This window comes from Blastococcus tunisiensis (assembly GCF_900112815.1).
Taxonomy (GTDB): Bacteria; Actinomycetota; Actinomycetes; order Mycobacteriales; family Geodermatophilaceae; genus Blastococcus_B; species Blastococcus_B tunisiensis.
On record NZ_FOND01000002.1, the window covers coordinates 152551 to 265822 of the forward strand.

Annotated in this window: 109 protein-coding genes, 2 tRNA genes and 1 riboswitch (1 of these 112 cut by a window edge); of the genes, 71 read left to right on the forward strand and 40 right to left on the reverse strand. The window is 74.8% G+C overall.

Features of this window, described 5'->3' with window-relative positions:
• Positions 1–83: 83 nt before the first annotated feature.
• The 4 genes from BM142_RS03210 to BM142_RS03230 all read right to left on the reverse strand — a co-directional run bounded on the left by BM142_RS03210 (position 84) and on the right by BM142_RS03230 (position 3755).
• Positions 84–1589 carry an alanine/glycine:cation symporter family protein gene (locus BM142_RS03210; protein WP_092195339.1) on the reverse strand — a complete coding sequence of 502 codons (1506 nt, stop codon included), beginning with the start codon at positions 1587–1589 and terminating at the stop codon, positions 84–86.
• Positions 1589–2032: a universal stress protein gene (locus BM142_RS03215; protein ID WP_092195340.1), complete on the reverse strand. Its 444-nt coding sequence runs from the start codon at positions 2030–2032 to the stop codon at positions 1589–1591. Before BM142_RS03215 ends, BM142_RS03210 begins: the two co-directional genes overlap by 1 nt.
• Before the next feature lie 414 nt (positions 2033–2446).
• A complete protein-coding gene (locus BM142_RS03225; RefSeq protein WP_092195342.1) occupies positions 2447–3193 on the reverse strand; it encodes an adenosylcobinamide-GDP ribazoletransferase in 747 nt (248 codons plus the stop codon).
• 10 nt (positions 3194–3203) lie between these two features.
• Positions 3204–3755: a histidine phosphatase family protein gene (locus BM142_RS03230; RefSeq protein ID WP_092195343.1), complete on the reverse strand. Its 552-nt coding sequence runs from the start codon at positions 3753–3755 to the stop codon at positions 3204–3206.
• A 63-nt stretch (positions 3756–3818) separates the two neighbouring features.
• On the opposite strand from BM142_RS03230, the gene BM142_RS03235 reads away from it, so the two are divergent.
• Both BM142_RS03235 and BM142_RS03240 read left to right on the forward strand, forming a co-directional pair.
• Positions 3819–4613, forward strand: coding sequence for a Fic family protein (locus BM142_RS03235; RefSeq protein ID WP_175527074.1), 795 nt, complete (start codon positions 3819–3821; stop codon positions 4611–4613).
• A gap of 37 nt (positions 4614–4650) precedes the next feature.
• Positions 4651–5619: an aldo/keto reductase gene (locus BM142_RS03240; RefSeq protein WP_092195344.1), complete on the forward strand. Its 969-nt coding sequence runs from the start codon at positions 4651–4653 to the stop codon at positions 5617–5619.
• 46 nt (positions 5620–5665) lie between these two features.
• Here the strand turns inward: BM142_RS03240 and BM142_RS03245 are convergent, their stop codons facing one another.
• Positions 5666–5932, reverse strand: a complete 267-nt coding sequence (locus BM142_RS03245; protein ID WP_092195345.1) for a hypothetical protein — start codon at positions 5930–5932, stop codon at positions 5666–5668.
• Between the two features lie 82 nt (positions 5933–6014).
• On the reverse strand, positions 6015–6863 hold the full coding sequence (locus tag BM142_RS03250; RefSeq protein ID WP_092195346.1) for an HAD family hydrolase: 849 nt from the start codon (positions 6861–6863) through the stop codon (positions 6015–6017).
• Between the two features lie 126 nt (positions 6864–6989).
• Between BM142_RS03250 and ssd the strand changes: the two genes are divergently transcribed.
• From ssd to BM142_RS03285, 7 genes are all read left to right on the forward strand, one after another.
• Positions 6990–8057 (forward strand): septum site-determining protein Ssd, encoded by a 1068-nt coding sequence (gene ssd / locus BM142_RS03255; RefSeq protein WP_092195347.1) that lies wholly within the window; start codon positions 6990–6992, stop codon positions 8055–8057.
• On the forward strand, positions 8054–9196 hold the full coding sequence (locus BM142_RS03260) for a TadA family conjugal transfer-associated ATPase (RefSeq protein WP_092195348.1): 1143 nt from the start codon (positions 8054–8056) through the stop codon (positions 9194–9196). Before ssd ends, BM142_RS03260 begins: the two co-directional genes overlap by 4 nt.
• A gap of 45 nt (positions 9197–9241) precedes the next feature.
• Positions 9242–10033, forward strand: a complete 792-nt coding sequence (locus BM142_RS03265) for a type II secretion system F family protein (protein WP_092195349.1) — start codon at positions 9242–9244, stop codon at positions 10031–10033.
• Positions 10030–10755: a type II secretion system F family protein gene (locus tag BM142_RS03270; RefSeq protein WP_254790501.1), complete on the forward strand. Its 726-nt coding sequence runs from the start codon at positions 10030–10032 to the stop codon at positions 10753–10755. Before BM142_RS03265 ends, BM142_RS03270 begins: the two co-directional genes overlap by 4 nt.
• Positions 10756–10873: 118 nt before the next feature.
• Entirely contained in the window at positions 10874–11137 is a 264-nt protein-coding gene (locus tag BM142_RS25035) for a DUF4244 domain-containing protein (protein WP_254790502.1), read from the forward strand.
• Positions 11138–11140: 3 nt separating this feature from the next.
• Entirely contained in the window at positions 11141–11515 is a 375-nt protein-coding gene (locus BM142_RS03280) for a TadE family type IV pilus minor pilin (protein ID WP_254790503.1), read from the forward strand.
• On the forward strand, positions 11512–11880 hold the full coding sequence (locus BM142_RS03285; protein WP_092195351.1) for an Rv3654c family TadE-like protein: 369 nt from the start codon (positions 11512–11514) through the stop codon (positions 11878–11880). Before BM142_RS03280 ends, BM142_RS03285 begins: the two co-directional genes overlap by 4 nt.
• 125 nt (positions 11881–12005) lie before the next feature.
• Here the strand turns inward: BM142_RS03285 and BM142_RS03290 are convergent, their stop codons facing one another.
• A complete protein-coding gene (locus BM142_RS03290) occupies positions 12006–14504 on the reverse strand; it encodes a DEAD/DEAH box helicase (RefSeq protein WP_254790504.1) in 2499 nt (832 codons plus the stop codon).
• A 218-nt stretch (positions 14505–14722) separates the two neighbouring features.
• On the opposite strand from BM142_RS03290, the gene BM142_RS03295 reads away from it, so the two are divergent.
• From BM142_RS03295 to BM142_RS03315, 5 genes are all read left to right on the forward strand, one after another.
• Entirely contained in the window at positions 14723–16990 is a 2268-nt protein-coding gene (locus BM142_RS03295; protein WP_092195352.1) for a sodium-translocating pyrophosphatase, read from the forward strand.
• Between the two features lie 164 nt (positions 16991–17154).
• Positions 17155–17481 carry a hypothetical protein gene (locus tag BM142_RS03300; RefSeq protein WP_092195353.1) on the forward strand — a complete coding sequence of 109 codons (327 nt, stop codon included), beginning with the start codon at positions 17155–17157 and terminating at the stop codon, positions 17479–17481.
• Positions 17478–18920 (forward strand): alpha/beta hydrolase, encoded by a 1443-nt coding sequence (locus tag BM142_RS03305; protein ID WP_092195354.1) that lies wholly within the window; start codon positions 17478–17480, stop codon positions 18918–18920. Before BM142_RS03300 ends, BM142_RS03305 begins: the two co-directional genes overlap by 4 nt.
• Positions 18921–19139: 219 nt before the next feature.
• Complete coding sequence (gene topA, locus BM142_RS03310) at positions 19140–21983, forward strand: type I DNA topoisomerase (RefSeq protein ID WP_092195355.1); 2844 nt, start codon at positions 19140–19142, stop codon at positions 21981–21983.
• 4 nt (positions 21984–21987) lie between these two features.
• Positions 21988–22749, forward strand: a complete 762-nt coding sequence (locus tag BM142_RS03315; protein ID WP_254790505.1) for a class I SAM-dependent methyltransferase — start codon at positions 21988–21990, stop codon at positions 22747–22749.
• A gap of 1 nt (position 22750) precedes the next feature.
• Here the strand turns inward: BM142_RS03315 and BM142_RS03320 are convergent, their stop codons facing one another.
• A complete protein-coding gene (locus BM142_RS03320; protein WP_092195356.1) occupies positions 22751–23533 on the reverse strand; it encodes a trans-aconitate 2-methyltransferase in 783 nt (260 codons plus the stop codon).
• A 301-nt stretch (positions 23534–23834) separates the two neighbouring features.
• Between BM142_RS03320 and tmk the strand changes: the two genes are divergently transcribed.
• From tmk to BM142_RS03335, 3 genes are all read left to right on the forward strand, one after another.
• Positions 23835–26030, forward strand: coding sequence for a dTMP kinase (gene tmk, locus BM142_RS03325; RefSeq protein WP_092195357.1), 2196 nt, complete (start codon positions 23835–23837; stop codon positions 26028–26030).
• Complete coding sequence (locus tag BM142_RS03330; protein ID WP_092195358.1) at positions 26027–27196, forward strand: DNA polymerase III subunit delta'; 1170 nt, start codon at positions 26027–26029, stop codon at positions 27194–27196. The genes tmk and BM142_RS03330 overlap by 4 nt, the downstream gene beginning before the upstream one ends.
• A gap of 57 nt (positions 27197–27253) precedes the next feature.
• A tRNA-Thr gene (locus BM142_RS03335) sits at positions 27254–27326 on the forward strand.
• 139 nt (positions 27327–27465) lie between these two features.
• Here BM142_RS03335 and BM142_RS03340 read toward each other — a convergent pair.
• Positions 27466–27966 (reverse strand): inorganic diphosphatase, encoded by a 501-nt coding sequence (locus BM142_RS03340; protein WP_305764359.1) that lies wholly within the window; start codon positions 27964–27966, stop codon positions 27466–27468.
• A 51-nt stretch (positions 27967–28017) separates the two neighbouring features.
• Here BM142_RS03340 and dacB point away from each other — a divergent pair, with 51 nt between their 5' ends.
• The 10 genes from dacB to BM142_RS03390 all read left to right on the forward strand — a co-directional run bounded on the left by dacB (position 28018) and on the right by BM142_RS03390 (position 37704).
• Positions 28018–29439: a D-alanyl-D-alanine carboxypeptidase/D-alanyl-D-alanine endopeptidase gene (gene dacB / locus BM142_RS03345; RefSeq protein ID WP_092195359.1), complete on the forward strand. Its 1422-nt coding sequence runs from the start codon at positions 28018–28020 to the stop codon at positions 29437–29439.
• Between the two features lie 86 nt (positions 29440–29525).
• Positions 29526–30608: a zinc-dependent metalloprotease gene (locus BM142_RS03350; RefSeq protein WP_092195360.1), complete on the forward strand. Its 1083-nt coding sequence runs from the start codon at positions 29526–29528 to the stop codon at positions 30606–30608.
• Between the two features lie 17 nt (positions 30609–30625).
• The gene (gene tilS, locus BM142_RS03355; protein ID WP_092195361.1) at positions 30626–31648 is read left to right on the forward strand and encodes a tRNA lysidine(34) synthetase TilS; all 1023 of its coding nucleotides are present in this window, start codon (positions 30626–30628) and stop codon (positions 31646–31648) included.
• Positions 31645–32229 (forward strand): hypoxanthine phosphoribosyltransferase, encoded by a 585-nt coding sequence (gene hpt / locus BM142_RS03360; protein ID WP_175527075.1) that lies wholly within the window; start codon positions 31645–31647, stop codon positions 32227–32229. Before tilS ends, hpt begins: the two co-directional genes overlap by 4 nt.
• Before the next feature lie 391 nt (positions 32230–32620).
• Positions 32621–34609, forward strand: a complete 1989-nt coding sequence (ftsH, locus tag BM142_RS03365; protein ID WP_092195362.1) for an ATP-dependent zinc metalloprotease FtsH — start codon at positions 32621–32623, stop codon at positions 34607–34609.
• Positions 34606–35223: a GTP cyclohydrolase I FolE gene (gene folE / locus BM142_RS03370; protein WP_092195363.1), complete on the forward strand. Its 618-nt coding sequence runs from the start codon at positions 34606–34608 to the stop codon at positions 35221–35223. The genes ftsH and folE overlap by 4 nt, the downstream gene beginning before the upstream one ends.
• 167 nt (positions 35224–35390) lie before the next feature.
• The gene (gene folP / locus BM142_RS03375) at positions 35391–36239 is read left to right on the forward strand and encodes a dihydropteroate synthase (protein WP_254790506.1); all 849 of its coding nucleotides are present in this window, start codon (positions 35391–35393) and stop codon (positions 36237–36239) included.
• A complete protein-coding gene (folB, locus tag BM142_RS03380) occupies positions 36232–36612 on the forward strand; it encodes a dihydroneopterin aldolase (RefSeq protein WP_092195364.1) in 381 nt (126 codons plus the stop codon). Before folP ends, folB begins: the two co-directional genes overlap by 8 nt.
• Positions 36609–37112, forward strand: a complete 504-nt coding sequence (folK, locus tag BM142_RS03385; RefSeq protein WP_092195365.1) for a 2-amino-4-hydroxy-6-hydroxymethyldihydropteridine diphosphokinase — start codon at positions 36609–36611, stop codon at positions 37110–37112. The genes folB and folK overlap by 4 nt, the downstream gene beginning before the upstream one ends.
• Before the next feature lie 73 nt (positions 37113–37185).
• The gene (locus BM142_RS03390) at positions 37186–37704 is read left to right on the forward strand and encodes a DUF3180 domain-containing protein (RefSeq protein WP_092195366.1); all 519 of its coding nucleotides are present in this window, start codon (positions 37186–37188) and stop codon (positions 37702–37704) included.
• Here BM142_RS03390 and BM142_RS03395 read toward each other — a convergent pair.
• Positions 37701–38888, reverse strand: coding sequence for an ABC transporter ATP-binding protein (locus tag BM142_RS03395; protein ID WP_092195367.1), 1188 nt, complete (start codon positions 38886–38888; stop codon positions 37701–37703). The two genes, BM142_RS03390 and BM142_RS03395, sit on opposite strands and share 4 nt — an antisense overlap.
• Positions 38889–38926: 38 nt before the next feature.
• Here BM142_RS03395 and BM142_RS03400 point away from each other — a divergent pair, with 38 nt between their 5' ends.
• The 3 genes from BM142_RS03400 to BM142_RS03410 all read left to right on the forward strand — a co-directional run bounded on the left by BM142_RS03400 (position 38927) and on the right by BM142_RS03410 (position 41479).
• Positions 38927–39613, forward strand: coding sequence for an ABC transporter permease (locus tag BM142_RS03400; protein ID WP_254790507.1), 687 nt, complete (start codon positions 38927–38929; stop codon positions 39611–39613).
• Positions 39610–40338 (forward strand): ABC transporter permease, encoded by a 729-nt coding sequence (locus BM142_RS03405; RefSeq protein WP_092195369.1) that lies wholly within the window; start codon positions 39610–39612, stop codon positions 40336–40338. Before BM142_RS03400 ends, BM142_RS03405 begins: the two co-directional genes overlap by 4 nt.
• A 142-nt stretch (positions 40339–40480) precedes the next feature.
• Complete coding sequence (locus tag BM142_RS03410) at positions 40481–41479, forward strand: glycine betaine ABC transporter substrate-binding protein (protein ID WP_092195370.1); 999 nt, start codon at positions 40481–40483, stop codon at positions 41477–41479.
• Between the two features lie 152 nt (positions 41480–41631).
• Here the strand turns inward: BM142_RS03410 and BM142_RS03415 are convergent, their stop codons facing one another.
• Positions 41632–42240: a DUF1684 domain-containing protein gene (locus BM142_RS03415; protein WP_092195371.1), complete on the reverse strand. Its 609-nt coding sequence runs from the start codon at positions 42238–42240 to the stop codon at positions 41632–41634.
• Between the two features lie 93 nt (positions 42241–42333).
• Here BM142_RS03415 and BM142_RS03420 point away from each other — a divergent pair, with 93 nt between their 5' ends.
• A complete protein-coding gene (locus BM142_RS03420) occupies positions 42334–43941 on the forward strand; it encodes a DUF6779 domain-containing protein (RefSeq protein WP_092195372.1) in 1608 nt (535 codons plus the stop codon).
• Positions 43942–43944: 3 nt separating this feature from the next.
• On the opposite strand, the gene BM142_RS03425 is transcribed toward BM142_RS03420, so the two are convergent.
• Positions 43945–44685 carry an SDR family oxidoreductase gene (locus tag BM142_RS03425; RefSeq protein ID WP_092195557.1) on the reverse strand — a complete coding sequence of 247 codons (741 nt, stop codon included), beginning with the start codon at positions 44683–44685 and terminating at the stop codon, positions 43945–43947.
• A gap of 323 nt (positions 44686–45008) precedes the next feature.
• Here BM142_RS03425 and BM142_RS03430 point away from each other — a divergent pair, with 323 nt between their 5' ends.
• The 7 genes from BM142_RS03430 (at position 45009) to BM142_RS03460 (ending at position 53223) form a co-directional block, all read left to right on the forward strand.
• Positions 45009–45956 (forward strand): Rossmann-like and DUF2520 domain-containing protein, encoded by a 948-nt coding sequence (locus BM142_RS03430; RefSeq protein ID WP_092195373.1) that lies wholly within the window; start codon positions 45009–45011, stop codon positions 45954–45956.
• 8 nt (positions 45957–45964) lie between these two features.
• Entirely contained in the window at positions 45965–46807 is an 843-nt protein-coding gene (gene panC, locus BM142_RS03435; protein WP_092195558.1) for a pantoate--beta-alanine ligase, read from the forward strand.
• Between the two features lie 8 nt (positions 46808–46815).
• A complete protein-coding gene (gene panD, locus BM142_RS03440) occupies positions 46816–47307 on the forward strand; it encodes an aspartate 1-decarboxylase (protein ID WP_305764360.1) in 492 nt (163 codons plus the stop codon).
• Positions 47308–47310: 3 nt separating this feature from the next.
• Positions 47311–48096 (forward strand): type III pantothenate kinase, encoded by a 786-nt coding sequence (locus BM142_RS03445; protein WP_092195374.1) that lies wholly within the window; start codon positions 47311–47313, stop codon positions 48094–48096.
• 110 nt (positions 48097–48206) lie between these two features.
• Positions 48207–49715: a lysine--tRNA ligase gene (lysS, locus tag BM142_RS03450; protein ID WP_092195375.1), complete on the forward strand. Its 1509-nt coding sequence runs from the start codon at positions 48207–48209 to the stop codon at positions 49713–49715.
• Between the two features lie 157 nt (positions 49716–49872).
• Positions 49873–50217: a histone-like nucleoid-structuring protein Lsr2 gene (locus tag BM142_RS03455; protein ID WP_092195376.1), complete on the forward strand. Its 345-nt coding sequence runs from the start codon at positions 49873–49875 to the stop codon at positions 50215–50217.
• 471 nt (positions 50218–50688) lie between these two features.
• Positions 50689–53223: an ATP-dependent Clp protease ATP-binding subunit gene (locus BM142_RS03460; protein WP_092195377.1), complete on the forward strand. Its 2535-nt coding sequence runs from the start codon at positions 50689–50691 to the stop codon at positions 53221–53223.
• 190 nt (positions 53224–53413) lie between these two features.
• Here BM142_RS03460 and BM142_RS03465 read toward each other — a convergent pair whose 3' ends face one another.
• On the reverse strand, positions 53414–54316 hold the full coding sequence (locus tag BM142_RS03465) for an HhH-GPD family protein (RefSeq protein WP_092195378.1): 903 nt from the start codon (positions 54314–54316) through the stop codon (positions 53414–53416).
• A gap of 77 nt (positions 54317–54393) precedes the next feature.
• Here BM142_RS03465 and BM142_RS03470 point away from each other — a divergent pair, with 77 nt between their 5' ends.
• Positions 54394–55074 carry a MucR family transcriptional regulator gene (locus BM142_RS03470; protein ID WP_092195379.1) on the forward strand — a complete coding sequence of 227 codons (681 nt, stop codon included), beginning with the start codon at positions 54394–54396 and terminating at the stop codon, positions 55072–55074.
• On the opposite strand, the gene disA is transcribed toward BM142_RS03470, so the two are convergent.
• The 3 genes from disA to BM142_RS03485 all read right to left on the reverse strand — a co-directional run bounded on the left by disA (position 55065) and on the right by BM142_RS03485 (position 58274).
• The gene (disA, locus tag BM142_RS03475; RefSeq protein ID WP_092195380.1) at positions 55065–56150 is read right to left on the reverse strand and encodes a DNA integrity scanning diadenylate cyclase DisA; all 1086 of its coding nucleotides are present in this window, start codon (positions 56148–56150) and stop codon (positions 55065–55067) included. The genes BM142_RS03470 and disA overlap by 10 nt on opposite strands.
• A 116-nt stretch (positions 56151–56266) precedes the next feature.
• Positions 56267–57631 carry a DNA repair protein RadA gene (radA, locus tag BM142_RS03480; protein ID WP_092195381.1) on the reverse strand — a complete coding sequence of 455 codons (1365 nt, stop codon included), beginning with the start codon at positions 57629–57631 and terminating at the stop codon, positions 56267–56269.
• Between the two features lie 55 nt (positions 57632–57686).
• Positions 57687–58274, reverse strand: a complete 588-nt coding sequence (locus BM142_RS03485) for a copper chaperone PCu(A)C (RefSeq protein ID WP_092195382.1) — start codon at positions 58272–58274, stop codon at positions 57687–57689.
• A gap of 202 nt (positions 58275–58476) precedes the next feature.
• Here BM142_RS03485 and BM142_RS03490 point away from each other — a divergent pair, with 202 nt between their 5' ends.
• Entirely contained in the window at positions 58477–59067 is a 591-nt protein-coding gene (locus BM142_RS03490; RefSeq protein WP_092195383.1) for an RNA polymerase sigma factor, read from the forward strand.
• 10 nt (positions 59068–59077) lie between these two features.
• Positions 59078–60070: a hypothetical protein gene (locus BM142_RS24080; RefSeq protein WP_139228749.1), complete on the forward strand. Its 993-nt coding sequence runs from the start codon at positions 59078–59080 to the stop codon at positions 60068–60070.
• Between the two features lie 35 nt (positions 60071–60105).
• Here the strand turns inward: BM142_RS24080 and BM142_RS03500 are convergent, their stop codons facing one another.
• Positions 60106–60954: a UbiA family prenyltransferase gene (locus BM142_RS03500; protein ID WP_092195559.1), complete on the reverse strand. Its 849-nt coding sequence runs from the start codon at positions 60952–60954 to the stop codon at positions 60106–60108.
• Between the two features lie 130 nt (positions 60955–61084).
• On the opposite strand from BM142_RS03500, the gene BM142_RS03505 reads away from it, so the two are divergent.
• Genes BM142_RS03505 through rlmB form a run of 5 tightly spaced genes read left to right on the forward strand, consistent with a single transcriptional unit; the run spans position 61085 to position 65209 of the window.
• Complete coding sequence (locus BM142_RS03505) at positions 61085–61567, forward strand: CarD family transcriptional regulator (protein WP_092195384.1); 483 nt, start codon at positions 61085–61087, stop codon at positions 61565–61567.
• Between the two features lie 44 nt (positions 61568–61611).
• Complete coding sequence (gene ispD, locus BM142_RS03510; protein WP_217640547.1) at positions 61612–62274, forward strand: 2-C-methyl-D-erythritol 4-phosphate cytidylyltransferase; 663 nt, start codon at positions 61612–61614, stop codon at positions 62272–62274.
• Positions 62271–62792, forward strand: coding sequence for a 2-C-methyl-D-erythritol 2,4-cyclodiphosphate synthase (gene ispF, locus BM142_RS03515; RefSeq protein WP_092195386.1), 522 nt, complete (start codon positions 62271–62273; stop codon positions 62790–62792). Before ispD ends, ispF begins: the two co-directional genes overlap by 4 nt.
• A gap of 42 nt (positions 62793–62834) precedes the next feature.
• Complete coding sequence (gene cysS / locus BM142_RS03520) at positions 62835–64238, forward strand: cysteine--tRNA ligase (RefSeq protein WP_092195387.1); 1404 nt, start codon at positions 62835–62837, stop codon at positions 64236–64238.
• Positions 64220–65209: a 23S rRNA (guanosine(2251)-2'-O)-methyltransferase RlmB gene (gene rlmB / locus BM142_RS03525; RefSeq protein WP_254790508.1), complete on the forward strand. Its 990-nt coding sequence runs from the start codon at positions 64220–64222 to the stop codon at positions 65207–65209. Before cysS ends, rlmB begins: the two co-directional genes overlap by 19 nt.
• 126 nt (positions 65210–65335) lie before the next feature.
• On the opposite strand, the gene BM142_RS03530 is transcribed toward rlmB, so the two are convergent.
• From BM142_RS03530 to BM142_RS03545, 4 genes are all read right to left on the reverse strand, one after another.
• Positions 65336–66613, reverse strand: coding sequence for a DUF445 domain-containing protein (locus BM142_RS03530; RefSeq protein ID WP_254790509.1), 1278 nt, complete (start codon positions 66611–66613; stop codon positions 65336–65338).
• 85 nt (positions 66614–66698) lie between these two features.
• The gene (locus BM142_RS03535; RefSeq protein WP_254790510.1) at positions 66699–68045 is read right to left on the reverse strand and encodes a S1C family serine protease; all 1347 of its coding nucleotides are present in this window, start codon (positions 68043–68045) and stop codon (positions 66699–66701) included.
• Between the two features lie 103 nt (positions 68046–68148).
• Positions 68149–68922, reverse strand: coding sequence for an ABC transporter permease (locus tag BM142_RS03540; RefSeq protein WP_092195389.1), 774 nt, complete (start codon positions 68920–68922; stop codon positions 68149–68151).
• Positions 68923–68973: 51 nt separating this feature from the next.
• A complete protein-coding gene (locus BM142_RS03545) occupies positions 68974–69885 on the reverse strand; it encodes a universal stress protein (protein ID WP_092195390.1) in 912 nt (303 codons plus the stop codon).
• A gap of 150 nt (positions 69886–70035) precedes the next feature.
• Between BM142_RS03545 and BM142_RS03550 the strand changes: the two genes are divergently transcribed.
• From BM142_RS03550 to BM142_RS03575, 6 genes are all read left to right on the forward strand, one after another.
• Complete coding sequence (locus BM142_RS03550) at positions 70036–70755, forward strand: hypothetical protein (RefSeq protein ID WP_139228750.1); 720 nt, start codon at positions 70036–70038, stop codon at positions 70753–70755.
• Between the two features lie 283 nt (positions 70756–71038).
• A complete protein-coding gene (locus BM142_RS03555) occupies positions 71039–71536 on the forward strand; it encodes a hypothetical protein (RefSeq protein ID WP_092195392.1) in 498 nt (165 codons plus the stop codon).
• Between the two features lie 175 nt (positions 71537–71711).
• Entirely contained in the window at positions 71712–72164 is a 453-nt protein-coding gene (locus BM142_RS03560) for a hypothetical protein (protein WP_139228751.1), read from the forward strand.
• A 179-nt stretch (positions 72165–72343) separates the two neighbouring features.
• Positions 72344–72416 (forward strand) — tRNA-Thr (locus tag BM142_RS03565).
• Positions 72417–72494: 78 nt separating this feature from the next.
• Positions 72495–75287, forward strand: a complete 2793-nt coding sequence (locus BM142_RS03570) for a helix-turn-helix transcriptional regulator (RefSeq protein ID WP_092195394.1) — start codon at positions 72495–72497, stop codon at positions 75285–75287.
• Positions 75287–75478 carry a hypothetical protein gene (locus BM142_RS03575; RefSeq protein WP_092195395.1) on the forward strand — a complete coding sequence of 64 codons (192 nt, stop codon included), beginning with the start codon at positions 75287–75289 and terminating at the stop codon, positions 75476–75478. The genes BM142_RS03570 and BM142_RS03575 overlap by 1 nt, the downstream gene beginning before the upstream one ends.
• Before the next feature lie 3 nt (positions 75479–75481).
• Here the strand turns inward: BM142_RS03575 and BM142_RS03580 are convergent, their stop codons facing one another.
• Positions 75482–76081, reverse strand: a complete 600-nt coding sequence (locus BM142_RS03580; protein WP_092195396.1) for an RNA polymerase sigma factor — start codon at positions 76079–76081, stop codon at positions 75482–75484.
• Between the two features lie 169 nt (positions 76082–76250).
• On the opposite strand from BM142_RS03580, the gene BM142_RS03585 reads away from it, so the two are divergent.
• On the forward strand, positions 76251–76457 hold the full coding sequence (locus BM142_RS03585; RefSeq protein ID WP_092195397.1) for a dodecin: 207 nt from the start codon (positions 76251–76253) through the stop codon (positions 76455–76457).
• Positions 76458–76570: 113 nt separating this feature from the next.
• On the opposite strand, the gene BM142_RS03590 is transcribed toward BM142_RS03585, so the two are convergent.
• Positions 76571–76969, reverse strand: coding sequence for a DUF5313 family protein (locus tag BM142_RS03590; protein WP_092195398.1), 399 nt, complete (start codon positions 76967–76969; stop codon positions 76571–76573).
• A gap of 87 nt (positions 76970–77056) precedes the next feature.
• Here BM142_RS03590 and BM142_RS03595 point away from each other — a divergent pair, with 87 nt between their 5' ends.
• From BM142_RS03595 to BM142_RS03620, 6 genes are all read left to right on the forward strand, one after another.
• A complete protein-coding gene (locus BM142_RS03595; RefSeq protein ID WP_092195399.1) occupies positions 77057–77488 on the forward strand; it encodes a CBS domain-containing protein in 432 nt (143 codons plus the stop codon).
• Positions 77489–77610: 122 nt separating this feature from the next.
• Positions 77611–78528, forward strand: a complete 918-nt coding sequence (rarD, locus tag BM142_RS03600) for an EamA family transporter RarD (RefSeq protein ID WP_092195400.1) — start codon at positions 77611–77613, stop codon at positions 78526–78528.
• Between the two features lie 129 nt (positions 78529–78657).
• A complete protein-coding gene (locus BM142_RS03605) occupies positions 78658–78993 on the forward strand; it encodes a DUF3263 domain-containing protein (protein WP_254790511.1) in 336 nt (111 codons plus the stop codon).
• Positions 78994–79329: 336 nt separating this feature from the next.
• Positions 79330–80463 carry a LytR C-terminal domain-containing protein gene (locus tag BM142_RS03610; protein WP_139228752.1) on the forward strand — a complete coding sequence of 378 codons (1134 nt, stop codon included), beginning with the start codon at positions 79330–79332 and terminating at the stop codon, positions 80461–80463.
• 77 nt (positions 80464–80540) lie between these two features.
• The gene (locus tag BM142_RS03615) at positions 80541–83405 is read left to right on the forward strand and encodes an alpha/beta fold hydrolase (RefSeq protein WP_092195402.1); all 2865 of its coding nucleotides are present in this window, start codon (positions 80541–80543) and stop codon (positions 83403–83405) included.
• On the forward strand, positions 83405–84280 hold the full coding sequence (locus BM142_RS03620) for an ABC transporter permease (protein WP_092195403.1): 876 nt from the start codon (positions 83405–83407) through the stop codon (positions 84278–84280). Before BM142_RS03615 ends, BM142_RS03620 begins: the two co-directional genes overlap by 1 nt.
• Positions 84281–84833: 553 nt before the next feature.
• Here BM142_RS03620 and BM142_RS03625 read toward each other — a convergent pair.
• Positions 84834–85655 carry an HAD family hydrolase gene (locus tag BM142_RS03625; protein ID WP_092195404.1) on the reverse strand — a complete coding sequence of 274 codons (822 nt, stop codon included), beginning with the start codon at positions 85653–85655 and terminating at the stop codon, positions 84834–84836.
• A 60-nt stretch (positions 85656–85715) separates the two neighbouring features.
• A riboswitch (SAM riboswitch) is annotated at positions 85716–85847 on the forward strand.
• Positions 85848–85859: 12 nt separating this feature from the next.
• Here BM142_RS03625 and thrC point away from each other — a divergent pair.
• The 3 genes from thrC to groL all read left to right on the forward strand — a co-directional run bounded on the left by thrC (position 85860) and on the right by groL (position 89649).
• Entirely contained in the window at positions 85860–87161 is a 1302-nt protein-coding gene (gene thrC / locus BM142_RS03630) for a threonine synthase (protein WP_217640548.1), read from the forward strand.
• 200 nt (positions 87162–87361) lie between these two features.
• Positions 87362–87562, forward strand: a complete 201-nt coding sequence (locus tag BM142_RS03635; protein ID WP_092195405.1) for a cold-shock protein — start codon at positions 87362–87364, stop codon at positions 87560–87562.
• A 458-nt stretch (positions 87563–88020) separates the two neighbouring features.
• Positions 88021–89649: a chaperonin GroEL gene (gene groL, locus BM142_RS03640; RefSeq protein WP_092195406.1), complete on the forward strand. Its 1629-nt coding sequence runs from the start codon at positions 88021–88023 to the stop codon at positions 89647–89649.
• Positions 89650–89864: 215 nt separating this feature from the next.
• Here the strand turns inward: groL and BM142_RS03645 are convergent, their stop codons facing one another.
• Positions 89865–90248, reverse strand: a complete 384-nt coding sequence (locus BM142_RS03645) for a VOC family protein (RefSeq protein ID WP_092195407.1) — start codon at positions 90246–90248, stop codon at positions 89865–89867.
• A gap of 25 nt (positions 90249–90273) precedes the next feature.
• Here BM142_RS03645 and BM142_RS03650 point away from each other — a divergent pair, with 25 nt between their 5' ends.
• Positions 90274–91080 (forward strand): DUF72 domain-containing protein, encoded by an 807-nt coding sequence (locus tag BM142_RS03650; protein WP_092195408.1) that lies wholly within the window; start codon positions 90274–90276, stop codon positions 91078–91080.
• On the opposite strand, the gene BM142_RS03655 is transcribed toward BM142_RS03650, so the two are convergent.
• Together BM142_RS03655 and BM142_RS03660 are read right to left on the reverse strand one after the other, a co-directional pair.
• Entirely contained in the window at positions 91077–92072 is a 996-nt protein-coding gene (locus BM142_RS03655) for a Gfo/Idh/MocA family protein (protein ID WP_092195409.1), read from the reverse strand. The two genes, BM142_RS03650 and BM142_RS03655, sit on opposite strands and share 4 nt — an antisense overlap.
• Positions 92069–92431, reverse strand: a complete 363-nt coding sequence (locus BM142_RS03660) for a bleomycin resistance protein (RefSeq protein ID WP_092195410.1) — start codon at positions 92429–92431, stop codon at positions 92069–92071. The genes BM142_RS03655 and BM142_RS03660 overlap by 4 nt, the downstream gene beginning before the upstream one ends.
• Positions 92432–92449: 18 nt before the next feature.
• On the opposite strand from BM142_RS03660, the gene BM142_RS03665 reads away from it, so the two are divergent.
• Positions 92450–92743 carry a DUF4031 domain-containing protein gene (locus BM142_RS03665; RefSeq protein ID WP_092195411.1) on the forward strand — a complete coding sequence of 98 codons (294 nt, stop codon included), beginning with the start codon at positions 92450–92452 and terminating at the stop codon, positions 92741–92743.
• On the opposite strand, the gene BM142_RS03670 is transcribed toward BM142_RS03665, so the two are convergent.
• Positions 92697–93326: an HD domain-containing protein gene (locus BM142_RS03670; RefSeq protein WP_092195412.1), complete on the reverse strand. Its 630-nt coding sequence runs from the start codon at positions 93324–93326 to the stop codon at positions 92697–92699. The genes BM142_RS03665 and BM142_RS03670 overlap by 47 nt on opposite strands.
• On the reverse strand, positions 93323–94606 hold the full coding sequence (locus BM142_RS03675; protein WP_092195413.1) for an ArgE/DapE family deacylase: 1284 nt from the start codon (positions 94604–94606) through the stop codon (positions 93323–93325). Before BM142_RS03675 ends, BM142_RS03670 begins: the two co-directional genes overlap by 4 nt.
• 73 nt (positions 94607–94679) lie before the next feature.
• Between BM142_RS03675 and BM142_RS03680 the strand changes: the two genes are divergently transcribed.
• Positions 94680–95414: a phospholipid scramblase-related protein gene (locus tag BM142_RS03680; RefSeq protein WP_217640549.1), complete on the forward strand. Its 735-nt coding sequence runs from the start codon at positions 94680–94682 to the stop codon at positions 95412–95414.
• Positions 95415–95753: 339 nt separating this feature from the next.
• Here BM142_RS03680 and BM142_RS03685 read toward each other — a convergent pair whose 3' ends face one another.
• Positions 95754–96002 carry a DUF6458 family protein gene (locus BM142_RS03685; RefSeq protein ID WP_092195415.1) on the reverse strand — a complete coding sequence of 83 codons (249 nt, stop codon included), beginning with the start codon at positions 96000–96002 and terminating at the stop codon, positions 95754–95756.
• Positions 96003–96251: 249 nt separating this feature from the next.
• Between BM142_RS03685 and BM142_RS25365 the strand changes: the two genes are divergently transcribed.
• Positions 96252–96383, forward strand: a complete 132-nt coding sequence (locus BM142_RS25365; protein WP_256381273.1) for a hypothetical protein — start codon at positions 96252–96254, stop codon at positions 96381–96383.
• A 77-nt stretch (positions 96384–96460) separates the two neighbouring features.
• Positions 96461–99457, forward strand: coding sequence for a helix-turn-helix transcriptional regulator (locus BM142_RS25470; protein WP_217640550.1), 2997 nt, complete (start codon positions 96461–96463; stop codon positions 99455–99457).
• Between the two features lie 164 nt (positions 99458–99621).
• On the opposite strand, the gene BM142_RS03695 is transcribed toward BM142_RS25470, so the two are convergent.
• From BM142_RS03695 to BM142_RS03710, 4 genes are all read right to left on the reverse strand, one after another.
• Positions 99622–101409 carry a DEAD/DEAH box helicase gene (locus BM142_RS03695; RefSeq protein ID WP_092195416.1) on the reverse strand — a complete coding sequence of 596 codons (1788 nt, stop codon included), beginning with the start codon at positions 101407–101409 and terminating at the stop codon, positions 99622–99624.
• 310 nt (positions 101410–101719) lie between these two features.
• Entirely contained in the window at positions 101720–103405 is a 1686-nt protein-coding gene (locus BM142_RS03700) for a DNA repair helicase XPB (protein WP_092195417.1), read from the reverse strand.
• 101 nt (positions 103406–103506) lie between these two features.
• Positions 103507–104796, reverse strand: coding sequence for a class I SAM-dependent methyltransferase (locus tag BM142_RS03705; RefSeq protein WP_092195418.1), 1290 nt, complete (start codon positions 104794–104796; stop codon positions 103507–103509).
• Between the two features lie 34 nt (positions 104797–104830).
• The gene (locus tag BM142_RS03710; protein ID WP_092195565.1) at positions 104831–107104 is read right to left on the reverse strand and encodes a helicase C-terminal domain-containing protein; all 2274 of its coding nucleotides are present in this window, start codon (positions 107102–107104) and stop codon (positions 104831–104833) included.
• A gap of 51 nt (positions 107105–107155) precedes the next feature.
• Here BM142_RS03710 and BM142_RS03715 point away from each other — a divergent pair, with 51 nt between their 5' ends.
• The 3 genes from BM142_RS03715 (at position 107156) to BM142_RS03725 (ending at position 109731) form a co-directional block, all read left to right on the forward strand.
• Positions 107156–107677 carry a hypothetical protein gene (locus BM142_RS03715; protein WP_092195419.1) on the forward strand — a complete coding sequence of 174 codons (522 nt, stop codon included), beginning with the start codon at positions 107156–107158 and terminating at the stop codon, positions 107675–107677.
• A 91-nt stretch (positions 107678–107768) separates the two neighbouring features.
• Positions 107769–107996: a hypothetical protein gene (locus BM142_RS03720; RefSeq protein ID WP_092195420.1), complete on the forward strand. Its 228-nt coding sequence runs from the start codon at positions 107769–107771 to the stop codon at positions 107994–107996.
• Positions 107997–108072: 76 nt separating this feature from the next.
• Entirely contained in the window at positions 108073–109731 is a 1659-nt protein-coding gene (locus tag BM142_RS03725) for an AMP-binding protein (protein ID WP_092195421.1), read from the forward strand.
• A gap of 105 nt (positions 109732–109836) precedes the next feature.
• Here BM142_RS03725 and BM142_RS03730 read toward each other — a convergent pair whose 3' ends face one another.
• Genes BM142_RS03730 through BM142_RS03745 form a run of 4 tightly spaced genes read right to left on the reverse strand, consistent with a single transcriptional unit; the run spans position 109837 to position 111674 of the window.
• Entirely contained in the window at positions 109837–110157 is a 321-nt protein-coding gene (locus BM142_RS03730) for a hypothetical protein (RefSeq protein ID WP_139228753.1), read from the reverse strand.
• A 50-nt stretch (positions 110158–110207) separates the two neighbouring features.
• Positions 110208–110975: an endonuclease/exonuclease/phosphatase family protein gene (locus BM142_RS03735; protein WP_092195423.1), complete on the reverse strand. Its 768-nt coding sequence runs from the start codon at positions 110973–110975 to the stop codon at positions 110208–110210.
• Positions 110976–110994: 19 nt separating this feature from the next.
• On the reverse strand, positions 110995–111324 hold the full coding sequence (locus BM142_RS03740; protein ID WP_254790512.1) for a DUF202 domain-containing protein: 330 nt from the start codon (positions 111322–111324) through the stop codon (positions 110995–110997).
• Positions 111321–111674 carry a YidH family protein gene (locus tag BM142_RS03745; RefSeq protein WP_092195424.1) on the reverse strand — a complete coding sequence of 118 codons (354 nt, stop codon included), beginning with the start codon at positions 111672–111674 and terminating at the stop codon, positions 111321–111323. Before BM142_RS03745 ends, BM142_RS03740 begins: the two co-directional genes overlap by 4 nt.
• 149 nt (positions 111675–111823) lie before the next feature.
• Between BM142_RS03745 and BM142_RS25745 the strand changes: the two genes are divergently transcribed.
• On the forward strand, positions 111824–112219 hold the full coding sequence (locus tag BM142_RS25745) for a cold-shock protein (protein ID WP_092195425.1): 396 nt from the start codon (positions 111824–111826) through the stop codon (positions 112217–112219).
• A gap of 4 nt (positions 112220–112223) precedes the next feature.
• On the opposite strand, the gene BM142_RS03755 is transcribed toward BM142_RS25745, so the two are convergent.
• The gene (locus BM142_RS03755; protein WP_092195567.1) at positions 112224–112688 is read right to left on the reverse strand and encodes a DUF2771 family protein; all 465 of its coding nucleotides are present in this window, start codon (positions 112686–112688) and stop codon (positions 112224–112226) included.
• Positions 112685–113272 carry the 3' portion of an MFS transporter gene (locus BM142_RS03760; protein ID WP_254790513.1) on the reverse strand. The gene runs 840 nt beyond the window's last position, so only the last 588 of its 1428 coding nucleotides appear in the window; the start codon falls outside the window, past its right edge — the gene reads right to left on this strand; its stop codon occupies positions 112685–112687. The genes BM142_RS03755 and BM142_RS03760 overlap by 4 nt, the downstream gene beginning before the upstream one ends.

Here is a 113272-nt window from a genome sequence, read left to right on the forward strand (position 1 = left end):
GCGCTCGGCGCCGAGTGAGCGTGGCGCTCGGCGCCGAGTGAGCGTGGCGCTCGGCGCCGAGTGAGCGTGGCCGGGCGCCGGGCTCAGCCCGTGCGCTCGGCCACCGGCAGGATCTCCCCGCTCTCGAGCCGGCGGCGGTAGCCGTAGATCTCCCGCTTCACGACCCCGGCCATGAGGTAGAGCCCGAGGATGTTGGGCAGCGCCATCAGGAAGATCATGCTGTCGGAGAAGCCGATGACCGCGTCCAGCGCCGACGAGGCGCCGATGACGACGAACACGCAGAAGATGAACTTCCAGGTGCGGTCCACCAGCATCGACTCGCCGAAGAGGTAGGTCGCCGCCTTCAGCCCGTAGTAGCTCCAGGCCAGCATCGTCGAGTAGGCGAACAGGATCACCGCCACCGCCAGCACGAGCGGGAACCAGCCGACGACCGTCTCGAACGCCGCGGACGTGGTCTGCACCCCTGGAGCGCTGGAGTCGTCGGCGTAGGTGCCGGTGATGACGATCGCCAGCGCAGTCATCGTGCAGATGACCACGGTGTCGATGAACGGCTCGAGGACGGCGACGTGGCCCTCGGTGGCCGGCTCCTCGGTCTTGACCGCCGAGTGGGCGATCGCCGCCGACCCGAGCCCGGCCTCGTTGCTGAACGCGGCCCGCCGGAAGCCCTGGATGAGGACGCCGACGATGCCGCCGAACCCGGCCTCCGGGGAGAAGGCCTGGGAGACGATCGCCCACAGCGCCTCGGGGACGTCGGAGAGGTTGACGACCAGCACCGTCAGGCAGGCGAGCACGTAGAAGACCGCCATGAAGGGCACCAGCTTGTCGGTGACCCGCGCGATGCTGCGGATGCCGCCGATGATCACTGCGCCGACCAGCAGCGCCAGCACCAGACCGAAGATCGCGCCGGCGGCGCCGCCACCGAGCGGCCCGTCGTCCCCGCCGGTCACCGACTGCGCCTGGCTGAAGGCCTGGTTGGCCTGGAACATGTTGCCGCCGCCGACGGCCCCGCCGAGGGTGAAGATGCAGAACAGGACGGCGAGCACCTTGCCGAGCGTGCCCATGCCCTTCTCGGCCAGCCCCCGGCTCAGGTACCACATCGGCCCGCCGGAGACCCGGCCGTCGGCGTAGACGTTGCGGTACTTGACGCCCAGCGTGCACTCGACGCCCTTGGTGCACATGCCGACCAGCCCGGCGACGATCATCCAGAGCGTCGCGCCCGGTCCGCCGAGCGAGATCGCCACGGCGACGCCGGCGATGTTGCCCAGGCCGACCGTGCCCGACACCGCGGTGGCCAGCGCCTGGAAGTGGGTGACCTCGCCGGCGTCCCGGGGGTCGTCGTACCGCCCGCGGATCAGCTGGATCGCGTGCGTGAACGCCCGGAACTGGAAGCCGCGCAGGTAGATCGTGAAGAAGAAGCCGGCGACGACCAGCCACACCACGATCAGCGGGAGCTCGACGCCCTCGTCGATGAAGTCGAGGGGGATCGCGAAGAAGACGATCGAGACGATGAAGTCGGAGATCGGGGCGAAGAAGCTGTCGACCTGCTCGTCGAACGACGCGGCGAGCACGGTGGCCGGGGCGGTGTCCATCAGGGCACCACCAGGACGGGCACCGACGAGAGCTGGATCAGGCTGCCGGGGGTCGACCCGAAGAGCAGGGTGCGCACCCGGCTCTGGCCGACCCGGCCGACCGTGATCCACGCGGCGTCGTGCTCGCGGGCCAGGGCGACCAGGGTCTCGGCCGGATGCCCGTGCCGGACCACCCCCTCGACGTCGATGTCACCGTCCGCCGAGAGCCGGGCGACGACGGGGTCGAGCACCCGCTCCTGGGCCGCCGCCACCTCCCGGGCCTTGTCGACCGACCGGCGTTCGTTGTCCTCGTTCGTGGTGATGGCGTACGGCGACCAGGGGACGACGCAGGCCAGGACGAGTCTGAGGTCGTGCCGACGGGCGGCTTCGGCCCCGGCATCGGCGGCGCGCACGCTCGCCTCACTGCCATCGAGCCCTACGACGATGGACGAGGACACGGGCATCTCCCGAGGGCCGCCGGATGTTGCGGGACAAGCTATCGACGTGGGGTCGTCCTGGCGACCCCAGACCGTGCGAGCTGTCCGAGCGGTCCGCCGGATGAGCAGCGGGTCACGCCACGCCGCGCCCGGGCCGGCGCCCGCCGTGGCGGGGAATCGCCCGGCGCCGTTCCGGGAACCCGTCGGGCATGAGCATCCTCGGCAGGCTGATGGGTACCGCAGGGAACGCCGCCCGCGGGGGCCGTGCGACGGCCCGCCGCGGACGGGGCACGGGGCGTCCGGCCACGGGCCGGGGGATGGGGCGCGGTCGTACGGCGGCCCCCTCCTCGGCCGGGGGCATCGGGCGCCTGGTCCGGGGCGTGCTGCGCCGCCGGTGAGGAGCCGCCCGTCGGGCGGGCGCCGGAGGGTGGCGCGGGACGGCTAGAGCGCGGACGCGGCGACGAGGAGGGTGGCCGTCTCGCCCATGGCGCCCATCACGTCGCCGGTCACGCCGCCCAGTCGTCGGCGGGCCAGCCGGAGCAGCAGCTCGGCCGCCAGCAGTCCGGCCAGGGCGCTGCCCACGAGGGCGGCGGCGGACGCGGGGTCGGCCGCGGCCTGGGCGGCCAGCAGGCCGAGGACGACGACCAGCCACCCGGTGAACCACGGCACGGAGACGGTGCCGGCCACCAGCGAGCCGAGCGCCGACCCGTCCGCCGTCGCGACGCCGGGCAGCCCGGTGCGCGCCATCGCCACCCGGGCGACCACCACCGCGGCCCAGAGCGCCGGCCAGCCGTGCGGCGTCTCCAGCAGGGTGGCGGCGCAGGCCACCTGCAGCAGCAGCGTCAGGACCAGCGCGACGACACCGAAGGGCCCGATGTCGCTCTGGTGCATGACCTGCAGGGCGCGCTCCCGGCCCCGGAGCGGGCCCAGCCCGTCCGCGGTGTCGGCCAGCCCGTCCAGGTGGAGCCCGCGCGTGAGCACCGCCAGGGCGGCGACGCCGAGCACCGCGCCGGCCAGCGGGGAGACCCACCGGTCGCCCAGGACCGCGAGCCCGGTCGCGGCGCCGCCGAGGACCAGCCCGACCAGCGGCGCCCACGGCAGCACGCCCCGGGTCGAGCCGGCGGCGGCCGCGGGCACCGGCAGCACGGTGAGCAGCGCGGCGGACTCCAGCGGACCGGTGAGCCTCATCCGGCGGAACTCACGCGAGCAGCTCCAGCCGGGTGATCGTGCCGTTGTGCGGCGTGACCGCCGGCATCGCGTCGGGGCCCAGGCCGGCCACCACCGCCTGGGCCGCGCGGATGGTGTCCCCGTGGGTGACGAGGGCCACCACGTCGGCGGGGGGCTCGGCCGAGAGGTCCTTGAGGAAGGCCGCCACCCGCGCGTGCAGCTCCGCCAGGCTCTCCCCGCCGGCCGCTGCCCAGTGCGGATCGGTCCAGTCGACGACGTCCCACAGCTCCCGGGACGGCCGTCCCTCCAGCTCGCCGTACCCCTGCTCGCGCAGGGCCGGAGTGGTGACCACCGGCAGGCCCGTCGCGGCGGCGCAGTGCTCGGCGGTCTGCACGGCGCGGAGGAGGTCGCTGGAGATCAGCGCGCCGGGTCCGAGCCCGGCCAGTTCGGTGGCGGCGGCCGCGGCCTGGGCGTGCCCGGTCGGGGTGAGCGGGACGTGCCCGGTCTGTCCCTGCATGAGGCCGGCGACGTTCCACTCGCTCTGTCCGTGGCGGACGAGCAGCAGCGTGAGGGGTCGGGACATGGCAGGGGGAGAGTAGGCGAGGGCCGTGCGGGCGCCGCCGCGCCGCCTCGTACCGTCGTCCCCGTGAGCATCCCCCTGCGCCCCGGTGCGGCCCCGGCCCCGGCCGCGCCGCGCTCGTCCGCGCCCGACCCGCTGGCCCCGCTGCTCGACCTGCCCGGGGTGCGCGAGGCCGCGGACGCCGCCCGCGCCGGCATCGACCGGCTGCTCCGGCACAAGGTGCTCCGGCGGGAGTCGGCGGGGGTCAGCACCGAGTCCGCCCTGCGCGGGGCACGGGCGTCGGCGGCGCTGGAGGGAGCGGACGTGCCGCTCGCCGAGCTGCGGGCCGGCGACGTCACCGACCCGGTCGTGCAGGGAGCGCTCCGGGTGTCGGCCGGTCTGGGGGCCATGGTGGAGACGTGGCCCCGGGCACCCGGTCAGGTGCTCGCCCGGTTGCACGTGCTCGCCGCGACCGACCTCGCCGATCCCGCCGCGCTCGGCCGGCCGGCCGCCCACGCCGGGCCACGGCTGTCGGGGCTGATCGCGCTGATCACCGGCCCGACGACGCTCCCCGCGGTGCTCGTCGCCGCGCTGGTGCACGGCGAACTGGCCGCGCTGGCGCCGTTCGGCACCTCCGACGGCGTCGTGGCACGCGGCGCGGGTCGCCTCACCGGAATCGCCCGCGGCCTGGACCCCAAGGCCGTGTCCGTGCCCGAGGTCGGGTTCGCCGAGCTGGGCCGCGAGGCCTACGGCTCGGCGCTGGCCGGCTACGCGTCGGGCACGGAGGCCGGCGTGGCGGGCTGGCTGGTGCACTGCTGCCGGGCCACCGAGCACGGCGCGCTCGAGGGGCTGGCCATCTGCGAGAGCCTGCTGCGCGGCTGAGCTGCACGCGCGCGGCCGGTCGCGAAGACTGGCCGGCATGGACCACCTCGACGTCGACGGGCTCGGACCGGTCAGCCGCATCGGCCTGGGCACGTGGCAGTTCGGCTCCCGGGAGTGGGGCTACGGCGACAGCTATGCCGACCGCGCCGCCCTCGACATCGTCCGGCGGGCCCGCGAGCTGGGCATCACGCTGTTCGACACCGCCGAGGTCTACGGCTTCGGCCGCAGCGAGCGCATCCTCGGCGAGGCGCTCGGGCACGAGCGCGACGAGGTCGTCGTCGCCAGCAAGATCTTCCCGGTCGCGCCGTTCCCGCCGGTCGTGCGGCGCCGGTGGGCCGGCAGCGCCCGGCGGCTCGGGCTCGACCGCATCCCGCTCTACCAGGTGCACCAGCCCAACCCGGTCGTCCCCGACGCGGTGACCATGCCCGCCTTCCGCCGGCTGCTCGACGAGGGCGGGATCGGTGCCGCGGGCGTGTCGAACTACTCCCTGGCCCGGTGGCGGGCGGCCGACGCCGCCCTGGGCGCGCCGGTGGTGAGCAACCAGGTGCAGTTCTCCCTCGCGCGCGCCGGCCCGCTGGAGGACCACGTGCCCTTCGCCGAGCGGGAGAACCGGCTGGTGATCGCCTACAGCCCGCTCGCGCAGGGCCTGCTCGGCGGGCGGTACGGCGTCGACCACCGGCCGGGCGGCGTCCGGGCGGTCAACCCGCTGTTCGGCACCGAGAACCTGCGCCGGGTCGCCCCGCTGCTGGACCTGGTGCGGGAGGTGGCCGACGCCCACGACGCGACGCCCGCGCAGATCGCGCTGGCCTGGCTGATCGGGCTGCCGCGGGTGGTGGTGATCCCCGGCGCCTCCAGCGTGGCGCAGCTGGAGGCGAACGCGGCCGCGGCGGGCGTCGCGCTGCGTCCCGACGAGCAGGCGGCCCTCACCGCGGCGGCCAGGGCGTTCCGGCCGGTGTCGGCCGGCCGGACCCTCGTCGACCGCGTCCGGGAGCGCCTCGGGGGCTGAGGGGACCGGCCGGCCTCCCGGCAGGGAACCGTCCGGGAGGGGCGGGTCAGCGGGGGGAGAGGAGGAAGCCGGCGGCACAGGTGAGCACGACCCCGCACGCGCCGGCCGCCGCGGCGACCAGCCAGCCGTCCGTGAGCGCGGCCGCGGCCGCCGCGGCCAGCACCGAGAGCCACGGCCCGGACAGCGACAGGAACAGCCCGACGCGGCCCACGGCCGAGCGGCGCCGCGGTGCGGCACGGGTGGACTGGCCGAACAGCACCGCTGCCACGCAGACGGCCAGGGCGGCCAGCCAGGCGAGCACCACGGTGAGCACGTCGGCAGGATGTCCCACGCCGCGGTGCCGGGGGAGGTGCCCCGCCGGGGTCGTGGTTCGGGCCGTGACCCGGCAGGAGGTGTCAGGCCCCGCGGCGCCGGCGGCGGCCGCTCAGCGGGGCCGGGTCGCCGACGGGCGACAGCCCGGCCCGCAGCGCCCGGTGACGGGCGTACCAGGCCAGGCCGACGACCGCGGCACCGACGCCCACCGCGGCACCGGTGACCACCGGCGCGGGGGGAGCGGAGAACCTGGCCCGCATGCTGACCGGCCGGGTGAACTGCAGGACCGGCCAGCCGTTCTGGAGCGCCGCCTTGCGCAGCCCGCGGTCGGGGTTGACGGCCGTCGGGTGCCCGACCGCCGAGAGCATCGGCAGATCGGTGATGGAGTCGCTGTAGGCGTAGCAGTCGGCCAGGTCGTAGCCGCCCTCCGCGGCCACCCGGCGCATCGCCTCGGCCTTGTTCTCGCCGTAGGCGTAGAACCCGATCTCGCCGGTGTAGCGGCCGTCCTCCACCACCATCCGGGTGGCCACCACCCGGTCGACACCGAGCATCTCGCCGATCGGCTCGACCATCTCCGCGCCGCTGCTGGAGACGATCACGATCTCCCGGCCGGCGGCCCGGTGCTCCTCGATGAGGTCGGCCGCCTCCGCGTAGACCAGCGGATCGACGATCTCGTGCAGGGTCTCGCGGACGATGTCCTGCACGGTCGCGGCGTCCCAGCCGGTCACCATGGTGGTGAGCTGGGCGCGCAGCCGCTCCATCTGCTGGGCGTCGGCGCCGGCGCGGGAGAAGACCAGCTGCGCGTAGGCGGTCGTGAGCACGGCACGGCGGTTGATCAGCCCACCGTGGAAGAACGGCCGGCCGAACGCCAGGGTGCTGGACTTGGCGATGACCGTCTTGTCCAGGTCGAAGAACGCCGCTGCGCGGGTCACGAGGCACGACTCTAAGTGGAGCCGACCACCGTGGCGGAGGCCGCGCGCCGTCCACACCCGTTCGGGTCATCCACAGTTCTCCTCCCGTTCTGGCACTCCTTGCCCACGGCGGCGTGAGGTCGGGGCGTGTCGACCTCACGCCCACCCGCCCGGCCCCTCGTCGTCAGCACCGACGAGCGCCTCCTCGACGACCTCCTCCGGCTGCTGGCCACCGCCGGCGCCGAGGTGGAGCTCGCGACCGGCGGCCCCGCGCTGCGCCGGGCGCACCGGCAGGCGCCGCTGGTCCTGATCGGCGCCGACGCGCTGCGCTCCGGTGCGCTGCGCGCGCTGCCACGCCGTCCGGGCGTCGTCGTGGTGGCCGATGGCGACCTGCCGGCGGCCGACTGGGCAGCGGCCGTGGAGATCGGGGCGGAGCGGGTGGCCGTGCTGCCCGCCGACGAGTCGTGGCTGCTCGCGCGCTGCACCGCCGCGGTCCGCGATCCGGTCGAGCGGGGCCGGCTGGTCGTGGTGGGGGGCTCGTGCGGTGGTGCCGGCGCCAGCACCGTCGCGGCCGCCGTGGCGTTGGTCGCCGCCCCGGGGGTGACGCTCGTCGACGTCGATCCGTGGGGTGCGGGCCTGGACCTGCTGCTCGGGGCCGAAGGAGCCGACGGGCTGCGCTGGCCCGACCTGGCGGGGCTGCGCGGCCGGGTCGCGGGCGATGCGCTCCTGGCCGCCCTGCCCGAGGTGGGTGGCGTGTCGGTCCTCGCCGCGGCCCGGTCGTCGCCGCACCCGGTCCCGGCCGAGGCCCTCGAGGCGGTCGTGGACGCCGCCTGCGCGATCGGCTGCCCGGTCGTGGTCGACGTGCCGCGCGGTGCCGGGGAGGCGGCGCTCGCGGTCGCCGCGGGGGCCGACCTGGCAGTGCTGGTGGTCCCGGCCCGGTTGCGGTCTGCCACGGCCGCCCGGTTGCTGGTCGAGGCCGACGACTCGGTGTGGGCCGGCGCGCGGCTGGTCACCCGCCCGGTGCCGGGGGGACTGTCCCGGGAGGAGGTCGCCGACCTCGTCGGGCGGCCGGTGCTCGCCGAGCTGGCCCACGACCGGAGTGCCGTGCCCCGGGCCGAGCGCGGCGAGCCACCGCTGGTGACGGCCCGCTCCCCGTTCGGCGTGGTGGCGCGGCGGGTCCTGGCCGCGCTGCCGTCCCGGGGTGGGCAGCCGTGACGGCCGCGCCGCTGCTCGACCGCGTCCGGGCGAGGCTGGCGCTGCACCCCGGCCCGCCGACCCGGGCCGGCGTCGCCGCACTCGTCCGCGAGGAGGCCGGTGGACTGCTCGGGGACGACGACGTCCTCCTGGCAGTCCGCGACGCCGTCGACGAGCTGGCCGGCGCCGGCCCCCTCGAGGTGCTGCTGCGGATGCCCCAGGTCACCGACGTCCTCGTGAACGGACCGGATCAGGTGTGGGTCGACCGCGGCGCCGGGCTGGAGCTGACCGACGTCCGGTTCCCCGACGACGACGCCGTCCGCCGGCTCGCCGCCCGGCTCGCGGCCACGGCCGGCCGGCGGCTCGACGACGCCTCGCCCTGGGTGGACGTCGGGCTCGGCGACGGCACCCGACTGCACGCCGTCCTGCCGCCGGTGTCGGGGAGCGGCACGTGCCTGTCGCTGCGCGTCCTGCGCCGGACCGCGCACTCCCTCGCGGAGCTGGCGGCGCTCGGCACGCTCCCCGGGGCGAGCGAGCAGCTGCTGCGCGCCGTGGTGGCGGGCCGATCGGCGTTCCTGGTCACCGGCGGCACCGGGTCGGGGAAGACCACCCTGCTCTCGGCGCTGCTCGGCGCCACCGATCCCACCGACCGCATCGTCGTCTGCGAGGATGCCCCCGAGCTGGCTCCCGAGCATCCGCACGTCGTCCGGTTGGTCACCCGACCGCCGAACGTGGAGGGGGTCGGCGCCGTGACGCTGCGGGACCTGGTGCGGCAGGCCCTGCGCATGCGACCGGACCGGCTGGTCGTCGGCGAGGTCCGCGGGGCGGAGGTGACGGACCTGCTGGCCGCGCTGAACACCGGGCACGACGGCGGCTGCGGCACGCTGCACGCCAACCGCCCGGCCGAGGTCCCGGCCCGGCTGGAGGCCCTGGCGGTCGCCGCCGGGCTGGACCGCGCCGCGGTGCACAGCCAGGCTGCCGCGGCACTGGCGCTCGTGGTGCACCTGCGGCGCACCCCGTCCGGGCGCCGGGTGACCGAGCTGGGGGTGGTGCGCCGATCGGGTGACGCCGTCGTCGTCGAGCCCGGGTGGCGGGCCGACGGCGGCGACGTGCCGGCGGCCGGGCGACTGCGGGCCCTGCTGGCCGGGGGGCCGGCGTGATGGGGCCCGGCGTGACCGGGGGCTTGGCGTGACCGGGGGCTTGGCGTGACCGGGGCCCTCCTGGCCGCTGCCCTCGCGGTGCTGCTCTGGCCGGACGCGGGCACGCTGCGGCGGGCACGGCTGCGCGCGGTGCGGTCCGGCCCCGCGGGTGTCGGACCGCGGCCCCGCACCGTGCCGCTCCCCGTCGCGGTCGCGGTCTCGGTGGCCGCGGTGGCCGTCGCGGTGAGCACCCCCGTGGTCGCCGGCCTCGCCGGGGTCGGGGCGATCGCCGGGGCCCGGTCCTGGCAGTCCCACCGGCAGGCGCGCCGCGCCGAGGGCCGGCTGCGGTCGCTCACCGAGGGGCTGGGTGCGCTCGGTGCCGAGCTGCGCAGCGGGCGCTCCGTCGAGGCGGCGACCGACGCCGCGGTGGCGGCGTGCGCCGACGACGCGTGCGGCGCCGCGCTCGCCGCGGCCCTGCGCGCACCCGGCGTCCCCGTGCCGCAGGGCGGGGACGCCGAGTTCGTCGGCGCCCTCCGCCGGATCGCGGCGGCCGTCCTGCTGAGCGCGCGGACGGGATGCTCCCTCGCCGCCGTGACGGCCGCGGTGGAGGACGACCTGCGGGCGCGGCGACGGCTGAGGCAGGAACTGCGCACGGCGACCGCCGGGCCCCGGGCGAGCGCGCTGCTGCTGGCCGGCCTGCCGGTGCTCGGGCTGGTCATGGGCAGCGGGGTGGGTGCCGACCCGTGGGGGGTGCTGACCACGACGGGCACCGGTCAGGTGCTCCTGGTGGCCGGGGTGGCCCTGGAGTTCGCCGGGCTGGCCTGGTCCGCGCGGCTGGTGCGGCGGGCCGTCCGGTGACGTCGCACCCGGCGGCGCTGCTGGTGCTCGCCGCCGCGCTGCTGCTCTGGTCACCGACGGCGCGGCTCGCGGGGCTCCGTGCCCGGGGGCTGCGCACTCCAGCGGAGGAGGCCGGAACCGGCTCCGGCGACCCGCCGGTACAACGGCGGCGGTGGCTGTTCGCCGCCGGCGCGGGGCTCGCGGCGGGACTCCTGGTCGGTGGCGTGCTGGGCGCCGGTGCTGCCGTCGTGATCGCCGTGGTGGCGGACCGGCTGCTGCGGGGCGGCGATCCGGAGGGGAACGAGCGGGCGGCGCTGTCCCGCGAGCTCCCTGGCGCCTGCGACCTGCTGGGCGTCTGCCTGTCCGCGGGTGTGCCTGTGGGGGCGGCGCTGGCCGCGGTGGGTGCGGCGGTACCCGACCCGCTGTCCCGGCACCTGACCGCCGTGTCGGCTCTGGGCCGGCTGGGTGCCGAACCGCGGCGGGCATGGGCGGGGGTGCCCGCGGAGCTGGGCCCCCTGGGCCGCGTCCTGGTACGCGCCGGGGAGTCGGGCGCCGCGGCGGCGCCCGCCCTGCAGGCACTTGCCGCGGACGCTCGTGCCTCGGAGCGGGCGGCCACCGAGGCCGCCGTCCGACGGGCCGGCGTCTGGGTGCTCGCACCTCTCGGGCTCTGCTTCCTCCCGGCGTTCGTCTGCCTGGGTGTGGTGCCCATGGTCCTCGGCCTGGCCGGCGAGCTGCTCGGCTGACGGCTGTGCACAGGCTCCCGGGCCGTCCACAGATCGCCGGTGACCCTGGGACGGCGCCGCGCCCGCCGACAGGCTCGGGGAGCGGCCCGGCAGGCGGGCCCCGAGCGAGGAGGTACCAGTGGAGCGCACACCGATCCCGGTCGAGGAACGCAGCGAGGTCACCGGCGGGGAGGGCCAGCCCCTGCGGCCGCCGGGTCGGCTCGCCCGGCGGTGGGCCGCCGTCCGTGCCACCCCGCAGGCGGGGATGAGCACGGCCGAGTACGCCGTCGGGACGGTGGCCGCCTGCGCGTTCGCCGCCGTCCTCTACCGGGTGGTCACCGGCGGCTCGGTGGTGACCGGGCTGACCGACCTGGTCGAGTCGGCCCTCGCCACGCTCTCCTGACCGATGCGGCCCCGCACCGCGTCCCGGCCGCACCGGGAGGCGGGGATGGTCACCGCCGAGACGGCCGTCGTCCTGCCGGTGCTGCTCCTCGTCCTGGCCGGTGTCGTCGCCGCGGTCACCGTGGTCGGTGCCCAGCTGCGCTGCGTGGACGCGGCGCGGGAGGGCGCCCGGGCCGCCGCCCGCGGCGAGGACGTCGCGACCGTCCGCGCGCTGGCGGGCCGGGCCGCGCCCGCCGGCGCGGTCACCACCGTGAGATCCCAGGGGGAGGAGGTCGCCGTGACCGTGGCGGCCGCGGTCGCCCCGCTGGGGCCGGTCCCGCTCCGGATCACCGTGTCGGCGGTGGCCGTGGCGCTCCGGGAACCGGGTGCTCCCGGATGAGGCGCCCGGTGCCGGAGTCGGAGCGGGGCTCGGCCACCGTGTGGGTACTCGCGCTCGGCGGCGTCCTCGCGGTGATCGGGATGGCGGCGGTGCTGACCGGCGCGGCGGTCGTGGCCCGGCACCGGGCCACGGCCGCCGCCGACCTGGCCGCCCTGGCCGGGGCGGTCCGGGCCGTGCAGGGGGCCGATGCGTGCCGGAGCGCGGCCGAGCTGGCCCGCGCGAACGCCGCCGAGCTCGTCGCCTGCGTGGTCGGGGACGGGGCGGTGGTCGAGGTGTCGGTCAGCGTGCCGGTGCGGCTCGGCCCGCTGGGTGCCGTCTCGGCCACCGCCCACGCCCGCGCGGGACCCGTCGCGCCGGCGCCGTAGCGGGACCCGTCGCGCCGGCGCCGTAGCGGGACCCGTCGCGCCGGCGCCGTAGCGGGACCCGTCGCGCCGGCGTCGTAGCGGGGCCCGTTCCGCGGCCGCGGGAGGGCGGCGCACGAGACGATCGCTCAGAAGACGATGTCGTCCTCGACCTCGTCGTCCGCGTCCCCGGGACCGGAGTCTGGGGCACCGCTGCGGGCCCCCGCCGCCACGTCTCGCTCGGTCCCGTCGCGCTCGCTGCCCTCGTGCTCGCCCCTGTCGCGCTCGGCGCGGCCCCGGTCGGCGCCGGGCATGCCCTCGGCGGTGGCCAGTTCGTCGAGCACCACGTCGAGGACGCGCACGGCCCCGGCCTTGTCGAGCGGATCGTTGCCGTTGCCGCACTTGGGCGACTGGACGCAGGAGGGGCAGCCGCTCTCGCACTCGCAGCTGGCCACGGTCGCGCGGGTCGCCTGCAGCCAGCGGCGCAGCACGGCGAACCCGCGCTCGCTGAAGCCGGCGCCGCCGGGGTGACCGTCGTAGACGAAGATCGTCGCGGTGCCGGTGTCCGGGTGCAGCGCCGTGGACAGTCCACCGAGGTCCCAGCGGTCGCAGGTGGCCAGCAGCGGCAGGATGCCGATCGCCGCGTGCTCGGCGGCGTGCAGCGCGCCGGGCAGCTCGACGTCGTCCACCTCGGCGCGCTCGACCGCGCGGTCGCCGAGGGTCCACCAGACCGCCCGGGTGCGCAGCTGGCGCGGGGGGAGGTCCAGCGGGAACTCCGCGAGCACCTCGCCGCTGCCGAGCCTCCGCCGTTGGTAGGCCACGACCCGGTTGGTGACGTCGACGACGCCGGTGTGGGCGGTCACGGCGCCGAGTGGGCGGGTCCGCTCGACCGCGACGATCGACAGGTCGGTGACGTCACGGGCCACCGTCGTCCACTCGGGATCGTCGGCGTGCACGACCGCGCAGGCGTCGGCCACGTCGAACTCGTCGACGACGAAGGTCTCCCCGCGGTGCACGTACAGCGCGCCCTGGTGCACCGTCGCGTGCGCCGCACCGCCGTCGACGGTGCCGAGCAGACGCCCCGTCCCGGTCTCGATGATCGACACCGGTTCGCCGCCGCTGCCCCGGATGTCGACGTCGGGCCTACCCCGTCCGGCCCAGTACCAGCCGGCCGGGCGGCGCCGCAGCGACCCGGCGGCCACCAGCTCCTCCAGTTGCGCCTCCGCGACCGGTCCGCCGAAGTCGGGCAGGTCCGCCGGTGTCAGGGGCAGCTCCGCGGCGGCGCAGCACAGCTGCGGACCCAGCACGTAGGGGTTGGCCGGGTCGGTCACGGTGGCCTCGATCGGCCGCCCGAACACCGCCCGCGGGTGGTGGGCGAGGTAGTGGTCCAGCGGGTCGTCGCGGGCGACGAAGACGACCAGCGACTCCTTCTGCGCCCGTCCCGCGCGGCCGGCCTGCTGCCACAGCGACGCCAGCGTGCCGGGGTAGCCGGCCAGCACCACGGCGTCCAGCCCGGCGATGTCGATGCCGAGCTCCAAGGCGTTCGTCGTCGCGACGCCCAGCAGGTCCCCGGACGACAGCCACCGTTCCAGCTCGCGCCGTTCCTCGGGGAGGTAGCCGCCGCGGTAGGAGTCCACCCGGCGGACCAGGTCGTCGCGGCCCCGGTCGTGCAGCAGCCGGCGGGCCTGCTCGGCGACCGACTCCGCGCTGCGCCGGGACCGGACGAAGGCGAGCGTCCGGGCGCCGCGCTCCACCAGGTCGGCGAGCAGGCCGGCGGCATCCGCGGCGGCCGACCGGCGCAGCGGCGCGCCGTGCTCCCCGGTCCGCTCGGTCAGCGGCGGCTCCCACAGGGCGAAGGTCGCGCCGGGCCGGGGCGAGCCGTCCGCCGTCACGGCCTCGACGGGGGAGCCGACCAGCCGTGTGGCGGCCGTCGCCGGGTCGGCCACCGTGGCCGAGGCGAGCACGAACACCGGCTCGGCGCCGTAGCGGCGGCAGATCCGCCGCAGCCGGCGCAGCACGTGCCCGACGTGCGAGCCGAAGACGCCGCGGTAGGCGTGGCACTCGTCGATGACCACGTACGCCACCCGGCGGAGCGTGCTGGACCACCGCTGGTGCGCCGGCAGGATCCCGCGGTGCAACATGTCGGGGTTGGTCACGATCCAGCGGGAGTGCCGCCGGACCCAGTCCCTCTCCTCGGCCGGGGTGTCGCCGTCGTAGGCCGCCGGGCGCACGGAGGGGTCGGCCAGCGCGGCCACCGAGGCCAGCTGGTCGCGGGCCAGCGCCTTGGTGGGCGCCAGGTACAGCACGCAGGCGCGCGGGTCCTCGGCCAGCCGGGTCAGCGCGGGCAGCTGGTAGGCCAGCGACTTGCCCGAGGCCGTCCCGGTCGCGACGACGACGTGCCGCCCGTCGCGGGCCAGCTGCGCCGCCTCCACCTGGTGCCGGTAGGGCGCCGGCACCCCGCGGTCCTCGAGCCGGGACCGCAGGGCCGGGGCCACCCACGCCGGCCAGGGGAGCACGGCACTCTCCCGCACCGGGACGGAGTGCACGTGGGTGACCGGCTGCTCCTCCTCGGCGGTCCCGGCGAGGACCGACGCCAGGAGCTCCGCCCCCGGCGGGGCGGCCGGGCGGACCGGGTGGAGCGTCGTCACCCCTCCACTGTCACACCTTCCGCCGACACGGGGCGGCGGCGAATGCCACCGGTGTGATACAGGTAACAGCACCACCGGGGTGGATGCACCCTGTGTGATCTCCCTTACACTCCGGCAGCGTTCGGTGCACGGGGGTTCCCGGTGCGCCGGGCGGAACCTCCGCCGACCCGGGGAGCACCGACGCCTCCCGGGGGCTGCGACCGCATTTGGAGGAACACATGCCCGACAGTTCGCTGTCCGGCGGGGACCTGGCGCTGGTCGCCGTCGTCCTCGTCGTCTCCCTGGCCGCCCTCGGGTTCGCCGCCTACCTCGTCCGCGCCGTCCTGGCGTCGGATCAGGGCACGGTGAAGATGCGCGAGATCGCGCAGGCGGTCCAGGAGGGCGCGGCGGCCTACCTGAGACGGCAGTTCCGCACCCTCGGCGTCTTCGCCGTGATCGTGTTCCTGCTCCTGCTGGTGCTCCCGGTGGCCGACGGCGGCTGGGAGACCCGGATCGGCCGGGCGATCTTCTTCCTCATCGGGGCGCTGTTCTCCGCCGCGGTCGGGTTCATCGGCATGACGCTGGCGACGCGCGGCAACGTCCGCGTCGCCGCCGCGGCCAACGCCGGCGGGTACCTGCCCTCCTTCCGCATCGCCTACCGCACCGGTGGTGTCGTCGGCATGATCACGGTCGGCCTGGGGCTCTTCGGTGCCGCACTGGCCCTCCTGCTGTTCGACCAGACGGCCCCGATCGTCCTCGAGGGCTTCGGCTTCGGCGGCGCGCTGCTGGCCATGTTCATGCGCGTGGGCGGCGGCATCTTCACCAAGGCCGCCGACGTCGGCGCGGACCTGGTGGGCAAGGTGGAGGCCGGGATCCCCGAGGACGACCCGCGCAACGCGGCGACCATCGCCGACAACGTCGGCGACAACGTGGGCGACTGCGCCGGCATGGCGGCCGACCTCTTCGAGTCCTACGCGGTCACCCTGGTCGCCGCCCTGATCCTCGGGCAGGTCTTCTTCGGCAACGTCGGCATGGTCTTCCCGCTGCTGGTCGCGGGCATCGGCATCATCGCCTCGGTCGTGGGGGTCCTGGCCACCCGGCCGGCCAAGACGGACTCCAGCGGGATGGCCCCGATCAACCGGGGCTTCTTCACCTCCGCCGCCGCCTCCCTCGTGCTCGTCGCCGCCGCGTCGTTCATCTACCTGCCGAGCGTCTCCGACGGCGTCGACATGGCCGTCAGCCCGCAGGTGCTCGGCTTCGTCTCCGTCCTCATCGGCGTCGTCCTCGCCGCCACCATCCAGCAGCTCACCGGGTACTTCACCGAGACCAGCCGCAAGCCGGTCAAGGACATCGGCCGCAGCTCCCTGACCGGCCCCGCCACGGTGATCCTGTCCGGGATATCCCTCGGCCTCGAGTCCGCCGTCTACGCCGCGGTGCTCATCGGCGGTGCGGTCTACGGCGCCTTCCTGATCGGCGGCGGTGCCGCGCTCTACGCCGTCGCGCTGGCCGGTTGCGGCCTGCTCACGACCGCCGGCGTCATCGTCGCGATGGACACCTTCGGGCCGGTCAGCGACAACGCGCAGGGCATCGCGGAGATGTCCGGCGACATCGACGAGGAGGGCGCCCGCGTCCTCACCGACCTCGACGCCGTCGGCAACACCACGAAGGCGATCACGAAGGGGATCGCGATCGCGACGGCGGTGCTGGCCGCCACCGCGCTCTTCGGCTCCTACAACGCGCAGATCGCCGTGGCCCTCGACGAGGCGGGCGACACCCTCGGCGACGCGTTCAGCCTGGTGAACCCGAACAACGTCGTCGGGGCGGTGCTGGGCGCCGCCGTCGTGTTCTTCTTCTCCGGGCTGGCGATCAGCGCGGTCTCGCGGGCGGCCGGCCGGGTCGTGTTCGAGGTGCGGGAGCAGTTCCGCACCCGGCCCGGGATCATGGACTACAGCGAGCGGCCCGACTACAGCGCCGTCGTCGACATCTGCACCAAGGACTCGCTGCGCGAGCTGGCCACGCCCGGTCTGCTCGCCGTCCTGGCGCCGGTCGCGGTGGGCTTCGGGCTCGGCTTCGGCCCGCTGGCGGCCTACCTCGTCGGTGCCATCGCGGCCGGCACCCTGATGGCGGTGTTCCTGTCGAACTCCGGCGGCGCGTGGGACAACGCCAAGAAGATGGTGGAGGACGGCGCGTACGGCGGGAAGGGCAGCGAGGCGCACGCGGCCACCGTCATCGGTGACACGGTGGGCGACCCCTTCAAGGACACCGCCGGCCCGGCGATCAACCCGCTGATCAAGGTGATGAACCTGGTCGCCCTGATCATCGCCCCGGCGGTGGTCGGCCTCTCGGTCGGCGAGGACTCCAACACCGTCCTCCGCGTCCTCATCGCCCTGGCCGCCGTGCTGGTCATCGTCGTCTCCGTCGTGGTGTCCAAGCGCCGGTCGATCGTCGTCGGCGGGGCGCCCAGCGGCGCGGCCGACGACACCACCCTCACCACCACCGCTCCCTGATCCCGCGCCGATCCTCCGGCCGGCACCGCCCGGCCGGAGGACCGGCGCGCAGGATGTGGACCGCGCCGCTCCCTGTGGACGGCGGCGCACCGGGCGACCACGCCGCTCCCTAGCGTCCGGGACCTCCTGCCCATCCAGGGCACCGGACCTTCCAGGGGGCTCCCATGTCGTCGCCGACACCACCAGACGCCGTCCTCGTCCACCCGGCCGCGGTGACGGCGCTCGCCGGAGAGCTCACCGGGCTGGGCGGCGAGCTGCTGGACGACGCCGAGGACTGCCGCGCGCTGGCCGGACGTCTCCCGGCCGCGCTCGAGGGCGAGCCGGGGTGGACGGCGGGAGCGGCGGCCGCCGCGTGGGCCGGGCTGCTGGAGGTGCTGGCCGAGCGGACGGCCGCGCTGGCCCGGACCCTGGCGGCCGTCGTGCAGGCCTACCTCGACGAGGACGCCCGGCTGGCCGGCGGCATCGACGGCCGCCGGCGGCTGCCCCGGTGACCGCGCCGGTGCTGCGCGCCGCGGCGGTCTGGGACGTCGGCCAGGCCCGCCGGGCGGCGCAGGAACTCGGCGCGGTGGCCGGGCGGCTCCCGACCTGGCGGAACCGCCTGGAAGGGGTGGCGCGGGCGGTCGACGGCGGGACCTCCTGGGCCGGTCCCGCGGCCCGCACCGCCGCGGCCGCGCTGCGCGACCTCTCGGCCGCCGCCTGGGCGGTGGAGCGGGCGACGGCGGAGTCGGGAACGGCCTTCGACCGGCTCGCCGCCGAGGCCGGGGCGGCGCGGGAACTGGCCCGCGAGGCGCTGGTCCGCCTCGAGGCCCTCGCCCTGCCGGGCGCACCGGCCCTGCCGGCCGCAGAGGCGGCACTGCGGCACGTCCGGGCCGCCTGCGCGGCCGCCGACGACGCCGGCACCGCCCTGGCCGACGTGGGGGTGCACGGCGGGTCCGCGCCGGCGGACTTCGCCGCGCTCGCGGCCGGCCTGCCCCTCGGGCAGCCCGTCTGCGCCCCGCCGGGCCCGGCCGGCCCACCGGAGGCGGTGGCGGCCTGGTGGGCGGCCCTCCCCCTGGCGGCCCAGCTCACCGCGCTGCGCACCGACCCCGCCGGCCTGGGCGCCCGGGACGGGGTGCCCGCCTGGGCGCGCGACCGGGCGAACCGGCAGCTCCTGGCCGACGCGCTCGCCGACCCCGGGATCGGCGCGTACGCCGCCTTCACCGCCCGCGTCGTCGCCTCCCGCATCGAGGCGGAGGAGGCGGCCGGTTCCCCGGTGCAGCTGCAGCTGCTCGACCTGGCCGGTGACCGGGTGGCGCTGGCGCTGGGCGACCTGGACACCGCGGACGCGGTGGCGCTCGTCGTGCCCGGCATCCACAACACCCCCGGTGACGACCTCGGGGCGCTGCTGGGGACCGCGCGGGCCGTCACCGCCGCGGCGCGCAGAGCGGCGCCCGGGACCACCGTCGCGGCCGCCGTGTGGCTGGGCTACGACAGCCCGAGCGGCGCACCGCAGGTCCTGGGCCGGCGGAACGCGGTCGAGGGCGGTGCCGCCCTGGCGGGCGCCCTCACCGGGCTGCGGGCCGGCCGGGACGCCGTGGTCTCCCCGGAGGCGCGGGCGACGGTGCTGGCGCACAGCTACGGGACGGTGGTTGTCGACGAGGCCGCGGACGCACCCGGAGCGCTCGCCGCCGACGCCGTGGTCCTGCTGGGCAGCCCCGGCATGGAAGGCGACGCGGCGGGCCTGGAGGCGCCGGAGGTGTACGAGGCCGCCTCCCCGGACGACCTGGTCGTGGCGCTCCGGTGGTTCGGCCGGCCGACCGGTTCCGACGGCTTCGGCGCCACCGCGTTGCCGGTGGACCCCGACACCGGGCACTCCGGGTACTACGACCCCGACCTGCCCACCCTGACCGCGGTGGGCCGGGTGGTCGCGGGCGTGCCGGACCCCAGGTGAGCGGCGTCGGGGGACCCCGATGGAGGTGTCGGGGAACACAGGCCGCCGCCCGGCGTTGGTCCCGGTGACGGCACGCCCACCGGAGGTCGCCCTCGGCGCCCCGCCCGGGACGTGGCTTACCGTGGCCCGCCGAGGGGCCGTTCTCCGCGGCGGCGCCCGCCGGGGTCGGGGGAGCACCCGGTTCCCGGGCACCACCGCAGTACCACCGACAGGAGCACCGTGCCCACGAAGACCAGCCAGACCGGAAGCGAGAGCACCGTCGCGGCCGACGGCGCGACGAAGCCGCCCGCGCGCCGGCGCACCGCCGCGTCCGGGGGCAAGCCGCTGGTCATCGTGGAGTCGCCCACCAAGGCCAACAAGATCGCCGGCTACCTGGGCAGCGACTACGTGGTCGAGGCCAGCGTCGGGCACATCCGCGACCTGCCCCGCAACGCCGCCGACGTCCCGGCCGAGCACAAGGGCGCCGCGTGGGCCCGGCTCGGCGTGGACGTCGACAACTCCTTCGAGCCGCTGTACGTGGTCAGCCCCGATCGCAAGCAGCAGGTCAGCCGGCTCAGGCAGCTGGTCAAGGAGGCCAGCGAGGTCTACCTCGCGACAGACGAGGACCGCGAGGGCGAGGCGATCGCCTGGCACCTGGTCGACACCCTCAAGCCCCGGGTCCCCGTGCACCGGATGGTGTTCCACGAGATCACCCCCGAGGCCATCGCCCGCGCGGTGGCCAACCCGCGGGAGCTGGACACCGCCCTGGTCGACGCCCAGGAGACCCGGCGCATCCTCGACCGGCTCTACGGCTACGAGGTCTCGCCCGTCCTCTGGAAGAAGGTCCTGCCGAAGCTGTCGGCCGGCCGGGTGCAGTCAGTCGCCACCCGCATCGTCGTGGAGCGCGAACGCGAGCGGATGGCCTTCCACGCCGCCGACTACTGGTCGCTGGAGGGCACCTTCGCCGTCCCGCGGCCCGGCTCGGCCACCGACGAGGGCGAGCCGACGACGGTCCGGGCGAAGCTGGTCAGCGTCGACGACAGCCGCGTGGCCACCGGCAAGGACTTCGACCCGGCCACCGGCCGGGTCGGCGGCGACGTCGTGCACCTCGACGAAGCCGGTGCCCGCGGGCTGGCGGCTCGGCTCGAGGGCCGCCAGGTCGCGGTGAGCCGGGTCGACGAGAAGCCCTACCGGCGCCGTCCGTACGCCCCGTTCACCACCTCGACGCTGCAGATGGACGCCGGTCGCAAGCTCGGCTGGTCCTCGGCGCAGACCATGCGGGTGGCCCAGCGGCTGTACGAGAACGGCCACATCACCTACATGCGCACCGACTCCACGAACCTGTCGCAGGAGGCGATCAACGCCGCCCGGCAGCAGGCGCGGGAGCTGTACGGCGACGCCTACGTCCCGGCCGAGGCCCGCCGGTACAAGAGCAAGGCCAAGGGCGCCCAGGAGGCGCACGAGGCCATCCGTCCCGCCGGCGACAATTTCCGGACCCCCGGACAGCTGGCGCCGGAGCTGGCGCGCGACGAGTTCCGCCTCTACGAGCTCGTCTGGCAGCGGACCGTGGCCTCGCAGATGGCCGACGCCGTCGGGCAGACGGTGAGCATCCGGCTGGCGGGGCGCAGCGCCACCGACGAGGCCGTGGAGTTCACCGCCAGCGGCCGCACCATCACCTTCCCGGGCTTCCTCAAGGCCTACGTCGAGTCCCGCGAGGAGTCGACGGCGACCGGTGACGATGACGCCGGCAGCGACGACGCCGAGCGCCGGCTGCCGCGCCTGGAGCGCGGCCAGCAACTGGACACGCAGCAGCTGGACGCGAAGGGGCACACCACGAGCCCGCCGTCGCGCTACACCGAGCCGAGCCTGGTGGCCCGGCTGGAGGAGCTCGGCATCGGCCGCCCGTCGACGTTCGCCTCGATCATGCAGACCATCCAGGACCGCGGCTACGTGTGGAAGAAGGGCAACGCGCTCGTTCCCTCGTTCATCGCGTTCGCCGTGGTGAACCTGCTGGAGCAGCACTTCGCCCAGCTGGTCGACTACCAGTTCACCGCCTCGCTGGAGGAGGAGCTCGACCAGATCGCCGGCGGCAGCCTGCAGCGGGTCGACTGGCTGACCGAGTTCTACTTCGGCGGGGCGGGCCGGGCCAACGGTGGCATCGCCGAGTCCGGCGGGCTCAAGCAGATCGTCGGCCAGCGGCTGGAGGAGATCGACGCCCGCGGGGTGAACTCCATCCCGCTGCGGGCCACCAGCGCCGACGGCGCGTCGGTCGTGGCCCGCGTCGGCCGGTACGGCCCCTACCTGCAGGCCGGGGGCGACGACGGCGCCCGGGTCAGCATCCCCGAGGACCTGGCACCCGACGAGCTCACCACCGAGAAGGTGCGGGAGCTGCTCGAGGCGCCCTCGGGCGACCGGGAGCTCGGCACCGACCCGGAGTCCGGGCACCCCGTCGTCGTGAAGGCCGGCCGCTACGGCCCGTACGTGACCACCGTCGTCCCCGAGGGCAGCAAGGACGCGCCGCGCACGGCCAGCCTCTTCGCCTCGATGTCGCCGGAGACGCTGACCTTCGAGGAGGCGCTGAAGCTCCTCACGCTGCCCCGCACCGTGGGCACCGCCCCGGACGGCGAGGAGATCCAGGCGCTCAACGGCCGCTACGGGCCCTACATCAAGAAGGGCACCGACTCCCGCTCGCTCGACGGCGAGGAGAAGCTGTTCACGATCACCCTCGACGAGGCGCTGGCGGTCTTCGCCCAGCCCAAGCAGCGCGGCCGGGCCGCGGCGAAGGCCCCGCTGAAGGAACTGGGCCCCGATCCGGTCACCGAGGGGCAGGTCACCGTCCGCGAGGGCCGGTTCGGCCCCTACGTCACCGACGGCGAGACCAACGCCAGCCTGCGCAAGGGTGACGACGTCGAGACGATCACCATCGAGCGGGCCGCCGAGCTCCTCGCCGACCGCCGTGCCCGTGGTCCGGTGACCAAGAAGAAGGCCGCCAAGAAGACCGGCGCCAAGAAGACGGCGGCCAAGAAGGCCCCGGCGAAGAAGGCGGCGGCGAAGAAGGCGGCCGACCCGGTCACCGCCGGCTGACGCGGTGACCGGCGGGCCGGACGCCATGCGGACGCGGGGGCGGTCGTTCGGATCGGTCGCCGCCGGGTACGCGGCGCTCCGCCCGAGCTACCCCGCCGACGCGGTCGGGTCCCTCCTGGCCGGCACCGCCCGTCCGGCGCGGGTGCTGGACGTGGGGGCGAGCACCGGCCTGCTCAGCGAGGTCGTGCTGGCCGCCGGCCACGAGGTGGTCGCGGTCGACCCGTCCCGGGAGATGCTGGGGGAGCTGACCGCCCGGCTCCCGCGCGTGGGCACGGCCGTGGGCACCGCCGAGTCGCTGCCGGTCGCCGACCGCTGCGTCGACGCCGTCGTCGCCGGGCAGGCCGCGCACTGGTTCGACCCCGCCCCGGCGGCCCGGGAGATCAGGCGGGTGCTGCGCCCCGGCGGGGTGCTGGGGCTGGTCTGGAACACCCGCGACGTGCGCGTGCCGTGGATCGCCGCGCTCGAGGAGGTCATCGACGACGAGGCCCGGGGTCACGAGGCGGACCAGCGCGTCGTCGACGCCTTCGTCGCCGAGCTCGACGCCGAGGTGGGGATGACCGAGTCCGGCATCGTGCAGCGGGTGGCGCCGGAGGACGTGGTGGGGGGAATCGCCACGCGCAGCTACGTGGCCGTCATGGACGCCGCCCGGCGCGAGCAGTTCCTCTCCCGGGTGCGCCGGCTGCTGGACGGTCACCCCGGCACCCGGGGCCGGCCCGTGCTGGAGCTCCGCTACGTGACGCACGCCTACCGGCTCGCTCCCCGGTGAGTCAGGGCGCCCGGTGGCCGACGGCGAACACCCGCCGGAAGGGCAGCGCGACGGTGCCGTCGGAGCGGGCCGGGTAGGCCTCCCGCAGGGCCGCGGCGTACTCGGCCGTGAAACGGGGGACGTCGCTGGCGGGCAGGCGGGCGAGCACCGGCAGGAGCGTCGTGCCCCGCACCCACGCGAGAACCGGGTCGGGCCCGGGGAGCAGGTGCAGGTACGTCGTCTCCCAGACGTCGGCGGCCAGCCCGGCCGCCGTCAGGATCTCCAGGTAGCCGGCCGGCTCCAGGACGGCATCGGGCCGCGGCGCGGCGTCCGCCAGCCGGTCCGCCCACCGGGGGGACCGGCAGAGCCCGGCCAGCAGCGCGTGCGTCGGGGCGCGGAAGTTCCCGGGCACCTGGACGGCGAGCCAGCCGCCCGGCCGCAGCCACCCGGCCCACCGCGGGAGCAGCGCCTCGTGGCCGGGCACCCAGTGCAGCACGGCGTTGCTGACCAGGACGTCCACGGGACCCGGCGGTGCCCAGTCACGCACGTCCCCGAGCACGAACTCGACGGGGCCGGGATCGGCGGCCGCCGCGGCCAGCATCTCCGGCGACGAGTCGACACCGGTGACCCGCGCCGCCGGCCAGCGCCGCGCCAGCTCCGTGGTGAGCCTGCCCTCGCCGCAGCCGAGGTCCACCACGACCGCGGGGCGCTCGGCGGGGACGCGGGCCATCAGATCGGCGAAGGGGCGGGCCCGCTCCCCGGCGTAGCGGAGGTACCCGGCCGGGTCCCACCCGTGCGTCGCCATGTCGTCGCCTGCCGTCTCCCCAGCCGTTGCCGCCGGTACCGACCGTAGTTCCCCGGCAGTTCCGTTCCCGCAGTCGCCTCACCCCTCCGAGCGCTGACTGGCCGGATTCGTCGGGCCGCACCGGTAACGTGATGCCGCCCAGGGACAGCTCGCGCACCCCTCCTCCGACCCGGGAGCACCGATTCCCCCCGACCCGACGTCCTCGGCTCCTCCGCCCGACGAGGCGCAGCCGGTCGAGGCGACGAGCCCGCCGGACGACGGCCTGCCGCCGGCGGGCACGCCGGTGCCACCGGACGCCCCGATGCCGCTGACCGACCTCGCCCGCGGCCGGGGGGCGGAGGGGCACGACGACGGGGAGGGCTCCGAGGAGAACCTCGGTGCGGTCGGGCTGGGCAGCAAGCTGCGCGCCGTCCTCCGGATCCGCGACTTCCGGCGGCTGTGGTACTCGACGTCGCTGTCGAGCTTCGGCGACTGGCTGGGGCTGCTGGCCATCACGGCCACCGCCACCTCGCTGTTCGACGACGAGGCGGCGAAGAGCTTCGCGCTGGGCGGGGTGCTGCTGTTCCGGCTGCTGCCCGCGATCGTGCTCGGCCCGCTGGCCGGCGCCTTCGCCGACCGGTTCGACCGGCGCAAGACGATGGTGGTCACCCACGTCATCCGCTTCCTGCTGTTCGCGTCGATCCCGATCGTGAACGAGATCGTCTGGCTGTTCATCGCCCAGTTCGTCATCGAGGCGGTCAGCCTCTTCTTCATCCCGGCCAAGGACGCCGCGGTGCCGAACATGGTGCGCAAGGACCAGCTGGAATCGGCCAACCAGCTGTCGCTGATCACGACCTACGGGCTGACGCCGGTGCTGGCGGGGGTCCTCTTCGCCGTGCTCGCCGTCGTCGGCCGTCCGCTGAGCCGGGCGGTGCCGGGGCTCGACGAGGTCGATCTGGCGCTCTACCTCAACGCGCTGACCTACCTGGTCGCCGCGGTGATCATCTGGAACCTGCCCTCGATCAGCGGTCGCCGGACGGGCCCGTCCGTCGACGGCGAGAGCTTCCTCGGCTCGCTGCGCAGCGGCTTCTCCTTCGCCGGGCACACCCCGCTGGTCCGGGGGCTGGTCATCGGCATCACCGGCGCGTTCATGGCCGCCGGGGTCGTCATCGCGACGGCGCAGGCATTCGCCCGTTCGCTGAGCGCCGGATCGGCCGCCTACGGCATGTTGTTCGGCGCGGTGTTCGTGGGCCTGGGCATCGGTATCGCGGTCGGCCCGAGCGTGGCCCGCGACCTCTCCCGCCAGCGGCTCTTCGGGGTCGCCATCGTGGGGGCCGGTGCGGCCGTGGCGCTGCTGGCCTGGAGCATCGCGCTCTGGATCGCGTTGCTGCTCGTCGTCCTCATGGGGTTCTTCGCCGGGATCGCCTACCTGGCCGGGTTCACCCTGCTGGGATCGGAGGTCGAGGACTCGGTGCGGGGGCGGACCTTCGCGCTGGTCAACTCGCTGGTGCGGACTGCACTGATCCTCAGCCTCGCGGTCACCCCGTTCCTGGTGGGCGCCTTCGGCCGGCGCACCGTCGATCTCGGCGTCACCGACCTGACGGTGGCCGGCGAGCGCCTGGCGCTGTTCGTCGCGGGACTGCTGGCGCTGGGCGTCGGGGTGCTGGCCTACCGGCAGATGGACGACGGGCGCCCGGTCCCGCTGCTCGCCGACGTCGTCACCGCGTTGCGGCGCGACACCACGGCGCGGCGGCGGCTGGCCGGCGGCGGGGTCCTCATCGCCTTCGAGGGCGGGGAGGGCGCGGGGAAGTCCACCCAGGTGCGCCGGCTGCAGGAGTGGCTGACCAACGAGGGGCTGGTCGCCCGGGCCACCTTCGAGCCGGGGGCGACGCCGTCGGGCGCCGGCATCCGGGCCATCGTCCTGGACAAGGCCCACGTCGGGATCAGCTCCCGCTCCGAGGCGCTGCTCTACGCCGCCGACCGCGCCCAGCACGTGAACGACGTCCTGCGGCCGGCGCTCGACGCCGGTGAGGTGGTCATCACCGACCGGTTCGTGGACAGCTCGCTGGCCTACCAGGGCGCGGGGCGCACGATCCCGCTGGACGACGTCCGCATGCTCTCCCGCTGGGCTACCGACGGCCTGGAGCCCGACCTCACCATCCTGCTCGACCTCCCGCCCGAGGTGGGGCTGGCCCGTGCCCGTGGCCGGGCCGTGGCCGACCGGCTGGAGTCGGAGTCGCTGGAGTTCCACCAGCGGGTCCGCCGGACCTTCCGGGTGCTCGCCGAGTCCGCGCCCGACCGCTACCTGGTGCTCGACGCCCGGCTGGCCCCCGACGAGATCGCCGCCGCGATCCGGGTGCGGGTGGCCGAGCTGCTCTCGGGCCTGCCGCTGCAGCAGCTGGCGCACAGCGACGGGCCGCACGGCGGCCCCGCTCCCACGGCGGGCACCCGGCCTTCCGCGTCCGAGGGGCACCGGCCGCACGCCCAGACCGGGGCGACGCCCCAGCTGCACCCGTGACCGCCGCCGGCGGCGTGTGGTCGCAGGTCATCGGCCAGGAGGCGGTCGTCGCGGAGCTGCGTGCGGCGGTCGCCGCCCCGGCGGCGATGACCCACGCCTGGCTGTTCACCGGCCCGCCCGGGTCCGGCCGGTCGGTGGCCGCCCGTGCCTTCGCCGCCGCCCTGCAGTGCCCCGACGGCGGTGACGGCACCTGCCACGCCTGCCGGACGGTGCTGGCCGGCACCCACGCCGACGTGCAGACCGTCGTGCCCGAAGGGCTGTCGATCGGGGTCGCCGAGGTCCGCGAGATCGTCCGGGTCGCCGGCCGTGCCCCCTCGCAGGGGCGGTGGCAGGTGGTCCTCGTCGAGGATGCGGACCGGATGACCGAGCAGGCCTCCAACACCGTCCTGAAGATGCTCGAGGAACCCCCGGCGCGCACCGTCTTCCTGCTGTGCGCGCCGAGCCTGCACCCCGACGACGTGCCGGTGACCATCCGGTCGCGGTGCCGCGTCGTCGGCCTGCGGACCCCGCCCGTCGAGGCGGTCGCCGAGGTGCTGGTCCAGCGGGACGGCGTCGACCCGGCGCTGGCGGCCTGGTCGGCCGCCGCGGCGGCGGGACACGTCGGCCGGGCCCGCCGGCTGGCCCGCGACGAGGACGCGCGGTTGGCCCGCAAGGCCGTGCTCGACGTGCCGCTCAAGCTGGTCTCCCTCGCCGCCTGCCTCGACGCCGCCGACGACCTGGTCGGTGCGGCGCAGGAGGAGGCCGACGAGGCCTCGGCCGCCCTCGACGGGGCGGAGACCGAGGCGGTCAAGGCCAGCCTGGGGGTGGGTGCCCGCGGGCCGGGCGTGGCCGCGGCCAGCCGCGGGGCGGGCCAGCTCAAGGAGCTGGAGAAGCGGCAGAAGTCGCGGGCCACCCGGCTGGGGCGCGACTCCCTGGACCGGGCGCTGGTGGACCTGGCGGGGCTCTACCGGGACGCCCTCGTGCTCGACGCAGCCCCGGAGGACCCGCCGCAGCTGCTGCACCCGGACCGCCGGGCCGATGCGGCCGAGCTGGGCCGCCGGATCGGGGCGGAGGGGGCGCTGCGCCGCATCGACGCCGTCCTGGACTGCCGGCTGGCCCTGGAGCAGAACGTGAAGCCGCGGATCGCCCTGGAGGCGCTCACCGTGGCCCTCCGGCTGCCCGCCTGAGCGGGGTGGCCCTGCGCGGCCCGGTGCCCGCGGTGTCGTAGGCTGTCCGGGCAGTCCGCCGCCTTAGCTCAGTCGGTAGAGCATCTCACTCGTAATGAGAAGGTCGTCGGTTCGATTCCGACAGGCGGCTCTCCTCCTCCCAGCGGGTTCGTCCACCAGGACGGGCCCGCTGAGTCGTTCCCGGGCCGGGAACGCCGACGGCGGCCCACCTCCCGCGAGAGGTGGGCCGCCGTCGGTGCGCTGGGGCACGCACCCCTGCGGGTCCTTCGTCAGTGGTGGGCGTCGCCGTCCTTGGCGCGCTCGAGCGAGGCCAGGATCTCCTTCTCGGCCTCCTCGCGGCCGACCCACTCGGCGCCCTCGACCGACTTGCCGGGCTCGAGGTCCTTGTAGGTCTCGAAGAAGTGCTGGATCTCCAGGCGGTCGAACTCCGACACGTCGGTGATGTCCATGAGGTGCGACATCCGCGGATCGGTCGCCGGCACGGTGAGGACCTTGTCGTCCCCGCCCGCCTCGTCGGTCATGCGGAACATGCCGATCGCCCGGCAGGTGATCAGGCACCCGGGGAAGGTCGGCTCCTCGAGCAGCACCAGGGCGTCGAGCGGGTCGCCGTCCTGGCCGAGGGTGTTCTCGATGTACCCGTAGTCCGCCGGGTAGCGGGTTGAGGTGAACAGCATCCGGTCCAAGCGGATGCGTCCGGTGGCATGGTCCAGCTCGTACTTGTTCCGCTGGCCCTTCGGGATTTCTACCGTCACGTCGAACTGCACGCGCATAGTCTGGCCCACGGTGACCCCGCGCGTTTCGCGGAGGTCACCTTTTGGGGGGTGGGCACCATCGCGTCGAGCGGTTCGACGATCGTCACAGCGAAGACCGGGCGCTTCCGTCGGCGCCTCGCGATGGGCGTCATCGGCCTCGTCCTGCTGCTCATCGGCGGCGGTGTCGGCATCGGTCTGCTGGTCGACGGTGGCGGCGGGGACGACGGCGCCGAGGCGGTGGCCGTCCCCGACGCCGAGCTCCCCGACCTCGGGGAGGCCGCCCCCGTCCTGGCCTCCCTGGGCACGGACGCGCCGGTACCCGACCCCGCCGTGCTCAGCAGCCGGCTCACCCCGCTGCTGACCGCGGCCGGCCTCGGCACCGGGGTCTCCGCCGCCGTCGTCGACGCGGCGACCGGCCAGGTCCTGCTGGACCTGGACGCCGACGACCCCGCCGTCCCCGCGTCCACCACCAAGCTGCTCACGGCCGCCGCGGTGCTGTCCTCCTTCGACCCCACCGACACCCTGACGACGACGGTCGTCGCCGGGTCCACGTCCGGCGAGGTCGTGCTGGTCGGTGGCGGCGACCCGACGCTCTCGCGCACCGCGCCCTCCCAGAGCTATCCCGGTGCCCCCACCGTCGCCGACCTCGCCGCCCAGGTGGTCGCCGCGGTGCCGGCCGGCACCCCGATCACCCGCGTCGTCGTCGACAGCTCGCTGTTCAGCGGTCCCCTCACCGCGGCCGGGTGGGGTGCCGGGGACGCGCCGTCCACCTATGCCGCGCCCGTGACGGCCACCGCCGTGGACGGCGCCCGCGTCAGCCCGGGCGCCGTGGCGCGCAGCGGGCAGCCCGGCATCGACGCCGGCTCGGCGCTCGCCGACGCGCTGGGCGCCCCCCGCGCCGCCGTCGTCCTGGGCGAGGCGCCGCCGGGGACGCAGACCCTGGCGACCGTGGAGTCGGCACCGATCGGGCGGCTGGTCGAGCAGATGCTGTCGATGTCGGACAACATGCTGGCCGAGGCGCTGGCCCGGCACGTCGCGATCGCCAACGACCAGCCGGCGACCTTCGAGGGCGCGGCGCAGGCGGTGACCCAGGTCCTGGCCGATGCGGGGATCGACGTCACCGGCGTCGCGCTGGCCGACGGCAGCGGACTGGCGCAGACCAACCGGATCCCGGCCGGCGTGCTCACCGCCGTCCTCACCGCCGCGGCCGACGGCACTCTCGACGACGCGACCGCGCTGCTGTCCGGTCTCCCGGTGGCCGGGTACGACGGCACCCTCTTCGACCGGGGGGACGCCGGCGCGGCGCCGGGCACCGTCCGGGCGAAGACCGGCACGCTGCTGGGCGTGCACGCCCTCGCCGGCACGGTGGTCACCGCCGACGGCCGGCTGCTGGCGTTCGCCGTCCTCGCCGACGGCTCGACCGGCGAGGCCGCCGCGGAGGCGGCGCTGGACGACGTCGCGGCCGCACTGGCCGGGTGCGGCTGTTCGTGACGTGAGGGAGCGCCCTCGTCCACGGGCCCGCCCTGAGCTCGTGGAGGGTGGGGAGGACGAGGTCCTCCAACGCGTACCGTGAGGCGATGAGCAGCGCCTCCTCGATGGTCGACTGGGACCTCGCCGGACGCACGGCCCGCACGCTGATGAGCGCGGGACCCTCGACCACCCGCGAGGAGGCCACCGGCGTCGTCCGCGACCTGCACGAGGCGGCCGCCGTGGCCGTGGACCACGTCGAGCAGCTGACCGGCCTGCGGGCCGTCGCCGGCGGGCCGGTGCCCGAGGTCGTGGTCGTTGACCGGCCGGGCTGGGTCGACGCCAACACCCGCGGCATGGCTGCGCTGCTCGACCCCCTCGTCGAGGCGCTCACCGCCCGGCAGGACTCCCGGCCGGGCCCGATCGCCACCGCCATCGGCTCGCGGGCCACCGGTGTCCAGGCCGGCGGCCTGCTGGCCTTCCTGTCCTCCCGGGTGCTGGGCCAGTACGAGGTGTTCGGCAGCGGCGGCCGGCTGCTCCTGGTGGCGCCCAACATCGTCGCCACGGAGCGCAAGCTCGGCGTCGACCCGGCCGACTTCCGGTTGTGGGTCTGCCTGCACGAGGTCACCCACCAGCTGCAGTTCACCGGCGTGCCCTGGCTGCAGGGGCACCTCGAGGCCGAGATCGCCCGGTTCGTGGAGGCCACCGACCTCACCGCCGACGTCCTCCGCGAGCGGCTGCAGGACGTGCTGCGCAGCGTCACCGACGCCGTCCGCGGCACCGACGGCGACTCCGAGGGGCTGATGGCGCTGGTGCGCGACCCCGAGCAGCGCGCCGTCCTGGACCGGGTCACCGCGGTGATGAGCCTGGTCGAGGGCCACGCGGAGTACGTCATGGACGGCGTCGGCCCGGACGTCGTCCCGTCGGTGGTGACGTTGCGCAAGCGGTTCGCCCAGCGCCGCAAGGGGCGGGGGCCGCTGGACCGGGTGCTGCGCCGGCTGCTGGGGCTGGAGCAGAAGATGAAGCAGTACGCCGAGGGCCGGGTGTTCGTGGGCGGGGTCATCGACCTGGTCGGCATGGAGGGCTTCAACCGCGTGTGGGAGGGGCCGGAGAACCTGCCGCGGATCGAGGAGCTCACCGCCCCCGAGCGCTGGGTCGAGCGGGTGCACGGCCGCCCGGCCATCCCCGCCTGACCCCGGCGGCGCGCGACATGACCGGCCCTCCCCGGGCGGTCGCGGCGGTGCGCGCCGCGGTCCGTCCGGCGCTGCGCGGCTCCCCGCAGCCGGTGCTGGCGGCCTGCAGCGGCGGCGCCGACTCCGTGGCCCTGGCCGCCGCGCTCGCGTTCGAGGCCCGGAGCGCCGGGGTGCGCGTCGGTGGGGTCACCGTCGACCACGGGCTCCAGCCGGGGTCGGCCGAGCGGGCCGGCCGGACCGCCGCGCTCCTGCGCGAGCTCGGTCTGGACCCCGTGCTGGTGGTCCCCGCGCACGTCGGTGAGGAGGGCGGCCCGGAGGGCGCGGCCCGCACCGCCCGGTACGCCGCCCTCGCCCGGGCGGCGGGCGAGCACGGGGCCCGCGTGGCCCTGGGGCACACGATGGACGACCAGGCCGAGACGGTGCTGCTCGGGCTGGGGCGGGGGTCCGGGCCCCGGTCGGTGGCCGGGATGGTGCCGCAGCGCGAGGACCGCGGCGTCTGCTGGTGGCGCCCGCTGCTCGCCGTCCGGCGGGCCACCACCCGCGAGGCCTGCGCCGCGCAGGGGCTGCCGGTGTGGGACGACCCGTGGAACGCCGACCCGGCCTACACCCGGGCGCGGCTGCGCGCCGAGGTGCTGCCGTTGCTGGAGGACGTCCTGGGCGGCGGGGTGGCCGAGGCACTGGCCCGCACGGCGGCCCTGCTGCGCGAGGACCTGGACGCGCTCGACGAGCTGGCCGGCGGCCACCTCGCCCGGCTGGCCGGCGCGGGCGGCCTCCCGGCCCCCGAGGTGGCAGCCCTGCCGACGGCCCTGCGGCGACGGGTCCTGCGCGGCTGGCTGCGTTCGGCCGGCGTGCCCGACCTGCAGGCGGCCCACCTGGTCGCCGTCGACGCGCTCCTGGTCCGGTGGCGCGGGCAGGGCCGGGTCGACCTACCGGGCGGCGCGGGCGTCGTCCGGACGTCTGGCAGGCTGGTCCTGCTGCCCGCGGCCCTCCGCCCGGGACCGCACGATGCCCCGACAGACCCCGAGGAGACCCGCGCGTGATCGAGTCTGCGACCCCGTCCGGACCGCTGGGCCCCGACCACGGCTACGGCCCGGACATCGACCACGTGCTGCTCTCCGAGGAGCAGATCCGCGACAAGATCACCGAGCTGGCCACGCAGGTCGCCATCGACTACGCCGGCAAGGAAGTGCTCCTCGTCGGCGTCCTCAAGGGCGCGGTGCTGTTCATGAGCGACTTCGCGCGGGCCCTCCAGCTGCCCACGCAGATGGAGTTCATGGCCGTCTCCTCCTACGGCTCGGCCACCAGCTCCTCCGGCGTGGTCCGCATCCTCAAGGACCTCGACCGCGACATCACCGGCAAGCACGTGCTGGTCCTCGAAGACATCATCGACTCCGGGCTCACCCTCTCCTGGCTGCTGAAGAACCTCGGCGGCCGCCAGCCGGCCTCCCTCGAGGTGTGCGCACTGCTGCGCAAGCCGGATGCGGTGAAGGTCGAGGTCCCGGTCAAGTACATCGGGTTCGACATCCCCAACGAGTTCGTCATCGGCTACGGCCTCGACTACGCCGAGCGCTACCGTGACCTGCCCTACATCGCCACCCTCAAGCCCGAGGTCTATGCCTGACGTCGTCCTCCGGACGACACCGCGGCCAGGAGCCGTTCCGGCTTGCGCTGAGCACCTTCGTCGCGCTGCTCGGGGAGCCTCCGGCCACGCCTCCCAGCGCGACCCTCGCGAGGCGGCCCACCTTCCGCTCCGCGGCTCCGTGGCCACGCCTGCTCCGTGCCGCGGCTCCGGCCCTTCGTCGGGGAACCCTCCGGGCCCCACTCCTCTGGGCCCCCACTCCTCAGGGCCATCTCCAGCGCGCGGCCAGGGATTCCACAGGTGGCCCGGTGTACCGTCGATTCCGACGACGCTGCTCCCAGCGCCGGGGTCCTCGCCCGGATCGCAGGCGGCGTCCCCGGACGATCAGGAGGGTCGACGGGCCGACCGGTCTTCCGGCGCCCGGCATCGGTGTATGGAACGTAAGAAGATCTTCCGCTCCGTGTGGTTCTGGGTCGTCCTCGCCGTCCTCGTAGCCCTCACGTTCTCCTCCCTGTTCAGCGGGAACGACGGCTACCAGGAGGTGCGCACCTCCGTCGCCCTCGAGCAGTTCGCCGAGGGCAACGTCGAGTCCGTGACGATCAACGACAAGGAACAGACGCTCGACATCGACGTCCGGGACGAGGTCGAGGGCAGCGACCAGATCACCGCCTCCTACCCGCTCGGCGCGGCCGACGACGTCTACGACCTGGTCACCGGCGAGGCAGACGCCGACGCCGTCCAGTTCGACACCAACGTCACCCAGCAGAGCCTGCTGGTCAGCCTGCTGGTCAGCTTCCTGCCGTTCCTGATCCTCCTGCTGCTGCTTTTCTGGCTGTTCAACTCCATGCAGGGCGGCGGCCGCGGGGTGATGGCGTTCGGCAAGTCCAAGGCCAAGCAGGTCACCAAGGACACGCCGAAGACGACGTTCTCCGACGTGGCCGGCGCCGACGAGGCCATCGAGGAACTGCACGAGATCAAGGACTTCCTGCAGAACCCGGTCAAGTTCCAGGCCGTGGGCGCCAAGATCCCCAAGGGCGTGCTGCTGTTCGGCCCGCCCGGGACCGGCAAGACGCTGCTGGCCCGCGCCGTGGCGGGCGAGGCGGGCGTGCCGTTCTTCTCCATCTCCGGCTCGGACTTCGTGGAGATGTTCGTCGGTGTCGGCGCCAGCCGGGTCCGCGACCTGTTCACCCAGGCCAAGGAGAACGCCCCGGCGATCATCTTCGTCGACGAGATCGACGCCGTCGGCCGGCACCGCGGGGCCGGCATGGGCGGCGGGCACGACGAGCGCGAGCAGACGCTGAACCAGATGCTCGTCGAGATGGACGGCTTCGACGTCAAGGGCGGGGTCATCATGATCGCCGCGACGAACCGGCCGGACATCCTCGACCCGGCGCTGCTGCGCCCGGGTCGCTTCGACCGGCAGATCGCCGTCGACCGGCCGGACCTGATGGGCCGCAAGAAGATCCTCGAGGTGCACGCCAAGGGCAAGCCGCTGGCCCCCGACGTCGACCTGGAGACGGTCGCCCGCCGCAGCCCCGGCTTCACCGGTGCCGACCTGGCCAACGTGCTCAACGAGGCGGCACTGCTCACCGCCCGCAACAACGCGTCGCTGATCACCGACGCGACGCTGGAGGAGGCGATCGACCGCGTCATCGCCGGCCCCGAGCGCAAGACGCGGGCGATGAGCGAGAAGGAGAAGAAGGTGACCGCCTACCACGAGGGCGGGCACGCCCTGGTCGCGCACGCGCTGCCCAACCTGGACCCGGTGCACAAGGTCACGATCCTGCCGCGCGGGCGCTCGCTCGGGCACACGCTGGTGCTGCCGACCGAGGACAAGTACACCCAGACCCGCTCGGAGATGATCGACACCCTGGCCTACGCCCTCGGTGGGCGGGCGGCCGAGGAGCTGGTCTTCCACGAGCCGACCACCGGCGCCGGCAACGACATCGAGAAGGCCACCGCGATGGCCCGGTCGATGGTCACCCAGTACGGCATGAGCGCCAAGCTCGGTGCGGTCAAGTACGGCACCGGTGACGCCGAGCCGTTCATGGGCCGGGACATGCACTCCCGGCCCGACTACTCCGAGGCCGTGGCCGCCGACATCGACGCGGAGATCCGCGCCCTGATCGAGGCGGCGCACGACGAGGCGTGGGAGATCCTGGTCGAGTACCGCCACGTCCTGGACCAGCTCGTGCTGGAGCTGATGGAGAAGGAGACGCTCTCCAAGGAGGACATGGCCCGCATCTGCGAGCCGGTCACCAAGCGGCCGTCGCTGGCGCCCTACAACGGGTTCGGCAAGCGCACCCCGTCCGACCAGCCCCCCGTGCTCACGCCCGCGGAGCTGGCCGCCCGCAACGGGAACGGCCGGCCCACCGGGGAGACCAACCCCGTGGGCGACGTCGGGGCCCCCGTCCAGCGATGAGCCAGGTGCCGGCCGAGCCGGAGGACCAGCTGCTGGCGGCGCCCCGGGGCGTCGACCAGGAGCGGGCGGCCGCCGCCGTGCGGGAGCTGCTGATCGCCGTGGGGGAGGACCCCGACCGCCCGGGGCTGCAGGACACCCCGCAGCGGGTGGCCCGCGCCTACGCCGAGACCTTCGCCGGGCTGGGCCAGGACCCCTACCAGGTGCTGTCCACCACCTTCGACGAGGACCACGACGAGCTCGTGCTGGTCAAGGACATCCCGATGTACTCGACCTGCGAGCACCACCTCGTCCCGTTCCACGGGGTCGCGCACATCGGCTACATCCCGGGCGAGGACGGGCGGGTGACCGGGCTGTCCAAGCTCGCCCGGCTCGTGGAGGTCTACGCGCGCCGGCCGCAGGTGCAGGAGCGGATGACCAGCCAGATCGCCGATGCGCTGAACGACGTCCTCAAGCCCCGCGGGGTGCTGGTGGTCATCCAGGCCGAGCACCTGTGCATGGCCATGCGGGGGGTCCGCAAGCCCGGGTCCTCCACGGTCACCTCGGCCGTCCGCGGCATCTTCCGCGACAACGCCGCGACGCGGAGCGAGGCGATGAGCCTCGTGCTGGGAAGGTGACAGGCGAGTGAGCATCGTAGGGAGATGCCAGGAGCCGACAGCGAGTGAGCATCGCAGCGAGCGCCAGCGAGCGAGGAGCGGAGCGAGCGCGGAGGCGACCCTCGACATGGACCGAGGAGCGGAGCGAGCCCGGAACCGACCCGTGGGAATGGGCAGGTGACCGGCGCGTGATCGCGCTCCCGCGCCCCGGCCGCTGCGTGGTCATGGGCGTCCTCAACGTCACCCCGGACTCCTTCTCCGACGGGGGCTGCTTCGCCGATCCGGCGTCGGCGGTGGCCCGCGGGCTGGAGATGCACGCCGCGGGCGCGGACTACGTCGACGTCGGCGGCGAGTCCACCCGTCCCGGGGCCGACCGGGTCGATGCCGCCGAGGAGGGCGCCCGCGTCCTGCCGGTGATCCGGGAGCTGGTCGCCGCCGGTGTGCGCACCAGCGTCGACACCACGCGGGCCGAGGTCGCCGAGGCGGCGATCGCCGCCGGGGCGACCCTCGTGAACGACGTCAGCGGCGGCCTCGCTGACAAGAACATGGCCGACCTGGTGGCCGACACCGGCGTCCCGTGGGTGCTCATGCACTGGCGGGGCCACAGCCGGGAGATGTACGCGGCGGCGCAGTACGGGGACGTCGTCACCGAGGTCTGCGCCGAGCTCACCGCCCGCGTCGAGGACGTCGTCGCCGCCGGGGTCGCCCCCGAGCAGCTCGTTCTCGATCCCGGCCTCGGCTTCGCCAAGAACGCCGAGCACAACTGGGCGCTGCTGGCCGGCCTGGACCGGCTCGTCGCCCCGGGCCTGCCGGTCCTGGTCGGCGCCTCGCGCAAGACGTTCCTCGGCCGGCTGCTGGCCGGTCCCGACGGCACTCCCCGCCCCGCCGAGCTCCGGGACGACGCCACGCTGGCCACCACGGTGATGGCCGCCGAGGCCGGGGTGTGGGGGGTCCGGGTGCACGACGCGGCGGCCGCGGTCGACGCCGTCCGGGTGGTGGCGGCCGTCCGCGCGGCACGGAACGCCGACCATGGCTGACGGGCCGGGGACGCCGGACCGGATCGCGATCCGGGGCCTGCGCGCACACGGGAACCACGGGGTCTACGCCTTCGAGCGGGAGCGCGGGCAGCTCTTCCTCGTCGACGCCGTCCTCGAGCTGGACACCGCTGCCGCCGCTGCCGAGGACGACCTCGCGCGCACGGTGAACTACGCCGAGCTGGCGCACCGGCTCTACGCGGTGGTGACCGGCGAGCCGGTGGACCTCATCGAGAGCCTCGCCCAGCGCCTCGCCGACGTCTGCCTGGCCGATCCGCTGGTCGACGCGGTGGAGATCACCGTGCACAAGCCGCAGGCCGAGCTCGGGGTGCCCTTCGACGACGTGACCGTCACCATCCGGCGCGGGCGTCCGTGACCAGGGCCGTCCTGTCGCTGGGGGCCAACCTCGGGGACCGGGCCGGCGCCATCCGCGCGGCCATGACTGCGCTGAAGGACGACGGCCTGGTCGCCCGCTCGACGCTCTACGAGACGCCGCCGTGGGGCCCGGTCGAGCAGCCGCCCTACCTGAACGCGGTCGCCGTGGTGCGCGGTCCGCGGGACGCCGCCGGCTGGCTGGCCCGGGCGCACGAGCTCGAGCAGGCGGCCGGTCGCGTCCGCGAGGAGCGCTGGGGGCCGCGCACCCTCGACGTCGACGTCGTGACGGTCACCGCGGACGACGGCACCCCCGTGCTCTCCGACGACCCCGAGCTCACCCTGCCCCACCCGCGGGCCCACGAGCGGGCCTTCGTGCTGGTGCCGTGGCTCACGCTGGACCCCGGCGCGGTCGTCCCCGGCCGGGGCCGGGTGGCCGATCTGGTGGCGGCGCTGCCCGCCGACGACGTCGCCGCGGTCGTGCGCTGGGACCACCTCCGGTGAGCGAGCTCGCGAGCTTCCGCATGAACAGGGCGAGCCGGCTCATGTGGCGGACGAGCGCCGGCGAGGAAGTCGCGTGAGCCCCGTCCGCCGCCGTGACCTCGCCGTGCTGGCCGCCGGCCTGGCCGTCGCCGCGTGGCTGTTGGTCCGCACGCTGTACGGCGACCTGCCGGCGCTGGACTGGTGGCTGCCCGTCCCGCTGGCCGTGCTCGCGCTGGCCGAGGCGCTGGGCGCGCGCACGCTGAAGACCCGGCTCGATGCGCTGCGCGAGGCGCGCACCCGCCCGGGCACGACGCCGGCCGCCCGGGACACGCCGGTGCGGCCGGTCGAGCCGATGCTCGTCGCGCGGCTGGCGGTCCTGGCCCAGGCCAGCGCCTACGTGGGCGCCGTGTTCGCCGGGGTCTGGGCGGGGGTGCTGCTGCACGTCGCGCCCGAGGTGGGCCGGCTGCAGGCCGCCGGCGGGGACACCCTCGCCGCCGTGCTCGGCATCGTCAGCTCCGGGGCCCTGGTGGTGGCCGCCCTGTGGCTGGAGTCCGTGTGCCGGGTCCCGCCGGGGTCGGCCGACGACGACCCCGCCCCGGGGGTCAGCGCCTAGACCTGGGCGGCTCCGGCGGTCTCGGGCACCGCCCCTCCCACGGAGCGGCGCAGGGCGGCGTGCAGCGACTCCGGCGTCAGCACCCCGAGGAACCGGTCCCCGTCGAGGACCGCCACCCAGCCGGCCTCGTGCTGGAGCATCGTCGAGAACGCCGTCTTCAGCGAGGACCCGACCGGCACCCAGGCCTCCATCCGCTTCCCCGCGTCGCGCACGGTCCCGCTGCCGGCGGCACGGTCGGCCGACAGCCACCCGTGCAGCGTCCCCCGGTCGTCGAGGACGACGGCCCAGCGTGCGCTCTCCCGGGCCAGTACGGTGCGCGCCGCGTCGAGCCCGTCGTCGACCCGGACGACCGGTGGGTGCTCCAGGTCGGCGACGTCGATGCCGGTGACGGCCAGCCGCTTCAGCCCGCGGTCGGCGCCGACGAAGTCGGCCACGAACGGGGTCGCCGGCCTGCCCAGGAGGTCGGCGGGGGAGTCGAACTGCTCGACGTGGCCGCCCTCGCTCATCACCGCGATCCGGTCACCGAGGCGGACGGCCTCCTCGATGTCGTGGGTGACGAACACGATGGTCTTGCGGACCTGCTCCTGCAGCCGCAGGAACTCCGACTGCAGCCGCTCCCGGACGATCGGGTCCACGGCCGAGAACGGCTCGTCCATGAGCAGGACGCCCGGATCGGCGGCCAGGGCCCGGGCGACGCCCGCCCGCTGCCGCTGACCGCCGGAGAGCTGGTGCGGATAGCGGTCGCCGTGGACGGCGGGGTCCAGCCCGACGACGTCGAGCAGCTCGTCGACGCGGTCGCGGATGCGGCGCTTGTCCCAGCCGAGCAGCCGCGGCACGGTCCCCACGTTGACCCGCACGGTCTGGTGCGGGAAGAGCCCGACGTTCTGGATGACGTAGCCGATCCGCCGGCGCAGCCGGACCGGGTCGACCCGCGTGACGTCCTCGCCGCCCATCAGGATCCGCCCCGTCGACGGCTCGATGATCCGGTTGATCATCTTCATCGTGGTCGTCTTCCCGCACCCCGACGGGCCGACCAGGACGGTGAGCTCCCCGGCGGCGATGGTCAGGTCCAGCTCGGCCACGCCGACCGTGCCGTCGGCGTAGACCTTGCTCACCCCCTCGAGCCGGATCTCCTCCGCACCGCCGGGAGCTGCGGGGGAGGGCGGCGACGAAGTAGCGTCCACGAGGTGGCCTTCCTGGTACGCGCTCGATGCTGAACGCGGTGACCGCTGACGTGCTTGCGGCCGATGCGGCGCCGAACCCGTGGTTCGACCTGTCCTACGTGACGTCCAACTGGGACACCATTGTGGGCTACCTGGGCGAGCACGTCAGGCTGACGATCGGCGCCGTCGTCCTCGGTGCGCTCATCGCGCTGCCACTGGCTCTCCTGGCGCGCCGCAGCCGGTGGCTCGCCGGACCGGTCCTGGGCCTGTCCACGCTGGTGTACACGATCCCGTCGCTGGCGATGTTCGCCTTCGTCGCGCCGATCACCGGCATCACCGCGACCACCGTGCTCGTCGGCCTGGTCCTGTACTCGCTGGTCATCCTGGTCCGGAACTTCCTCGCCGGCCTGCAGGCCGTGCCCGCCGACGTGCGCGAGGCGGCGCGGGGCATGGGGTACGGCCCGGCCCGGCTCTTCTGGCAGGTGGAGCTGCCGCTGGCGCTGCCGGCGTTCATGGCCGGGATCCGGATCGCCACCGTGTCGACGGTCGCGCTGGTCACCGTCGGGGTCATCGTCGGCCACGGCGGGCTCGGCCAGCTGATCACCGGTGGGTTCGCCGCGAACTTCTACCGCGCGCAGATCGTCACCGGCGCCGTGGGCTGCGTGCTGCTCGCCCTCCTCGCGGACCTGCTGCTGGCCGGGGCCGAGCGGGTGCTCACCCCCTGGTCGCGGGGGACGCGGGCGTGAACCGGCTCGGTGATGCGGTCGTCTACCTCAACGACCCGTTCAACTGGACCCGGTCCGGCGGCATCCTCGATCTGCTCGCCGAGCACCTCCGGATCTCGGTGCTCGCGGTCCTGGCCGCCATGGTGGTGGCCCTCCCGGTCGGCGCCCTGCTCGGGCACACCGGCCGCGGCGGCGGGTTCACCGTGGCGCTGTCGAACGTCTCCCGCGCCGTGCCCACGCTGGCGCTGCTCACCGTCTTCGCGGTCACCCCGATCGGCTTCGGCCCGACGGCGACGACCATCGCGCTCGGCGTCTTCGCCGTCCCCCCGATCCTCACCAACACCTACGTGGGGTTCCGCGGGGTCGACCGGGACGTCGTCGAGGCCGCCCGGGGGATGGGCCTGTCCGGGCGGCAGGTGGCGACGCGGGTGGAGCTGCCGCTGGCCGCCCCGCTGCTGATGACCGGGGTGCGCACCGCCGCCGTCCAGGTGGTGGCCACGGCCACCCTCGCCGCCCTGGTGGCCGGCGGCGGGCTGGGCAGCATCATCACCCTGGGGTTCCGCCAGCAGGACTACGGCGCCGTCGTCGCCGGTGCGATCCTGGTGGCCGCCCTCGCCGTGCTGACCGAGCTGCTCCTGGTCACCGCGTCGTGGGCGCTGACCCCGGGGGAGAAGCGGCTGCCCTTCCTCCGGGCCCGGCGGCGGACGCCGGTGCCCGAGCCGACGTCCTCCGGTGTCCCGCTCTGATCACACGTCGGTAACGGATGTCGGCGGACCACGATCTCGATTGCGTTGCACGCAACGGAGCGGTTCGATGAGGACGCGGGAGTCCTCCCGCCAGACACGCGTGGCCGCGACGGAGTGGCCACGGGACACAGAAGGCGGGGCCATGCGCGCACGCACCCGGTACATCGTTCCCCTGACCATGGCCGCGGCCCTCACCGCGGCCTGCGGTGAGTCCGGTTCCTCCGGCACCGGCGGTGGTGGCGACGGCGGCGGCACCGAGGCGGCGGGCGAGGCCTGCGCCCCCGTTCCCGGCGACCAGCTCGTCGTCCTCGAGGACGACCAGCAGCTGCAGAACGCGGACAACATCATCCCGGCGGTCAACGCGGCGGCGGCGCAGGCCAACCCGGCGCTGCTCGAGTCGCTGAACGCGGTCTCGGAGGTGCTCACCACGGAGGACCTGATCGAGATGAACGCCGCCGTCGACGTCGAGCGCCAGGCGGTCGACGAGGTCGCCGCCGGCTACGTCGAGGAGCAGGGCCTGGCCGCCGAGGTCAGTGGCGGGAGCGGTCCGGTCGTCGTCGGCGCCGCGGACTTCACCGAGTCGCAGGTCCTGGCCACGATCTACGCCGACGTCCTGACCGCGGCCGGCTTCGACGCCAGCGTGCAGACGGCGGGCAACCGCGAGCTGTACCTGCCGGCGCTGCAGCGCGGTGAGATCCAGGCGTTCCCCGAGTACCTCGCCACCGTCACCGAGTTCATCGAGGGCGACGACGCCACCGAGGTCGCGTCCGGCGACGTGGACGCCACGGTGGAGGCGCTGCAGCCGCTGGCCGAGGGCTACGGGCTGGTGTTCGGCGAGCCGGCCGAGGCGGCCGACCAGAACGCCTTCGCCGTCACCCAGGAGTTCGCCGACGAGCTGGGCGTCTCGACCCTCTCCGAGCTGGCCGACGCCTGCGGCGACGGGTCGCTCATCCTCGGCGGGCCCGGCGAGTGCCCGACCCGCCCGGCCTGCCAGCCCGGCCTCGAGGAGACCTACGGTCTGGACTTCGCGAGCTTCCAGGAGTACGACGCCGGCGGGCCGCTGACCAAGGCCGCCATCCAGCAGGGCGAGGTCTCCATCGGCCTGGTGTTCAGCTCCGACGGCGCCCTCGCCCAGGGCTGATCGCGCGTCCCCACGTCCGGAGGCTCGACCCACGCCTCGCCGTCGCTGACCGGCGTCCTCCCGCACCGGGGCGCGTCTTCCCTCACCGCACACCGTGGGGGAGGACGCGCCACGATCAGGTCACCTGATCGTGGCCGGGGCCGCCGAGGGGGTCAGCCGTACCAGCCACCGGGGGGCAGCTGCTCCCCGGCGGCGACCGGCGTCGCGACCCGGTTGCCGTCGGGCGCAAGGGGGCAGGACCAGCGCGGGTCGTAGGTGCACGACGGGTGGTAGGCGAAGTTGAGGTCGACCACCAGCCGGGCACCGTCCCCACCCAGATCGGCGCCCTTCACGGTGTCGAGCAGGTAGCGGCCGCCGCCGTAGGTGCTCTCCCCGGCCGTCCCGTCGCGCAGGGGCAGGAACACGCCGCCGCCGTAGCCGCCCAGCCACCAGACGTCGACGCGGCCGACGTCCCCCAGCCCGACGGTGCCGATCCGGTCGAGCAGCACGGTGCCGTCGGCGGCCGTCGGGACCTCCAGCCGGACCGGGGGCGCCGGCTCCAGCGTCGCCTCGAACCGCAGCGCCGGGTCGTATCCGGCGTAGGGGAGGCCGCGGAACGACGCCCGAGCCGCCTCGTCGAGGGGTGAGTCCGGGTGGGTGGCGAACAGCTCGTCGCGGCCGTCGCGCCAGGTCCGCCAGCCGGTCTCCGGATCGGCGGCCGACCGTGCGGTGGCATACAGCGCGGTCACCTGGCGGCGCCATCCGAGCAGGGTGAGGGTCACCGCGCCACTGTCGCAGCAGACGTCGGCGACAGCTCGGTCACGGCGGGTGATTTCTGCCCGGAGGACGGCGCGTTCCGCCGCTACGCTGGGGCCATGCCGCTGCGCGAGGACGACGTCGCTGCGCGCACCGGTGTCCCCCCGCGCCGGATCCTGCTCCAGGCCGGCGGGTTCGTGCTCGCGCTGGCCGCGACGCTCGCGGTCTTCCTCACCGACAACCCGCAGGTCCTCAGGCTGGCGGTCGTGGGTGTGGCCTGGGCGTTCGTCCTCGCCACGGTCGCGGCGTCCTCGCGGTCGGCCGACCGTGCGGCGGCGCGGGCCCGGGAGGACCGGCTCCGCCAGGCATACGAGCACGAGCTCGACCTCGAGGCGGCCGGCCGCCGCGAGCACGAGCTGGAGCTCGAGGCGGAGCTCCGCCGCGAGGCGCAGGAGTCGATGCGGGCGGAGCTGGACGCGCTGCGCCACGAACTCGCCGGCCTGACCGGCCTGCGCGACGAGGTCGCCCGGGTCGCCGGGCTGCGCACCGACCTCGCCGCGCTGTCGGCCCTGCGCGACGAGGTGGCCCGGGTCGCCGCCCTGCGGGACGACGTCGCGGCGCTGACCGGACTGCGTCAGGAGCTGGGCCAGCTGGCCGAGCTGCGCGACGACATGGGCCGGCTGCGCCAGGAGCTCACCGAGCAGCTGTCCAGCGAGATGCTGGTCGAGCGGATCGTCATGCGCACCCAGGCCAGCCGGCTGACCTCCGACGTGCAGGACGCGCCCGGGCGGGCGCTCGACGCGGGCCGGTGGAACGAGGAGTCGCCGCCGCGGGAGCTGACCGGCGGCTGGCCGGCCGTCCGGCTCGACGAGCCACGGGAGACCCGCCAGTTCGAGCAGGTGCGCGTCGAGCGCACCGTCCGTCCGCCGCTGCCGCCCCTGCCCGTCCCGCCGGTGGCCCGGCCGGTGCCGGCGCCGTCCTGGCGGCCGAGCTGGGAATCCGGGCCCGACCGCGCCCGGGAGGCGCCGGGGACCTCGGCGTGGGGGTCACTGCCGTCGCCGTCGCGGGAAACGCCCGCGGCCTCGGCGTGGGAGTCGCCCGCGACGTCCTCGTGGGAGCCGCCCGCGACCTCCGCATGGGAGCCGGTGCGCCCGCCGGAGGCGTGGTCCGGCCCGGCCGAGCACCGCTGGGCCCCCGCCCCTCTGGACGAGGACACGCCGCTGTGGTCGGCGACCGCGCACGACACCGCCGAGAACACCCGCCACGACGCCGCACCGCCGACGACGTCCTTCCCGCTGGCGGCTCCCGCCGCCGGGAACCGGCCCGCCCCGGTGCCCCCGGCGTCGACGCCCGAGCCGCTGCCCTCACCGCTGGAGTGGCTCGCCGCCCGGTCGATGATCGACGCCGAGCCGACGTCGTCCCGCCCCGAGGTGCCGCCGCGTCGGCGCCGTGGTGACGAGCCGGTCGGGGACCCGGCCGTCGCGCGGACCACCCAGCGCCCGGCCGTCCGGGCCGACCCGCCGGTCCGGATCGACGACCGCGGCGGCTACCGCGTCGCCGTCCCCGCGGAACCGCCGGCCGGCCCGCCGCCCGCGCAGGAGAAGCGGCTGGCCGACATCCTGGCCGAGAACGGCGTCAGCCCCGCGACCGGGGGACGGCGCCGGCGCCGCTACCGCGACGACGACGAGTCCGACGACGTCCTCGCCCGGGTGCTGGGGAACGGCTGAGCGTCACCGCCCGCGCGAGAGCCGCCCGCCGTCGAGCACCAGGGTCTGCCCGGTGACCCAGCCGGCACCCTCGCCCAGCAGGTAGGCCGCTGCCTCGCCCACGTCCGCGGGGACGCCGAGCCGGCCGGCCGGGTACTCGGCGGCCACCTCCTCCTCGCGGCCCTCGTACAGGGCGCCGGCGAAGCGGGTCTTCACCACGGCCGGCGCCACCGCGTTCACCCGCACCGTCGGCCCCAGTTCGACCGCCAGCTGGGTGGTCAGGTTGATCACCGCCGCCTTGCTGACGCCGTAGGCGCCGATGTTCTCCGACGACCGGAGCCCGGCGACCGACGCCACGAACAGCACCGATCCGCCGTGCTCGGCCATCCACGCCCGCCACGCCTCCTGCACCAGCCCGAGCGAGGAGACGACGTTGGTGTCGAGGATCTTGCGGAAGGCGTCGAGCTCGAGATCGACCATCGGGCCGTAGACGGGGTTCACCCCGACGTTGCCGACCAGCATGTCCAGGCTGCCGAAGGTCTCGACGGCCGTGCGCACCGCCTCGGCCCGGTGGTGGGGATCGCCGGCGTGGCCGGCCACCGCGACGGCGACCTCCGGCCCGCCCAGCGCCGCGACCGCCTCGGCGAGCGCCTCGGGCTTGCGCGCGGTGACCACGACCCGCGCCCCCCGGGCGACCAGGCTCTGCGCGATCGCCAGCCCGATGCCCCGGCTCCCACCGGTCACCAGCGCCGTCCGTCCGTCCATCGTGCCCACGCCGTACTCCTGTTCTCCGTCTGCCTGTTCTCCGTCTGCCGGGCCGCCCACGCTAGGGGGCGGGCATGCCACCCCTCCGGGTGGTCCGGGGGCGGGGGTGAGGCAGGACACAGCCGTCAGACGTTGCGGGCGGCCTCCGACCGGACACAGACTCGCCTTCGGCGGTCCACCTGCGCGACACATCCGGTTGCAGCGGAGCGGCGCCGCCGGCACGACCCGCACGCCGCACCACCCGCACGACCCCGAGCGGCCTCCAACGGAGGAGGCCACAGACGTCCGGTACCCGTCAGGGACTGGAACGAGAGGGTGCACCGATGCCTGCTGCCCGCAGGAACAGTCGCGCCGGCCTGCCGCCGGCCGCCGCAGCCCCGGCCCGCCTCCGCGTGGGCGTCATCGGCGCCGGGCGCGTCGGCTCCGTGCTCGGCGCGGCGCTCACCGCCGCCGGCCACGACGTCGTCGCCGCCTCCGGCCTGTCCACCGCCTCCGCCGAGCGCGCCGCCCGCTCGCTGCCCGGCGTCCCGCTCGTGCCGGCCGACGAGGTGGTCGCCGCCTCCGACCTGGTCGTGCTGGCCGTGCCGGACGACATCCTCGGCGGCCTGGTCTCCGGTCTGGCCGAGACCGGCGCCTGGCGACCGGGGCAGCTGGCCTTCCACACCTCCGGTGCCCACGGGCTCGCCGTGCTGGCCCCCGCGGAGCAGGCCGGGGTCCTCCCGCTGGCCCTGCACCCCGCCATGACCTTCTCCGGCGCCCCCGAGGACGCCGACCGGCTGGTGGGTGCCCCGTTCGGCGTCACCAGCCGCCCGGAGTACCGGGCGGTCGCCGAGACCCTCGTGCTGGAGATGGGCGGAGAGCCCTTCTTCGTCGCCGAGGAGGACCGGCGGCTCTACCACGCAGCCCTGGTCACCGGTGCCAACCACCTGGTCACCCTCGTCGCCGAGGCGGCCGACCTGCTGCGGACGGCGGGAGTCGGCGACCCGGCCCGCGTGCTCGGGCCGCTGCTCACCGCCGCGCTCGACAACGGGCTCCGCCGGGGCGACCGCGGGCTCACCGGCCCGGTCAGCCGCGGGGACGTCGGCACGGTCCGCGACCACCTGGAGACCCTCGCCGAGCGGGCGCCGGACGCGGTCGGGGCCTACGTGGCCATGGCGCGGCGGACCACCGAGCGCGCGCTGGCCGCCGGCCGGCTGAAGCGGCACGAGGGCGCCCCCCTCCTGGACCTGCTGCAGACGGCGCACGACGAGGACACGGCGGGCTCGCGGTGACCGCCGTCATGGCACCTGCCGTCGTCGAGACCGCCGCAGACCTCCGCCGGCTGCTCGCCCACCTGCCCGCGCCGGTCGCGCTCGTCCCGACCATGGGCGCCCTGCACGAGGGGCACCGCGCCCTGGTGCGCGCCGCCCGCGGGCGCGCGGCCACCGTCGTCGTCTCGGTCTTCGTCAACCCGACCCAGTTCGGCCCCGGCGAGGACTTCGACCGCTACCCGCGCACCTGGGACGCCGACCTGGCGGCGCTGGCCGAGGAGGGCGCCGACGTCGTCTTCCACCCGCCCGTCGAGGAGGTCTATCCGCCCGGCGCGGTGGGCGTGACCGTCGACCCGGGCCCGCTGGGGTCGGTCCTCGAGGGCGCCGTCCGCCCGGGGCACTTCGCCGGCGTCCTCACCGTCGTCGCCAAGCTGTTCGGCCTGGTCCGGCCCGATCTCGCGCTCTTCGGCGAGAAGGACTACCAGCAGCTCACGCTGATCCGGGCGATGACCCGGGAACTGGCGCTGCCGGTCGAGGTGGTCGGGGTGCCCACGGTCCGCGAGGACGACGGCCTGGCGCTGTCCAGCCGCAACCGCTACCTCGACCCGGAGCAGCGGGCGGCCGCGGCCACGATCTCGGCCGCCCTGCGCGCCGGAGCCGCCGCCGCGCCGGAGGGTGCCGACGCGGTCCTGGCCGCCGCCGGCGCCGTGCTCGCCGAGCGGCCGGAACTGCTCCAGGACTACCTCGAACTCACCGATACCGATCTGGGGCCGGCACCTGACGCGGGCACCGCCCGCCTGCTGGTCGCGGTCCGCGCCGGCTCGACCCGACTCCTCGACAACATCGCGATCCAGCTGGGAGAGACCCGATGATGCGCACGATGCTCAAGTCCAAGATCCACCGCGCCACGGTCACCCAGGCCGACCTGCACTACGTGGGCTCGGTGACGGTCGACGAGGACCTGCTCGACGCCGCCGACCTGCTGCCCGGCGAGCAGGTGGCGATCGTCGACATCACCAACGGCGCGCGGCTGGAGACCTACGTGATCCCGGGCGAGCGGGGGACCGGCGTCATCGGGATCAACGGTGCGGCCGCCCACCTCGTGCACCCCGGCGACATGGTCATCCTGATCAGCTACGGCGTCATGGACGAGACCGAGGCCAAGAGCTACCTCCCCAAGGTGGTGCACGTCGACGCCGCGAACCGCGTCGTCGAGCTGGGCGCCGACCCGTCGGCCCCCGTGCCCGGCGCCGAGGACCAGCGGCGCAGCCCGTCGACAGCTTCCGACTTCCGGCCTCGTCCCGGGTTCCCTCGCGAGCGTGCGAGCGGAGGGGGGGACGAGGTCCTTCCACTCGGCGTACCGATCCGGTGAGCCGTGCTGCTCACCGTTGACGTCGGCAACAGCCAGACCGTCCTGGCCACCTTCGACGGGGCGGAGCGGGTCAGCTGCTGGCGCGTCACCACGTCGCCGCGCGCGACGTCGGACGAGCTGCGGATGCTCTGGCGCGGGCTGCTGCGCGACACCGAGGTCACCGGGGTGGCCGCCTGCTCCACGGTCCCGGCCCTGCAGCCGGCGCTGCGCCAGCTGCTGGACTCCCTCGAGGTGCCGGTCGTGCTCATCGGCCCCGGCGTGCGCACCGGCGTCCCGCTGCACGTGGACAACCCGCGCGAGGTCGGCGCCGACCGCGTGGTGACGGCCCTGGCCGCGCACGAGCTGTTCGGCCGCTGGCCGGACGGCCGCGGCCGTCCGGTCGTGGTCGTGGACTTCGGGACGTCGACCAACGTCGACGCCGTGGGGCCCGACGGGCAGTTCCTCGGCGGAGCCCTGGCGCCCGGTGTGGAGGTCAGCCTGGAGGCGCTGGCCACCCGCGCGGCCCAGCTGCGGTCGGTCGAGCTCACCGTCCCGCCCCAGGCCATCGGGAAGAACACCGTCGCCGCGCTCCAGTCGGGCCTGGTGCTCGGGTTCGCCGGCCTGGTGGACGGGCTGGTGGCCCGGATCGCCGCGGAGATCGTCGGCCAGTTCGGCGCCGCCCCGGTCGTGGTGGCCACCGGCGGGCTCGCCCCGCTGGTCGTCGACAGCTGCCGCTCGGTCGGCGAGCGCGAGCCGGACCTCACCGTGCACGGCCTGCGGCTGGCCTTCGAACGGCAGCAGGCCCGGTAGTCGCTCGTCAGCCCCCCGTAGGCTCCGTGCTGCCCGGGGGAGCGTGCGAGCCCGGCCAATGGACAGAGCAGTGCTCGCGAACGGATCGACGAGCGCCAGCAAGGAGAACCGTGAGCGAGCAACCCCCTGGGCCACCGGACGACGAACTTCCCGAGCAGATGCGGGTCCGGCGGGCCAAGCTCGACCGGCTCCGGGAGAGCGGTGTCGACCCGTACCCGGTGACGGTGCCGCGCACGACGACGCTGGACGCCGTCCGCGCCGCGCACCCCGATCTCGAGCCGGACACGATGACCGGTGAGGTCGTCGGCGTCACCGGCCGGGTCATCTTCTCCCGCAACACCGGGAAGCTCTGCTTCGCCACCCTGCGCGAGGGCGACGCCGAGCTGCAGGTGATGCTCTCCCGCGACCGGGTGGGCGAGGACGCCCTGGCGGCCTGGAAGGCCGACGTCGACCTGGGTGACCACGTGCTGGTCACCGGCGAGGTCGGCACGTCGCGCCGTGGGGAGCTGTCGGTCTTCGCCGACGCGTGGCAGCTGACGTCGAAGGCGCTCCGGCCGCTGCCGGTGGCGCACAAGCCGATGAGCGAGGAGCTGCGGGTCCGCCGCCGCTACGTCGACCTGATCGTGCGCGACGAGGCCCGGCGCACCGTCCGCCAGCGGGCCACCGTGATGTCCACGCTGCGCGCCGGGCTGGGGGCCCGCGGATATCTCGAGGTCGAGACACCGATGCTGCAGACGGTGCACGGCGGCGCCGCGGCGCGGCCGTTCCGGACGCACATGAACGCCTTCGACCTCGACCTCTATCTGCGCATTGCGCCCGAGTTGTTCCTCAAGCGGTGCATCGTGGGCGGCCTGGACCGGGTCTTCGAGATCAACCGGAACTTCCGCAACGAGGGCGCCGACAGCTCGCACTCCCCGGAGTTCGCGATGCTGGAGACCTATCAGGCCTATGCGGACTACCAGGTGATGGCGACGCTCACCCGCGAACTGATCCAGGAATGCTGCGCCGCGCTCTTCGGTGACCACGTCGCCCGGCACCACGACGGCACCGAGATCGACCTCTCGGGCGAGTGGCCGCAGGTGCCGCTCTACGACGTGGTGTCCGACGCCGTGGGCGAGACCGTCACCCCCGAGACGCCGGTGGAGACGCTCCGGGCGATAGCCGCCCGGCACGACGTCGGGGTGGATCCCGCGTGGCTGCCCGGAAAGGTGGTCGAGGAGCTCTTCGAGGCGCTGGTCCAGGACACGCTGGAGGCGCCCACCTTCGTCGTCGACTACCCGCTGGACACCTCGCCGCTGACCCGGGCGCACCGCAGCCGGCCCGGGGTCGCCGAGAAGTGGGACCTCTACATCGGGGGGATCGAGCGGGCCACCGCGTACTCGGAGCTGGTCGACCCGGTGGTGCAGCGCGAGCGGTTCACCGCCCAGGCGGCGCTGGCCGCCGCCGGCGATCCCGAGGCGATGGCGCTCGACGAGGATTTCCTCGAGGCGCTGGAGTACGGCATGCCCCCGACGGGCGGTATGGGTATGGGGATGGACCGGTTGATGATGACGCTCACCGGTCTGGGAATCCGCGAGACCATCCTCTTCCCGCTGGTCAGGCCTATTTCTGCGCAGTAATAGGGGCGCCTGGAACGAGCCTGGGCAGTTTCCCTTTCCTCGCGCACGCCGCCGTCTGTGCATAATGGCACTCGGGTGTGATGTAATGGCGCGCGTCGTCGTCCCGGCGACAATTGACGTCAGGCCTTCGGGTCGCGGTGAAAAGTGAGGAACACGAATGGCGCGCAAGGTTCAGGTCATCCTGAGCGATGACCTCGACGAGAACCTGCCGGCCGACGAGACGGTGAGCTTCTCCCTCGACGGCACCTCCTACGAGATCGACCTGGCGGAGAAGAACGCCCAGGAGATGCGCGACGCCTTCTCCCGCTACGTCTCGGCCGCCCGCAAGGTGGGCCGCGGCACCCGCGCGACCGGGAGCGGCCGCGGCCGTTCCACCGGCGGCCGGATGGACCGCGAGCAGGCCGGTGCCATCCGCGACTGGGCCCGCAAGAACGGTCACGCCGTCAGCGACCGCGGCCGCATCCCGGCCAGCGTCGTCGAGGCCTACGAGGCCGCGCACTGAGGCCTTGTGCGGAGGCTCGGCCCGAGCTTGCGAGGGCTGAGAGGCGCGAGGTCCTTCCGCCCGTCCTCCTCACCCTTCGCACGCTCAGGGCGAGCCTCTGGACGGGGCCGCTCCATCGCGTCACCCGTGTGACGTCTGGGGCGCCCGCGCGTGTCTGCGCGCCGAACGGCCCGGTTCCCGGTATGGGGACCGGGCCGTCGTCGTCCCCGTGCCCGTGCGCCCGGCGTCGCGGCGCCTCCACCTGGGCCGATCGGCGCGTCCGCTGACGGCGTAACCGGCCCGGAACACCCGTCGTCCACCATCGGTTGGACCGGACAGCCACCCACCGTCCCCGTGCACTCACGACAGGACGGCGTGGTCCGCGACTACAGTGGAAAGACCGGTGCCCCCAGCGCCGACGGATGTCGGGTGCTCCTTCCCCAGACCAGGGAAGGGCAGTGCCGGACCAGCCGGTCGAAGGAGAAGCAGCAGATGTTCGAACGGTTCACCGACCGAGCCCGCCGCGTTGTTGTCCTGGCCCAGGAAGAGGCCCGGATGCTCAACCACAACTACATCGGCACCGAGCACATCCTCCTGGGCCTGATCCACGAGGGCGAAGGCGTCGCTGCCAAGGCGCTGGAGTCCCTGGGCATCTCCCTCGAGGGCGTCCGCCAGCAGGTCGAGGAGATCATCGGGCAGGGCCAGCAGGCCCCGTCCGGTCACATCCCCTTCACCCCGCGGGCCAAGAAGGTGCTGGAGCTCTCGCTGCGCGAGGCCCTGCAGCTCGGCCACAACTACATCGGCACCGAGCACATCCTGCTCGGCCTGATCCGCGAGGGCGAGGGCGTCGCCGCCCAGGTCCTGGTGAAGCTCGGCGCCGACCTCAACCGCGTCCGCCAGCAGGTCATCCAGCTGCTCTCGGGCTACCAGGGCAAGGAGCCGGCCGCGGCCGGTGGCCCCGCCGAGGGCACCCCGTCCACCTCGCTGGTGCTCGACCAGTTCGGCCGCAACCTGACGCAGGCCGCCCGCGACTCCAAGCTCGACCCGGTCATCGGGCGGGCCAAGGAGATCGAGCGGGTCATGCAGGTCCTGTCGCGGCGGACCAAGAACAACCCGGTCCTCATCGGCGAGCCCGGCGTCGGCAAGACCGCCGTCGTCGAGGGCCTCGCCCAGGCGATCGTCAAGGGCGAGGTGCCCGAGACGCTCAAGGACAAGCAGCTCTACACCCTGGACCTCGGCGCGCTCGTCGCCGGTTCCCGCTACCGCGGTGACTTCGAGGAGCGCCTCAAGAAGGTGCTCAAGGAGATCCGCACCCGCGGCGACATCATCCTGTTCATCGACGAGATCCACACCCTCGTCGGTGCCGGTGCCGCGGAGGGCGCGATCGACGCCGCCAGCATCCTCAAGCCCATGCTGGCCCGCGGTGAGCTGCAGACGATCGGCGCCACCACGCTCGACGAGTACCGCAAGCACCTGGAGAAGGACGCCGCTCTCGAGCGCCGGTTCCAGCCCATCCAGGTGGGCGAGCCGACGCTGCAGCACACCATCGAGATCCTCAAGGGCCTGCGCGACCGCTACGAGGCGCACCACCGGATCAGCATCACCGACTCCGCGCTGGTGGCGGCGGCGACGCTGGCCGACCGGTACATCTCCGACCGCTTCCTCCCGGACAAGGCGATCGACCTGATCGACGAGGCCGGGGCCCGGATGCGGATCAAGCGGATGACCGCCCCGCCGGACCTGCGCGAGTTCGACGACCGGATCGCCGGCATCCGCCGCGAGAAGGAGTCGGCGATCGACGCGCAGGACTTCGAGAAGGCCGCGTCGCTGCGCGACACGGAGAAGACCCTGCTGGCGGAGAAGTCCGAGCGCGAGAAGCAGTGGAAGGCCGGCGACATGGACGTCGTCGCCGAGGTCGACGACGAGCAGATCGCCGAGGTGCTGGCCAACTGGACCGGCATCCCCGTCTTCAAGCTCACCGAGGAGGAGACCACGCGTCTGCTCCGCATGGAGGACGAGCTCCACAAGCGGATCATCGGCCAGGAAGAGGCCATCAAGAGCGTCAGCCAGGCCATTCGGCGTACGCGGGCGGGCCTCAAGGACCCGCGCCGTCCCGGTGGTTCCTTCATCTTCGCCGGCCCCTCGGGTGTCGGTAAGACGGAGCTGGCGAAGGCGCTGGCGCAGTTCCTGTTCGGTGAGGACGACGCGCTGATCCAGATCGACATGGGTGAGTTCCACGACCGCTTCACGGTGTCCCGTCTCGTCGGTGCCCCTCCCGGTTACGTCGGGTACGACGAGGGTGGCCAGCTGACCGAGAAGGTGCGGCGCAAGCCGTTCTCGGTGGTCCTCTTCGACGAGATCGAGAAGGCGCACGCCGACGTGTTCAACACGCTGCTGCAGGTTCTCGAGGACGGCCGGCTCACCGATGGCCAGGGCCGGATCGTGGACTTCAAGAACACGATCCTGATCCTCACGACCAACCTCGGTACGCGGGACATCTCGAAGGCCGTGGGTCTGGGCTTCCAGGTCGGGAACGACACCCAGAGCAACTACGAGCGGATGAAGCTCAAGGTCAACGAGGAGCTCAAGCAGCACTTCCGGCCGGAGTTCCTCAACCGCATCGACGACATCGTCGTGTTCCACCAGCTGACCGAGGACGAGATCGTCAACATCGTCGACCTCATGGTGTCCCGCGTGGAGACCCAGCTGGCGAACAAGGACATGGCGCTGGAGATCACCCCGGCCGCGAAGAAGCTGCTGGCCCATCGCGGCTTCGACCCGGTGCTCGGTGCCCGGCCGCTGCGCCGGACCATCCAGCGCGAGATCGAGGACGCGCTGTCGGAGAAGATCCTCTACGGCGAGCTGACCGCTGGTCAGATCATCGTGGTGGACGTCGAGGGCGAGGGCACCGACGCGAAGTTCACCTTCCGCGGCGAGGCCAAGCCGATCGACCTGCCCGACACCCCGCCGGTGGCCCTCTCGGGCGCCGAGGGTGACGACGAGGGGCCCGCGGCAGCGGCCGAGTAGCAGGAGGCCCCGTTCAGGGCTCACCCCTCGCACGCCCGGGGTGAGCCATCCGAACGGGCCGCGACAGGGGCCGCTCCCACCACACGGTGGGGGCGGCCCCTTCGTCGTCCCCGGGCCCCCTCCACGATCAGCCTCCCTGATCGTGGAGCGTCCTCCCTCACCGCACACCGTGGGGGAGGACGCCCGATGATCAGGTCCCCTGATCCCCGAGGGGGAGGCGGAAGAGGCCGTCGGGGGTCTGCTCGACCAGGCCGTCGGTGAGCAGCGAGTCCAGGCAGCGGCTCCGCTGGACGGCGTCGTCCCAGGCGGGCTCGAGGGCCGCGGCGTCCACCGGTTCGTCCGCCGCCCGCAGCACGTCGAGCAGCCGGCCGCGGACCTGCCGGTCGGTACCGGTGAACCGCTGCACCCGCCGGGCCGGGCCGTCGTGCGCCGGCGCCCCCGCCAGCCGCCACGCGCACCGGTCGCGGACCGGGCACGCCGCGCAGCGGGGGGAGCGGGCCACGCAGACCAGCGCGCCCAGCTCCATCACCGCCACCGAGAAGCGCACCGCCCGGCCGGGGTCCGGCGGTGTCAGCGAGGCGACGTCGGGAAGGTCGGCGGCGCGGGCGTTCCCCGCCTCGGCCCGCCCGTGGACGAGCCGCGCGACGACCCGGCGGACGTTGGTGTCCACCACCGGCTGGGGCTGCCCGTAACCGAAGCAGGCCACCGCGCGGGCGGTGTAGGTCCCGACGCCCGGGAGGGCCTCCAGCGCCGCCACGTCGGGCGGGACGACGCCGCCGTGCCGGTCGACCAGCGCGATCGCGGCCTCGCGCAGCCGCAGCGCCCGCCTCGGGTAGCCCAGCTTCCCCCAGGCGCGGATGACGTCCGCCGGCGGGACGGCGGCCAGCGCGGCCGGCGTGGGCCATCGCGCCATCCAGTCCCGCCACACCGGCTCCACCCGCGCGACCGGCGTCTGCTGCAGCATGACCTCGCTGACCAGCACCGCCCACGCGTCGACCCCGGGCCGGCGCCAGGGCAGGTCACGGGCGGCGGTGGCGTACCAGTCGACGATCGCCTCCCCGGCCGCCGCGGGGGCCGACGGGGTGCTGGTCACGGGGGACCAGTCTGCCGTCCCCGGGGAGCGGCGTGCCGACCCGGTGCGGCCTGACGGCGCCGACTACCGTTCGCCGGGTGTGGCACCCCGTCGGCCGGCTCCCCGCGCGCGTCTACTGGCGGCGGCGGATCGTGGTGCTGGTCGTCCTCCTGGCCCTGCTCGGCGGGCTGGCCTGGCTGGGCGTCGCGCTCCTGTCCGGCCGCGACGGAACGGGCGCGGCGGCCGCGGACCGGACCGAGCCGGTGCCCGAGCCCGCGCTGGCGCGGGTCGTGCCGTCAGTGACCGCCGTCGCTACCCCCGACCCGCCTCCGGTCGCGGTGACGCAGGCCGCACCGCCGGAGGCGCCCCCTGAACCGCTGGCCGGGGGGCCCTGCACCGACGACATGATCACCCTCGAGGTGCGGGCGCCGGCGGAGGTGCCCGTCGGCAGCAAGCCGACCTTCGAGCTGGCCGTCGCGAACGTCTCGGCGGTGCCCTGCGTGCGCGCGCTCGACAAGGGGCTGCAGGAGATCGTGATGCTGGACGCGGCGGGCAACCGGGTGTGGGGGAGCAACGACTGCTTCCCGGAGGCCAGCAGCGACGCCCGCACGCTGGCGCCCGGGGAGGTGGTGAGCATCCCGCTCGTCTGGGGCGGGCTCACCAGCGAGCCGACGTGCACCGTCCCGCGCGGGAACCCGGCGCCGGGGCCCTACGTCCTGCGGGCGCGGCTGGACACCGAGGTGTCACCGGACGCCCCGATCACCCTCGTTCAGCTGTAGCGGTCGAGGATCGAGGTCTCGGCCAGCCGGGAGAGTCCTTCGCGGATCCCCCGGGCGCGCGCCTCGCCGACGCCCTCGACCGACAGCAGGTCCTCGATGGTGGCGGCCAGGAGCTTCTGGAGGCCGCCGAAGTGCTCCACCAGCCGGTCGATGATCCCCGAGGGCAGCCGGGGGACCCGGTTGAGCAGGCGGTAGCCCCGCGGGCTGACGGGGGAGTCGAGGGCATCCGGCGAGGTGGGCAGGCCGTAGCAGCGGGCGACGGCGGACAGGTCCAGGAGCTCGGTCGCCGTCAGGGCGCGGAGGTCGACGAGGACCTGGTCGATCGTCCGGGGGCGGCGGCCGCCGCTGGGCAGGTAGTCGCGCACCAGCAGCCCGCGGTCCTCCTCGACCCCGGCGAGCATCTCGTCGAGCTGGAGGGCCAGCAGCCGGCCGTCGGTGCCGAGCTCGACGACGAAGCCCTCGATCTCGTCGGCGATGCGCCGGACCATCTCCAGCCGCTGGCTCACGCTCATCGCGTCGCGGACGGTGACGAGGTCCTCGATCTCCAGCGCGGAGAGCGTGCTCGCCACCTCGTCGAGGCGCAGCTTGTACCGCTCCAGGGCCGCCAGGGCCTGGTTGGCGCGGGCCAGGATCGTCGTCGGGTGCTCGAGGGTGTAGCGGCGGCCGGCGACGTAGACGCTGATGATGTGCATCGACTGGCTCACCGAGATCACCGGGAAGCCCGTCTGGAGGGCCACCCGCTCGGCGGTCCGGTGCCGGGTGCCGGACTCCTCGGTGGGGATGGTCGGGTCGGGCATCAGGTGCACGCCGGCCCGCACGATGCGGGTGCCGTCGTAGGAGACGATCACCGCGCCGTCCATCTTGGCCAGTTCGCGCAGCCGGGTGGCCGACAGCGCGACGTCCAGGGCGAAGCCGCCGGTGCACAGCGACTCCACCACGCGGTCGTAGCCGAGCACGATCAGGGCGCCGGTGCGGCCGGCCAGGATGCGCTCCAGCCCGTCGCGGAGCGCGGTTCCGGGGGCGATGCGGCCGAGGAGTTCGCGCAACGCGACCTCGGGATCCACCTCGGTGGGCACGAACGCTCCTGACGGTCGAGTGGTGCGGGGGCCGAGTCTACGTGTCCGGCACCGCGCGGAGTTCCGCTCGGGTCCCCCGCGGGATCGGTGCCGGCGCCTAACGAGACTCTAGAGAGCTAGAACAGGCGGTGGAAGGCTGCCCCCAGATCGGGGACCTCGATCAGCCGCATGCCCGGGGGCGCCGTGCCGGCGTCCACGGGGACCAGCGCGGTCGTGTACCCCTGGCGCGCGGCCTCGGCCAGGCGCCGGCCGGCACCGCCGACCCGCCGGATCTCCCCGGAGAGCCCGACCTCCCCGAGGGCGACCATCCCCTCGGGCAGCGCGCGGTCCTTCGCGGCCGAGGCGATGGCCAGCGCCAGCGCGAGGTCGGCCGCCGGCTCGGCGATCCGGACGCCGCCCACGGAGGCGGTGAAGACGTCGGCCTCGGCGAGCTTGACCCCGCCGCGGCGCTCGACGACCGCGTTGACCATCGCGACCCGCTGGGCGTCGAGCCCGCTGACGGCGCGGCGCGGCGAGCCGCCACCGCCGGTTCCGGCGACGAGCGCCTGCACCTCGGCCAGCAGGGGGCGGCTGCCCTCCATGGTGACCGTGACGCAGCTGCCGGGGACCGGTGCCGTGCGGCGGGAGACGAACAGCGCCGACGGGTCGGGCACCCCGACGACGCCGGCATCGCCGATCTCGAAGCAGCCGATCTCGTCGGCCGGGCCGAACCGGTTCTTGACCGCGCGCACCAGCCGCAGCGTGGAGTGCCGCTCGCCGTCGAAGGAGACCACCACGTCGACCAGGTGCTCCAGCGTGCGGGGCCCGGCGATCGCGCCGTCCTTGGTGACGTGGCCGACCAGGATCGTCGTCATGCCGCGGCTCTTGGACACGGCGGTGAGCGCGCTCGCCACCGCCCGGACCTGGGTCGCCCCGCCGTCGGTGCCGTCGCCGGGCGACCGGACGGTCTGCACGCTGTCGAGGATCAGCAGCGTGGGCTGCACCTGCTCGATGTGCGCCAGCACCGCGGACAGCTCGGTCTCGGCGGCCAGGTAGAGCCGCTCGTGCAGCGCGCCGATCCGCTCGGCGCGCAGCCGCACCTGCCCGGCCGACTCCTCCCCGGAGACCACCAGCGCGGGCCCGTTGCGCTCCGCGACCCGGTGCGCGACCTCCAGGAGCAGGGTGGACTTGCCGACGCCCGGCTCACCGGCGACGAGCAGGACGGCGCCGGGGACCAGGCCACCGCCCAGGACCCGGTCGAACTCGGCGATGCCGGTGGGCACCGCCTGGGCGCCGGCGAGCTCCACCTGCGCGATCGGACGGGCGGGGGCGGTGACCGGGCCGGCCGACACCGCGCGCAGGGCGGCGGCGGGGGCGCCGAACTCCTGGATCGTCCCCCAGGCCTGGCACTCGGGACAGCGACCCACCCACTTGGCCGAGGCGTAGCCGCACTCGGTGCAGCGGTGGGCGGGGCGGGCGGACTTCACTCCTGCGGGCGGCACGCCACGACGCTAACCGCGGGGTGTGACGGTTCCCGGGAGGGCGACGTGGAGAGGACTACTCGCCGGCGGACTCGCGCTCGCGCGCGGCCTCCTCGGCGCCTTCCTCCCCGCCCTCTTCCTCGTGGTGGAAGTCGAAGGTCTCGCCACGGTCCTGGACGTCGTCCGGCGTCGACACCGTCACCGGCAGCGTCACCTCGCCGGCGTTCTCGAAGGTCAGGGTGAGCTCGAGGAACTGCCCGGTGATGAGCGGGTCGTCGAGGTCGGTGAGCCTGATCGAGGCGTCGTCCTCGCCGACGAACACCGTCTGGCCCGCCGCGATCTCGATCTCGTCGGAGCTCCCGGGGCCCTCGATCTCGACGTCCCCGAAGCCCTCGCCGTCGACCGCGACCAGGGTGTCGTCGTCCTGGCCGCCGTTGACCAGCGCGAGGGTGAGCTCGGCGTCGTCCCCGGCGTCGTAGCTGCCGCCGCGCGGGGTCTCCAGCTCGGCCGCGCGCAGGGTGATGTCGCCGATCTGCGCCATCGCGCCCACCTTGTCGCGCTCCTGCGTGGCGGTCTGGGTCACCTGCCCCGCGCTGCACGCCGAGAGCGCGACGGGGGACAGAAGCAGCACGCCCGCAGTGGCGGCGCGCAGCGCGCGGTTCACAGCCGTCGACCTCCAGCAAAGACCGGTCCGGGCACCGGGGGATCGGTGACGCGGGTCGACCGGAGCCTAACGGGCGCCCCTGGTGCTCCGCCCGGAGGGAAGGTGCGTGCCCCGCGAGTCGCCCGTCCGGGGGAGCGACGTCCAGCCGGGCGGTCGGGCTACCGATGAGGAGAGGGAGCACTGCCGGGCGGAGAGGGGATCGATGGCGACCGGTCTGCCCTTCGACGACGTCCTGGCCGCGGCGCAGGCCGGCGCCCCCTGGGCGTTCGAGGCCCTCTACCGGGACCTGTCGCCGGCGGTGACCGGTTACCTGCGGCTGCACGGGGCCGTCGAACCGGACGACCTCGCCAGCGAGACCTTCCTGGGGGTGTTCACCGGGCTGGGGGGCTTCCGCGGCGACGAGGACGCTCTCCGGGCGTGGGTCTTCACCATCGCCCACCGGCGGCTGGTGGACGACTGGCGCCGGCGCAGCCGGCGCCCCCGGACCGCGGACGACGACGCCGCGCTCGACCGGCACGTCGGGGGCGACGTCGAGGACGACGCGTTCCTGCAGCTGGGGGCGCAGGGCGTCCACCGGCTGTGCGCCCTGCTGCCGGACGACCAGCGCACCGTCGTGCTCCTGCGCGTGCTCGGCGACCTGACCGTGGAGCAGGTCGGCCAGGTCATCGGCCGCTCGGTGGCGTCGGTGAAGGCGCTGCAGCGCCGCGGCCTGCGCGCCCTCCGGGAGGAACTCGCGACTTCCTCCGAACGGGTGGGGGTGGCCGCGCACCCTTCTGCGGCCGCCCGGCGATGACGGAGGTGAGATGACCACTGCAGCCGACGACCGCGACGTCGAGGAGGCCTTCGAGGCCTACCTCGTCGGCCGGCCCGTGCCCGAGGAGGGCGCCGAACTGGCGGCCTTCGCGGGCGCGGTCAGGGCGACGGCGACCCGGCCGGGACGCCCGAACGCGGCACTGGCCGAGTTGCTGGCCACCGGTCTTCTCACCGACCAGCCGAGCCCGTCCACCCGGACGGCCCGATCGACCGGGAGCCCGACGTCGCTCGGCGCCCCCCGGATCCGGAGACGCACCGCCATGATCCTTCCCGTTCTCTTCGCCAAGTTCCTCTCGGCCGGCGCCGTCGCCCAGGCGGCCACCGGCGCCGGGGTCGCCCTCGTCGTGGTGACCGGCGCCGGGGCCGTCGGCGTCCTCCCGGACCCCGTGCAGGACACCGTCGCGGCCGCCGTGGAGACGGTGACGCCCTTCGAGCTCCCCGGGAGCGAGGAGGCCGACCCGGTCGAGGAGCCCGCGGTCGAGGAGCCGCTCGCCGAGGACCCGGCCGTGGTGGAGTCCGACGACGAGACGCCCGCCGTGGACGCCGCCTCCGAGGCCCAGGTGTGGGCGGACGAGGGACCGGACGCCTATCCCTCCTTCGGCGCGTGGGTCAGCGCCGGCACGAAGCACGACGTCGCGGAGGCGCTGGGCGTCCGCTTCGGTGAGCTCGTCAGCGCCCGCGCCCGCGCCAAGGGCATGGACCTCGAGGACCTGGCGGCCGAGGGGGTGGACGTCGACGCCCTCGGCCTCGACGGTGCCGATCTGGCCGACCCGGGAACGGCCCCGGCTCCCGAGGCCGTCCCCGAGAGCCCGGCCGCCGGGCCGACGGCGGCGACCCAGCGGGGCGGGGGCCGGGGCAACGGCGGTGCGGCCGGGGCCGGCACCACCGACGGCGGCCGCAACGCCAATGGTGGCGGTGGCGGCAACAGCAACGGCGGCGGCGGGAACGCCGGGGGCAACGGCGGGGGCAACGGCCGCGGCTGACCGGCCGAGGGTGGCCGGCGACCGGCCGGCCACCCTCAGACCAGCGAGGCGCCGCCCGCGACGAGCAGCGCCACGTCGAGCACCGTCAGGAGCATGACCGCGGGGAAGGCCAGCCGGCGGAACCGTGCGGTGCCCGCCAGCGCCGCCACGACCACCGCGGGCACCGCCAGGACGACCACGATCCAGCCGGTGGTCGTCGTCGGCCCCTCGGGGCCGAGGACGAGGACCAGCGACGCCGCCCCCAGGAGCAGCGCGCCCGTGACCGCCGAGGCCTGCGCGCCGAGCCGGTGGGGGAGCCCGCGCACGCCGGTGGCGAGGTCGTCCTCGAGGTCCGGCGCGACGTTGGCGAGGTGCGCCGCGGCCCCGAGCGCGCCACCGGCCGCGACCAGCCACCAGGGTGCGGCCGGCGCGCCCGGGGCGGCGGCGACCACCCCGGCGGGGAGTGCGCCGAAGCCGGTCACGTAGGGGACGGCGGAGGCAGCCGTCCGCTTCAGGCCGGCGTTGTAAGCCCAGCCGCTGGCCACCAGCACGAGCAGCAGCACTCCCGGCACGAGGCCGAGGAGCAGGGACAGGACGACGGCGAGGGTGGCCGCACCGAGCGCCGCCGAGCGCAGCAGCGAGGGCGCCACCGCTCCCTGGACGACGGGTTTGTCGGCCCGTGCCACGGCGCGGTCGCGGTCGGCGTCCAGCCAGTCGTTGCTCCACCCGATGGAAGCCTGACCAGCGAGAACGGCGGCGGAGAGCAGGACCACCCGGCCGGCGGGCACCCCCGCGGCCACGGCCAGCAGGGTGGCCACGGTGGTGACGGCGACGGTCGGCCCGGCGTGGGTGGCGGCGGCCAGCGCACCCACCCGCGCGGCCACCGCGCGGCGCCGCGGAGGCACATCGACCACGCTCTGTCAACCCCTCTCGACCACGTCACCGGCGCGCTGACCTGCAGATTTACTGCTCGATCCCGATCCGTTGGTCAGTCTGCCGTGGTAACCTGGGGACAGCGAAAGGGGTCACATCCACATGGGCTTCACTGTCGGCGAGACCGTCGTCTATCCGCATCACGGTGCCGCACTGATCGAGGCGATCGAGCAGCGGACCATCAAGGGCGTCGAGAAGGCCTACCTCGTGCTGAAGGTCGCCCAGGGCGACCTCACCGTGCGCGTTCCGGCCGACAACGCAGAGATCGTCGGCGTGCGCGACGTCGTCGGCCAGGAGGGCCTGGACAAGGTCTTCGAGGTCCTGCGCGCACCGCACACCGAGGAGCCGACCAACTGGTCGCGCCGCTACAAGGCCAACCTCGAGAAGCTGGCCTCGGGTGACGTGAACAAGGTCGCCGAGGTCGTGCGCGACCTCTGGCGCCGCGACAAGGACCGCGGGCTCTCCGCCGGCGAGAAGCGGATGCTCTCCAAGGCGCGTCAGATCCTGGTCAGCGAGCTCGCGCTCGCCGAGGGCACCAACGAGGACAAGGCCGAGGTCCTCCTCGACGAGGTCCTCGCCAGCTGAGCCCGGCGCGAGCCGAGCTCTCCCGCACCATCCTGACCACTCCCGTGCACGCTGTCGGCATCGTCGCAGCGGCCGGGAGTGGTCTGCGTCTGGGCTCGGACCTGCCGAAGGCGCTCGTGCCGCTGGCCGGCCGGCCACTCGTCGCCTGGTCGGTCGACGCACTGCGGGCCGGCGGGGTGGCCGAGATCGTGGTCACCGTGCCACCGGGGCGGCGGGATGCTTTCGCCGCCGTCCTGCCCCCCGACGTCCGGCTGGTCGACGGCGGCGCTTCCCGGACCGCGTCGGTCCGGGCCGGCCTGGCCGCGGCGAGCGCCGACGCCGACGTCGTCCTGGTGCACGACGCCGCCCGCCCCCTGACCCCGCCCGACGTCGTCGCCCGGGTGCTCGCCGCCCTGGCGGATGGGCAGCCCGCCGTCGTCCCGACGCTGCCGGTCGTCGACACCACGGTGGTGGTGGACGATGCGGGCGTGATCACCGACGCCCCCGCGCGGGCACACCTGCGTCGCGTCCAGACGCCCCAGGGGTTCGACCGCGCCATCCTGGCCGCCGCCTACGCCGCGCTGGGTCCCGACGCGGACCTCACCGACGACGCAGCCGTCGTCCGGGCCGCGGGCATCCCGGTCACCACGGTCCCCGGCGACGAGCGGGCCGCCAAGGTCACCGTCGCCCACGACCTCGAGACGGCGGAAGCGCGGGTGCGCCGGTGACCCCGCTGCCGCGCGTCGGCATCGGCACCGACGTCCACCCCGTCGTGGCCGGGCGGCCCTGCCGGCTGGCCGGGCTGGAGTGGCCGGACGTGTACGGCTGCGCCGGGCACTCCGACGGCGACGTGGTCGCCCATGCCCTCACCGACGCCGTCCTGTCCGCCGCCGGCCTCGGCGACATCGGCGGCCTGCTGGGCACCGACGACCCCCGCTGGGCGGGGGCCGCGGGCGTCGCCGTCCTGGAGTACGTGCGCGACGTGGTCACGGCGCTGGGCTGGGAGATCGGCAACGCGTCGGTCCAGCTGGTCGCGAACACCCCGAAGCTGGGGCCCCGGCGGCAGGAGGCCGAGGCCGTGCTGTCGGCCGCGCTCGGGGCGCCGGTCAGCCTCGCGGCGACCACCACCGACGGACTCGGCCTGACCGGGCGGGGTGAGGGCCGCGCCGCCGTCGCGACCGCGCTGGTGGTCCGGACGGGGGAGGGGACCGCTCCGGAGGCGGAAGCGCCCGTCGGGACTCCGTAGACTCCCGGCAGTAATGATGCCTCGCTCCGTAAACTCCGCTCAGTGAGCCTCCGCCTGTACGACACGGCCGCACGCGCGGTCCGCGACTTCACGCCCCTGCGTGCCGGTCGGGCGTCGCTCTACGTCTGCGGTCTCACCGTCCAGGGCCCGCCGCACGTCGGCCACGTCCGCGCCGCGCTCGTCTTCGACGTGCTGCGCCGCTGGCTGGACGCCCGCGGGTTCGACGTCACGTTCGTCCGGAACGTCACCGACATCGACGACAAGATCCTGGCCAAGGCCGCGGCCCACGACGTCCCGTGGTGGGCCTGGGCGTACGAGAACGAGCTCGCCTGCACCCGCGCCTACGACGTCCTCGGCGTCCTGCCGCCGACCTACGAGCCGCGCGCGACCGGCCACATCCCCGACATGGTGGCGCTGATCGAGCGCCTGGTCGAGCGCGGGCACGCCTACGCGGTGGACGGCGACGTCTACTTCGACGTCCGGTCCTTCGCCGGGTACGGCGAGCTGACCGGCCAGAAGCTGGACGCCCTCGAGCCGGCCGCGGACACCGAGACCGACGAGCGCAAGCGCGACCCGCGCGACTTCGCGCTGTGGAAGGCGGCGAAGGCCGACGAGCCGGGGACCGCCTCGTGGCCGACCCCCTGGGGTCGCGGCCGCCCGGGCTGGCACCTGGAGTGCTCGGCCATGGCCGAGCGCTACCTGGGCCCCGAGTTCGACATCCACGGCGGCGGCCTGGACCTGCGCTTCCCGCACCACGAGAACGAGCAGGCCCAGTCGCGGGCCGCCGGCGACGGGTTCGCCCAGTACTGGCTGCACAACGGCTGGGTCACCCTGGGCGGCGAGAAGATGAGCAAGTCGCTGGGCAACACCGCGCTCGTCGACGAGGTCGTGCAGCGGGTGCGCCCCATCGAGCTGCGCTACTACCTGGTCGCGCCGCACTACCGGTCGACCATCGAGTTCACCGACGAGGCGCTGGCCGAGGCGGGCGTGGCGTTCCGGCGGATCGAGTCCTTCGTGCGGCGGGCCGCCGAGCGGGTGGGCTCGGATGCCGGGTCGCCGGTGCTCTGCGCCGACTTCACCAACGCCCTGGACGACGACCTCGGGACGCCCGCGGCCGTCGCCGCGATCCACGAGACGGTCCGCGAGGGCAACACGGCGCTGGCCGACGGCGACGACAGCGCGACCGCCGGCACGCTCGGGTCGGTGCGCGCCATGCTCGGCGTGCTCGGCCTGGACCCGCTCGACCCGCGCTGGTCGGCCGGTGGTGACGACGGGCGGCTGGCGCAGGTCACCGGCGGCCTCGTCTCCCTGGCGCTGGAGCAGCGGCAGGCCGCGCGGGCCCGCAAGGACTTCGCCGCCGCTGACGCGATCCGCGACCAGCTCTCCACCCTCGGCGTCTCCGTCGAGGACACCCCCGATGGACCCCGATGGGAGCTGAGCCGCTGATGGCCGGCAACAGCCAGCGCCGAGGCCGCAGCGACGGCGCAGGCAAGAAGCGGGCGACCGCCGGTACCGGTGGCAAGAACCGCCGCTCGCTCGCCGGCCGGGGCGCGACCCCGCCGGCCGAGGCGCGGCCCGGTCACCCGGCCCAGCGGAAGGCGGCCGCCGAGCAGCGGCAGCGGGCCGACCGCGCCCGTGCCCGCGCCAAGGCCGAGGAGCAGCCGGAGCTCCTCCTCGGCCGCAACCCGGTCGTCGAGGCGCTGCGCGCCCGCATCCCCGCCACCGCGCTGTACGTCGTCACCGGTGACAACCAGCGCGGCACGGACGAGCGCATCGCCGAGGCGCTGGCCCTGGCCGCCGACCGGGGGCTGCCGCTGCTCGAGGTGGGCAAGGCCGAGTTCGACCGGATGTCGCAGGGCGCCCTGCACCAGGGCATCGGGCTGCAGGTGCCGCCCTACGACTACGCCCATCCCGAGGACCTGGTGGACCTGGCCGCCGACTCCGGGCGGCCGCCGCTGATCGTCGCGCTGGACGGCGTCACCGACCCGCGCAACCTCGGTGCCGTCGTCCGGTCCGCGGCCGCCTTCGACGCCCACGGCGTCGTCGTCCCGCAGCGCCGCGCGGTGGGGATGACCGCGTCGGCGTGGCGCACCAGCGCCGGGGCGGCGGCCCGCATCCCGGTGGCCCGGGCGGTCAACCTCGCCCGCGCGCTCGGCTCCTACCAGGATGCCGGGCTGATGACCGTGGGCCTGGCGGGGGACGGGGACGTCGACCTGCACGAGTTCGACGGCTTCGCCGACCCCGTGGCGCTCGTCGTCGGCGCCGAGGGCACCGGGCTGTCGCGCCTGGTGCGCGAGCGGTGCGACGTCGTCGTCCGCATCCCGATCGACCGCGACACCGAGTCCCTCAACGTGAGCGTGGCGGCCGGCATCGCGCTCTACGCCGCCGCCGCGGCCCGCCGCTCGATGATCAGCTGACCTGATCATCGAGCGTCCTCCCTCACGGTGGGCGGTGAGGGAGGACGCTCCACGATCAGGTGGGCTGATCCCCGCGTGCCCCCCGGAGGCCGGGTCGGGCCCTCACGGACCCGCCGGGCCCGCTCGTCACGACAGCAGCTGCGCGACCGTGTAGATCACCAGGCCGGCGAGGCCGCCGACGACGGTGCCGTTGACCCGGATCCACTGCAGGTCGCGGCCGACCTGGAGCTCGATCCGCCGGCTGGTCTCCTCGGTGTCCCAGCGCGCGACGGTGCTGCTGACCAGCTCCGCCAGATCGCCGGAGAACCGCTCGACCAGGGCCCCGGCGATCCGGTGGGCGTGCCGCTGCACGAGCTCACGCACCGTCTGGTCGGTCCGCAACAGGCGGGCGCCGTCACCGATCAGGCCGGCGATCCGGGCGCGCAGCTCCGACTCCGGGTCGGCGGCGGCGGTCAGGACGGCGTTCTTCGCGTTCCGCCACAGCGAGCCCGACCAGGTGCGCACCGCCGGGTGCTCGAGCAGCTCCTTCTTCAGCTCCTCGACGCGGGCGGCGGTGTCGTCGTCGGTCCGGAGGGCGTGGACGTAGGCGCGCAGCCGCGCGTCGTAGGAGCGGCGCAGCTCGTGCCGCGGGTCGTCGCCCACCTCCTCGAGGAAGCCCTGCAGCCCGGCGAACACCCGGTCGAACACGCGGTCGTCGACCCAGTCGGGCACCCAGGCGGGGGAGGCGTCGCCCAACTGCGCGCGGAAGACCAGCCGGTTGTCGTGCAGGAACCGGGCCAGCAGCCGCAGCGCGGCCGACAGGACCTCCTGGTGCCGGTCGCCCTCGACGACGAGCTCCAGGACGCGGGCCAGCACCGGGGCGGCGGGGGTCTCGTGCAGCTTCCGGTCGACCAGGGCCGCCACCGCCGGCTCCAGGTCCTCGTCGCGCAGCAGCGAGGTGAGCGCCGTGAGCACGGCAGAGGCGTCACCGGCCAGGCGCTCGGGGCGGCCGGGGGCGCCGAGGAAGTCCCCCAGCCGCCCGGGGACGTCGACGGTGGTGAGCTTCTCCTCCACCACGGCCCGGGTCAGGAAGTTCTCCTGCACGAAGGCGCCCAGGCTCTCGCCGATCTGGTCCTTCTTGCGCGGGATGATCGCCGTGTGCGGGATCGGCAGCCGCAGCGGGTGGCGGAACAGCGCGGTCACGGCGAACCAGTCGGCCAGGGCGCCGACCATCGAGGCCTCGGCGGTGGCGCGCACGTATCCCACCCAGGCGCCGGCGTCCTCGCCCAGCAGGACGCAGGCGAGGAAGACGGCGGCCGCGGCCAGGAACAGGCCGGTCGCCAGCCGCTTCATGCGGGCCAGGTCCCGGGCCTTGGCGGGGTCGTCCAGGGAGCCCGCGAGGGGGGCGGTCACGGAAGCCGGCACCCGCAGCAGCCTAGTTAAAGGACCCCCTTGCCCCCCTCGCCGCTCGCAGGCTCGCGGCGCGGGCCCCTGCAAGGGGGCCGTCCGCTCAGCCGGTGGAGCCGAGCGCCACCTCGACGGTCCGCTCCTCGCCGCCGCTGCGGAGGGTCAGCTCCACCGTCTCGCCCGGGGCGTGGCTGCGGATCGCCGCGGTGAGCTCGGTCGAACTGGTCACCGGGCGGTCGCCGACGGCGGTGACCACGTCCCCGGGCCGCAGCCCGGCATCCGCGGCGGCGCTGTCCGGCTCGACGGAGTTGATCTCCGCACCGGTGCCGACCTCGGCGTTCCGGCCGTCCGAGGCGTTGCGCGCGGTGACGCCCAGGAAGGCACGGGTCGCCGAACCGGTCTCGATGATCTCCCGGGCGATGCGCTCGGCGGTGTTGCTCGGGATGGCGAACCCGACCCCGATGTTGCCGGCCTGCGACTGCGACCCCGGCACGCCCGAGGCGACGGTCGCGATCGCGGTGTTGATCCCGATCACCTCACCGGCGCCGTTCACCAGCGCACCCCCGGAGTTGCCGGGGTTGATGGCGGCGTCGGTCTGCAGCGCGTCGAGCACGGTGGCGTCGTCCTGGGTCGAGCCGGTGGCCACGGCCCGGTCGGTGGCGCTGATGATGCCGTCGGTGACGGTGTTCGTCAGCCCGAGCGGCGCGCCGATGGCGACCGCGATGTCGCCGACCTGGACGTCGTCGGAGTCGGCGAACGTGGCCGGGGTCAGGTCGTCGGCGCCGTCCAGCCGCAGGACGGCGAGGTCGGAGGCCGGGTCGGTGCCGACGATCTCGGCGTCGTAGAGGGTGCCGTCGGAGGTCCGCACCTGCACCGCGCTGCCGTTCCCCCCTCCGGCGACGACGTGGTTGTTCGTGAGGGCGTAGCCGTCTGCGGTGAGGACGACGCCGGAGCCGCTGCCGGACCCGGAACTGCCCGACACGTACACGGTCACGACGCTCGCCGCTGCCTTGGCGGCGACCGCCGTGGCGGTGGTGGCGCTCTCCGGGTTCTCGATGACGACGGTCTGGGCGGCGGAGCCCGTCCCGGAGGTCGCCGCCGGGTCGTCGGCCAGCACGGCGACGCCCGCGCCCGCGCCGCCACCGATGAGCGCACCGGCGACCAGGCCGGCGAGCCCGATCCGGAGGCGGCCGGTGCGCGCGGCCGCGGGGGCGGCTGCGGCGGGCGTCTCGGTCGCGGGCGGGGTCGGGTGCCCGCCGTAGCCGGGGTAGGAGGGCGGCTGCGGGGCCGGCTGCGGGGCCGTGGCGTTCGGCGGCGCCCACGGCGAGCCGGTCGAGCCGTACCCGTACGAGGGGAACTGCGCCGTCGCGGTGCGGTTCTCCTCGTCGCCGGTGGGCGGTCCGGCCACCGGATCGGTGCCCGGCACCGGGCGGTGTCCCTGCTCAGTCACGTCGCTGTCCTCCTCGCGAGCAGCCCGTTCGGCTGCGATGGCTCCACTGTGGGCGCACGCTCTTGTTCAGCGCTGTGGACCGGCTGTGAGATTCCTGAACGGGTCAATTCGGTACCGCGTCGAGCAGGGCTCCTCGGGCGACCAACTCGGTGACCGTCCAGACGGCGAGGACCTCGGCGGCCAGCAGGCCCACGAGCACGAGCAGCTGGGCGGCGCCGGCCTGCAGCGGGCTGCCGCCGCCGAGCAGGACGCCGACGAACGCGCCCGGGAGGGTGACCAGCCCGACGGTGCGGGTCTGGTCCAGCGGTGGAATGAGCGCCGTCGCCCCGGCCGGCCGGGCGATCATCAGCACCGCGTCCCGCCGGAGGAGGCCGAGGGCGAGGGCTGCCTCGACCTCGCCGCGCCGGTCGGTCAGCTCGTCGCGCAGCCGTCGTCCGGCCAGGGACGTCGCCGTCATCGCCCCACCGATGACGATGCCGGCGATAGGGATGACCGCCTCGCCGCGCAGGGGTACCGCCCCGCTGGCCAGGACCAGTCCGACGACCGGCGCCGTCCCGGCGAGGATCGGGGCGGCCGCCAGGAGCCGGTCGGCCGGACGCCCGTCCCGCAGCCCCTTCCCGGTGATCCGTCCCGCCGAGGTCGCCGAGGCGACGACGAGCATCAGCAGGACGAAGGTGGCGGAGAGCCACAGCGAGCCGACGACGGCGACCAGGACGGCCGAGACGGCGGCCAGCTGCACCGCGGCCCGCACCGCCGCGACGACCACCGGGCGGTCCTGCCCGAGGCCCGAGAGCCGTCCGGCGACCGCCGCCAGCGCGGTCAGGGCGACCAGGACGACGGCGAGCCGGGGGCCGAGCTCGACCACGGAGGCACCCACGGCACGCGATCATGCCGGGCCGGCCCCGCGGACCGGCCGTGCCCGGGGGGCTCAGCCGAGCGCGACGATCTCCTCGCGCGGTTCCTGGCCCGGGCGGTGGACGGGCGGCACCAGCGCCATCGGGGAGGTGCCGTGCCGGAGCAGCCACCGGTGGCGGCCGTCCAGGGTGCGGTGCAGCAGGCTGCCGGTGCCGGCGCTCATCACCAGCAGCGGGGCCGGGCAGGTGGCGCCGAGGAGCTGCTCGGCGTGCGGCGCGGGGAGCTCGGCGCGGGTGACGGGCAGCTCCGGGTACCGCCGCCGCCACTCCGCCTCGTCGTCGGCCCAGCCGGCCGGCACGGTCCGCTTCGGGGAGCGGGTCTGCAGCACCGTCAGGCCGAGCCCCCGGCGCACGGCTGCACCGGCCGCGAACGCCGCCACCGCCTCGTCGTCCTCCCGGTCACCGATGCCGAGCACGGCGACGACGGGGCGGTCCCCGGCGTCGCCGGGCCGGTGCCGGGGCACCACGACGACCGGCCGCGGGGACCGGGCGGCGACACGGCCGGCGACCGACGCGAGGACCAGCTCGTCGGCCGAACCGGTCGCCGCGCTGCCGAGGACGAGGAGCCGGGCCGCCGGCGCCGCCTGGAGCAGCACGTCGGTCGGCTTCCCGGGCACGACCTCGGTGTCCGCCTGGACGGTCGTGTCGGTGTGCCGCGCCACGGTGTAGGCGGTGGCCGTGATGCGCCGCGCCCGGTGCAGCTCCGGCGGTGGGGCGCCGCCGGGGCCGGCCGGGCCGAGGTAGGGAGCGGCGTGCAGGATCCGCAGCGGTGCACCCTGCAGGGCGGCCTCGTGCACCGCCCAGCGGACGGCCTCCAGCCCGCACTCCGAGCCGTCCACACCGACGAGCACCGCGCGGGTCGTGTCGTCCTCCGCGGCCGCCGGACGGGGCCGCTCCTGCGGGGCGAGGGGGGTCGAGGTCGTCACGGTGTACCTCCGGGGGATCAGCCGGTTCCGTCCCGACCCCGAGGATCCTCCGCCCGGCGGACGGTGGGAAGACCCCGGGTCGCCGTGTGCATGCGGAGCGTTCGACGGGTACGGGGAGGGCCCTGTCCGGCGTCGCCCAGGAGGCCCACCGTGCCCCACCGCCGTCCCCTGATCCGGTTGCTCCGCTGGGGCGGCGCACTGTGCGTAGGACTGCTCGCCGTCGTCGGAGGACTGGGGATGCGGGCGCCGGGGCTGATCTCCGTCGCCGTGGCCGGGGTGCTCGCCGCGGCCGTCGTCGTGGGCATGGCCCGGGACGGGACCGGGAGGGAGCGGCATCCGGTCGTGAGCCCGGCGGTGCAGGCCGGCGCCTGGACGGTCGCGCTGCTGCTGGCCCTGATCGGGCTGACGGTGCTGGCCGGGGGAGTGCTGGCCCTGCTGACCGGGGCGATCGGTGCGCTCGCCTGGCTCGCCGTCCGCGTCGCCCGGTCGGGGCCGCGGTGGCCCGGGCGGTCGGCGGACCCGGCGCCCTCACCCGCCGGCAGGGAGGTGCTCTTCCTGCCCGGGGCTGCGGCGGAGGGCAGCCGGCCGACGACGGCGGAGCGGACGTCGCCGGTGCCGGGCCTGCCGACCGCGGCGCTGGGCCGGGAGTGGCTGCGCACCTCCGCCGCCCTCGGCGGGCGGCTCAGTGCCGCCGAACGCCAGGCGCTGGTGCGCCGCCGTGCGGAGACGCTCGACGAGCTGGAGCGGCGGGACCCGGCCGGCTTCGCCACCTGGCTCGCCGCCGGGCCGGCGCCGGGGAGCGACCCCTCCGCCTACATCCGCGGCGCCTCCGCCGAAGGGGACCAGGCGGCGGGGAGCGACGCGGCCTGATGCGCCGCCTGCGATCGACGCGGCCATGGCGGTGACCACCGCCGACGTGTCGTATGGGAACGAGGCCAGTGACCTGCGCGTTCTCGAGGTCCGCCGCCTGATGCCCTGAGCAGGACCTGGGACACGCCGGCTTCGGCCTTGGACGCGGATCCGTGTGACGTGGAACGCCGGCCGGCCTCGGCTCGGGCCCGCGGTCGGTGTGTGGTTGCACGCAGGCCACACGTCCGGGCGACTGCGGGGCCTACCGATTCCGACGACGAAGGGGCTCGGCCAGGATCTCGTCGTGGTGATCGCGATCGCGGCAGGGGTGCTCGTACTCGTGGGCGTCCCGATGGTCGCGTGGTGGGCCGGTGGTCGTCAGTCGTGGCGACGCGCAAGGATGGCGGCGGACGCGTACGTCCCCCTGGAGATGAAGCGGCGTCACGGACTTCAGCGGAGTGACGTGCCCGTGGTCGAGCGTGCTGCCGCCTGGGGCCGGGAGCTGCAGGATGACCGCCTGCGGGCGGCTGTCGTGGAGCTGGCTGAGCGGCAGACAGGACCGGGAGGCGGACGCCGGCAGCTCCCGCTGTGGCTGGTGGTGCTCTACGCCGCCTTCGGCGCAGCCCTGGTCTGCTTTCTCGTGTTCTCGGCGGCCGAGGGGCGCTGGCCCTGGGGCAACTGGCTCAACCTCGTCGTCCTGGGTGGCTACGGGGTCATGGGGTGGCGCTGGCAGACGGGGCCGGGACGAGCCGTACGCCTCAACAGCGGTCCGCGCTCGCCTTCACGGCACGGAGGTCGCTGATCACGCACGCGCGGTCCGCTGCGTGACCCGGCGGTGGTCGAAGGGTGCGTCAGCCTGGCGCACCCTTGTCCGTCCGAGTCCAACCCCTCGTCTGGCACGGGCCGGGCATGGCCACCAAGATCTGTTGCTACACCGCTGGTGGGGGACGCGTGGTCGGAGCGGGCAGGCTGCGGCGGTGACGCGACCTGCGGAGGGAACGATGGAGGAGCGGGTGTCCGGCGACGTGCCCGAGTCGGTGCGGCGGCCGGAGTACCTCCAGGGGCTCTACCTGTCGTACTTGCTGGCCGGCTTCACACTCGGGTTGCTGCCGTTGGTGCGTCGGCTCGCCGGCCGCGCCGGCGTCCAGACCGGGCCTTTCGTCGTGCTGCCGGTGAATGCGGGAGTGCACGCTCTGGTCAGGCGGTTCCAGCGCGCCGACGGCCGTACGCCCCGACAGCGCTCGGTCGCCGGGTGGTTCCTCGTGACCTGGCAGTTGGGCGCTCCGGTGCTCGCGTCCGTGCCGCCCGGGCTGGTCGTGATGCGCGGCCGCTCTCCGCTGTGGGGCTACCTGCTCAACGTCATCGTCGGAGTCTCGCTGGACGTACTGGTGCGGCGGCGGGGTCGTCGCCGGCGGTCTGCTCGACCGTGAGTGCCGTTGGAACTGCGGACGCCGTCTCCGATCTTCCGTGCCCGCGTCTGGTATCGGGTCGTCACCTGAGACCCGGTGCGGGGCCGACAGCCACGAGGTGAAGCACGCCGTCACCCACTGCCGCGCAGTTGTCCCCTGCGTTGTCCCTAGACTTGTCCCGGGACTTGTTCCCATGTCCCGCCGACGTGGCGCAACTGGTAGCGCACCCGACTTGTAATCGGGCGGTTAGGGGTTCAAGTCCCCTCGTCGGCTCCGCCGTCCGCGCGGCCCCCGGTCAGGGGAAGGCCGCAGAGCCTGGACGCCGCCGGTCGCCGGAGGCAGGATGTCCGGGTGATCGGGGTGGCGGTCCCCTACATCGGGCGGGCGCACCATCGGGCGACCGTCGCCGCGGCGTTCGCCGAGCCGGGGCACGTGGTCGTCGTCTGCGGCGAGGCCGGCGTCGGGAAGTCTTCGCTCGTCGCCGCGGAGCGCGCCGGCGCGGTCACCCAGGTCGTCGAGGGGGCGTGCCTCCAGCTGGCCGGCCAGCCGCTGCCGCTCGCCGCCCTGGAGCAGATCTTCGACGCACGCGGCGGCTGGCCCGGGTCCCCGGACGACGTCGAGCAGTCGGCCGAGCAGCGGCTGCGGGCGATCCGCAGGTGGGCCGACGCCCTGGCCCCCACCGGGTCGCCGACGTCGACCACGCTCGTGATCGACGACGTGCAGTGGGCCGACGAGACCACCTGCGACGTCCTGGTCTACCTGGCGTCCACCGCCGTGCGCCGCGGGCTCAGCCTGATCCTGACCTTCCGCGACGACGAGAGCCCTCCGGTGGGCCGGGTGGTGGAGGCCGTCGCCGAGCTGCTCCGGCTCCCGGGCTCCTCCTGCGTCGAGCTGCAGCGGCTCGACCGGGAGGAGACGCGGCAACTCGTCGCCGCGATGACCGGCAGCGAGCGGGTCGACGCCGACCACTGGTTCGAGCAGACCCAGGGGCATCCGTACCTGCTGGGCGAGCTGGTGCGCGATCCCGGCTCCCGGCGCGTCACGGACATGCTGCTCTCCCGGGTCCGCAGGCTCGGACCCGAGGCGGCCGCGCTCGTCCGCGTCGCCGCCGTCTTCGGGCTGTGGGTGTCCGACCAGCACCTCGCCCGCGCGTCGGACCTGCCGCCGGAGCGCTACGGAGCGGCCGTCCGGCAGGCGGTGGAGGCCGGCGTCCTCGTCGTCCAGGGGAGTGACTACGCCTTCCGGCACAGCCTGATGTGCGACGCGGTCCTGGACCAGCTGCTCCCGTTCGAGCGCCGGGACCTGCACGCCCGCGCGGCCGGGGCGCTCGCGGCGGGGGCCACGGACGACGTCGTCACCGCCACGGCGGTCAGCGTCCACTGGGAGGCCGCCGGCGCCACCGACCAGGCCGCCGAGTGGGCCCTCCGGGCCGCCCGCGCCACCCGGAAGCTCAATGCCTACGCCGAGTCCTGGGCGCACTTCCGGCGGGCCCTGGAGCACGGCGGGGCCGCCGGTGCAGGTCTGGACCTGGCCCTCGAGGCGGCGGGTGTCGCCCGCCTCGCCGGTGACCACGACGCGGCCGTCGCCCTCCTGGAGGAGGCCCTGCACGACCGCACCGTCCCGGCCGCCGACCGGGCCACTGCGCTGGAACGGCTGGGCTGCTTCCTGTGGGAGGCCGGGCAGACCGGCCGGAGCCGGGAGGCGTACGCCGAGGCGGCCGAGGCCCTCGACCCCGAGGTGACCGCCTGCCACGCCCAGGTCTGGGGCGCGCAGGCGCGGGGGGCCTTCATCATGGCCGAGTTCGACGACGCGATCCGCAGCGCCGACCGGTCGGTGGCGGCGGCCCGGGACCACGGCACCAGGGCGGTCCTCGCCGATGCGCTGACCACGCGCGGGGCGGCGGCGACCTTCCTCGGCGACGCCACCGGCCTGGAGGTGCTCCGGGAGGGGGTGCGGCTCGCCCGGGACGTCGAGGACCGCGCGGTGCTGTGCCGCAGCTACGCCAATCTGATGATCGCCTACGAGTACCTGGGGATGCCGGCGGAGGCGTGCGCCGCCGCGGTGGAGGGGCTCGGGCTGCTGCCGGAGTACGGCCTGGAGCTGGCGGTGGGCGCCGCCCTGGCCTGCAACGCCACGAACCTGCTGCGGCGGCGCGGCCGGTACGCGCGCTGCGAGGCCGTGCTGGCGGAGCTGCTCGACGGCCGGGTGACGCACGGGCAGGGCCTGCACCTGCACCTGGAGCGTGCCGAGTTGCGGCTGGCCACGGGCGACACGGCCGGTGCGCGGGCCAGCCTGGAGGCGGCTGCCGCCTTGCGGGACGTCGACGAACCGACCGTCGTCGCGGCCATCGCCACGGTCACCGCCGCACTCCTGGCCCGGGAGGGCGATCCGGCCGGCGCGCACCGGACCGTGGTCGAGGCGCTGCAGCGGCTGGCCCACACGCAGGACACGGCGTTCCGGACGGAGCTGCTGGTCATCGGCTGCCGCAACGAGGCCGACCGGCGCGGACCGGTGCCGGGCCGCGCCGACGCCGACGCCGACGCCCGGCTCGCGTGGCTGAGCGACCAGCTCGACGTCCTCGCGCCCGCGACCGACGACGACGTCGGCCACGCGGCCGACCACCGCACGGCCGGCAACGAGCTCGACCGGGCGCGCGGCGAGGCCACGGCCCAGGGCTGGGCGGCGGCGGTGGACCTGTGGCGGGCCGTGGACCGCCCCCTGGAGGAGGCGTACTGCCTGTTCCGCCAGGCCGAGTGCCAGGTGGCCGCGAAGCGGCGCGACCGGGCCTCCGCGGCGGCGTCGGCGGCCCGGGAGATCGCCGGGCGGCTCGGTGCCGCTCCGCTGCTCGCCGAGATCGACGCGCTGCTCGCCCGGTCGCGGCTGGCGCCGGCACCCGCGCCCCGCGCGGCGGCCGAGGAGCGGCCCTACGGGCTCACCGACCGGGAGCACGAGGTCCTCGCGCTGCTGGGCACGGGCGCGACCAACCGGCAGATCGCCCGCACCCTGTTCATCAGCGAACGCACGGTCGGGGTCCACGTGTCCCGTGTCCTGCACAAACTGCAGGTCAGCAACCGTGGACAAGCCGCGGTGCTTGCCGCCAAGGTTGCCCCGAAGGCACCGGTCGCTCTCCTGGAAGGCTCTTGATGTCGCCGTTCAAGTTCTCCCTCTTCAACCGTGACGACGACGAGGAGGAGACGGTCGAGATCGACGACCAGCTCGCAGACGACCTGCGCCAGGTGGTCGCGGACACGCCCGACCTCACGCTCGAGCAGGCGCTGCGCGAGGGGCTGCAGCACGTGGTCGAGAAGCGGAAGCGGGGCGGCGGCCAGCAGTAGCCGTCAGCGCAGGCTCGGCTCGAGCTGCGCCCGCAGGGCCTTGACCGCCCGCCCCCGCAGCGGGCCGAGGCTGCCCCGCGGGATGCCCAGCTCCGCGCTGAGCGCGTCGTAGGACTCCGGCTCCCGCAGCAGCGCGCGCACGATCCGGCGCTGGGTCTCCGGCAGCGTCTCGACCGCCCGGTCGAGGGCCCGGCGCAGCTCCTCCTCCATGAGCGTGGTCGCCATGTCGCGGTCGTCCGGGGCGACGCGGTCGGCGACGTCCTCGCTGGGGACGGCCCGCTGCTGCGCCCGCAGGACGGCCAGCGCCTCGCGGCGCGCGGTGGTGGACAGCCAGCCCGGCAGGCACCGGGGGTCCTCGATCCGCGCGGCGTTGCGGAACAACAGGACCCAGGTGCGCTGCACGGCCTCGTCGACGTCGGCGTCGCTGCGGAGGACGACGCGGGCGGCCGACCGCAGCAGCCCCCCGTACCGCTGGACCGTGGTCTGCCACGCCGCGTCGTCACCGGCGGCCAGGGCCTGCAGGTGGCGGCGGTCCACGACCGGCGCGTCCGCGCGCCGCGGGGTCGGGACGGTGGGGGCTGCGGCGTAGGCGAGAACGGTCATCGGGGGCTCCTTCGAGGTCGTCCGGGAACGACTCGAAGGCTCCGCAGATCGCGCTGCCGTGAAATCTGCAGGACGACGTATTCGGGGCCGCGGGAACTACGTACGTAGTCGGGCCGGTCGGTGCCGTGCCAGGGTGCGGGGGACCGTCCGGCATACGTCAGGAGGCGCCGTGAGCGACCACGTGTACAGGTTGAGCGAGATCGTGGGCAGCAGCCCCGTCAGCATCGACGAGGCGATCCGCAACGCCGTCGCCAAGGCCGCGGAGACCGTCCGCAACATCGAGTGGTTCGAGGCCCAGGAGATCCGAGGTCAGGTCGTGGACGGCGCGGTCGCCCACTTCCAGGTCGCCGTGAAGATCGGCTTCCGGGTCGACTGACCGGACGTGCTGGAACGGCCCCTCTGCAGGTCGGAACACCCCCTGCCCCCCACCACTCGCGAGTTCGCGGCGGGACCCTGCAGGCGGCCGGCGGGGGGCGGCGGGGTCCTTCGTCAGTCGAAGCTGCCGGCGCCGTCCCGGCGGTAGGGCGAGGAACGCTCCAGGCGGTCCCGCTCGGCCCGCTCGGCGCGCAGTCGCGCGGCCGTGCCCGGCGGGTACCCGGCCTTGGCGGCGCGGTGCTCGATCGTCTCGGTCATGAACGCGAAGGCGAAGAGCATCGCCAGGAACAGGCCGCCCACGGCGGCGGACAGCCGGTAGGCCAGCGGTACGGGGACGGCGACCACGCAGAGGACGAGCACGGGCAGCACCTGGACCGCCGTGCGGGTCAGGTGCCGCTGGATCCAGCCGCGGCCGGTGGTGTCGGCGAGCACCCAGGGCGAGAGCTCGCGCGGCAGCCCGCCGCCGAGTGCGTACCAGACCCACTGCACGGGGGTGGGGCGCTGCCGGGCCATGCCACGACGGTAGGCCGCGCCGGCGCACCGTTGCCCGTGAGCGGCACCGGGTGCACACTCCCCGCACCGCTCGCAGAGGAGGAACCCGTGCAGATCAGCCAGCTGCTCCGGCGCAAGGGGCCCGAGGTCGCCACCATCGACGGGACGGAGAGCGTCCGGACCGCGCTCGCCGTCCTGGCGGAGAAGGGCATCGGTGCGCTCGTCGTGTCCCCGGACGGCCGCCGCATCGACGGCATCGTCTCCGAACGCGACGTCGCCCGCGGGCTGCACGAGCACGGGGCCGGGCTCCTGGGCGAACCGGTGTCCAGCGTGATGACGGCGCAGGTGCACACCTGCCCGCCCACGGCGAGCGTGCACGACCTCGCCCTGACCATGACCGACAAGCGGGTCCGCCACGTGCCCGTGGTCGCCGACGGCGCCCTGGTCGGCATCGTCTCGATCGGCGACGTCGTCAAGGCCCGGCTGGACGAGCTCGAGGAGGAACGCCGGCAGCTGGTCGACTACATCCAGACCCCCTAGCTCTTCGGCCCCGTCCAGGTCGGCCCCGTCCAGAGGCTCGCCGCGAGCATGCGAGTGGCGAGGGGGACGGGGTCCTTCTCCGAGCGGCGGGGAGGACGGGGTCCTTCGAGTACGGTGCGGCCGTGGACGAGCGTCGCCTGGGGGTGCTCTCCGGGCTGGCCGCCTACTCGCTGTGGGGGCTGTTCCCGCTCTACTTCCCCCTCCTGGAGCCCGCCGGCGGGCTGGAGATCGTCGCCCACCGGGTGCTGTGGTCACTGCTGTTCGTCGGCCTCCTCCTGACCGTGCTGCGCCGCTGGGCGCAGGTGCGGGCGCTGGTCACCGACCGGCGCCGGCTGCTCGTCCTCCTGGCCGCCGCCGTCCTCATCGCGGGCAACTGGCTGGTCTTCGTCTACGGCGTGAACTCCGGGCACGTGGTGGAGACCTCGCTCGGCTACTTCATCAACCCGCTGGTGAGCGTGCTCCTGGGCGTCGTCGTCTTCAGCGAGCGCCTCCGGCCCCTCCAGTGGACGGCGGTGGCGATCGCCGCCGTCGCCGTCGCCGTGCTGACCGTCGACTACGGCCGGCCGCCGTGGATCGCGCTGGCCCTGGCGTGCACGTTCGGCCTGTACGGCCTGATGAAGAAGCTGGTCCGGACCGAGGCCGCGCCCGGCTTGTTCGTGGAGACCGCGCTGGTCGCGCTCCCGGCGGCCGCGGTGCTGGCGGTGGCCCACACGTCCGGGGAGGGGTCCTTCGCCAACGCCGGCACCGGGCACGCCCTGCTGCTGATGAGCTCCGGCGTGGCCACCGCGATCCCGTTGCTGCTGTTCGCCGCGGCGGCCCGCCGCATCCCGCTGTCGACCGTCGGCCTGCTGCAGTACCTCACGCCGTCGATGCAGCTGGCCATCGGCGTCTTCGTCTACGGGGAGCCGATGCCGGCCGCCCGACTGGTCGGGTTCGGCATCGTCTGGGTGGCCCTGGCGGTGTTCACCGTCGACCTGCTGCGACACGCCCGGGCCGGCGGCCGGCGGGCGGCCGCCGAGGTCGTCCCCGCCCGCCTCTGACGTCCCCGTCCCCGCCGCGCAGGAGGGGCCCGGTCCGGGCTGTCCGGATCTGTCGGAGGTCGGCGCTACCGTCCCTCCCGTCGGTCCGGTGGGAGACCGGGAGGTCGAGGGAGCAGGAGAGTGACAGGCGTGACCGAGGACCCGACCACGGTGGTCAGCCCACCCCGGACCATGGTCCACGAGATGGCCCCCGGGACGGTCCCCGTGCAGGTCCCCGGCCCGGGGCTGTCCCGCAGGGAGCACGAGATGCTCACCTTCGAGCGGCAGTGGTGGCGTCGCCCGGGTGCCAAGGAGACAGCGATCCGCGACCGGTTCGGGGTGACGCCGACGCGCTACTACCAGGTGCTCAACACCCTGGTGGACCGCCCCGACGCGCTGGCGGCCGACCCGGTGCTGGTCCGGCGGCTGCGCCGCCTGCGACTCGCCCGACAGCGAACGAGATCGGTCCAGGGTCCTGGGCAATGAGAGTTACAGCGGTTAGATTTGCTCACCGTGGGCAGGCACGCCGAATCAGGCAGTGACGGACGGGACCAGGGGCGTGCCCCTGTGGCGCCCGGTCGTCGGCGTACGGACGTACCCGGCGGGCTGTGGCGTGGCGGCACGGAACTGAGCGATCACCCGACCGCGCCCGGCCGCGAGCGCTCCGAACGCCGGCCCGCACCCCGCCCCGCTCCGGCCCCGGGCCCCGCCGCCCGCACCCCCGACGCCCCCCGCCAGATGTCGCGGTCCCGGCTGCCCCTGCCGCCGGTCCCGGCCGCCGCCTCCCGTGCCGGGACGCGCGCCACGGTGCCCCCGCGCCCGGTGGGTCCGCTCACCTCCGTCGCCCCCTTCGAGGCGGTGCCCGCGCCGGAACCGGTCCCCGGTGCCACCGCCGGCAACCCGTTCGAGCCCGCTGCACCCGCCGTCCCGGCGCGCGGAGACCTGCTGGAGCGCTCCCCCCGCGTGCAGTCCGCCGCTCCGGACCGCTCCGGTCCCGGCCGGCCGGACGCCGAGCGCTCCCTGACCTCCACCGGCCGCTCGGGGCTGCGGACGTCGGAGCCGGCTCCCCGTGTCCCCAGCCAGACCACCGCGTCCGGGTCCTCGTCACCGGCCTACGGCGACTGGACCAAGCCCTCCCGGCCCGGGGAGAGCGTGTTCGCCGCCGACCCGGAGTTCTTCGCCGACGCACCGTCGGCGGGGGCGCCGGGCACCACCATGATCCCCGAGCGGTCCGTCCGTCGCGGCCGTTCCGCCCCGGTGGAGGACGCCGATCTCGAGGCCGACCTCGACGGCGGCCCGGCCCCCGTCCGCGGACCCGGCACCGGTCCGGTCGGCGGTCGCGCCGCCATGCGCGCCGAGCGGCAGGCGGCCGACGCCGCCCGCCGCAAGAAGGAGGGGCGCAAGGGCTCCGCCGTCGCCGTGCTCGAGGAGGACCAGCCGCGCGCCTCGCACCGGGTCGTCAAGGCCCTGGTCGCGATGACCGTGGTGGCGCTGGGCGTGCTCGGCGTCTACACCTTCGTGTCCCCGCAGACCGAGGAGACCGCGACCCGGACGCCGGCGGACGTCGGCGCGTCGGCACCCGTCGTCCCCGACGTCGAGGCGCTGCCCGAGCTGCCCGCCGACCCGATCGAGGTCGAGCCGATCGTGGCCGCACCCATCCGAGTCCCCGTCACGGTGCTGAACTCCACCGACATCAACGGCCTGGCCGCCAAGGTGTCCGGGACCATCGCCGCCGGCGGATGGGAGACGCCCGCCGTCGGCGCCTACCTGGCCGATGACGTGGCCGCCAGCACGGTGTTCTTCACCGAGGGCGACGAGAACCAGCGCCAGGCCGCGGTGCAGCTGATCGAGATGTTCCCGCAGCTGCAGGGCCCGACGCCGCGCTTCTTCGAGCTGCCCGCCGAGGTCGCTGCACCGGGGCTGGTCGTCGTCACGACCGGCGACTGGCAGCCCTGACCCGCCCGACGCACCGCCGTCGGTAACTGATCGGCGACGGGCGGAACACCGACCGGTCGCCGTCCGTTGGCCGCTGCGTGCGCCCCCTCCGCGGGCTGGTGCGTCCCCGCCTGCGCCCCGGCGCCCGTGGAACGTCCGCAGTCCTTGCCGCCCTGCTGCTCGTCACCGGACTGCTCGTCCTCGCCCCGCCCGCCTCGGCCGCCGCCGACGAGGTCCGGACCGAGGAGAGCCGGGTGGTCTCCGGCAGCGGCGCGGACGCCGTCGAGCTGGACACCACGCTGTACCTCCCGGCCGGCCAGGGCCCCGCACCCGCGGTCGTGCTCGCGCACGGGTTCGGCGGCAGCAAGCAGTCGGTCGCCGACGACGCACGCGCCCTCGCCGAGCGCGGCTACGTCGTGCTCGCCTACTCCGCGCGGGGCTTCGGCACCAGCACCGGCGAGATCGGGCTCAACGACCCGCGGTACGAGATCGCCGACCTGTCCACGCTGATCGACCTGCTGGCCGAGCGGGACCAGGTGGAGCTCGACGCCGACGGCGATCCGCGGGTCGGCGTGGCCGGCGGGTCCTACGGCGGGGCGCTCGCCCTCCTCGGCGCCGCCTACGACGACCGCATCGACGCCATCGCCCCCCAGATCACCTGGAGCTCGCTGAGCGCCGCGCTGTTCCCCTCCCACGTCGGGGAGCTGGACACCGGCACCCCCGCCGCCGTGCCGCAGGACGCCGACAGCGGCGTCTACAAGCGGCTGTGGTCGGGGCTGTTCTTCGGGGTCGGGTCCGTTCCCACCGGCGGCATCCTCGACGCGCTCGGCGGCGGGACGGCGAACGGCAACTCCGTCCCGGAGCTGCCCGAGGCCGGTGACCTGAGCGACCTCGACCCGGCCGCGGTGGAGCGGGCCCTCACCTGCGGCCGCTTCGGGGCCGAGATCTGCGCGGCCTACCAGGAGGCGGCGGCCACCGGCACGCTCACCCCGGAGGTCGCCGCGGTGCTCGACCGCAGCAGCCCGGCCGGTGTCCTGGACCGCATCGAGGCGCCCACGCTGCTGATCCAGGGCACCCAGGACTCGCTGTTCGGCCTTGACCACGCCGACGCCAACGCCCGCGGCATCGCGGCGAACGGCACCCCGGTGAAGGTGGTCTGGTACGCCGGGGGCCACGACTCCTCCGGGTCCGACCGGATCGTGGACGACCTGCGGGGGCAGGTGGCCGACTGGTTCGACTTCCACCTGCGCGGCACCGGCGAGGACCCGGGCACCGGCTTCGAGTTCCCGGCCCCGCAGGGCATCTCCGGCAGCAGCGGCTTCGTCCAGGGCGGCACCCGGACGGTCGTCGCCGACGAGTACCCGGGTCTGGGCGGCGCGGCCGCCGTGGAGCGCACGGAGATCGCCCTCGGCGGCGGCACGCAGCCGGTGGTCACCCCGGCCGGCGGCACCCCGGCCGCCCTCACCACCCTTCCCGGCCTGGGCGCGCTGAGCGGCGCGCTGAGCGGGACGACGCTGGAGATCCCCGGGCAGTTCGCCGCGTTCGAGAGCGAGCCCCTCGACGGCGCGGTGGAGGTCGTCGGCGCACCCACCGTGGACCTCGCCGTCTCCGCGCCCGGCGGCACCGCGACGCTGTTCGCCAAGCTGTACGACGTCGCGCCCGGCGGCGCGACGACGCTGCCCAACGGCCTGGTCGCGCCGCTGGCGCTCACCGGGCTGTCCACCGACCCGACCGACCCGACGGAGGTCACGGTCACCCTGCCGGGGATCGTGCACCGCTTCGAGGACGGCCACACCATGCGGGTGGTCGTCTCCTCGACCGACCAGGCCTACGCGCTGCCGGCCGAGGCCGCCGTCTACTCCGTGGCGCTGGCATCGGAGGGCACGACGCTGGCCGCACCGCAGGTCGCGGGCGTGGCGGAGTCGGCCGGTGGCACCTCCCGCTGGTGGGTGCTGCTGGCCGTGCTGGCCGGGGTGGGCCTGCTCGGCTGGGTGGCGGCGATGCTGTGGGGCCGCCACCGGCGACGCCAGGTCTCGCACGTCGAACCCGACGGCGAGGACGTGCCGCTGCGGTTCGAGGGCGTGACCAAGGCCTACAAGGACGGCTTCGTCGCCGTCCGGGACCTCTCCTTCGAGGTCCGCCGGGGCCAGGTGCTCGGCCTGCTCGGCCCCAACGGCGCGGGCAAGACGACGTCCCTGCGGATGCTCATGGGGCTGATCCGGCCCACGGAGGGGCGGATCAGCATCTTCGGGCACGCGGCCGGTCCCGGGGCGCCCGTGCTCTCCCGGCTGGGCTCGTTCGTCGAGGGCACCGGCCTGCAGCCGCACCTGTCGGGGCGGGACAACCTGCGGCTGTACTGGGCGGCGACCGGCCGCCCGCTCGAGGACGCGCACATGGAGGAGGCGATCGAGGTCGCCGGTCTCGGCGCCGCCCTCGACCGGCCGGTGCGCCGCTACAGCCAGGGCATGCGGCAGCGGGTCGCCATCGCGCAGGCGATGCTGGGCCTGCCGGACCTGCTGGTGCTCGACGAGCCGACCAACGGGCTGGACCCGCCGCAGATCCACGCCATGCGGGAGGTGCTGCGCTCCTACGCCGCGACCGGCCGCACGGTGATCGTCTCCAGCCACCTGCTCAGCGAGATCGAGCAGACCTGCAGCCACGTGGTGGTCATGGCCAAGGGGCAGAAGATCGCCCAGGGAACGGTCGAGGAGATCGTGGGTGCCGGCGGCGCGGTGCTCGTCGGCCTGGCCGACGACGCCGACACCGACCGGGCGATCGCCGTGCTCGAGGGGCTGCCGGGGGTCAGCGCCGGGCGCACCGACGACGGGCTGGTCGCGGACCTGGACGGCTACGGCCGGGCCGCGGCGCTGCAAGCCCTGGTGGGGGCCGGGATCGCGGTGGACGAGTTCACGCCGCGCCGCCGGCTCGAGGACGCCTTCCTGGCGCTGGTGGGGGAGAACTGATGGCAACCACGACCGACCACGTCCAGCCGACGGGCGCCGTCGCCGGGTACCGGCCGGAGCGGACGCTGCGGCTGTCGGTGGAGCTGCGCCGGCAGTTCAAGCGCCGGCGCACCCTGGGCATCTTCGCGCTGATGGTCGCCCTCCCGCTGATCCTCATCGCCGCGCTCCAGCTGGGCGCCAGCGAGGAGGCGGCCGAGAACAACCGGATCAACCTGGTCGACGTCGCGACCTCCAGCGGGCTGAACTTCACCCTGTTCGTGCTGTTCGCGACCACCGGCTTCTTCCTGGTGGTCGTGTACGCGCTCTGCTTCGGCGACACCGTGGCCAGCGAGGCCCAGTGGGGATCGCTGCGCTACGCCCTGGCCACCCCGGTGCCCCGCATGCGCCTGCTCCGGCAGAAGTTCTACGCCGCGCTGGTGCAGTCGGTGGGGGCGCTGCTCGTCCTCGCGTCGGTCGCCGTCGTCGCCGGCGGGATCGCCTTCGGCTTCGACGACATCCGGACGCCGGTCGGGGTCACCCTGGGCCAGGGCGAGGGGATGCTGCGGCTGGCCGGGATGCTCGGCTACCTCGCCGTCCACCTGCTCGTCGTCGGCTCGCTGGCCTTCTGGTTCTCCACCATCACCGACGCGCCGCTGGCGGCGGTCGGTGGCGCGGTGTTCACCATGTTCGTGTTCGCGATCCTCGACCAGGTGGAGCAGCTGGGCGCGATCCGCGACTGGTTCCCCACGGCGGAGGAGTTCGCCTGGACCGACCTGCTGCAGACGCCGGTCGACTCCGGCGACATGTTCCGCGGGGTCATCCAGTCGCTGGTCTACGCGGCCGTCTTCACCGCGCTGGCCTTCCGCCACTTCGCGCGGCGCGACGTCACCTCCTGACCGCTGGCGGTGGCAATCCTTTTCGACCCTGTCAGCCGGATCCGAGTGAGCCCTGGGGCCCGTGGTGTCTCAGAAGGCGGCTATAGGGACACCTCGTTGACCAGCAGATATACGCCGGGCTACCTATGCTTCTGTCGTGGGCTATCGCACGTGGTCGAAGACTCCGAGCGGTGACTTCGTCCTAGCGGGCTCGGCCACTGGGCTGACGGCCCTCGTCGCCATGCTCACGTGGTGGTCAGGCTCTTGGCTGGGCGCTCTCTGGGCAGTGGCCGCAGGCATCTGGGCAGTGCGGACCGCGTACGCCTATCGGCGGTGGGTGCGAGCACGGCAGGCGGACACGCGGGCCGCCCCGTCTTCGCCCGTCGACTAGCGGGCTGTTGGCGGCAGCCGGAGTTTCTCTGAGTGCGCCGCTCTGAGGCACAAGGCGCCCACAGAGGTGCTCGCCGGGACGCTGTGCGCAAAGGGGCAGTTCTAGGGCGAGAAGCTGCCGCTCACCGCACACTGTTCGGCTGCCGAAACGTCTCACGGCGGTGCGGTCCGGAGCACCGCGATGTCATAGCGAAGCGAGGACGGCCTGGGCCCAGCCTTCGCCCATGGCAGCCCCGGTCACGGCCGCGTTGGGGACGTCGTCCAGGCGCCCCCGCATGCCGTCGACGGAGGCGCCGTTGGCGGTGATCCACAGTCGGCCGACCGCGGGTGCCATCTCCAGGTCGCTGACGCTGTCGCCGATGGCGACGGCGTCGGCGGGGTCGATGCCCCGGCGCGCGAGGTCCCAGGCGATGGCGGCGCCCTTGGAGATGCCGCGCGGCATCAGGTGGTAGACGTGCGGCGGCCCCGCGTCCTCGTCCAGGCCGAACCGCGTCGTCGCCGGGATGGCGCCGTTGTCGTTGAGCGTGAGCCAGCCGGCACCCTGCTCGGCCAGCCAGGCGTCGACCGCCACCGGATCCACCCGGCCGCGCAGCAGGGCGTCGGTGGCGTGGGTGGCGTGCCACGGTGCGTGCCACTCGAGCCGGCCGGGGTGCTGCGCGATCAGCTCCTCGACGATCCCGAGCTCGGCCATCACGTCCATCGGGGTCCGGCCGGCGTACCGCTCGGGCAGCTCGCCGGGCAGCCGGTGCCGGTTGCGCCCGGCGTCCCAGGCGATCGTGGCGCCCAGTTCGGCGATCGCACCGTCCGCGGCGAAGATCCGCGCCGCCTCGATCACCTGCTCGAACGTCCGCCCGCTGACCAGCACCAACGGCACTCCGGCGCGGTGCAGCGCCATCAGTGCGGCGGCCGGGTCGGCGGTGAGGTCGCGGCCGGCGGTGTGCCAGAACGAGCCCCGCGGGCCGACCATCGTGCCGTCGAGATCGGTGTAGACGATGCGGGCGGTCACATCTCACATCCTGACCGTCCGCCGGACCGGCCCGCGGACTGGGTACAGTTCTGCGCGTTCCACTCATCCAGAGGGGCAGAGGGACACGGCCCGACGAAGCCCCGGCAACCGCCGCTCCACGCGCATGCGCGGACCGGAAGGTGCCAATTCCGTCCCGCACGGCTCGACGGCCCGGTGCGGGGAAGATGAGGAGGTAGTCGTCGCATGACTCTGACCGCTCCCGGCTCGGTCCAGGCCGATTCCCACGCCCACGGCCCGGTCCCGCCCTGTCCCGCCCGCGGCCTGGTGTGCCGCAACTGCGGGGCCACGTTCGGGCTGATCGCCGAGCACGCCTGCGCGGAGTGCTTCGGCCCGCTGGAGGTCGACTACGACCCAGAGCTCATGCGCGCGGTGACCCGCGAGCAGATCGAGGCCGGTCCGCAGAACATCTGGCGCTACGCAGGCCTGCTGCCGGTCGGGCAGGACCCCGCCGACCGCGTGTCGCTCGACCCGGGGCTGACCCCGCTGGTGCGCGCCGACCGGCTCGCCGCCGAGCTCGGCCTCACCGGCGGCCTCTGGGTCAAGGACGACTCGGCCAACCCCACCCACTCCTTCAAGGACCGGGTGGTCAGCCTCGCCGCCACCGCGGCCAAGCGCCTCGGCTACACCAAGATCGCCTGCGCCTCGACCGGGAACCTGGCCAACTCGGTGGCCGCGCACGCCGCCCGCGTCGGCCTGCCCTCCGTCGTCTTCATCCCCAGCGACCTCGAACCGGGCAAGGTCGTCCAGTCGGCGGTCTACGGCCAGACGCTGGTCGCCGTGGACGGGTCCTACGACGACGTCAACCGGCTGACCAGCGAGCTCGCCGAGACCGACGAGTTCGAGGACACCGCGTTCGTCAACCAGAACGTCCGGCCCTACTACGCCGAGGGCTCCAAGACGGTGGGCTACGAGATCGCCGAGCAGCTCGGCTGGCGGATCCCGGCCCAGGTCGTCATCCCCATGGCGTCGGGCTCGCTGCTGACCAAGGTGGACAAGGCGTTCCGCGAGCTCGCCGCGGCCGGCATCGTCGAGGCCACCGAGTGGACCGTCTTCGGCGCGCAGTCGGCCGGCTGCGACCCGATCGCCACCGCCTTCGACAACGGCTGGGACGTCGTGAAGCCGGTCAAGCCGAGCGGGATCGCCAAGTCGCTGAACATCGGCAACCCCGCCGACGGCCCGTACGCCCTCGACGCCATCCGCCGCACCGGCGGCTCGGTCGGCCGGGTGGGCGACGAGGCGATCGTCCAGGGCATCCGCGACCTCGCCCGCACCACCGGCGTCTTCGCCGAGACGGCCGGCGGCGTCACCGTGGCGGTGCTGCGGCAGCTGGTCGAGGACGGGCGGCTGGACCCGGCCAAGGAGACCGTCGTCCTCAACACGGGGGAGGGGCTGAAGACCCTCGACCCGCTGGAGCCGGTGGTCGGGCCCACCCACCGCGTGGAGCCCTCGCTGAAGTCCGTGCGCCAGGCCGGCCTCATCGGCTGACGGCGGGACGCTCGTTGCACCTGGGGCGGCACGTCCCCCGATCCGGCAACGGATCCGCCTCGATGTGCCGCGACCAGGCGTTTCCTGATGTAGCTTCTCGCGCGGTTCCAGTTCCATGTTCGTGATCAACGGGCGGAAGAGCTAGACCCGGTTCCCCCGATCCAGAGGGACCGTCCGTACGCACGAACGTGGGAGCACACGTGGCACAGGGCACCGTGAAGTGGTTCAACGCCGAGAAGGGCTTCGGCTTCATCGCCGTCGACGGCGGCCAGGACGTCTTCGTCCACTACTCGGCCATCCAGATGGACGGGTACAAGAGCCTCGAAGAGGGCCAGCGGGTCGACTTCGAGGTCGTCCAGGGCGCCAAGGGGCCGCAGGCCGACCAGGTCACGGCGGCCTGAACGACGTACCGGCTCACCGAGGCCCGGTCCCCGTCCGGGGGCCGGGCCTCGGCATGTTCCGGGCACGTGGCCGCCCGACAGTGGGCGCTCGTGCGCACTTCTGGCGGCCGGAACTGCGCCTCAGCGCCCACCGTCCAGGGTCACGACCACTCCCCGGGTCGCGGCATGCCGGCTCGCAGCCCGCGACAGTGGGCGCTACTGCCGGCGCGAGCTGCGCATCGGCGTCCGCCGTCGCCGGTCCGAAGCCCCGGGAACAGCCCGTTGGGGGACCCTGTTCTTGCACTCGCAGGGGTCGAGTGCCAGACTCGTTTCTGGCACTCGGGGCTCCTGAGTGCCAATCAGGTCGGAACGGTGAGGCACCGGCGCGTGGACGCAAGGGAGTTCGCGTCACCTGGTGTCGTCCGTCGCGGGCGCCGAACCCGGCCGTGCAGCGATCAATGCATGGAGGACATCACCACATGGCCAAGATGATCGCGTTCGACGAAGAGGCGCGCCGTGGCCTCGAGCGGGGCATGAACACCCTCGCCGACGCCGTGAAGGTGACGCTCGGCCCCAAGGGCCGCAACGTCGTACTCGAGAAGAAGTGGGGCGCCCCCACCATCACCAACGATGGTGTGAGCATCGCCAAGGAGATCGAGCTCGAGGACCCGTACGAGAAGATCGGGGCCGAGCTCGTCAAGGAGGTCGCGAAGAAGACCGACGACGTCGCGGGTGACGGCACCACGACCGCCACCGTTCTGGCCCAGGCGCTGGTGCGCGAGGGTCTGCGCAACGTCGCCGCCGGCGCGAACCCGATGGCCCTGAAGAAGGGCATCGAGAAGGCCGTCGAGGCCGTCAGCGAGTACCTCCTCTCGACCGCGAAGGACGTCGAGACCAAGGAGCAGATCGCCGCCACCGCCTCGATCTCCGCCGCTGACCCCGCCATCGGCGAGCTCATCGCCGAGGCGATGGACAAGGTCGGCAAGGAAGGTGTCATCACCGTCGAGGAGAGCAACACCTTCGGTCTCGAGCTCGAGCTCACCGAGGGCATGCGCTTCGACAAGGGTCACCTGTCGGCGTACTTCGTCACGGACTCCGACCGCATGGAGACCGTTCTCGACGACCCGTACATCCTGGTCGTCAACGGCAAGATCAGCTCCGTCAAGGACCTGCTGCCGCTGCTCGAGAAGGTCATGCAGTCGGGCAAGCCGCTGGCCATCATCGCCGAGGACGTCGAGGGCGAGGCCCTCGCGACCCTGGTTGTGAACAAGATCCGTGGCACCTTCAAGTCCGTCGCCGTCAAGGCCCCGGGCTTCGGTGACCGCCGCAAGGCCATGCTCGCCGACATCGCCATCCTCACCGGTGGCCAGGTCATCAGCGAGGAGGTCGGCCTCAAGCTCGACAACGCCGACATCTCCCTGCTCGGCCGCGCGCGCAAGTTCGTCACCACCAAGGACGAGACGACGATCATCGAGGGTGCGGGTGACGCCGACCAGATCCAGGGTCGCGTCAACCAGATCCGCGCCGAGATCGAGAAGTCGGACTCCGACTACGACCGCGAGAAGCTCCAGGAGCGCCTGGCCAAGCTGGCCGGTGGCGTCGCCGTCATCAAGGCCGGTGCCGCGACCGAGGTCGAGCTCAAGGAGCGCAAGCACCGCATCGAGGACGCGGTGCGCAACGCCAAGGCCGCCGTCGAGGAGGGCATCGTCGCCGGTGGTGGCGTCGCTCTCGCGCAGGCCACGGCCGTCGCGTTCGACAAGCTCGAGCTCGAGGGTGACGAGGCGACCGGTGCCAACATCGTGCGCGTCGCGCTCGAGGCGCCGCTGAAGCAGATCGCGATCAACGCCGGCCTCGAGGGTGGCGTCGTCGCGGAGAAGGTCCGCAACTCCGAGACCGGCTGGGGCCTCAACGCCGCCACCGGCGAGTACGTGGACCTGGTCGCGGCCGGCATCATCGACCCGGCCAAGGTCACCCGCTCGGCGCTGCAGAACGCCGCCTCCATCGCGGCGCTCTTCCTCACCACCGAGGCCGTCATCGCGGACAAGCCGGAGAAGAACGCTCCGGCCATGCCCGGCGGCGACGGCGGCATGGGCGGCATGGACTTCTGACGAAGGACCACGTCGCCCCCCACGACGCGCTCCGCGCGCCGCGGGTCCCTGCGACGTAGCCGTTCCATCACGTCACCTCCGGCAGGGGCGGTCCGCTTCGGCGGGCCGCCCCTGTCGACGTTCGTGGGCGGCGGCTGTTCCGCGTCGAGTCATACGAAATGGTGGCGATCAGCCGCTGATGGCCACGACTTCGTATGACTCGCGCGGGCGATCGCTCATTCGGGGGCGAAGACGCAGAACTCGTTGCCCTCGGGGTCGGCCAGGACGCTCCACTCGATCTCGTCGTCCGCCTCCCGCACCAGCGTGGCCCCGGCCGACAGCAGCGGCCACGTCTCGCCGACGACGTCGAAGTGCATCCGGTTCTTGACGGTCTTCGGCTCGGGCACCGGGACGATCCACATCAGCGGCCCCTCGCCGGCCGGGTCGACGATCGGGACCGGCCAGTCGTGCGGGCGCGGCTCGTCCTCCTCGGGGGTCCCCGCGTCCTCCAGCTCGTCGCGGCGGACGTAGCCGATGGCGGCGCACCACCAGTCGGCCAGCGCGTGGTGGTCGGTGGCGTCGAGGCAGAGGTCCTTGAAGCGGGCGGGTGCGTCAGCCATGACTGCGCAGGGTAGGCGGCACCCCGTGACCGTGATCATCGGGACCTCGGGCTGGCAGTACCGCGACTGGCGCGGGCTGTTCTACCCGGCCAAGCTGCCGCAGCGGCTGTGGCTGGAGCACTACGCCGAGTTCTTCGCCACGGTCGAGAGCAACAACGCCTTCTACCGGCTGCCCGAGCGCGAGACGTTCACCCGATGGCGCGAGCGCACGCCGCCGGACTTCCGCTGGGCGGTCAAGGCCAGCCGCTTCCTCACCCACATCAAGCGGCTGCGGGAGCCGGAGGAGCCGGTGGCCCGGCTGATGGGGCGGGCCGAGGGGCTGCAGGAGCGGCTGGACACCGTCCTGCTCCAGCTGCCGCCGACCCTGAAGGCCGACGCCGACCTCCTCCGCGACTGCCTGGCGCAGTTCCCCGGCGGCACACGGGTGGCCGTCGAGCCGCGGCACGAGAGCTGGTGGACCGACGACATCCGGGCCCTCCTGGAGCGCTACGGCGCCGCGCTGTGCTGGGCAGACCGCGACGAGCAGCCCGTCGCGCCGCTGTGGCGCACCGCGGACTGGGGCTACCTGCGCTTCCACCACGGCTTCGAGACCTGGCGGTACCGGCCGGAGACGCTGCAGCTGTGGGCCGACCGGCTGGCGGCGACCTACGGCGACGACGACGTCCTCGTCTACTTCAACAACGACCCCGGCTGCGCGGCGGTCATCGACGCCGTCCACTTCGCCGACGCCGTCCGCCGGGCCGGAGGGACGCCGACCCGCGTGCCCACGGCCGACCAGGCCCTCGGCCTCGCCTGGGCAGAAGGCCAGCGGACGCCGGGCGTCGCCGCCTAACCGAGCGCCTCCGCCTCCGCGTGCGCGACGCCGAGCTGCTCGGCCGCCTGCCCGAGGATCGCCTGGACGGCGAGCGTGTCGGCCAGCGGCATGACGGCGCTCTCGGTGCGACCGGCCCGCACGCCCTCGGTCACCTCGATCAGCTCGTGCGCGTACCCGGCGCCGAGCGGTGGCCGGGTGATCGTCTCCGGCTCGGCGTCGCCGCGGTGCAGCACGATCGTCTCGGGGTGGTGGAAGCGGGGGAGGACGTCGATCCAGCCGGCGGTGCCGACGACGCGGGCGGTGCCGGGCAGGGCGTAGCGCAGCGACGTGGTCAGGGCGGCGCTGCGACCGTCGTCCCAGCCGAGCAGGACGGCGGCCTCGGCGTCGGCACCCGACGGGAACAGCGAGCCGGTGGCGACCACCCGGTCGGGTGTCCCCATGAGCATCTGGGCGAAGGAGACGACGTAGACGCCGATGTCGAGCAGCGCGCCACCGCCGAGCTCGAGGGCGAACAGCCGGTCCACCGGGTCGTACTCGCGGGCGACCCCGAGGTCGGCCTGCACCGAGCGGACGTCACCGATCGCGCCGTCGGCGATCAGCTCCTGCATCGCGACGACGGCCGGCTGGAACCGCGTCCACATCGCCTCCATCACGAAGACGCCGGTCTCGCGTGCCAGGTCGACCACCTCGACGGCGCCGGCGGTGGTCGCGGTGAACGCCTTCTCCACCAGCAGCGCCTTGCCGGCGCGGAGTGCGGCGACGGCCAGGGCGTGGTGCTGCGGGTGCGGTGTCGCGACGTAGAGGACGTCGACGTCGGGGTCGGCGACGATGTCGGCGTAGGAGCCGTGCGCCCGGTCGATGCCGTGCCGGTCGGCGAACGCCTGCGCCCGGTCCAGCGACCGGGAAGCGACGGCGACGGGACGCGCGCCGTCGACGACGGCGAAGTCCTGCACCACCTTGTCCGCGATGCGGCCCGGCCCGACGATTCCCCAGCGGATCTCTGCGCTCACCCCCCAGACGCTAGCGGGGACCCGAATCGCAGCAGGTTGCCGTCCGGATCGATGTGCCAGCCCTCCCGCAGGCCGTAGTCCGTGTCCACCGGTGCGCCGGTGCGTTCCACCCCCGCCCATCGCGCTGCCAGGTCGTCCGCGTCTGGGACGTGCAGGTAGGCGGCCGCCGCGGTGCGCAGCGGATCGTGGTCGGCGACGACCGTCAGGTGCAGCTCGACGCCGGCCATCGCCGCGAAGCCGTAGCCCGAGTCGTGCTGCGAGACCTCGCACCCGAGGGCGGCGTAGTGCTCCAGCGCCCGCTGCAGGTCGGTGACCGGGAAGATGGGGGACACCCGCACCTGCGGATGATCGTGGGCCATGCGGGGCAGACTGCCACCGTGACGGTCCTGATCGACACCCCCGTGTGGCCGTGGCGGGGGCGGCTCTGGTCGCACCTGGTCAGCGACGTCTCCTACGAGGAGCTGCACGCCTTCGTCGCGGCCGAGCTGGGCATCCCCCGGCGGGCGTTCCAGGGCGACCACTACGACGTCCCCGAGGACCTCTACGACATCGCGGTCGCCGCCGGCGCGGAACCGGTGGGTGCCCGCGAGCTGCTCGCCCGCCTGATGGCCGCCGGGCTGCGGCTCAGGAAGGTGCGCCGCGACCTCGGAGCAGGGTCAGCTCCGCGGTGAGGTTGGCCCTCGCGGTCGCCGTCCAGGCCCGGGCCCGCTCGGTCCGGTACAGCGTCTCCAGGCCGAGCAGGTGCTCCAGGACGGCGATCCGCCCGGCGGTGAACTCCTCGTCGGACAGGTGCGCGTACTCCTCGCGCACCGCCGAGGCGTAGCCGGCGTAGGCCTCCGGCGGCCCGGCCAGGACGGCGAGGTCGGCGTCGCAGAGCACCGCGCCGTTGCCGTCGTCCGGCGCGGGGTCGTGGCCGGCAGTGAGCCGTACCAGCCGCTCGACCTCGGCCACCCGCTCCTCCGCGACCAGGCCCCGGAGCCCCGCCCGCGCCCGCTGCGCGCTGATCTCCTCGTTGTCGGACCGCTGCGGGTCGTAGACCACGTCGTGGTACCAGGCGGCCAGCCGGACGGCGTCGGGGTCGGCGCCCCCGCCCAGGGCGTCGACCAGCCCGAGGACCGCCGCCAGGTGCGCCAGGTCGTGGTAGCGCCGGTGCGGCTCGCCCCAGGCGGCGACCACCGCCGCCCACTCGGTCCGCGACGTGGGGGAGTCGCCGGCGAGGCCGGCCCACGCCTCGAAGGTGACCAGCCCGGTCATCGGACGCCGCAGCTGCGCAGGGCCAGCAGCGCGAAGGCGCGGGCCGCGGTGGTCAGCTCGGCCACGGGTACCCGTTCGGCGGGCCCGTGCGCCAGGTTCAGGTTGCCCGGGCCGTAGTGCAGGGTGGGCACTCCCGCCCCGACGTAGAGGCGCAGGTCGCTGCCCGCCGAGATGGCCCGTTCCGGCGGTGTGCCGCCCCCGGCGTCGGCCACGGCCTGCTGGACGGCCGGCAGCAGCGGGTGCCCGGGGACCAGCTCGCCGCTGGCGAAGGCGCCGCCGGTCCAGCTCAGGCGGGCCGGGTGGTCCGACAGCCAGGGGTGCGCCGCGCAGAGCTGCCCCAGGCGGGTCTCCAGCGCGTCCCGGGCCGCGGCCACAGACTCGCCGATCCGCACGCCGTAGCGCCCCTCGGCGACCAGCTTGTCCGGCACCGAGCTGGCCCAGTCACCGGCCTGCACCCGGCCGATCGAGATGCCGTAGGGGTACGGGGCGCCTCCGAAGCGGGGGTCGGCGTCGCGCTGCCGCTCGGCCTCGAAGGCGCGGAGCCCGGCGTGCAGGTCGGCGAAGACCTCCACGGCGCTGACCCCGTGGTCGCGCATCGCCGCGTGGGCGGCCCGGCCGGCGACCTCGAGCCGGAACGTGAGGGCGCCGGCGTTGGCGGTCACGACCGCCCCGGCCGTCGGCTCGGGGATGACGCACAGGTCACCGAGGTGCCCCCGGCGCAGCGTCGCCCACGCCCCCAGGCCGCCGTCCTCCTCACCGATCACGCCGTGCAGGGCCAGCGGCCGCACCAGCCGGACGCCCGCCGCCCGGATCGCCGCCAGAGCCGCCAGAGCGGACACCACCCCGCCCTTCATGTCGCAGGCGCCGCGGCCGTGCACGGCACCGTCGATCAGCCGGGGGGCGAACGGGTCACCGGCCCAGAGGTCGAGGTCCCCCGGGGGGACGACGTCGGTGTGCCCGGAGAGCACCAGCGCCGGCCGGCCGTCCTCGGCGCCGGCCACCGTGCCGACGACCCCGTAGGCCTCCGTCCGGGTGACCTCCTGCCCGGGTGCGTCGGGCGCCGAGGCCGCGTCCCCCAGGTCGATCGACCAGTGGTCCACCTCGCAGCCGAGCTCGTCGAGCCAGTCGGCGAGCAGGTACTGCACCTCGCACTCGGCGTCGCTCCCGCCGACCGACGGGACGGCGACCAGCCGGGTCAGCCGGTCGACGGCCCACGACTCGTCGACGGCGTCCAGGACGCGGGCCTCCACGTCGGTCAGCTCGGCCCGGGTGAGCGTCATGGCCGGAGTCTGGCACGCGCGGGTGGGCCGTCCGTCCCGGCCTCGGCCGCCCGCGACGGCTAGCTTGACCGCCGTGACGCAGCCCCCTCCGCCGCCCGGCTGGTACCCCGATCCCGCCGGTGGCGGTGGGACCCGCTGGTGGGACGGCCAGGGCTGGACCGAGCACGTCCAACAGACCGCACCGCCGCCGCCCCCGGCCGCCGGCGGGGGTGCCTCGCTGTACGAGCAGCCGGTGCTGCTGGTCAGCCAGAAGACCAAGCTCGTCGAGCTGACCAACGAGTACGCGGTCCTCGACGGTCAGGGGCAGCAGATCGGCGCCGTCGTCCAGGTCGGCCAGAGCGGGCTGCGCAAGGCCGTCCGGTTCCTGTCCAGCATCGACCAGTTCCTTCCCCACACGCTCGAGGTCCGCGATGCCACGGGGCCGGTCCTGGTGCTCACCCGGCCGGCCAAGGTGATGAGGTCCCGCGTCGTCGTCCAGCGTCCGGACGGCGCCCCGATCGGGGAGATCGTCCAGGCCAACGTGTTCGGGAGGATCCGGTTCGACCTGGTGGCGAACGGGGCCGTGGTCGGGGCGATCCAGGCGGAGAACTGGCGGGCCTGGGACTTCGCGATCACCGACGCCGCCGGGGTGGAGATCGCCCGCATCACGAAGAAGTGGGAGGGCCTGGCCAGGACGCTGTTCACCACCGCCGACCGCTACGTCGTCCTGGTGCACCACCGGCTGCCGGAACCACTCGCCAGCATGGTGATCGCCTCGGCGCTGACCGTGGACACCGCCCTCAAGCAGGACGACCGCGGCTTCAACTAGGCCATGGCATCGCGGTCCTCCGGACCGCACCGCGGCCAGGTGCCGTCCCGGCTCGGGCTGAGCCGTTCCGTCGCGCCTGCGCGGAGCCCTCCGGGCCCCACTCGGCACGACACGGCCCATGCTCTCGGCGTAGCCTCGAACGTGTCCGGGCCGGGTGCCACGTGCCCCCGGGTGCCATTTGGTTACGCCTTCACGGACTACCGCCCCGACCTCGGTCGGGGGCCTGGAGCCGTGTTGTGCATCTCGCCGCGAGGCGGCCGTCACCCGGTCCGGACCTCGAACGCGAACGAGCCCCCCTCTCCGGGAGGGGGGCTCGTCCGCGTTCCGCGACGGCAGTTCTCAGTAGGTCTCCTCCGTGGTGCTCCGGCGCGCCGGGGCGCCGGCAGCCGGGTCGCCGTGGGAGTCGGTGTGGGTGACCCGGCGCTGGCGGGGACCCCAGACGGCGAGCTCCAGCACCACGCCGAGCGCACCGGCGATCATGAGGATCCAGCCGACGACCTGGAGGTCCACGCCGCTGACGTCCACCCGCAGGGCGAACGTCAGGATCGCGCCCAGGGCGAGCAGGACGATGGCGGTTCCGAGTCTCATGGCGACATCCCTTCCTCACGGCTGCGGGCCACGTGGGCACGCACGACCGGCGGCGAGCACCGCGGTGGTCCCGGGTGCCCGAACCGCTGCCGCCGAACCGCCGTAGGGCCCGATGTCCCTCGAACGGGGGGCTCTGAGGCCCCCTCAGGGCCGATCCGGGCGCCAGGACTGCGTGGTCGCCCGATGCCGGGGCCCACCCCTCAGCACGAACGTTGCCGTCGTCCACCTGGGACGACGGAAGGAAAGACCGTGACACTGCACTACGGCAATCCGGCGCTGGACGCCGAGCTCGCCTACCGGCGCGAGGTCCTCATGGCCTCCGGGCGGGGCACGCGGACCCGGCGCAGCCCGTGGTTCCGCACCCGTCGGCGCCCGCGCTGACCGGCTCCGCGCTGACCAGCAACGCCCGGAGCGAAACCGGCTCGGACCTGTCGCAGGTCCGTGCCACGATCGGTCCCGTGCCACGCAGGGACGATGCGCCGATGGTGGGGCGGGCCGCCGAGCTCGCCCACCTGCTCGAGCACGTCGACCGTGCCGCCACGGGCCGGGCGGGTGCGGTGCTGCTCGCCGGGGACGCCGGCGTCGGCAAGACACGGCTGCTGGACGAGCTCACCGCCCAGGCGGCCCGGCGCGGCGTCCGCGTCCTGGTGGGGCACTGCGTCGACCTGGGCGAGGTCGGCCTCCCGTACCTGCCGTTCGTCGACCTGCTGCGCCCGGTGGTCGCCGATCCGGAGCTGGCCCCGGCCACCGCGTCGGATCCCGTCCTCGCCGCGCTCCTGGCCGGGCGGCCCGTGGGGTCCCCACCGGCTCCGGCGGCCGTGGAGGGGCGGGACCTCGGACGGCCGCTGCCGCACCGGGCGGCGCCCCCGCCGGTCGACGACGGCCGGCTGCAGCTGTTCGAGTCCGTGGCCGGGGTGATCTGCGAACTCGCCGCGACCACCCCGCTGCTGATCGTCCTGGAGGACGTGCACTGGGCCGACCGATCGAGCCGTGACCTGCTCCGCTACCTGCTGGCCCGCCTGGTCGACACCCCGGTGGTGCTCGTCGCGTCCTACCGTGCCGACGACCTGCACCGCCGCCACCCGCTGCGGCCGCTGCTCGCCGAGCTGGTGCGGCTGCCCGGCGTGGAGCGCCTCGAGCTCGCGCCACTGCCCGACACCGACGTGGGCACCCTCGTCCGCCGGCTGGCGGCCGGGGCCGGCCCGCTGCCGGAGTCCGCCGTCGAGGACGTGGTGGTCCGGGCCGAGGGCAACGCCTTCTACGCCGAGGAGCTGCTGGCCGCCGGGCTGCACGGCGAGGCGCTGCCGATGGGGCTGACCGACGTGCTGCTGGCCCGGGTGGAGCAACGTTCCCCGGCCGCCCAGCAGGTGCTGCGCGTCGCCGCCGTGGCCGGCCGCCGCGTCCGGCACGAGCTGGTGGCCGCCGTCGGCGGGCTCGGCGACGGCGACCTGGAGGCGGCACTCGCCGAGGCGGTGCACCACCACCTGCTGGTGGTGTCCGACGACGGGCGCTACCGGTTCCGGCACGCCCTGCTCCGCGAGGCGGTCCTGGCGGACCTGCTGCCGGGGGAGCGGGTGCGGCTGCACGCGGCGATCGCGGCCTACCTGGCCGGTACCCCGGGCGCCGGGACGGCGGCCGAACGGGCGCACCACGCCCGCGAGAGCAACGACCTGCCGGGGGCGCTGAGCGCGTCGCTCGACGCGGCGTCGGCGGCCGGGGGCGTCGGGGCACCCGCCGAGCAGCTGCAGCACCTGGAGGCGGCCCTCGCCCTGTGGCCGGCCGTGCCGGACGCGGCCGGACGAGCCGGGCGGGACCAGGTGGCCCTGCTCCTGGAGACGGCCGCCACCGCGCGCACCGTGGGTGAGCCGCACCGCGCCGTCGCGATGCTCCGCTCGGCGCTGGAGGTGCTGGGGCCCGGAGCCGATGCGGCGACCCGGGCACGGGTGCACTACACGCTGGCGCAGGCGATGGTCCGCGTCGAGGACGACGCGGGCGCCTACCGGGAGAGCGCGGCGGCGATGGCGCTGGTGCCCGCCCGGCCACCGTCGAAGGTGCGCACCTGGGCGGCGGCCACGCACGCGCGGATGAGCTACTCGGTCGGCCGGATGGAGGAGGCAGACGCGGCGGCCGACGAGGCGCTCGCGGCGGCCGACGCCCTGGGGCTGGACGGCGCCTGGGCCGACATCGCCGTCACCCAGTTGCGGGCCCAGCCGGGAGCCGACCCGGCCTGGGTGCTGGCCCGCCTGGAGGAGGCGCTGGTCCGCGCGCGCCGGTCCGCGGACCTCGACGTCGAGATGCGGGTGCTCTACAACCTCGCCACCGTCGCCTACGAGGCGGGACGGATCGAGGAGACGCTGAGCTGGACGCGGCGGGCCACGCAGCGCGCACGTCAGCTCGGGGTCGACTGGTCGTACTACCCGGCGGAGCTGCGGCACCTGCAGGTGACGGCGCTCTACATGGAGGGCCGCTGGGACGAGAGCCTCGCCGAGGCCGACCTGCTGTCCCGGGTGCCGGAGATGGCCGCGCACGTGCGGGCCGACGCCCTGCTCGTGCTCGTGGGCCGGGGGGACCCGTCAGCGCGCGGTCGGGTCGACTGGGCCCGGGGGCTGATCCCGCGGCTGAGCGCGCACATCCTCCTGGATCTCGTCACGGCCGCCTCCGACATCGATCTGGCTGCCTGGGAGGGCGACCCGCAGCGGGCGGTGGACGTCGCGCTGACCAGCTACCGGCGGCTGCGCACGGAGTGGGACGACGACCACCTCGGCGTTCTGCGGCTGGCCGGCAGCGCGCTGGCCCCGGTGGCCGACGCCGCCGTGGCCGCCCGCCGGGACGGCGACGCCGAGGGGGCGGACCGGTGGTCGCGCGCGGGCGAGGAACTGGTCGAGGCGGCGCGTTCGGCGGTGGAGGTCTACCAGCGGAACTACGGCGACACCATGGGCGTCGAGGCGCGGGCCTGGCAGCACCGGGTGGAGGCGGAGGCCGCCCGGCTCCGTGGGGAGGCGGCGCCGGAGCTCTGGCGTGCGGCGGTGGAGGCGTTCGGCTTCGGGCACGTCTACGAGCAGGCCCGGTCCCGCTGGCGGCTGGCCGAGGCGCTGCTGGAGTCGGGTGACCGGGCCGGAGCGCGGGAGCAGGCGACGACGGCGCACGAGGTCGCCGTCCGGCTGGGTGCGGCACCGCTGCGGACGGCCGTGGAGGCGCTGGCCCGTCGCGGTCGGCTGGACCTGCCCGGCGCCGGACGCGCGCCCGATGCGGCGGCCGTCTTCACGCCGCGCGAGCAGGAGGTGCTGACGTTGCTGGCCCAGGGGCGCACCAACCGCCAGGTCGGCGCCGCGCTCTACATCAGCGAGAAGACGGCGAGCGTGCACGTCAGCAACATCATCGCCAAGCTCGGCGCGCACGGCCGCACCGAGGCCGTCGCCCTCGCCGCGAGCAGAGGCCTCCTGCCGACGACCTGATCGGTCGACTCGCCGGCGCGGATGTCGGGTCGGGCGGAGTGGGGCCCGGAGGGTCCCGCGATCGAACGACGAAGCGGCTCCGCAGTCAGGGGAACGGCTCCTGGCCGCGGTGCGGTCCGGAGGACCGCCATGTCACCGCGGTGCGGTCCGGGAGGACCGCGATGTCAGAGCATGGTGCGCAGGCGCTCCCGGCGGGCGCGCAGCACGTCGACCGACGCCGACGCCGACGGCGGGCCGGGCACCGACTGGCGCAGCTGGGTGTGCACCACGGCCTGCGGCTGCGCGGTCTTCGCCGCCACCCGGTTGACCAGCCGGTTGATCTCCCGGCGCAGCTCGGCGGCGTCGCGCCACGAGCGGCCGGCGTCGTCCTCGTCCGGATGGTCCTCGACGAGCAGGAAGTCGCCGTCGTCGGCCCGGTGGCTGGCCGCGATCCGCAGCCGCAGCTCGTCGTCCCGCTTGGAGAGGAGCTCCGCGGTCTGCGCCGGGGTCAGCAGGCCGGGGATGCCGAGGAACTCCTCGTCCTCGGCGGCCACCACGATCGGACCGGAGCCCTCCCCGGTGTGCGCCGTCCCGCTGTGCAGCACGTGGGCGAAGCGGGCGTCGGCCTCCAGGGCCTCCCACTGCTTCAGCCCCTCCTCGTCCTTCTCCTTGGGCGGGAGCGGCTCGAGGTCCAGTTCGTCGCCCTGCACCGTCTTCGGCGGGGGCATGACGTGGTTGCGCTCCTCCTCCATCGAGGCGGCGAGCGACAGCAGCGGCCGGACGGCGGGCAGGAACACCGTCGCCGACTCGTGCTGCGCCCGGGAGCGGACGACGCGGCCGACGGCCTGGGCGAAGAACAGCGGCGTCCGGTAGGAGGTCATCCAGGCCAGGACGGCGGCCCGCGGGACGTCGACGCCCTCGGAGATCATCCGCACGCAGACGGCGATCCGCGCCGACCCGGTGGCGAAGCGCTCGATCTTCTTCGACGCCTTCGGGTCGTCGGAGAGGATCAGCTCGGCGGCCTTGCCGGTCACGCGCCGGACGATCTTCGCGTACGCGCGGGCGTCGTCCTGGTCGCTGGCGAGGATCAGCCCGGCGGCGTCGGGCATGCCGCCCTCCTCGCGCAGGTGGGTGATCCGGTCGTCCATGGCGGCGATGACGTGCGGCACCCACTGGCCCTTGGGGTCCAGCGCGGTGCGCCACGCCTGCATCTCCACCGACTTGGTGCCGGCGTCCGACAGCGACGCGGCCACCACCTCGCCGGCGGAGTTCCGCCAGCGCGACGTCCCGGTGTAGGCGGCGAAGACGACCGGCCGGACGACGCTGTCGGCCAGCGCCTCCTTGTAGCCGTAGGTGTAGTCGGCGCGGCTGACCAGGCCGACGCCGCGCTCGCCGTCGTCGCCCTCGAAGGTGTCCTCCTCGTAGCGGACGAAGGGGATGCGCTCGTCGGGCTTGGTGCGGAACGGCGTCCCGGTGAGGCAGAGCCGGCGCGCGGCGAAGGAGTAGGCCTCCTCCACCGCTTCACCCCACGAGAGGCCGTCGCCGGCGTGGTGCACCTCGTCGAGGATGACCAGGCTCTTCACCGCGGTGGAGCGGGCCGCGTGCAGCATCGGCTTGCCGGCGACCTGGGCGTAGGTGGTCACGTAGCCCTGGGTGCCGGCGCGCACCGGGCCGACGGCGTTGGTGAGCCCCGGGTCCAGGACGATGCCCATGGCGTCGGCGGCGTCGGCCCACTGCATGCGCAGGTGGTCGGTCGGGCACACGACCACGACGCGCGCGACCTCGCGGCGGGCGAGCAGCCGGGCGGCGAGCGTCAGGGCGAAGGTGGTCTTCCCGGCGCCCGGGGTGGCGGTGACCAGGAAGTCCTTGGGGGACTGCTCCTCGTACTGCGCGAGAGCGGCCTGCTGCCACGCCCGGAGCGGTCGGCTGTTCGTCTGCGGGCTCGAGGCCTCCGCTCGCACTGCGCTCCCCATGACCGGTCCATCTTCTCTGCCGCGGGCCCAACACGCCCAACCGGATGCCTCCCGCGCGCCCCGCCGCCGACGACGTATAGGGAGCATGAACGAGCCGCTGACCTGCGGATACGCGGAGTCAAGAGGGGTGGCTGTGGCGATCCTCATGCCGTGAGGGACCGGATCGTCACTCCCGCCGGCCCCGGACTGCACAGCAGCCCCTGAGGTTCTCGACGGCCCGTGACGGAGGGGTCTGCTCCACAGCCCGACGGGGGTGGCCGACGCTCGGACCTTGCCCACAGGAGTGGGCAGGGTCCGAGCGTCCGGAGAGTCAGTCGGCGGGCTCGTCCACCCAGTCCGGGCCGTTGACCTCACCCGGGCCGGCCAGGTCGGAGGCGTCGACGATCGTGTACGCGTAGCCCTGCTCGGCGAGGAAGCGCTGCCGGTGGGCGGCGTACTCGCTGTCGAGGGTGTCCCGGCTGACCACGCTGTAGAAGTGCGCCTGCCGGCCGTCGGCCTTGGGCCGCAGCAGCCGGCCGAGCCGCTGCGCCTCCTCCTGCCGCGACCCGAACGTGCCCGACACCTGCACGGCGACGGCCGCCTCGGGCAGGTCGATGGAGAAGTTCGCGACCTTGGAGACGACCAGCGTCCGGATCTCGCCGGTGCGGAAGGCCTGGAACAGCCGCTCGCGCTCCTTGTTGGTCGTCGACCCCTGGATCACCGGGGCGTCGAGCGCGGCGCCGAGCTCCTCCAGCTGGTCGAGGTAGGCGCCGATCACCAGCGACGGCTCGTCGGGGTGGCGCTCCAGCACCCGGCGGATCACCGGCAGCTTCGACTGCGCGGTCGCCGCGATCCGGTACCGCTCCTCGGGCTCGGCCACCGCGTAGGTCATCCGCTCCTCGTCGTCGAGCGACACCCGCACCTCGATGCACTCGGCCGGGGCGATGTAGCCCTGCGACTCGATGTCGCGCCACGGGGCGTCGTACCGCTTGGGCCCGATGAGGGAGAAGACGTCGTCCTCCCGGCCGTCCTCGCGCACCAGCGTCGCGGTGAGACCGAGCCGGCGGCGGGACTGCAGGTCGGCGGTCAGCCGGAAGATGGGCGCGGGGAGCAGGTGCACCTCGTCGTAGACGATCAGCCCCCAGTCCTGGGCGTCGAAGAGGTCCAGGTGCCGGTACTCGCCCTTCCGGCGGGTGGTGATCACCTGGTAGGTCGCGATGGTGACCGGGCGGATCTCCTTGCGCTCGCCCGAGTACTCGCCGATCTCCTCCTCGGTCAGCGAGGTGCGGGCGATCAGCTCGCGCTTCCACTGCCGCCCGGCGACGGTGTTGGTGACCAGGATCAGCGTGGTCGCCTTCGCCTCGGCCATGGCCGCAGCGCCGACCAGCGTCTTCCCGGCGCCGCAGGGCAGCACGACGACGCCCGAGCCGCCGGCCCAGAAGCCCTCGACGGCCTCCTGCTGGTAGTCGCGCAGGTGCCAGTCGGCCTGGTCGAGCTCGATCGGGTGCGCCTGGCCGTCCACGTAGCCCGCGAGGTCCTCGGCCGGCCAGCCCACCTTGAGCAGCGCCTGCTTCAGCCGGCCGCGCTCGGACGGGTGGACGATGATCGAGTCCTCGTCGATGCGGGCGCCCAGCATCGGCGCCACCCGCTTGGAGCGGACGACCTCCTCCAGCACCGCGCGGTCGGACGACGTCAGCGTGAGGCCGTGCACCGGGTGGTTGGCCAGGGTCAGCCGGCCGAAGCGGTCCATGGTGTCGGCCACGTCGACGAGCAACGCGTGCGGCACCGGGTAGCGCGAGTACCGAACCAGCGCGTCGACGACCTGCTCGGCGTCGTGCCCGGCGGCACGGGCGTTCCACAGCGCGAGCGGCGTCACCCGGTAGGTGTGCACGTGCTCGGGGGAGCGCTCGAGCTCGGCGAACGGCGCGATCGCCGCCCGGCACTCCTTGGCCAGCGGGTGGTCGACCTCCAGGAGCAGGGTCTTGTCCGACTGGACGATCAGCGGGCCGTCACTCACCAGGCGTCGATTCCTCTTCCGGGATGGGGGTCCGGTCCACAGCGCGCACGGGCGGCGTCGGGGGATCGGGGACTCTCCACCGTAACCGCCGGGCGCGGTGCTTACTTCCCCGCGCGGAGCCAGTCCGGGCGCAGCGGCGGCGGCGCCCCGCCCGGCCGGTGCAGCAGGACCTGGTTGACGCCCAGCTTGCCCACCTCGAACGCGAGCGCGCTGGCCACCATGTACAGCCGCCATACCCGGGCGCGGCCCGCGCCGGCCGCCGCCACGGCGTCGTCCCAGTGCTCCTCGAGGTTGCGCACCCACGCGCGGAGGGTCAGCGCGTAGTGCTGTCGCAGCGGCTCGACGTCGATCACCTCCAGCCCGCCGGAGGTGAGCGCGCCGATCATGTCGGCGAGGTCGACCAGCTCCCCGTCGGGGAACACGTACCGGGCGATGAAGGTCCGGTCGTTCGGCCCGGTGCTCTCCCCGACCCAGGAGATGGCGTGGTTCAGCAGCCGGCCGCCGGGGCGCAGCAGCGAGCCGAGGGTGGCGGCGTACGCCGGCAGCTGCGCGCGCCCGACGTGCTCGGCCATGCCGATCGAGCTGATCGCGTCGAACGGGCCGTCGTCCACCGCCCGGTAGTCCTGGACGCGGATCTCGACGGCGTCCGGGAGCCCTTCCTCGGCCACCCGCTTGCGGGCGAGGGCGGCCTGCTCCTGGGAGACCGTGATGCCGACGACGGTCGCCCCGTACTCGCGCGCGGCGTGCAGGGCCAGGCTGCCCCAGCCACAGCCGACGTCCAGCAGCCGGGAGCCGGGGCGCAGCGCGAGCTTGCGGCAGACGAGGTCGAGCTTCGCCTCCTGGGCGGCCTCGAGGCCGACGGCCGGGTCGTCCCAGACGGCGCAGGAGTACACCAACGACGGGCCCAGGACCAGGCGGTAGAAGTCGTTGCCCACGTCGTAGTGGGCGGACACGGCGGCGGCGTCCCGGCCGCGGCTGTGCCGCCGGCCGTACCGGCGGACGCGGATCTCCTCCGGTGGCGGCGGCGGTTCGCGGCCGAGCACCCCGAGCTCCAGACCGGTGCGCACCAGCTGCAGGCGGTCGCCGAGGGAGGGGGCGGGGGACTCGCCCGGCGCCAGCCGGCCGCGGGCGGTCAGCGCGGCGAACGGGGCGTACAGGTCGCACTCGACGTCGATCTCGCCGGCGACGTAGGCGCGGGCCAGGCCGAGCTCGTCCCGGGCCCACACGAGCCGGCGGAGGGCCTGGGGTGACCGGAGGACGACCAGCGGGGCTTCGCTTGGGCCGGCCACGGAGCCGTCCCAGGCCCGCAGGCGCACGGGCAACCGGTCCACCCCCAGGATCGGGGCCAGTGCCGCGGTCAGTCGTTCGGCGACGGTCCTCGTCTCGGCCATCTGCGCCCTCCCACGCGCGTCCTGGGCTGGAAAGCTACTGGGCCGCCCCGGGCGCCGTCGATGGCTTCTGGTCCTCCTCGACCAGCGCCACCGAGGTGATCCGGTGCACGGCGAAGGTGCTGTTCTCGCCGCGGCGCTCGTCGTAGCCCTGCAGGAATCCGCCCACGAGGGAGACCGGGCGGACCACGCGCTGGCTGCCGCTGCCCTGGGCGTCCACGTAGCCCAGCCAGACCGCGGACCCCTCGCGGACGGCGCGGGAGAGCAGTTCCAGCGTCGTCGCGGTGGTCACGCCGGGCACCTGGCGCACGGCCTCCCCCCGGCGGGCGGAGAGCGCGGCGTCCCCGGCGCGCATCTGGCGGACCGTGCCGGCGACCTCGTCGGCCGCCAGCGGGCGGGGCGCGGCGGAGGAGTCGGTGCCGGTGCGCCGGCCCATCGCCCGCGGCCGGGCCGGCGGCCGGGTCAGGACGGCGCCGCCGGCCTGCTCCCCGGCCGGCGCGTACCCGGCCTCCCGCAGCACGGTCAGCACCTCGTCGGCCCCCAGGCCGCTGACCAGGACGCCGGGGGCCAGCCGGCGCAGCTCGGCGGCCGCGGTCCGGCGGTCGTTGAGCACCTGGGAGAGCAGCCCGTGGTCGTCGGAGCGGACGTAGGACTCGATCGAGCCCACCCGCAACCGGCCGTGCTGGCGGGCGACGTCATCGACCAGGTAGTCCAGCGCCTGGGGCACCGGCGTCCGGGAAGCCCGGGTGAAGAAGTCGTGCAGGTCCGACGCCGACCAGCCCGAGTCCAGCGCGCGGCGGACGCTGGACTCCGAGACCCGGAACACCGTCGCACCACCGGAGGACTCCACGTCGGCGACGACGGCCAGCGTGTCGGCGAGCTCGGCCACCAGCGGCCCGGGCGCGACCAGCGACAGGTCGGGCTGGGCGAGCACGTGGTCCACCGGTTCGGGCAGCAGCCCGCGCATCCCGTCGGCGGCGCCGTCCTCGCCACGGACCAGCAGGCCGCGGCCCGCCGTCGAGAGCACGCCCCCGACCAGGACGCCGAGCCGGGCGGCCTCCTCGAGCATGCCCGGGACGGGCGCGAGCCGGTCGGCGCGGCGCGGGGTGCGCCAGCGGAGCAGGGCGACGAGATCGGTCGCGGCCAGGCCGGAGCCCGCCGGGAACTCGGCGAGCACGCCGAGCGCCGACCGGCGGATGGCCGGCGCGGTGTGCCGGGTCAGGTCGGGGGAGAGCGGGTTGACCGCCTTGCCGGCGACGTCCCGCTGCCCCACCAGGGAGGGCAGCCGGACCGCGCCCAGCCAGCCCGACGCCAGCACGGCCCACCGGTCGGCCAGGTCCTGCTCGCGCCAGATGTCGTAGGCGCGGGTGGGCAGCCACTCGTCCCGGTGCGGGCCGCCGACGTCGAGGAGCCCGGCGGCGTAGGCCAGCTCGAGCAGCCACGCCGCCTCGGGCTCGCCCACGTGCAGCACGCGGGCCAGCCGCTTCTGGTCCCGGACGCCGACCCCGCCGCTGCGCAGCAGGCCCGCCGGCTCCTCCTCGAGGAGGGACAGCAGCTCGCCGATCCGCCCGACGCTCTCCAGCGCCGCGCCCGCGGCCCGCCGGTCCGCCGACGCCTGGTCCCGCTCGGTCCGCTCCGGGTCGGGGCGCAGCCGCGGCGGGCCGTAGGGCCGGTCGCCGCGCAGGTGCAGACCGATCTCGCGGGGGAGCTCCACGTTGAGCGCGTCGATGCGGGCCAGCAGGCCGCGCTGGAGGAGGCGGCGGGCGGGGGTCGAGCCGCCGTTCGGGCTGTCGGGGAGGTGGCCGACCGGCCGCTCGCCGGCGAGCCGGTCCAGCACCTCCCGCTCCTCCGGCGCCAGCTCGGCGATCGTGGCGGCCAGGTCGCCGGGCAGCTGGACCCGGAGCTCCGCCGCCCGGCGGCCCAGGCCCGCGGGGTGGCGGACGGCGCGGCGCACCGGGTCCGGCGCGTGCAGGACGTCGTCCCCCCAGAGCAGCGCGCGGGTGGTCAGCCGTTCCAGGCCGGCGGTCAGGACGTCGCCGGGGACGTCGGGCAGCCCAGCGACGAGCTCGCCGGCCGTGATGCCGTCGGTGGGGGCGAGCAGGACGACGTCGAGCACCTGCAGGGTCGCGGCGTCCAGCTCGTCGAGCGCGCGGTCCACCGAGACGGGCACGGCCAGCCGGCTGGCGAGCGCGACCAGGTCCGACGGCGCGGGGCGCGCGACGTCGGGCCGCGCCGCCAGCAGCGCGCCCAACTGCTCGTCGCTGCGGGTGCGCAGCCAGCCGGCCAGCGTCGCAGGGTGTTCCGGAGGCATCCGGTCCACGCTACGTCGTCCACGCAAGCCGGCTCCTGACAGCATGAGGAGGTGCTCCCGGCCGCCGACGACCCCGCCACCCGCACTGCGCTCGCCGCCCACCAGGCGGGGGCGCTGCGCTGGCTGGGTGGCGGGGTGATCGCGGTGGTCCTGGGCGTGCTGCTGGGCGCGGCCGGCAGCACGCTCGTCGACGACGGCCGGACCGTCCCGGGCCTGGGGCTCGCGGTGATCGTCCTGGTGCTCGTCGGCCTGGTGGGCGTCGTCGCCGGGGCCGGTGCCCTCCTGCGCACCGTCCGCTGGCAGCGGGCCCTGGCCACCACGCCGTGGCGGACCGGCCGGCTGCGCATCGCCGGCCCGGCGGTGATCGCTTTCGAACCCGAGGGGTTCGACGAGCTGGACCCGACGGCCGAACCGGTGCGGTTGCAGCTGCTGAGCACCGCCGTCTGGCGGACCCGCGCGGTGCAGGGACTCGACGGCGGCGAGGTGCGTGCCGCGCCGGTGGGGAACGGCCAGTGGGTGCTCGGTGCCGACGGGCTGCCCACGCTGTACGGCGCGAAGGCGGCGCGCCGCTGACCCGACCGGACCGGAGCGTGCACGCGGCCACCGGTCTGCGCGAAGATGGACCCGACGTGCACCGCGCGGTGCACCTGGACACGGAGGCGACATGGCCAAGCGCAACGAAAAGCACGCGCACCTGGTGGAGCCCACCTGGGGGCAGTCCGAGGACGGCGGCCCGCCGCTGACCGAGCTCTCCGCCTCGGTCGCCGGACCGCTCTCGCCGTTCGGCCAGGACCACAGCTTCCCGCTGCCGGTCGAGGCCCTGCGGTACGCGCACCCGACCGACAAGCCCAACCGGGCGGGTGTGCAGACGCCGGAAGGCCGCCGGCGGTGAGCGCGCAGGCGACGCCCGAGCGAGCATCGCAGGGAGCGCCAGCGACCGAGGAGCGGAACGAGGGCGGAGCCGAGCAATGAGCATGGCGCCCGCGCTGCCGTCCTACAGCAGCGGGACCTCCACGGTCCCCCTGCTGGGCGACACGATCGGGGCGAACCTGGATCGGACGGCGGCGCGGGTGGGTGACCACGAAGCGCTGGTCGAGTGCGCCACCGGTCGCCGGTTCAGCTACCCGCAGTTCGTCGCCGAGGTCGACGCCGTGGCGCTCGGCCTGGACCGCCTCGGCGTGGGCAAGGGCGACCGGGTCGGCATCTGGGCGCCGAACTGCGCCGAGTGGGCCTTCGTCCAGTACGCGACGGCGAAGCTCGGCGCGATCCTGGTCAACATCAACCCGGCCTACCGCACCCACGAGCTGTCCTACGTGCTGGAGCAGGCCGGCATCTCGGTGCTGGTCAGCGCGCCGGAGTTCAAGACCAGCGACTACCGGTCGATGGTGGCCGAGGTCCGCGACGGCTGCGCGGCGCTGCGCGAGGTGGTCTTCCTCGGCTCCCCGGAGTGGGACGCGCTGCTGGCCGCCGGCCGCGCCGGGGACCGGGAGCTGCTGGTCCGCCGGGAGACCGAGCTCTCCGCCGACGACCCGATCAACATCCAGTACACCTCCGGGACGACGGGCTTCCCGAAGGGCGCCACGCTCACCCACCACAACCTGCTCAACAACGGGTTCTTCGTGGGCGAGGGCTGCGGCTACACCGAGGCCGACCGGATCTGCATCCCGGTGCCGTACTACCACTGCTTCGGCATGGGCATGGGCAACCTGGCGGCCACCTCGCACGGCGCGACGATGGTCATCCCGGCGCCCGGCTTCGACCCCGCGCTGACCTTGAGGGCGGTGCAGGAGGAGCGCTGCACCTCGCTGTACGGCGTCCCCACGATGTTCATCGCCGAGCTCGGGCTGCCCGACTTCGCCGACTACGACCTCTCGTCGCTGCGCACCGGGATCATGGCCGGCTCGCCGTGCCCGGTGGAGGTGATGAAGCGGGTGGTCAGCGAGATGGGCATGACGGAGGTGACCATCTGCTACGGCATGACCGAGACCTCGCCGGTGTCCACCCAGACCGGCGCCGACGACGACCTGGACCGGCGCACCGCCACGGTCGGGCGGGTGCACCCGCACCTGGAGGTCAAGGTGGTCGACCCGGCCACCGGCCTCACCGTGCCGCGCGGCGAGCCGGGGGAGTTCTGCACCCGCGGCTACTCGGTGATGCTGGGTTACTGGAACGAGCCGGAGAAGACCGCCGAGGTCATCGACCGCGCCCGGTGGATGCACACCGGTGACCTCGCCGTCATGGACGAGGCTGGCTACCTCAACATCGTCGGCCGGATCAAGGACATGGTGATCCGCGGCGGGGAGAACGTGTACCCGCGGGAGATCGAGGAGTTCCTCTACAGCCACCCCGACGTGGTCGACGCCCAGGTGATCGGCGTCCCCGACGAGCGGTTCGGCGAGGAGTTGATGGCCTGGGTGCGGCTGCGCGCCGGCGCCGAGCCGCTGACCGCCGAGGGGCTGCGCGAGTTCTGCGCCGGCAAGCTGGCGCACTACAAGGTGCCGCGCTACGTCAAGGTCGTCGAGGAGTTCCCGATGACGGTGACCGGCAAGATCCGCAAGGTCGAGATGCGGCAGGTCTCGGTCGAGGAACTCGGCCTGCAGTCCGCCGCCGAGATCCGCAACGCATAAAGCCCCCACGCGTGAGGCGGCCCTGCGCAAGGCGGCCCGGCGTAAGGCGGCCCCCTGCAGGGGCCCGCCGCGAGCCTGCGAGCGGTGGGGGGCAGGGGGTGTTTCTCAGGCGCGGGCCTTCGAGGTCGGGGTCAGCCGGACGATCAGCTTGGACAGCAGGCTGCCCGCGACCACCCAGATCAGTGCGGCCAGGCCGTCGTTGATCGCCTCGGCGATCTTCGGGTCCGACGGGGTGAACAGGTCCTCGGTGAACCAGCCGAACGTGTTCCGCCAGCCGGCGGTGAACTCCACCAGCACGTTGGTGGGGTTGGCCTCGAAGAGGACGAACACCGCGTGGGCCACGATGAGCGCGGCGACGACCGAGCACACGACCCGCACGACCGTGGCGACGAGCGAGAACACGCGAGCTGTACCTGTGCTGGCCATGATCGCATCGTGGCGCAGCGCGGCCGGGTGCGCGAGTCGTCGGGTAACAGTCAGTTCGGCCCGCAGGGGACGACGAGTGCCCGGTGGTCCGACAGCGGCAGCCGCGGCGCCTCCACCGGACCGGTGGCCCGCAGTCCGCCGCCGGCCAGCACGTGGTCGAGCTGCCGCCTCGGGCGGTGCACCGGGAACGTGGGTGCCGCGGCGAGGGGCAGCAGGCCGCTGACCCGCGCCGCCGGGCGGGCCGTCATGTTCAGGTCACCCAGCAGCACCCGCGGCTCGGGGAGCCCGGAGAAGCCGGCCACCACCTGCCGCAGCTGCCGGCGGTTCCAGCCCGGCACGAAGGACAGGTGGGTGGTGCACACGGTGAACGGCCCGGACGGTCCGTCGACCACCGCCGTCACGGCCACCCGTGGCTCGTCCCGGACCAGGATCGGCCGGCGGGTGCCGGGCAGCCACATCGGCAGGCCGGCCCGTGCCGCGCTCAGCCGGACGACGTCCCAGGACAGCACCGGGTAGCGGGAGAGGAGCGCGACGCCGTAGCCGGGGGAATCCGGGTGCTCCTCGCCCGTGGCCACCGTCCACGCGCCGCCGGGCGTGCCGGTCAGGGCGGGCACGAAGCGCGCGGCGACGGCGCCCATCGCCCGGGCCGCCAGGGCGGTCAGGTCCGCTCCGTGCGACCGGGGCTGGTTGCGGTCGACCTCCTGCAGGGCGAGGACGTCGGCGTCGAGGGCCTTCACGGCGTCGGAGAGCCGGCCGGCCTCGACCCGGCCGTCGTCCACGGAGCGCCCGTGGAGCACGTTGAACGTCGCGATGCGCACGGACGGTCCTGTGCCCGGGTCAGCCGGCAGGAACCGTGACGGCGACCGCGGCCGCCAGGCAGATCGCCACCACGGCCGCGGTGACGGCGGCGACGGAGCGCCGCGCCGCCACGTCCGCGTCCCGCGCGCGCTGCCGCCGGACGAACCGCGCGCGGGCCGGAGCCAGCCCGCCGAGGACCCCGAGCCCGACCAGCGCGGCGATCCCCGCGGTGACGAGCAGGGCCGGCTGCTCCGCGGAGACGGCCCGGTAGCCGATCAGCCCGGCGACCGCCAGGATCCCCAGCCCGGTCCGCTGCCACGCCAGGTCGGTGCGCTCCACGGGCACCCCGGGTGGTGCCGGCGGGGTCACAGCACCTCCAGGCCGACCAGGACGGCGACGACCACCACCACGGCGGCGACCGCGGCGGTCAGCGCGGGCACCACCCACCCCTCGGGCAGCGGCCCGCCCGCCCGGATGGCGGCCTCGTTCGCCCGCCAGCGCCAGTAACCGGCCAGCGCCGTCCCGAGGCCCACCAGCACCAGCGCGAGGGCGATCGCGGCGCTGCCCCAGGGAACGCCCAGTTCGGGGGCGTAGGTCGCCACGGCGACGCCGCCGGCGACCAGCGCGAGCCCGGTGCGCAGCCAGGCCAGCAGGGTGCGCTCGTTGGCCAGGGTGAACCGGTAGTCGGGGTGGCCGCTGGTCTCCGGGGGCGGGGGCACCCGGTCAGGCTAGGGCTCCGGCTCCCCGGGCGCGGAAAGCCCGGTCCGGGGCCCCGGTGCGGGCGGCTAACCTGGGGGCGAGCGGCCCGTGCCGCCGTCGTCCCCCGGCCGCGTGCCGGATCCGCGAGCGAGTGACTGAGGAAGCCAACGTGCCCACCGGCAAGGTCAAGTGGTTCAACCCGGAGAAGGGTTTCGGCTTCCTCGCGCGCGAGGACGGCCCGGACGTGTTCGTGCACAAGGACGCGCTGCCCGCCGGGACGACGGAGCTGAAGCCGGGCCAGCGGGTGGAGTTCGGCATCGTCGCCGGCAAGCGGGGCGACCAGGCGCTGCAGGTGCGCGTCCTCGACCCGCTGCCCTCGGTCGCCGGTGCCGTCGCGGCCAAGAGCCGGAAGAAGCCCGACGAGCTGGTCCCGATCATCGAGGACCTGATCAAGCTGCTCGACGACGTGGGCGAGGGCCTGCGCCACGGCCGGCACCCCGATCGGGCGGAGTCCCGCAAGATCGGCTCGGTGCTCCGCGCGGTCGCCGCCGACCTGGAGGCCTGAGCGGCTATCCGCCCGACGGGGCGTCGCCGAGATCGCCACCGGCGCGGATGAACCCGACCGGCCAGGCGCCGGAGAACTCGCCGCAGTCGCCGCCCTTGTCCTCGACGACCACGAGGTAGAACGCCGGGGGTACGACGTCGTCGGTGGTGATCTCGTCGAGCACCCGTTCGCCGGCCGGGACGTCCACCTCGCCGAGGATCTCCTCCAGCTGCTCGTCGAAGACCTGCACGCTCCAGCCGCGTTCGGCGACCGGCTCCGGCACGGTCAGCTCGATGGTCGCCCCGGGGGAGACCTCGAGGATCGGCGGCGCGGTCTCGTAGATCTGCCCGTCGCCGTCCAGGCAGTACTGGGTGGGGCGGACGGTGAGCTGCTGGGGGCCGACCTCGACGTCGACGTCCGGTGGCCCGGCCGGTTCGGACCCGCAGCCGGCGAGGACGAGGAGCAGGACGGCGACGGCGGACCTGCTCACGACCACGAGCGTCCCACGGGCGTCGTCGGAGCGTCCGGGGACACCTCGGCCCGCCGGAACGGGCGGCTGCCGCGGTAGAGGCTCCACACGATGAGCGCCACCGCCAGCCCCAGCAGCGCGGCGGCGACGGTGAACCCGAGCCAGCCGGTCGGGGGCAGCGCGATGCCCAGCGCACCGCCGACGACCCACGACATCTGCAGCCACGTCTCCGAACGGGCGAAGGCCGACGCGCGCAGCGTCTCGGGCACCTCGCGCTGGATGATGGCGTCGAGCGACACCTTGCCCAGCGCGTTGGTCACCGCCGCGACGCCCGCGACGACCACGGCCATCGGGAAGCTGTAGAAGACCGCCGCGAGCACGGTGATGGCCGCGGCGGAGCCGGCCGCGATCAGCACCAGGCGGTCCGGCGCGGCGGTGTGCATGCGGGAGCCGATCGCCGTCCCGGTGAAGCTGCCCAGCCCCGCGGCGGCCGCGATCGCGCCGAGGGCCAGCGTCGCGCTCCAGCCGTCGTCGAAGGTGGCCTGCACCAGGAAGGCGCTGAAGATCGTCAGGAAGCCGCCGAGCCCGCGCAGGGCCGCGTTGGC

Bases quoted from the DNA above. Each gene is read 5' to 3' on its own strand.
- BM142_RS03210 (WP_092195339.1), bottom strand. From the start codon at position 1,589: ATGGACACCGCCCCGGCCACCGTGCTCGCCGCGTCGTTCGACGAGCAG.
- BM142_RS03215 (WP_092195340.1), bottom strand. From the start codon at position 2,032: ATGCCCGTGTCCTCGTCCATCGTCGTAGGGCTCGATGGCAGTGAGGCG.
- BM142_RS03225 (WP_092195342.1), bottom strand. From the start codon at position 3,193: ATGAGGCTCACCGGTCCGCTGGAGTCCGCCGCGCTGCTCACCGTGCTG.
- BM142_RS03230 (WP_092195343.1), bottom strand. From the start codon at position 3,755: ATGTCCCGACCCCTCACGCTGCTGCTCGTCCGCCACGGACAGAGCGAG.
- BM142_RS03240 (WP_092195344.1), top strand. From the start codon at position 4,651: ATGGACCACCTCGACGTCGACGGGCTCGGACCGGTCAGCCGCATCGGC.
- BM142_RS03280 (WP_254790503.1), top strand. From the start codon at position 11,141: ATGCGGCCCCGCACCGCGTCCCGGCCGCACCGGGAGGCGGGGATGGTC.
- BM142_RS03285 (WP_092195351.1), top strand. From the start codon at position 11,512: ATGAGGCGCCCGGTGCCGGAGTCGGAGCGGGGCTCGGCCACCGTGTGG.
- BM142_RS03295 (WP_092195352.1), top strand. From the start codon at position 14,723: ATGCCCGACAGTTCGCTGTCCGGCGGGGACCTGGCGCTGGTCGCCGTC.
- BM142_RS03300 (WP_092195353.1), top strand. From the start codon at position 17,155: ATGTCGTCGCCGACACCACCAGACGCCGTCCTCGTCCACCCGGCCGCG.
- BM142_RS03320 (WP_092195356.1), bottom strand. From the start codon at position 23,533: ATGGCGACGCACGGGTGGGACCCGGCCGGGTACCTCCGCTACGCCGGG.
- tmk (WP_092195357.1), top strand. From the start codon at position 23,835: ATGCCGCTGACCGACCTCGCCCGCGGCCGGGGGGCGGAGGGGCACGAC.
- BM142_RS03340 (WP_305764359.1), bottom strand. From the start codon at position 27,966: ATGCGCGTGCAGTTCGACGTGACGGTAGAAATCCCGAAGGGCCAGCGG.
- BM142_RS03350 (WP_092195360.1), top strand. From the start codon at position 29,526: ATGAGCAGCGCCTCCTCGATGGTCGACTGGGACCTCGCCGGACGCACG.
- tilS (WP_092195361.1), top strand. From the start codon at position 30,626: ATGACCGGCCCTCCCCGGGCGGTCGCGGCGGTGCGCGCCGCGGTCCGT.
- ftsH (WP_092195362.1), top strand. From the start codon at position 32,621: ATGGAACGTAAGAAGATCTTCCGCTCCGTGTGGTTCTGGGTCGTCCTC.
- folE (WP_092195363.1), top strand. From the start codon at position 34,606: ATGAGCCAGGTGCCGGCCGAGCCGGAGGACCAGCTGCTGGCGGCGCCC.
- folB (WP_092195364.1), top strand. From the start codon at position 36,232: ATGGCTGACGGGCCGGGGACGCCGGACCGGATCGCGATCCGGGGCCTG.
- BM142_RS03410 (WP_092195370.1), top strand. From the start codon at position 40,481: ATGCGCGCACGCACCCGGTACATCGTTCCCCTGACCATGGCCGCGGCC.
- BM142_RS03420 (WP_092195372.1), top strand. From the start codon at position 42,334: ATGCCGCTGCGCGAGGACGACGTCGCTGCGCGCACCGGTGTCCCCCCG.
- BM142_RS03425 (WP_092195557.1), bottom strand. From the start codon at position 44,685: ATGGACGGACGGACGGCGCTGGTGACCGGTGGGAGCCGGGGCATCGGG.
- BM142_RS03430 (WP_092195373.1), top strand. From the start codon at position 45,009: ATGCCTGCTGCCCGCAGGAACAGTCGCGCCGGCCTGCCGCCGGCCGCC.
- panC (WP_092195558.1), top strand. From the start codon at position 45,965: ATGGCACCTGCCGTCGTCGAGACCGCCGCAGACCTCCGCCGGCTGCTC.
- panD (WP_305764360.1), top strand. From the start codon at position 46,816: ATGCTCAAGTCCAAGATCCACCGCGCCACGGTCACCCAGGCCGACCTG.
- BM142_RS03455 (WP_092195376.1), top strand. From the start codon at position 49,873: ATGGCGCGCAAGGTTCAGGTCATCCTGAGCGATGACCTCGACGAGAAC.
- BM142_RS03460 (WP_092195377.1), top strand. From the start codon at position 50,689: ATGTTCGAACGGTTCACCGACCGAGCCCGCCGCGTTGTTGTCCTGGCC.
- BM142_RS03490 (WP_092195383.1), top strand. From the start codon at position 58,477: ATGGCGACCGGTCTGCCCTTCGACGACGTCCTGGCCGCGGCGCAGGCC.
- BM142_RS24080 (WP_139228749.1), top strand. From the start codon at position 59,078: ATGACCACTGCAGCCGACGACCGCGACGTCGAGGAGGCCTTCGAGGCC.
- BM142_RS03505 (WP_092195384.1), top strand. From the start codon at position 61,085: ATGGGCTTCACTGTCGGCGAGACCGTCGTCTATCCGCATCACGGTGCC.
- rlmB (WP_254790508.1), top strand. From the start codon at position 64,220: ATGGGAGCTGAGCCGCTGATGGCCGGCAACAGCCAGCGCCGAGGCCGC.
- BM142_RS03575 (WP_092195395.1), top strand. From the start codon at position 75,287: ATGTCGCCGTTCAAGTTCTCCCTCTTCAACCGTGACGACGACGAGGAG.
- BM142_RS03580 (WP_092195396.1), bottom strand. From the start codon at position 76,081: ATGACCGTTCTCGCCTACGCCGCAGCCCCCACCGTCCCGACCCCGCGG.
- BM142_RS03590 (WP_092195398.1), bottom strand. From the start codon at position 76,969: ATGGCCCGGCAGCGCCCCACCCCCGTGCAGTGGGTCTGGTACGCACTC.
- BM142_RS03620 (WP_092195403.1), top strand. From the start codon at position 83,405: ATGGCAACCACGACCGACCACGTCCAGCCGACGGGCGCCGTCGCCGGG.
- thrC (WP_217640548.1), top strand. From the start codon at position 85,860: ATGACTCTGACCGCTCCCGGCTCGGTCCAGGCCGATTCCCACGCCCAC.
- groL (WP_092195406.1), top strand. From the start codon at position 88,021: ATGGCCAAGATGATCGCGTTCGACGAAGAGGCGCGCCGTGGCCTCGAG.
- BM142_RS03645 (WP_092195407.1), bottom strand. From the start codon at position 90,248: ATGGCTGACGCACCCGCCCGCTTCAAGGACCTCTGCCTCGACGCCACC.
- BM142_RS03660 (WP_092195410.1), bottom strand. From the start codon at position 92,431: ATGGCCCACGATCATCCGCAGGTGCGGGTGTCCCCCATCTTCCCGGTC.
- BM142_RS03670 (WP_092195412.1), bottom strand. From the start codon at position 93,326: ATGACCGGGCTGGTCACCTTCGAGGCGTGGGCCGGCCTCGCCGGCGAC.
- BM142_RS03675 (WP_092195413.1), bottom strand. From the start codon at position 94,606: ATGACGCTCACCCGGGCCGAGCTGACCGACGTGGAGGCCCGCGTCCTG.
- BM142_RS03685 (WP_092195415.1), bottom strand. From the start codon at position 96,002: ATGAGACTCGGAACCGCCATCGTCCTGCTCGCCCTGGGCGCGATCCTG.
- BM142_RS03695 (WP_092195416.1), bottom strand. From the start codon at position 101,409: ATGGGGAGCGCAGTGCGAGCGGAGGCCTCGAGCCCGCAGACGAACAGC.
- BM142_RS03705 (WP_092195418.1), bottom strand. From the start codon at position 104,796: ATGGCCGAGACGAGGACCGTCGCCGAACGACTGACCGCGGCACTGGCC.
- BM142_RS03710 (WP_092195565.1), bottom strand. From the start codon at position 107,104: ATGCCTCCGGAACACCCTGCGACGCTGGCCGGCTGGCTGCGCACCCGC.
- BM142_RS03720 (WP_092195420.1), top strand. From the start codon at position 107,769: ATGGCCAAGCGCAACGAAAAGCACGCGCACCTGGTGGAGCCCACCTGG.
- BM142_RS03725 (WP_092195421.1), top strand. From the start codon at position 108,073: ATGAGCATGGCGCCCGCGCTGCCGTCCTACAGCAGCGGGACCTCCACG.
- BM142_RS03730 (WP_139228753.1), bottom strand. From the start codon at position 110,157: ATGGCCAGCACAGGTACAGCTCGCGTGTTCTCGCTCGTCGCCACGGTC.